The following is a 111,465-nucleotide window of genomic DNA, read 5'->3' as shown; positions in this document are numbered from 1 at the left end:
TGTAGGTGCCTTTGGCGCCCGACGGCTTGGCCTTGGCAACAGCCGAGACGAATGCACGGACGTTTTCGGCCAGCTTGGCTTCGTCGAACGACGCTTTGCCAACACCGGCATGCACAACACCGCCTTTTTCCGCCTTGAACTGAACTTCACCCCCCTTGGCTGCTTCCACGGCCGCTTTCACGTCCATGGTCACGGTGCCAACCTTGGGGTTCGGCATCAGGTTGCGGGGGCCCAGAACCTTACCCAGACGGCCAACGATTGGCATCATGTCCGGGGTGGCAATGCAGCGATCGAAATCGATGGTGCCGCCCTGAATGGTTTCCATCAGGTCTTCTGCGCCAACGATGTCCGCGCCTGCTTCTTTCGCCTCATCCGCCTTGGGGCCACGAGCGAACACAGCAACACGCATGTCTTTGCCGGTGCCGTTCGGCAGGCCGACAACGCCGCGCACCATCTGGTCTGCGTGACGGGTGTCAACGCCCAGGTTCATCGCGATTTCGATGGTCTCGTCGAATTTCGAGGTTGCGTTGGCTTTGACCAGGGCAACAGCTTCGTCCACCGACAGGTTTTCCTTGCCAGCGACAGCTTCGCGCGCAGCGCGGGTACGTTTACCGAGTTTTGCCATCTTACTTCACCTCGATGCCCATGGAGCGGGCCGAGCCCAGGATGATCTGCATTGCGCCTTCGACGTCGTTGGCGTTCAGATCTTTCATTTTGGCTTCGGCGATTTCGCGAACCTGCTTCGAGGTCACGGTGGCCACGGTCTCACGACCAGGGTTTTCCGCGCCGCGGGGGCGGTTACGCTTGCCAACCGGCTTCAGACCAGCCGCTTTTTTCAGGTAATAAGACGCGGGCGGCGTCTTGATGTCCATGGTGAAGGACTTGTCCTGATAATAGGTGATCACGGTCGGGCACGGCGCGCCGGGCTCCATGTCTGCGGTCTTGGCGTTGAACGCCTTGCAGAATTCCATGATATTGATGCCGCGCTGACCCAGCGCCGGACCAACTGGCGGCGACGGGTTCGCCTGACCTGCAGGAACCTGCAGCTTCATTGTACCAGCAAGCTTCTTGGCCATTTGGTTTTCCTTTCAACTTAGGTGAAACGCGTTCCACCCAGATTATGTTGCGTGGTCCGGTCCGGGATCGCGATCCCGGCAACCTCCCACGAGAGAATCTCGCCCGAAGACGATAGAGGCGGCGTTTATAGGGGAATGAGGGGGTTGGCAAGGGGCTGGCCCGACCCGGAGACGCGCATTCGAATCGTGCCCCGTTGAGTTTTGCCAAACTCGATGAGAGCCCAAAGCTGCGGGCCATGAAACAGACGCCCTGAACACCCCGGCAAGATCCTAAAATATCTGGATAAACCGGCGAGATGAGCGGGCTCCGGCCTTTGAGCCACATTCGCACGCGTGTCTGTGCTATAGTCCATTAAAACAGGTATTTGTAGTGGAGGTTAATTATGTTCATTCGATTGGTAGTAACGCTCGCTATCGCACTCTCTTTCACAACGTCCTCTCCTCAGAGCGCTCGCGCGGACGCGGGAGAAATCCTGGGCGGTGCCGTCGTTGGCGGGGTTATCGGCTACGCAATTGGCCGGGATCAGGAGAGAAAAAAACAGGCCCAGACAACAACGAGATCCACCCAAACCTACCGGTCGGGCATCCCATCGACCACCCAAGGGGCGCAGACCCAGACGGCGCTCAACTACTTTGGATATAATGCCGGTCGTGTCGATGGTCAGGTGGGCCGTGGCACCCGCTCGGCGATCGAGCGGTATCAGGTGTCTATGGGCTATCCGGTAAACGGATATGATTTCCAACCCTATCAGCGCGATTTCCTGATGCAGGCCTATTACTGGGCCACCAGCGGAGGTCAGGCTTCGACGCAACTGGCGGGGCAACCGCTGTTGATGGAGTATCGCCGGCAGATACAAACGGGATCAACGCTGGCTGTGGCACCGCAAGCGACTGCACCGGCCCCGGCGACCATACCCGTTGTGACTCAGCCGCAACCTGAGGCCGCCCCTGCACCCGAGCCAGCTGAAACCGCTTCCAGTAGTTTGCCCAGCCTGTTTTCTGGCGGCACCGGTGGGCCATCGCTGGCCAATCGCTGCAGCGGGGTGATGCTGCAGACATCAACCAATGGGGGCTATACGACCCTGTCCAACATGTCCGACCCGGATTTTGCACTCAGCGAACAGTTCTGTCTTGCGCGCAGCTATGCGATGGCGCGCGGAGAAGACCTGATGCAGGATATTCAGGGGCTGACGCCGGATCAGGTCAGCGCACAATGCGATTCGTATGGCGAGATGCTGGCACCGCAAGTCGACGCCCTGTCGATCACTTCAAAAACAGAGGCTGAATCTCAGGTCCGCAAACTGGCGCTGGAGTCCGGGCTGAGCCCTGCAGATCTGGCGGCGACGAGCAAGGTCTGCCTGTCCATGGGCTACCGTCAGGACAACATGGACACCGCAGTAGGTTCAGCGCTGATGCTGGTCGCGATGGGCGAACCCGCCTATGGAGAGCTGATCGGTCATCACCTGCGCGAAGGCTTCGGCGTGCAGAAACGCCGTGACCTTGCAACGCAGTGGTACGATGCGAGCCTTTCGGCATTGGATGCCGGATCGCCTGCCGTCTTCCTGCCGTCCCAGTCGGATCGCCCGCAACTGTTGCGCGCGGCCATGGTTCAAGCGCAATAGGGCGACGCGCCAAGCTGTATTGACCCCGGAAAGGTCGATTTAGAACGCCGCGGTGCGTGTTGCATCGCGGCGTTGTGTTTTTCGCGATGAACCGGACTATAATCTGCGCCAGACTTGCAGCCCCGCTCTGGTGCAGCCACAGCTTCAACCGACCCGACAATGTATCGCGAATGTGCTATGCAATCACCGGAACCGAACCAGGAACAGGACAAGATCGACGCTCTGATCGAGTGGATGGTTGATGGCGCCCGCCCGGCAGCAAATGCGGTCGATATCATCGAAGGTATATGTACGCGCCTGCTGGATGCCGGTGTCGCCATCGACCGGTTCGGTTTGTTCATCTGGACGTTGCACCCCAATCTGACAGGACGGCGTTTCCTGTGGAAAGCAGGCGCAGGCGTCGACAGGGTCGACGCGCCGTCACAACTGTTTTCCGAGGCGATCTATACCGAAAATCCGCTTCCGCACGTGATCGAGCGTCAGCAAACCATCCGCCGCCATCTGGAACACCCCAACTGCCCCGAGGATTACATCATCGTAGGCGAATTGCGCGAACAGGGGTTCACCGACTATCTGGCGCAACCGCTGATCTATATCAACGGCGATACCCATGTCTGCACCTGGTCAAGCGCCGCGCCCGGCGGGTTTTCAAAGCGGGATCTGGCGATTCTGAACCGGGTTCGCGGCCCGCTCGCACGCCTGACCGAGGCGTATATGCTGCGGCTCGACGCGACCTATCTGCTGTCGACCTATGTCGGCCATAACAGTGGCGCGCATATTCTGGAGGGAAAGGTGCATCGCGGCGATGGCAGCAAAATCGAAGCGGTCATCCTGTTTGCGGACCTCAAGGGATTTACCCGCCTTTCAAATTCAGTATCCGGTGATGCGTTGGTCCGGCTGCTGAATGACAGTTTTGATTGCCTTGTCCCTTCGGTCATGGATCACGGCGGAGAGATTCTGAAATTCATGGGCGACGGCTTTTTTGCGATCTTCCCAACCAGCGCGGATCTTCCGCCCAACGTACAGATCGAAGCCGCCATCGCAGCGGTGCGCGAAGGCCTGAAATCGCTGAGCACAGCCGACTTCTCCCACAAACTGGGCGTGCGCACTGCAATTCATCATGGTCGCTTCCACTATGGCAATATCGGAGGCGGGGATCGGCTGGATTTCACCGCCATCGGCCCGGATGTCAATCTGACGGCAAGACTGGTATCTGCGGCCACGGACCTGGAATGTGACCACGTCCTGTCCGAAACCGCTGCAGCGTTTCTGCCGGAACTCTGCGAACCGGTCGGAACCGTGTCACTCAAGGGGTTCGGCGAAGATCAGACCGTTTGGCAGTTGAGCACGCCCCAAACGTAAAAAAGGGTGCCCGTAAGGCACCCCATCCGATGGTTCTAAAGGAACCGATCAGCTTTGCTTGGTCACCTGCGTGAAGTCCAGTTCGACCGGGGTTTCGCGACCGAAGATCGAGACCGAAACCTTCAGCTTCTGGTTCTCGTCGTCCACGCCTTCGACCATGCCGTCGAAATCCTCGAACGGGCCGTCGTTGACCTTGACCTTTTCGCCGATCTCGAAGCTGATCATCAGCTTCGGCGCTTCTTCACCTTCCTGAACGCGGTTGAGGATCTGGTTCACCTCGGCGTCGCGCATCGGCATCGGGCGGCCCTGCGGTCCCAGAAAGCCGGTGACCCGGTTGATCGAGTTGATCAGGTGATAGCCCTGATCCGACATTTCCATATGCACCAGAACGTAACCGGGCATAAAGCGGCGCTCGGTTGTGACCTTCTTGCCCCGGCGCACTTCGATCACCTCTTCGGTGGGCACCAAAACCTCGTCGATATCGTCCTCAAGGCCCTGTTCAGCCACCGACGTGCGGATCTGCTCTGCGATCTTCTTTTCGAAATTCGAAAGAACGCTGACCGAGTACCACCGTTTCGCCATGAACCTGTCGTCCTTGTTTGCCTTTGGGGCGGCTGAGCATGCGCCCCGCGTTGAAATTCAATTGCGTCACCCGGAATAAAAAGCGGCGCGCAGCCCGATTCGCCGCACGCCCATTCCGAATAGTCATGTCACCTACTCTGACATCGCAAGCTGTGCAAGGGGGCAGTGGCGTTTCCGCCTGCCCAACCGGCTTAGCCGAAGGCGCCCAGGATCAGTTGCAAGCCGCCGCGAATGCCCAGATCGACCAGGGCAAAGAATACAGCCGTCAGCGCCGCCATGATGAACACCATGACCGTGGTCAGCAGAACTTCGCGCCGGGTGGGCCAGACGACCTTTGCGACTTCGGCACGGACCTGCTGAATGAACTGGATCGGGTTTGTGGTGGCCATGAGGCGTATCTCTCTGCTAGCGGATGGGCCGGACATAACCGGGCATTGCGGCAATTTCAAGGGCGGTCAGGGCTTGGGCTTGTCGTCCCATTCGTCGCTCAGGATGCGGCGCGAGTCGCCCTCGGGGTCGTCATACTGGTTGGACCGGACCGTATAAATAAACGCCACCAGTCCGACGCCGCCCAAAAGCAGTGAAATCGGAATGAGATAGGCCAGAACTTCCATCGTGTTACCTCAGCCGCAATGCGTTCAGGGACACGGTGATCGACGAGGTCGACATCGCCAGCGCCGCGATCAGGGGTGTCGCGAGGCCCACAACGGCCAGCGGAACGGCGATCACGTTGTAAACGGTGGCGATGCGGAAGTTCTCGCGAATCCTTTTGGTCGCCTTGATGGCCGTATCGCAGGCATCCGAGATTGGTGACAGGTCATTGCCCAGCAGCACGATATCCGACGCCACCCGCGCTGCATCCAGCGCCGAAGCCGGAGAGATCGAAACATGCGCTGCCGCCAGAGCTGCCGTATCGTTCAACCCGTCGCCGACCATCAGAACACGGTGACCCTGATCGCTCAACGCTTGCACCTTGGCGGCTTTGTCCTCGGGCAGGGCTTGCGCGATCCAGCTTTCGATGCCCAGTTTGCCTGCCAGCGCCTCAACAGCACCCTCGGTATCGCCCGAGATCAGAAGGACCTCTTTGCCGGACTTGCGGAAGGCGGCAACAGCCTCGGCCGCACCTGCGCGCAAGCTGTCTGTGAAAGTAAAGCGCAAGGGCTGGTGCGATCCGATGGCCAGCCAAGCCGAGGTCTGCGCCCCATCCTCGCCACCGATCCAGGCGGCGCGGCCCAACCGGACGCGTTGATCGCGGTAAAGGCCCTCGGTGCCATAGCCCGGCACTTCGACCACATCGCGCAGGGTGGCGGGCTTGATGCCAGCTTCGCGCGCTGCTTTGGCAAGGGCGAGTGACAAGGGATGCGACGACGCCTCGGCCAGCGCCAGAGCCACTTCCAGATCGGCGCGGGAATGGTCGCCCAGATTGGTCAACTCAGGCGTGCCCGAGGTCAGCGTGCCGGTTTTGTCAAACACAACCGTATCGACCTCTGCCAGACGCTCCAACGCTGTGGCGTGTTTGATCAGCATACCGCTGCGGAACAGCCTCCCCGAGGCCGCCGTGGTCACAGCCGGAACCGCCAGACCCAGCGCACAGGGGCAGGTGATGATCAGAACCGCCGCCGCGATGTTCAGCGCCGTGCGGACATCGCCGGAATAGATATACCAGCCCAGAAAGCTGAGCGCCGACAGGATGTGCACCCCCGGCGCGTACAATTTCGCCGCCTTGTCGGCCAGCGATGTGTATCGCGACCGGCCCGACTCAGCGATAGCCACCAGATCGGTCATGCGGTGCAACGAGGTATCCTCTCCCACCGCCGTCGCGCGGATGGTCAGAGGCCCGGTCAGATTGACCTCACCAGCGCTGACGACCATCCCCTCCTGTGCGAATACAGGCAGTGTCTCGCCTGTCAGCAGGGACCGGTCGAGTTCGGATTGGCCCGAAACGATCTCTCCGTCCACGGGCATCCGGCCACCGGGGCGGACTAGGATCAGGTCGCCGACATTCAGCGCCGAAACCGCGATCTCCTCCTCAACACCATCGACCAGACGGGTGGCGCGGGGCACCTCAAGCGCGGTCAGTTCCTCAGCGGCGGATCGGGCAACGGCACGGGTGCGGTAGTCCAGATACCGCCCGGCCAGCAAAAAGAACGTCAGCGTCAGCGCAGCGTCGAAATAGGCGTGCTTGCCGCTGAGCGCGGTTTCCCAAAGTGATGTGACCAGCGCCAGCAAGATGGCCAGCACGATCGGCACATCCATGTTCAGGCGACGCACGCGCAGGGCGCTCCAGGCGTTGGCAAAGAAAGGCTGGGCCGAAAAGGCAATTGCGGGCAGCGCAATCGCCGCCGAAATCCAGTGGAACATGTCACGCGTCGCGTCCGTCGCCCCGGACCAGACCGAGACAGACAACAGCATCACGTTCATCGAGGCAAACCCGGCCACAGCCAGCCGCATCAGCAGGTCCCGCCCGGCCTTGTCCGATTGCGTGGCCGACAAGGCACCGGGGTCAAGCTCATGCGCCTCATAGCCCGCACGTTCCAGCACCGGGATCAGATCGGCGGCACGAATGCCCGGATCGGCTTTGATCATCGCGCGTTTGAGGGTCAGATTGACCCGCGCGTCTTCGACGCCGGGATGGGCGTTCAGTTCCCGCTCGACCGTGGCGATACAGGCCGAGCAGTGGATCCCCGGCAGCGACAGCGCAATCTGCGCGTCTTTGGGTGCCGCGCGCGCAGGCTCGGCCGGGGTTGCGAGGCATCCCGGGCAGGCCGCCGTGCCGGTGGGGGCGTGCACGGTCACCGGGTCACCCTTTCACATACAGCGGCACGCGCTGCGCAAACTCGGCCCCGTCCTTGGCCTTGGCGACCAGCCGGATGTTCCAGTTCCCCTTGCCCAAGGCCGCAGGGGCCGCATAGGCCAGACCATCAAAGGTGAAATCCGGCGAGAAATCGTCTTTCACATGGGTCGCGCGGCCAACCACCGCCTGCAATTCGGCTACTTCAACGGGTGCGCCGGTCGGATCGATAATACGCAGCACCAGCAGACCGCCGGTCACCTCGGCCTTGATCTCCCATCCCAGCGCCTGTTGCTCTTGCAGGCGTTCATTGAACTCCTGACTGGCGACGTAAGAGTTCTTGACCTCAAGCCCCGGGAAAGTTTTCACCGCACTATAGGCCAATATCAGATTCACCGTGATGATCACGCCAAAGGCTGCGACGAACACCGCCAATGCGTGTTTGCCGGTGAATTTTCGCTCTGCCATGCTCAGTTTCCTCGTCCGTTGAACGTGGTGTCTTTATACGCCCGCTCGCCGCTTTCAAGGTCTTCCACCCAGATGCGGACCGATGTGCTGTTCATAGCGGCCGGGCCGGTGTCCTTCGCAGCCGTGATGTAGACCCGCGTCAATTGTGCCGTATCCGCAGCGACATTGACAGTATCACCTTCAATGCCCTCAATTTCGATCTGCAACGACGGATCACCTGCCAGCGTCAATATAAAGGGCCGCTCTTCACCGTGCTTGTTGCGCAGGCGCACGTCATAGGTGTTGCGGATCGTGCCATCCGAAAGGGTGACAAAAGTCGGGTTCCGCACCGGCGCGACCGTCAGGTCGATATCCGAGCGGATGAACAAAGCGAACAGCAGTGCAAACCCGACCAGAGACCACAGCGCCGTATAAAGGATCGTGCGCGGTCGCAAGATGTGCTTCCAGACGTTTTTGGGCGGTTTTCCTGAACGTTCATTCGCCTCATCACTCAGCGCCATATAATCGATCAGGCCGCGCGGTTTGCCGATCTTGGCCATCATGTCGTCACAGGCGTCGATACACAGCGCACAGGTGATGCACTCCAGCTGCTGCCCATCGCGGATGTCGATGCCGACCGGGCAGACATTCACGCAGGCCATACAGTCGATGCAGTCGCCCAGCTCGGAATCCGCAGTTCGTTTCCCTTTGCCGCGAGGCTCACCCCGCCATTCGCGGTAGCCGACGACCAGAGTATCCTCGTCCATCATCGCTGCCTGAATACGGGGCCACGGGCAGGCGTAGATACAGATCTGTTCGCGGGCAAAGCCGCCGAAGAAAAAGGTGGTGGCGGTGAGAATCAGCATGGTGGTGTAGGCCACCGGATGCGCATTGCCGGTCACCAGATCGCGGGCCAGTGTCGGCGCATCGGCGAAATAGAACACCCAGGCCCCGCCGGTGGCGAGGCCGATCAGAAACCAGACCACCCATTTGGTCAGCCGCAGGCGCGCCTTGCGGAAATCCAGCTTTTTCTGCCGGTGCAGGCGCAGACGGGCGTTGCGATCCCCCTCGATCCAGCGTTCGACCAGAATGTAAAGATCGGTCCACACGGTCTGCGGGCAGGCATAGCCGCACCAGACCCGGCCCAGCGCCGAGGTGAACAGGAACAGCCCCAGCCCGGCCATGATCAACAATCCGGCGACGAAATAGAACTCGTGCGGCCAGATTTCGATCCAGAAGAAATAGAACCGCCGGTTGGCCAGATCCAGCAGCACCGCCTGATCCGGAAGGCTTGGCCCACGATCCCATCTGATCCACGGCGTGACATAGTAGATGCCCAGCGTCACCGCCATGATGATCCACTTCAGATTGCGGAACGGGCCGGACACCCTTCTCGGGAAAATCGGCTCTCTGGCGGCATAGAGACTGGGGGTGGGGTTGGAATCGCTCACAGGCTGGCTCCGCAACTGGCTTTTCTGAGTATGCCTTGTTCCAGAACACGGTGCGAGAGACTTTGACATGGGTCAAAACGCGCATCGTACAGACATCTTTTCTCGTTCTTGTTACCGCGCGCTGCGCGCTTCGCGTTTCAGCCAGTTGATGAATGTCTTCACGGATGGCCTAAGTGCTGATTTTTGTGTCACAATATGATATCCACGCGTATCAGGTTCGGCGAAAAGCTCGACGATGCGGCCCGCTGCGATATCGGCTTCGACGAATTGTCGCACGGTGACCGTGACCCCCTGCCCCGACCTCAGGCCATCCAGCAGAAGATTGCCCGGCAGCTGCGTGCGCCCCGCGCCGCGTTCGGGTCCGACACCGCGCTCGGTCAGCCATTTCGTCGCCTCAGTAGTGCCGATTTCCTCGAGCCAGGGTAACTGCGCAAGCTCTTGCGGGGACCAGTCTACTTTGCCCCCCAAGAGCGTGGGCGAGGCTACAATGACCATCGGTGTCTGCAACAACATCTGGCAATCTACCCCCGGCCAGCCACCGGCGCCATATCGGATGGCCACATCCACCCCGCCCGGGCGCAGGTCGACCACCTCGAAGGTCGGGTCCAGGATCAGGTTGACCTCGGGGTGCGCGGCACGAAAGCCCGGCAGGCGCGGCATCAGCCAGGACGCGGCAAAGGATGAGGTCAGCGAGACATGAACCGGGCGGTCTTGCCCCGAGCGGGCCAGATCACCCACCGCCGCCGCGATCGCGCCAAAGCCCAGATGCAGGGCACGGGCCAGGTGCTCTCCGTCACCGGTCAGGGTCAACGCCTTGCCCGAACGGTCCAGCAGCGCAACGCCCAAGTGCTTTTCCAGCGCGCGCAATTGCTGACTGATGGCGGCGTGGCTGACATTGAGCGCGGCACCGGCATCAACAACATTTCGCTTCTCGGCAAAGGCAGCAAAGGCTCTGAGCGCGGCCAGCGGCGGTAGGTTGAGCCAATCCATATGTAATTCCAACTTACATAATGAAACGGTTATTGAGTCGCATTTTGCGCCTCAAAGGTCAATCTTTTTAACAGAAACATCCTCGCACAGGAGCAACACCATGCTGACCGTCTTTGCCCGATCGTTCATGACCGTGACGCGGATCAACGCACCACATATTCGCGACGCACCTAAACCGAACCGCCGCAAATCGCGCTGGTTGCCCGAACATCACTGGTGGAGAGAACATCCGCGCGCGGCAGATCTGGACGATCTTTGAACCATATGGTTCTGCCGGTTCTGGACCCCGGCAACGCCAAACTCTATTGTTTGGAAAGTCGGCACCGGCTGTTCTGGAAACGCGCGAACAGATGGAACAGCCGGTGCCTCAGCCTTCGGGCGGGTGACCGCCCGGAGGTGTTCTTTTAACCCTTACTGACCGCCACCCAATTGGTGGACATAGGCAGTTACAGCGCGGATCTGCGCATCGGTCAGGCGGTTTTCCCACGATGGCATCACGCCGAAGCGGCTGTTGGTGACCGTCTCGGTCAGGGCCTCTTCGCTGCCACCATAGAGCCAGATCGCGTCGGTCAGGTTCGGCGCACCCTGGAAGACATCGCCCGTGCCGTCTTCGCCGTGGCAAGCCGCACAATTGTCTTCGAAGACAACCTTGCCTGCCTGGGCCGCAGCATCATCGGTCTGGGCGTTGGTCAGGGACATGACATACTGCACCACCTGAGTGATCTCGTCATGTTCGAGGATTTCACCAAAGGCCGGCATCTCGGAATAGCGCGCATCGTCGCTTTCTTCGTTCCGGATGCCATAGGCGACGGTGGTCTCGATGTCCTCAAGCGATCCGCCCCACAGCCATGCGTCGTCCAGCAGGTTCGGGAAACCTGGTGCACCCTGCGCACCCGAGCCGTGGCACTGTGCGCACCAGGTCCGGAATACGGCACCGCCTGCGTTCACGGCGTATTGCTGCAGCTCTGCATCGGCCGAGATCTCTTCCAGCGGGGTTTCGACCAGCTTGGCATTCCACGGTGCGTTTGCTTCTTCGAACGCAACCATATCCTGTTGCACCAGCTCGCGTGAGGACCAGCCCAGCACACCGGCGGTTGCCGATTGAACCAGAGGCCACGCGGGATACATGACCGTGTAGATCACACCCCAAAGGATGGTGGCATAGAAAGTCCACAGCCACCAGCGCGGCATCGGGTTGTCAAACTCTTCGATACCGTCCCAGCTGTGACCCGTTGTATTCGGATCACCCGGCTGTTTTTCAGGTGTCTTGCTCATGGCCGCGCCTCCTTGGATGTGGCGGGTTTGTCTTCATGCCGGAACGGGATGTTGGCGGTGTCCTTGTATTCCTTGCTGGCACCGGGGCGGAATACCCAGATCACGATGCCCAGGAAGAAGGCGAACAACAGAAGCAACATCCAGCTGTCCGCAAACTGTCTGAGGATTGTGTACTCTTCCATCACACTCTCCTTAGCGGCTTGCATCAGGCGTGAAGGTCGAGAAATCGACCAAAGTGCCCAGCATTTGCAGATAAGCGACCAGCGCGTCCATCTCGGTCAGGTCAGACTGACCATCGAAGTTCCGCACATTGACCTTGTCGCCATAGCGTTCCAGCAGCCCGTCATAGTCGCTGTCGGGGTCGGCCTGAGCACGGAAATCCGCCACTGCGTTTTCCAGCATCTCCTCGGTGTAAGGCGTGCCGACCAGCGCGTTTGCCGCCATGATGTCACCGATATACTTACCGTCCAGTTTGGTGTCTTCGAGGAAGCCGTATTTCGGCATCACCGATTCAGGCACCACCGATTGCGGATCGCGCATGTGGTCCACATGCCACTGGTCCGAATATCGGCCACCGACACGGGCCAGATCAGGCCCGGTGCGCTTGGACCCCCACTGGAACGGATGGTCATACATCGATTCAGCCGCCAGCGAATAGTGGCCGTAGCGTTCGACCTCGTCCCGCATCGGGCGGATCATCTGGCTGTGGCAGACATAGCAGCCTTCACGCAGATAAACCTCGCGCCCCGCCAGTTCGAGAGGGGTGTAGGGCCGCATGCCCTCCACCTTCTCGATGGTGTTCTCAAGATAGAACAGGGGTGCGATCTGTACGATGCCGCCGATGGTCACGACCAGAAAGCTGAAGATCAGCAGGAGGGTCGCGTTGGTCTCGAGGATCTTGTGTTTGTCGAGAATTGCCATTGCTCCGGCCCTCCTTATTCAGCCGGGACCGCAACGGTCAGGCTGGCCTCTTTGGCCGGCGCTTTCCGCACAGTCATCCACAGGTTGTAGCACATGATCAGCGAGCCAGCGAGGAACATAACCCCACCCAGACCACGCACTACATACATCGGGAACTTGGCCGCCACGGTGTCGGCGAACGAGTTCACCAGGAAGCCGTTGGCATCCACTTCGCGCCACATCAGGCCTTCCATGATGCCGGTCACCCACATCGACGCGGCGTAAAGCACGATGCCGATGGTGGCGAGCCAGAAGTGCCAGCTGACCATCTGCAGCGAATACAGACGCTCGCGCTTCCACAGGACAGGCACAAGGAAGTACAGCGCACCAAAGGTGATCATGCCGTTCCAACCCAACGCGCCCGAGTGCACGTGACCAATGGTCCAGTCGGTGTAGTGGCTCAGTGAGTTCACCGCGCGGATCGACATCATCGGGCCTTCGAAGGTGGACATGCCGTAGAAGCCGACCGAGATCACCATCATCCGGATCACCGGGTCGGTGCGCAGCTTGTCCCACGCGCCCGACAGGGTCATCAGACCGTTGATCATACCGCCCCAGGACGGCATCCACAGGATCACCGAGAACACCATGCCCAGCGTCGAGGCCCAGTCAGGCAGCGCGGTATAGTGCAGGTGGTGCGGACCGGCCCAGATATACAGGAAGATCAGCGCCCAGAAGTGGATGATCGACAGCTTGTAGCTGAATACCGGACGCTCGGCCTGTTTCGGGATGAAGTAGTACATCATGCCCAGGAAGCCCGCGGTCAGGAAGAAGCCCACAGCGTTGTGGCCGTACCACCACTGGATCATGGCATCCTGAACACCTGACCAGACGATGACCGATTTCGAACCCCAGATGCTGACGGGCACGGTCATGTTGTTGACCAGGTGCAGCATGGCGACGGTGACGATGAAGGCCAGATAGAACCAGTTGGCCACGTAGATGTGGGGCTCTTTCCGTTTGATGATCGTGCCCAGATATACGGCCAGATAAGCCACCCAGACGACGGTCAGCCACAGGTCGACATACCATTCCGGCTCGGCATATTCCTTCGACTGGGTACCGCCCAGCAGATAGCCGGTGGCGGCCAGAACGATGAACAGCTGATAGCCCCAGAAAACGAACCACGCCAGATTGCCACCCCACAGGCGCGCGGCGCTGGTGCGTTGCACGACATAGAACGAGGTTGCGATCAGCGCGTTGCCGCCAAAGGCGAAGATCACCGCCGAAGTGTGCAGCGGCCGCAGGCGACCGAAGTTGGCATAGCCCTGCGCCCATTCGAAGTTCAGCCCCGGAAAGGCCAGCTGGAACGCAATAAAGGTCCCCGCCAAAAACCCGACCACACCCCAAAAGGCAGTTGCGATCACGCCATAGCGGATCACGTCATCCATGTATTCTGCTGAGCGATCTACAAGAATATCTGGCTCATCGGTGTTTCGAAGCGTCCAGATGAACAACCCGGCGGCGATAATCATCACCAGAATTGCGTGCACCTGATACGCCAAGTCCCGTGCATAATTGGACCCGATCGCGGCGAACACCACGACCAGCCCAAGCACGATCAGCTTGATGTAATTTGACATATTGCGTCCCTTTGCCATGCCTCGTGCGATTCTTTATGCCACACGAAACCCTTTTTGACTGCATGCTGTAATGCAGCGAGGGCGCTTATGACGCTTTGATCTGCATCAAGACAAGCCTGTGTTTAATGTGACAGGTTTTTTGTCAGGAAACCGACGGGCGCGCTGCACAAGGCCGCGCTGAAATCATGAGGGCGACATGGCATATAAATCCCTACTGACGGTCATGACCGAAACCAGGCTGTCTCAGTCAGCTCTGGCACAGATGGTGGCGCTGGCCGAGGTGCAGGACGCCCATGGCGAGGCCCTGTGCCTGGGCGTCGACCGCAGTCAGACTGGGTATTACTACGCCGGGGCCAATGCGTTGATTCTGCAGGAAACCCTGAGCCGCGCCAATGCCGAAGCCGAAGAGGTTCTGGCCTGCGCCGAGGATTACCTGGGCAAATCCGGCATCCGCTGGTCAGCCGAGAATGGAGTGGCCCAGATCGCCGATATCGGGCGCCACGTTGCGCGCCGGGCACGATTCTCGGATCTGGTTGTATTGCCCCGGCCCTATGGCAAGGACCGCGACGCCGAGGCCGAACCGATCGTCGAGGCCGCCATGTTCGAAGGCCACGCTCCGGTTCTTCTGGTGCCGGACAACGCCGAACCGGTCAGGCAACCCGGTACCGTCATGATCGGCTGGAACGAAAGCATCGAGGCGATGCGAGCGATCCGTTGTGCCATGCCCTTCCTCAAACAGGCGGAACTGGCGCGAATCGTGGTCATCGACCCGCCGCGTCACGGGCCCGACCGCTCTGATCCCGGCGGAATGCTGTCGCAGATGCTCGCACGGCACGGTGTGAAATGTGAGATTGACGTGCTGAGCAAAACCATGACCCGCGTCTCGGACATTCTGAACCGCCACGCGGCGGACACCGATGCGGACATGATCGTGATGGGCGCCTACGGCCATTCCCGGTTCCGCGAAGCCATTCTGGGCGGAGCCACGCGCAATATGCTCGAGCAGTCGGAGATTCCGGTGTTTCTGGCCCACTGAGACACATTGAGGTCTTAACAAAAGTCGCCCTGACGTGGGGCGACTTTTGATGTTCAGGCCTTTCGGACTAAGCCGATCAGAAACAGCAATATCACCGCGCCCACGGTGGCAAAGAAAATCGAAGAAAACAGGCCCCCGCCAACCCCAAAGCCCAGCGCGGGAAAGATCGTGCCCGCCAGGAATGCGCCGACGACTCCGACGACAATATTGCCGATCAGGCCGAAGCCGCGCCCTTCCATGATCTTGCCGGACAACCACCCGGCTATCGCACCGATGACCAACATCGCCAACACACTGCTGAATACCATGGCTTGCTCCTGATTTTGTGGGGGTCGCGCCGACAGGGTGCGGCGTCAGACCAGAAATCCACCATCCGTGTCGTCGCCGGCCTCTTCCATCAGGCGGCCCATATCCGGGATGGTGACGTGACGTTTGGCCTCCAGCTCGATCACCCGGTCCTTTTTCAGCGCCGACATCTGACGGCTTACCGTTTCCAGCGTCAGGCCCAAATAATCCGCCATCGCCTCACGCGTCAGCGGCAGGTCGAATACAATTTGTCCCGCCATGCCGGATTGGTGGATCGACGCATCCCGCCGGGCGATGATCGACAACAGGCTGGCGATCTTCTCGCGCGCGGTCTTGCGTCCGAGAACAAGCATCCATTCGCGCGCCGCGTCCAGCTCGTCCAGCGTCATCTCAAGCAATCGCTGCGCGATGTGCGGCGTGGTCGTCATCATCTCTTCGAACGGCTTCTTGCGGAAACAGCACATGACCAGATCGGTGGTCGCGACCACGTCGTAAGGTGCAGAATCACGGCCCGGACGGCCAACGAAATCGCTGGGCAGCAACAGGCCCACCATCTGCGTGCGGCCATCTTCCATCGTTTGCGTCAGCGAAGCGATCCCGGACACGACGGAGCCCACAAAATTCATCGGGTCGCCGGACCAGATGATATTTTGGCCAGCTTCAAAGCTGCGGTAATATTTAATGCTTTCAAGCTCTTCGAGCTCGTCTTTTTCGCAATGAGCACACACCGCCCGATGACGGATCGGGCAGTCCTGACAGTTCCCATGCTCAACAAAAGCTTTTACATTCATCCGCGCGCCCACTTGATCTCAGTCAAAGTATCGAAGCAATCCCTGTTATAGCTCTAGCGCCATGACAATCAAAGCTCAATTGGCGCGGCTTGGACTATTTGACGCGAAGGTACCGCGTTATACAAGCTATCCGACCGCCCCCCATTTCAACAATGATGTGGGCCCCGACCTGTACGCAGACTGGATCTCCGGCATCGCGCCCGGCAGCTCCATCTCTCTATATATCCACGTCCCGTTCTGCCGCAGGCTCTGCTGGTTCTGCGCCTGCCGCACGCAAGGCACCCAGACCGACAACCCGGTCATCGCCTATGTGGATGTGCTAAAGGCCGAGCTTGACCTGCTGGCCGCGCGCCTGCCTCAGGGTGTGACTCTGTCCCGCCTGCATTGGGGCGGTGGCACACCGACCCTGCTGAACCCCGATCTGATGCGCGATCTGGCGTCGCGAATCCTGGAAGTGGTTCCTTTGGGTCCGGACGCCGAGTTCTCGGTCGAAATCGACCCCAATGAGATCGACGAGGCGCGGCTGCACGCGCTGGCCGAATCCGGCATGAACCGTGCCTCGATCGGAGTGCAGGATTTCGATGACGAAATTCAGAAAACCATCGGGCGCATTCAGGGCTATGACGTCACCCGCAATGCGGTGGACATGATCCGCGCACGTGGCATCACCAGCCTGAACGCCGATATCCTTTATGGTCTGCCGCATCAGACCAAGGCGCGAATGACGGAAAGCGTGCAGAAGCTGCTGTCGCTGTCGCCAGACCGCGTAGCGCTTTATGGTTATGCGCATGTTCCGTGGATGGCCAAGCGGCAACAACTGATCCCATCGGACGCGCTGCCCACGCCGGAACAACGTCTGGAACTGTTCGAGACCGCCCGCCGCCTGTTCCTGTGGGACAAATACGCTGAGATCGGCATTGACCATTTCGCGACGCAGGATGATGGCCTGACAAAGGCGCTGAACGCCGGGCGGCTCAAGCGCAACTTCCAGGGCTATACCGACGATCAGGCGGATGTTCTGGTTGGCGTCGGGGCCAGTTCGATCTCGCGCTTCCCGCAAGGTTACGCCCAGAACGCCTCGGCCACGTCGGCCCATACCAAGGCCATCCGCAACGGACAGTTTTCGACGGCGCGCGGGCATCTGTTCAAGGGGCAGGACGTGCTGCGTTCACGCCTGATCGAAGCGCTGATGTGCGATTTCCAGATCGACACGGCGGAAATTCTGCGCGATCACGACATCTCGGCCCGCGAGTTGCAGCAGATGTACCAGTCGACCAACGCCGCGTTCGAAAATCTTCTGCAGATCACCGATAAAGGGCTGTTCATTCCCCCGGAAGCCCGCGCACTGACCCGCATGATTGCCCGGAACTTTGACGCCTATGACCTGAGCAAGGCAGGCCACAGCTCGGCGATTTGACGCTTTTGGGCCGGTCGGTCGCCTGACCGGTTCCTTTCGAACCTGCATGAGGGGCTTGACGCCCGCCTCTGGTTTTCTCCACACTTGAAGGGTGGAGAGCCGCATCTCTCCGCCGCCTGAGGCAGGCCGAGTACCAGACAGACCCGTACCGACGCATTCGCGTCGGACAGCCCTTTTCGTGCAGCCAAGTTGCAACTGAAAGAGGGACAGCACCCATGCGCGTTTTCACCGTCCTCGGCCCCAGCCAATCGGGCAAATCCACCTTGGTCGAAGCGATCAGCCGCCTCGACGGGCGGCCCACCACATTCGATATTGCCGGAACCGTGCATCTGCACGGTTTTTCTTACTTGGACGAGCCATGGTGTGCGGTGGACGTGGACGGCGGCGGCGATTCATTGGCCTATGTCGGCCCGGCCATGGCCATCTCGGACGCGGCCGTGGTCGTGGTACCGCCCGACCCGGACGCCGCCGTGCTATGCGCCCCGTATCTGAGGTTGGTTGAAGAGGCAGGCATTCCCTGTTTCCTGTTTATCAACCGCATAGACAGCCCCAATGGCCGCATCCGCGACATTGTTGCCGCGCTGCAGACCTATTGCACCCATCACATCGCCCTGCGTCAGGTGCCGATCCGCGACGGCGAAAGTATCATCGGTGCCGTCGATCTGATCTCGGAACGTGCCTGGAAGTATCAGGAAGGCCAGCCCTCAGCCCTGATCGAGTTGCCGCAATCGGTGGAAGACCGCGAACAGGAAGCGCGCACCGAACTGCTGGAGACCCTATCGGATTTCGACGATAACCTTCTGGAGCAACTGATCGAAGACAAACAGCCCCCCAGCGAAGAGGTCTATGAGCTGGCTGCGCAGGTCTTGCAGAACCACCAGTTGATCCCCGCCTGTCTGGGCGCGGCCAGCCATGGAAATGGTCTGACCCGGCTGATGAAAGCGCTGCGGCATGAGGCGCCGGAATTCAACATCGCGGCGGACCGGGATGAGGCCGAAGAAAACGCACGTGCCATCGCGGGCTTTGCCGATGTGAAAAAGCATATCGGCAAGATCACCGTGTTGCGCGGTCTGGGCGACGGGGTGAAAGCACACGAAGCTCTGGGCGGCGAAACCGTCGGGAACCTGACCACGCTGGACGCCAAGACCCAGATCGGTGCGCTCGAAGCCGGACAGATCGGTCTGGCCGTGAAATCCGACCATCTCAATCCCGGTTTCATCTATGACAGCGCGGCGGCAACGCCGCTGCCGGAATGGGCCTCTTCACATCCCGCCGCGCATCGACAGGTCGTCTCGCCTGCGCATGAGCGCGATGATGTGCGATTGTCAAACGCGCTGTCCCGTCTGGTCGAGATCGATCCCGGCCTGCATCTGGAACAGGACGAGTTGAGCGGTCATTCCATTCTGGGCTCGCAAGGTCCGCAGCATATGCGGCGCGTTAGCGCCAAGCTGGCCGAAGATTTCGGTATCGAGATCGAGGCCGAGGCCGCCGGAACCGCCTATCGCGAAACCATCCGCACCAAGGTCGATCATCGCCATCGCCACCGCAAGCAATCCGGCGGTGCGGGGCAGTTTGCCGATGTGGTGATATCCATCGCTCCGCTGCCGCGCGGCTCAGGCTTCCAGTTCGAAGAGGTGGTCAAAGGTGGTGCGGTGCCTCGCAACTATATCCCTTCGGTGGAACATGGCGCCAAGGACGCACTGGTCGAAGGGCCTGAAGGCTTCCCTGTCGTGGACGTCAAGGTGACCCTCAGCGATGGTAAACACCATAACGTCGACAGTTCCGATTATGCCTTCCGCACCGCCGGTAAGAACGCCGTGCGCGAGGCGCTGCCCGAGGCGAAACCGGTCGTCCTGCAACCGATCCTGAACGCCGAGATTCATCTGCCGTCAACCTTTGTCGGCGATCTGGTGCCGACGATCAGCTCGCTACAGGGTCAGGTGCTGGGTTTTGAGGGCAACCCCAACGCGTCGGGCTGGGAGATTTTCAACGCCCAACTTCCCGCGGTGGCTCAGGACGAACTGCACCGGACGCTCGCCAGCGCCACCCGCGGCACCGGTTGGGTCAAACTGCAATTCGACCATTATGAAGAACTGCGCGGCCCCGTTCCGAAGTCAGCCGACCGTGAGAAGGCCAACGCCTAAGCAAAATCGTGAATTGCAGAAGGAGTTTGGGAGGATCGAAGGCGCTAGCAGTGTCTTCGCCTCCATCTTTGCATATCTAAAGCTTTGTTTTGAGCCAATCCCAAAGGGGTTTCGCAAACAACACCAAAAAGATAGCGATACAGAGACCAACTTGAGCTTTTAAGGACACCCAGAATTCTTCGCTCATGAAGGCAATCATGCAAGAGACGCCAACGAAGAATGCCTTTCCCACATAGTCATTTCCTTGCTCTTTCACGCTACCCCGCCGCCGCAATCAGTTCACGGGTGTAATCGGTTTGGGCGTTCTCGAACAAGTCTTCGGCGGCACCCATTTCGACCACATCGCCGTTGCGCATGACAATCACGTTGTGGGACATCGCGCGCACGACCTTCAGGTCGTGGCTGATGAAAAGATAGGCCAACCCGTATTTCCGCTGCAGGTCGCGCAGCAGATCGACAATCTGCACCTGCACGGTCATGTCCAGCGCACTTGTCGGCTCGTCCAGAACCAGCAGCTTGGGCCGCAATACCATGGCGCGCGCGATGGCGATACGCTGGCGCTGACCACCCGAGAATTCGTGCGGGTAGCGATCCATCGCGGCGGGGTCCAATCCGACCTCGGTCATCACTTCGGCCACCAGTTCACGCGGGGCGCGGTGGGGGTCGATCTTATGGATCGCCAACCCCTCGGCGATGATCTGCATGCAGGTCATCCGCGGGCTGAGGCTGCCGAACGGGTCCTGAAACACGATCTGCATATCCTTGCGCAATCGGCGCAGTTCACGCGTTGACCAGCGACGCACATCCTGATCGCGGAAAGTGATCCCGCCTTCGGACGCGATCAGCCGCATGATGGCCAGCGCAAGCGTCGTCTTGCCCGAGCCGCTTTCACCAACAATCCCCAACGTTTCCCCGGCGCGGACGCTGAGCGTCGCGTCGTTGACTGCCTTCACATGGCCGACGGTCCGCTTCAGAAATCCGCGCTGGATCGGGAACCAGACCTTGAGGTGATCGGTGCGAGCCACCTCTTCGGCGTTCATCGCAACCGGATCAGGGTGGCCCGAGGGCTCTGCGGCCAGCAATTTTTGCGTATAGGGGTGCTGCGGATTGTCGAAAATCTCGGTGGTTACCCCGGTTTCGACAATTTCCCCGTCTTTCATCACACAGACCCGGTCGGCGATGCGGCGCACGATGCCAAGGTCATGGGTGATGAACAGCATCCCCATATTCTCGGATTTCTGCAGCTCGGCCAGCAGTTCCAGAATCTGCGCCTGAATGGTCACGTCCAGCGCCGTCGTAGGTTCGTCCGCGATCAGGATATCCGGCTTGTTGGCCAGTGCCATTGCGATCATCACACGTTGACGCTGCCCGCCCGACAGTTGGTGCGGATAGCTGTCCAGACGATCCTGCGGGTCGCGGATACCGACCTTGGTCAACAGCTCCACAATCCGGTCCCGCGCGTCGCTGCCCGACACCCCCTGATGCAACGCCAGCGATTCCGCCATCTGTTTCTGGATCGTGTGCAGCGGGTTGAGCGAAGTCATCGGCTCCTGAAAGATAAAGCTGATGTCGTTGCCACGCACATCCATCAGCCTGTCTTCGGACGCGCCGATCATCTCTTGCCCGTCATATGTGACCGAGCCCTCGACAATCGCGCTGTCCCCCAGCAGCGACACGGTGCTGAGCGCGGTGACGGATTTTCCTGACCCGGATTCACCCACCAGCGCCACCGTTTCTCCCCGATCAACGGTGAAGGAAACGCCTTTTACCGCCGCCGAAACCTGCCCATCCTGCCGGAACGAGACCTTGAGGTTGTTCACATCCAGCAGGCTCATGAGAAGGTCTTTCTAGGATCAAACGCATCGCGCACGCCTTCGAAGATGAAGACCAGAAGCGACAGCATGATGGCAAAGGTGAAGAAGGCGGTGAAGGCCAGCCACGGGGCCTGCAGATTCTGTTTCGCCTGCAGGGTCAGCTCGCCCAAAGATGGGGCCGACGAAGGTAGACCAAAGCCCAGAAAGTCCAGCGAAGCGAGACCGCCGATGGTGCCGGTGACGATGAAGGGCATGAAGGTCAGCGTGGCCACCATCGCGTTGGGCAGCATGTGGCGGAACATGATGGTCATGTTGCCCACGCCTAGCGCGCGGGCGGCGCGGACATATTCCAGATTGCGCGCCCGCAGGAATTCGGCGCGCACAACGCCCACCAACCCGGTCCAACTGAACAGGATCATCAGAATCACCAATAGCCAGAAACTTCGCCCGAGAATCGCAAACATGATGATGATGACGTATAGCGACGGCGTCGCCGACCATATCTCGATGATGCGCTGGAAGATCAGGTCCAGCCAGCCCCCGAAAAAGCCCTGAATGGCCCCGGCGAAAATCCCGATCAGACTGGCCACTCCGGTCACCAGCAAGGTGAACAGGATCGACAGGCGGAAGCCATAGATCACGCGGGCCAGTACATCGCGCTTGGTGTCATCCGTGCCCAGCAGGTTCTGGCCATTGGGCGGCAGCGGTGCCGCGCCCGGACGATCCACGCTGGTGTTGAAGGAATAGGGGATCAGGGGCCAGATGGCCCAGCCGCGTTCAAAGCCTTCGGCCTCGAATGTGCCGGCCCTGATCTCGTCAATTATCCCTTCAGGGTCGTCAAAACACTGTTCCAGACCCCCGCTGTCGATCAGGCACATAACCTCGGGGTCGCGATAGATCGCCTCGGTCTGGAAATCGCCGCCGAATTCGGTCTCGGCATAGAAGTTGAAGACCGGCGTGTAGAATTCGCCACGGTATTTCAGCAGGATCGGTTTGTCGTTGGCGATGAACTCGGCAAACAGCGACAGGCCAAACAGGATCGAGAAGATGATCAGCGACCAGAAGGCCCGCCCGTTGCGGCGGAAATTGCGCCAGCGGCGCTGGTTGAGGGGGGAAAGTGCCATCTACCCCTCCCGCTTTTCGAAATCGATGCGTGGGTCGACCAGCACATACATCAGGTCGCTGATGATGCCGACGACCAGCCCCATCAGACCAAAAATGAACAGCGTGCCGAAAATGACCGGATAGTCGCGCGCCACGGCGGCCTCGAACCCCAATCGGCCCAGGCCGTCCAGCGAGAAGATGGTTTCGATAATGATCGAGCCGCCAAAGAACACACCGATGAACACCGCCGGAAAGCCCGCGATCACGATCAGCATCGCGTTGCGGAAGACATGGCCATAGAGAACCTTGCCCTCGCTCAGGCCCTTGGCGCGGGCGGTCATGACGTATTGCTTTTTGATCTCATCCAGAAACGAGTTCTTGGTCAGCAGTGTCAATGTCGCAAAGGCCGAGATTGTCAGCGCGATGATCGGCAACGCTATATGCCAGAAATAATCGGTGATCTTGCCGAACAGGCTGAGGCTGTCCCAGTTATCCGAGGTCAGCCCGCGCAGCGGGAATATCTGCCAGTACGAGCCACCGGCGAACAGCACCAGCAGCAGAATGGCGAACAGAAAACCGGGGATGGCATAGGCCACGATGATGGTTCCGCTGGTCCATGTATCGAAGGTCGACCCGTCCCTGATCGCCTTGCGAATACCCAGCGGGATCGAGACCAGATAGGCGATCAGCGTCGACCACAAACCCAGCGAAATCGAAACCGGCATCTTTTCCACCACAAGATCGATCACGCTGATCGAGCGAAAATAGCTCTCGCCGAAATCCAGTGTCAGGTAATTGCCCATCATGCCGAGAAAGCGTTCGAGCGGCGGTTTGTCGAAGCCGAATTCCTTCTCAAGCTCGGCGATGAACTCGGGCGGCAGGCCTCGGGCACCGACATATTTGTCGTCAAAACCTCCGCCTGCAGGCTCGGCCCCTGCACCAGCATCGCCGCCACCGGCAAAGCCTGCAAAGACGTCGCCCTGACCTTCGATCTGCGCGATGATCTGCTCGATCGGCCCACCGGGCACGAACTGCACCAGCGTGAAATTGACGATCATGATGCCCAGCAGGGTCGGAATGACCAGCAACAGGCGTCTTAGAATATAGGCGCCCATGTTACCGCAGCGCGCCTTTCGCCTTCAGCGCCGCCTCTTTCTCGGGGTTGACCCACCACAGGTCGAGATGGCCCAAATTGAACGGAGGCAGATTTTCCGGGTATTCATACATGTCGTAGTAAGCTGTCCAATAATCCGCGACGTACCCATCAGGGATGATGAAGAACTCATAGCGCAGCACACGGTCCAGCGCCATAAGGGCCGCATCCTGTTCGGCCTGATTTGTGGTATCAAATGATGCCTCGATCACCGCATCTACCAGCGGGCTGGCAAGACCAGCCGGGTTGAACAGGCTGAACGCTGCCTCTTTCGAACCATACATCTGACTAAGCCCGCCACCCGTGGACAGGAAAGAACCGTAGCGGGTCGAATACACCATGTCGTAATCGCGCTCGCGCCGACGCAGGGTAAACTGAGATGGGTCCACCTTTTCCGCCGAGGCATCCACGCCGATGGATTGCAGGTTCTGCACAAAAGTCTCGATCATCGTTGCGGTCGATGTCGGAATGCTGGACGCATACGGGATGTTGACCTTGAGCGTCTGGCCTTCGGCGTTGCGGCGCAGATTGCCGTCACCCACGGGCCAGCCAGCCTCATCCAGCAGTTTCGAGGCTTTGCGCAGATTGCGGCGGTCATTCAGACGGGCCGGGTTGGATTCGTGAACCAGCAGAGCGGGTTCGGTCATGACCTCGGCGGGAACAACATCGCCCAGGGCTTCCAGAAACGCACGCTCCTGACCCTCTGGCGCTTCCTGAGCTTCAATATGCGTACCCTGCACAAATGAACTGCGCGGAGTGTTCAGACCAAACATCAGAGATTCATTGGCCCATTCGAAGTTGAACGCCAGCGCAATTGCCTTGCGCACATTCTTGTCGGCAAATTGCGGCTTACCCAGATTGAACACGAACCCCGACGGAGTCGGCGGGCTGCCATCCGCGATTTCATCCCGCACAACCGATCCTTCGCTCAACTTCGGGAAATCATAGCCCGAGGCCCAGAGCTTGGGGTCGTTTTCGATCCGCATGGTGTATTCGCCTGCCTTGAACCCTTCGAAGGCGGCGGTCTGGTCGGCGAAATACTCCACCCGGATGGTGTCATAGTTATTTCGACCTCGGTTGAAGGGCAGGTCCTTGCCCCAATAATCATCCCGCCGCTTGTAGACGATGCGGCGGTTGATATCGTAGCTGTCCAGCTTGTAGGGGCCGGACCCGACTGCAACCTCAAGCCGGGGTTCATCCAGACGGCGGCTTTCATCCGCCTCAAACCATGCCTTGGAAAACACCGTTGTCGACCCGACAGTCTCGATCAGGCCACGCCGCGTCACATCCGGGCTGAAGGTGAATTTGACGGTATGATCATCCAGCGCCTCGGCCCCGGTTACCATGCGACCGACCGCTTGCGCATAAGACGGAAGACCCTGTTCAATGAACAGCCGGTGACTGAACACAACATCCTCGGCGGTTACGGGCGTACCATCCCAGAATTTCGCCTCTGGGCGCATGTGAAAGATCACGTAATTGCGGCCCTCATCATATTCCATGCTTTCCGCCAGAACACCGTAATACTGGCCAACACTGTCTGCGGTCGACTCGATCAGCGAGTCATATTGCAGGGTGGTCAACGCCCCCGGCCGACCTTTTCGCGAGTATGGGTTCAGCGAATCGAACGTTCCCGACCCGGCCAACGACAACTCCCCGCCCTTTGGTGCATCGGGGTTCACATAGTTAAGATGCGGGTAATCGGCCGGATAATCCAGATTGCCGAAATAGGAATAGCCATGGCTGCGTGTGACGCCTTCTTCGGCGGCCAAAGCCGCATTGCCGCCAGATACCAGGATTGCCGCCGAAATCCCCAACGCCGCTGCCCAGGACTGAAACTCGGGCGGGCGCAATGCGGTCAGAAGGGATTTCATGGTGCTCTTCCTCTGGGTCATTTATCGTCTTCAATGTCGTGCAGGCCAGCTAATTGACCAATGCTTACTGTTGCAAGTTTAGAATGCGTGAACGCTTTGTGAAGTTCTTCTCAGACAAAAAATAAAGCCGCTGCACAGGGCAGCGGCTTTGAAACCTGCAATTCTGATCAGCCGATCAGTTGCCGATTGTCTGCAGATAGGCAATCACATCGGCACGGTCCTGCGGCTTTTTCAGGCCGGCAAAGCTCATCGAAGTGCCCGAGATATAGCTGCTGGGCTTGGTCAGGAAGGCATCCAGCGCTTCGGGCGTCCAGTTGCCGCCATGGGCCTGCATCGCGGGGGAATAGCCGGTGAAGCCGCTGGCCGAAGCCACAGGGCGGTCCACGATACCATAAAGATACGGACCAGTGCTGTTCGCGCCATCTTCCAGCTTGTGGCAAGCGGTGCACTTGCGGAACACTTTGGCGCCTTTTTCCGGATCGGCTGCGGCCAGCATATCTTCGAACACAACCTCTTCACCGTCAGCGCTTTCACCCGAGCTTTCGGTTTCGATAATATAGGAAGCCTCGGCAGAATGGCTGTCAGAGCTATAGAGGACATCCGCCCCCCATTTTGCCAGAAGAAGCACAAGAAAGGTGCCAAACAGGCCGGCTGCGGCCTTGGTAACTGTCATCGTGTCGAACATTTTGATCGCGAGTCCATTTCAGCTGTCTGCGGGGTGTCTAAGGCTTCCCCTGAGAAGAGGCAAGGTATAGACACCGCGACTAAACGCCCAATTCAAGAACTTGTTGCACGGAAACGACCAAATGACCAATCGTATTGCATTTCAGGGAGAACCCGGCGCCTACAGCCACGAAGCCTGCCGCAACGCGCGCCCGGATATGGACGCCCTGCCCTGCCGGACTTTCGAGGATGTGATCGAATCAGTGCGCTCGGGCGAGGCCGATCTGGCCATGCTGCCGGTTGAAAACACCACCTATGGCCGGGTTGCGGATATCCATCGTCTGCTGCCGCACAGCGGATTGCACATTATCGATGAGGCCTTTGTGCGGGTGCATATCAATCTGCTTGGGGTCCCGGGGGCAACGCTCGGCGACATCACCGAGGCGCATTCGCATCTGGTTCTGCTGCCCCAATGCGCCGGGTTTCTGAAACAACACAACATCCGGGGCCGCGTCAGCCCCGATAACGCCCGCGCCGCGCGCGAGGTGGCCGAGGCGGGCGAAATTCATTCGGCCGCGCTGGCCAGTGAACTGGCGGGCGAGATTTACGGGCTGAACGTTCTGGCCCGCCATATCGAAGATCACGGCGACAACACCACACGGTTTCTGGTGATGTCGCGCGAGACGGATATGTCGCGCCGGGGTGACCATGGCATGATCACCAGCTTCATGTTCCAGGTCCGCAACATTCCCGCCGCGCTCTACAAGGCGATGGGCGGATTTGCCACCAACGGCGTCAACATGACCAAGCTGGAAAGCTATATGGTCGACGGCTCGTTCACTGCAACGCAGTTCTATGCCGATATCGTCGGTCACCCCGACGACCGGAACGTACAGCTTGCGATGGACGAGTTGGAACATTTCACGACCAATGTCGAACTGCTGGGCGTTTATCCGGCAGCGCAACCACGCGGGTAAGGGCGCAGTCACCTATACCCCGTGCAGGTGTCGTTCTTCGATCTCTCGTGCGAAGTCGCTGAGGCGGGTCTGGAACTGGCGGCGGAAACGGGATTGGCCCAGTTTCAGCGACTGCAACAGCAATCGCGCAGGCAGCGTCTTTGCCTTGAGAGAGGTCTCGACGCTTAAACGGGTGCGGCGTTGGGACAGCGCCAGCAGTTCGATCACGGAGTCCCCGTTCATGCCCTTGCTGCTGGCCTGAAATCGCATCAGAGAAGATGCTTCGCATTCGGTCAATACCACCGATATCTGGCGCGGTTTGCCCCGAATCTTAAGCTCGGTCTCCCACGCTGTGCCCGCCTGCGGCGCCCCCGACCCGGATACGCGCCGCACCTCGACCCCGCGGCGCAGGGCCATGCGTTCGAAACGCTCGAAATCGGTGATCATGGCGAACACCATCTCGACGGGAACTTCGATATCTTCCTGCGCTGAAAACTGCATCTTGGTTCTTTTCTGCCGCGAGTCGCCGCCAGTGTCTCGTTAGTCCAGCGTATCCGCAAGCCAGTGTTGCAACAAAAAATGCGCAATCGCACCTTTGCGGGCCGGCAGCAACTTGGGGTGATCGCCCGCAAAGGCCTGCATCATCTCGCTCCGGCTGACCCAGATGGCATCTTCAATCTCAACCGGGTCGATCTGTATCTCGGACGACAGGGCCTTGCCCGCGCAGCCAAACATCAGCGAGGCCGGGAACGGCCAGGGCTGGCTGGCTAGATAACTGACTTCGCCCACGGGAACGCCTGCCTCTTCCATCACCTCGCGGCGCACCGCCGCCTCGAGCGTCTCGCCCGGTTCGACAAAACCGGCCAGCAACGAGTACATCCCCTCGGGCCAACCGGGTGAACGGCCCATCAGCACCGAGTTGCCATGGGTGATCAGCATGATCACCACCGGATCCGTACGCGGGAAATGCTGACCTCCGCACGTGGGGCAACTGCGCTGCCAACCGCCCTGAGAAATTTCACTGGCCGCGCCGCACCGGGCACAGAAGCGATGCGTTTCGTGCCAGCCGATCACCGCCTTGGCCGTTGCCGCAAGCTCGGCGTCGCGCGGGCTGAGCCGGGTCATGATCCGGCGCAGTTCGGCAAACACGTGGCCCTCGGGCAAGTCCGGGTGTTGTTGTTCGCTGCGGTCCACGAAGGCCCCGATATCAGACTGATCCAGACCTTCGGCTGCCCAGCCCGAAATATCCATGGCAAACAGCGGCGTGGCGTTGTCTGACAGACCCAGAAGGATCGGCTTTTCAATCACACCACCCGGGCCATTCTGCAAAATTCCATGATCCATCGCGATCAGCGCCAGTTTGTCCAGCGCTTCACCCTGCACCAGAATTTTACCGCGCCACAGCAACAGGCAACGCGCCCGTGGGTCGGCAAAGGCCTGCGCCAGCTTCTCGGGATCGCCCCGCAACAATCCCGCCCGGTCCATGCCCGAGCCGCCAAAAGTGACCTGTTCTGCGCGTTTCATGCCTGTTGTCCTCGCCTGCCGGGCCAAGGGCTGCCATTTCTGTGCCATGGGTGCAACGGATTTTGAGCAAACAAAATATTTTTGCCATGCCGCCGAAAGACCGCAGCAATGCCCCGGAATTTGCACTAAGTCCACCGCAAGGTGAAAAATCTGTTACGTTGACCGTCTGAAGTTGAAATTTTGAAACACGATAGTTTGGCGCGCCGGGCGTGGGTGCGCCCTTCCAAAGCAAAAGTCCGGATACTGGCGACATCCGACCTGCATATGCACTTGATGTCATTTGATTATTACGCCGACACCCCGGATGCCGACAGGGGCCTGACCCGGACCGCCAGCCTGATCCGTAGGGCCCGCGATCAGGCCCAGCGCGACAGTGCTTTGGTATTGCTGTTCGACAATGGTGATGCGCTGCAGGGTACGCCGTTTGGCGAATGGGCCGCAGAGGTCACCATGGATGCGCACCCGTTATCACAAGCGTTCAACGCTTTGGGCTATGATGCGGTCGGGTTGGGCAATCATGATTTCGGGTTCGGACTGGATCTGGTGAACCGGATCGCCGCACAAACCACCTGTCCCGTGGTGTGCAGCAACCTGCGTACAACGCAAGGGCCTCAGGGCTGGGTGCCTCATGCGACCCTGCAGCGGATGGTTTTGGCAAACGGGAAACAGGTTCCGATTCGCATCGGCATCCTATCGGTCTTGCCACCCCAGACGATGCAGTGGGAGGCACATATGTTGCAGGGCAAGGCAAAGGTCACCGACATTCTGACCGCGGCAGAGCAGACCGCGGCATTTCTTCGCCAACAGGGCTGCGACCTTGTCCTGGCGTTGGCGCATTCGGGGCTGGATCAGGCGGAGGCCGAAGCCGGGATGGAAAACGCGGTCATCCCGCTGGCCGCGCTGGATAATGTTGATGTGATTGTTGCTGGGCACACGCATCTGGTTCTGCCCGGCACGGCACATGAAGACATGCCTGATGTCGACCATGAACAAGGGCTGGTGCATGGCAAACCGGTGGTGATGCAGGGCTGGGGTGGCTCGCATCTGGGCGTGATCGATTTGACGCTGGAACAAGACGCCGGGCAGCGCTGGCGCGTCATCGACAGCCGGGCCAAGGCAACCCCGATCAAAACGGCGAACGGGCCTGTCACTGAAGACCCCAAGATCAAACAGCTGTTTGCCAAGGGTCATGAGGAAACGCGCAAACGAGTCTCTGCACCCGTGGGGTCAGTGCCCGTTACGCTGCACAGCTATTTTTCATTCTGTGCCCCCGATCGAGGACTGGCGTTGCTGGCGGCGGCTCAGGCCGCTGCGGTGCGATCCCACATTGCCGGTACCGAGTGGGAGGGGTTGACCATCCTCGCAGCCACGGCCCCCGCCAAATTCGGAGGCCGCGCCGGTCCTCGTTATTACACCCATGTTCCTGCGGGCGATGTTTCAATCCGCCACGTGGCCGATTTGCATGTCTTCCCCAATGAGTTGCGGGCAGTGCGGGTAACGGGCGCGCAGCTGCACGATTGGCTCGAGATGTCCGCTGGTGTGTTCAATCAGCTTTCACCCCATCGGCCTGCGCATCTGATCAACCCAAGGCGCGCAGGATTCAATTTCGACAGTCTGCATGGGGCGACCTATCAGATCGACCTGTCACAACCGGCCCGGTTCGATGCAGCCGGACGTCTGAAGGATTCAGCGCATTCGCGCATTCGATCCCTGAAGGTCAACGGACGGCTGGTGACGCCCGAGCAGGAATTTATCGTCGCGACCAACAATTACCGTGCCAATGGCGGGGGTCACTTCCCAATCGCCGCGCAGGTTTGCCCTATCGCTTTGCCCGCGCGGCTCATTCACCATGTGCTGCGCGATTATCTGGCGGGCAAACTGCCCCGGGACCCGCTGGAACAGGCTCCACGCGCGTTCTCTCTGACCCCGATGAACGGAGCGGAGGTCATTCTGACCACCGGCCCCGCCGCGCAAGCCTATCTGCATGAGCTGGCCGAATACGATCCGCAGGCTCTGCCCTTGGATTGCGATGGGTTTCTGCCCATTCAACTAACCCTCTGACGGGTTGCCAATATCATCCGACGCGCCTATATGAAGGGTCGAGAGGTTGGCGCGGGTGAGCGCCTCGCCAACCTGGTCAGGTCCGGAAGGAAGCAGCCACAACGAGTCCCGCTTGGGTCGATGTCCAGCCTCTCACTTGAACCAACCTATCAGCCGCAGGAGGGCTTTATGATTGTTGCAAAGACCCTTCGGGCAGCCCGGTTCTGATCCAGCGCGATTTTCTGACTGCCTGAACACATGACCAACGGATGCGCGATTGCCATCCGTCGGACACTCTGTTTCTGACCACAGGCAGACCAATGACTCTTTCCCTATCGGACTTTGGATGGTCCTCTCACTTTGCCGCACAACACGCGGCCGAACCCACATACACCCCGTTTCGCATCAGCGCCGTTCACCGCGACCGGCTGATCGGGCTTGGCCCGAAGGGCGAAATCCCGTTACACAGCCCCGACCACCCGACCGGCGATTATGCGGTCGGCGATTGGATTCTTGCGGACAGCGACAGTCGCGTGCGGCGCCTGCTGGACCGGCGCAGCCTGCTGCAACGCCGGGCGGCGGGCACCGGTGCCTCGGCACAACTGATCGCTGCGAATGTCGATGTGTTGTTCATCGTCAGTTCGTGCAATGCCGATTTCAGCCTGCCCCGGTTGGAACGCTATCTGGCATTGGCGCATCAGGCCAGATGCTATCCGGTGGTTGTCCTGACCAAGGCCGATACCTCTGACGCGCCAGAATCCTTTGTGCAACAAGCGCAGGCCATCGATCCGTTTCTGACGGTGCTGGCGATCAATGCGCTGGACCCAACGCAGATCGAACAGGTTCTTGCGTGGTGCCCAAAAGGGCAGACCGGCGCATTGGTCGGGTCGTCCGGTGTTGGCAAGACCACGCTGGCCAATGCCATGACCGGGCAGGATCAAGCCACGGCAGGCATTCGCGAGGATGATGCGCGGGGGCGTCACACCACGACGGCACGCGCCTTGCACCAGATGCGCAACGGTGGCTGGCGGATCGACACACCGGGCATGCGCGCTTTGCGTTTGCTGGATGCGCAGGACGGGGTGTATGAGGTTTTCTCGGACCTCATCGAGTTCAGCGCAAGCTGCCGGTTCTCGGACTGCCAGCACGACGCCGAACCCGGCTGCGCAGTTCAGGCCGCGATCCAGAGCGGTGCGCTTGATCCATCGCGGCTGGAACGATGGCGCAAGTTGCGACGCGAGGATCAGCGCAACTCGGAAACCATCGCCCAGTCCCGCGCGCGGGACAGAGCGTTCGGGAAAATGGTACGCGGCGTCATGCAGCAGAAAAAGTCCCGCAAGGGGCTGTGATACAACTGGTCCGGTCTGGTCAGTCGATCAGGCGGGGCCAGACAGCCGCGTTGCGTCGGGCAAAAGCACCGATATGCCCGACCATCGGCAACCCGAACTCCTGGGGCAACAACAGGTGACGACGGGCCTTCGGTCCATAGAGATCGGCAAGCCGCCATACGGCTTCGGGCGGCACCATCTGGTCATCCGCAAAGGCAAACAGATCGACGCGTCCGCCTGCAGTGGCCCAGCGCGCCTGTGGCAGCGTCTCTCCGATCTCAGGCAGATAGCTTTCGGGCGCGGTGCACCATTTGCGCCACTGCCAATAGACCGACGCGGGCAGGTCTTCGCCAAAACCGACCGCCTTGCCCGGCAGATATCCCAGCGCCCGGACCATCAATGGCGCATGGCCATACCAGAACAACGCCGCCAGCGCGCGATAGGGCCACGGATGATCCCCGAGCGTCACCAGGCCCGAACAGACACAGATCATCCGGTCGATCTGCTCGATATCCGATTGCACCGGCCCCAGCATAGATCCGAGCGAGTGGCCAATGCTCCACAGTTGAGCACCCGGAAAACGCCGCCGCATCTCGGCCCGCGCGGCGGGGATGTCGACCAGCGCCCAGTCCGCCATCGTCACTGTCGACGCCTTTTGCGCCCCGGTCAGTGAATGGCCGAAATCCCGGTAGTCATATGTCAGGCAGGCCATGCCGCGTTCCGCCACCAGCCAGCGCGCGAAATGCTGGTAATAATCGCGGGGCACGCCGGTGGCGCCGTTGATCACCACCACCGTTTCCGGCTGAGACGCGGGCAGGTACAGACGGGCGGACAGCATCGCGGGTCCGGCGGCAAACCGGAAATCCTCTGTCATGATGGTCTGTTGCGTGTCCAGCATGTGAACCTCTTGGCGTCGCGCATCACCTGAACTGATCAGTTCATTTGATCGATACCAAGTCAAGGTTGACGTGGCTGGACCAAAGGTCAGCCTGCGACTTTCAATCCGATTGACTCGGAATGCGGCGAACCGCTAGCGATGGCGTGATGGTTCTCGCGCCCTTATCCGGGGCCGGGATGAAAAGGGAACACGGTGCGGTTCTGCCCGGAAGCTGCCGGAACGAACCAAATCCGCGACTGCCCCCGCAACTGTAAGCGGTGAGCAATGCCGGAAGACCACTGGCCATATGGCTGGGAAGGTCGGCAAAGCGACGACCCGCAAGTCAGGAGACCTGCCATCGGAACCGAAACTGAATCTCGGGCGGGGTGTCCGGGCAGGTCCTGACGTCACAGCGCCGTCCTACCTGTTTCACGCCCTCGCCCTGCGCGCGGAGGGCGCATCTATGATCTGGAAGACCGACACACATGAATTCGCAGCGACCGTGTGCCAACGGACCAGCAAACCCTGCCCGGCTCTGGCGCGTATGGCGCGGGCGCTGACGCAGGCCGTCTCGACCGCGCGGCCAGTGACCACACCCGAGTTTCAGGTGGAAGGCAGCAGCGAACTGACCCATTGCGCGGAAGGCTGCACCGCCCGTTTTCGCGCCTGCCCTGATCAGGTGCGCGTGTTCTGCGGAACCGTTCCCGGGATCGAGACCGAGATGCTGGACGGTTATGCGGACATGATGTTCGGCACCTCATTCGCCACCCTACCCGCAGGGCTGCTGGCGAACCCGCCCTGCGCCATGCTTGAAGCGTCGGTGCTGGCCCCGCGCCCTCAGGTCGAGCCGCAGCATATGGCCTGCGCCTGATCTAACGTTGCAACGGGACCCGGGCCGGCGTAGCGGCCCAGGCCATCTGTCCGTCGGTTTCGACCGCGCAGGGGCGCAGCGCCCGCAGACGCTCCAGCGCTGTTTCGGGACGCTCGCCGCATTCGACCATCAGACGCAGCACAACCATACCCGAGCGGCCGCAACCGCCTCGGCAATGCACCAGAACCCGGCCTCCGCCGGACAGGGCCTGCCGGGCGGCCGCGCTGACCTGCGGCCAACGCTCCTCGACAGCTTCGGGCGGGGCGCCGAAATCCTCGATCGGAAGATGGACCCAGCGGCTCGCCCGGGCCTGTATGTCGGTCCCGAAATTGCGCGCGCCATCCTGCAGCATCTCAACTTCGGTGGTCATCGACAGGACCAGACCCGGCTTCCAGCCCGCGATCAGGTCCAGATCGCCGTCATAATCCCCTCCGCGCCCCGGCATCGACGTCAGGGCCAGCGTGCCCCCGCCAACCTGCAAGGCGTATATCACCAGTTGCGACATAAAACCCCCCATCAAACAAACCTATAAAAACTGGTCTTTGAAATCTGTCCGACCAGTGTAAGCCGCATCGGGTCGCTTTCCAAAATGAAAATCATCCGGGCGGGCGGTGGACGCGGGCAGCGGCGGCCTCTACGCTGCGGCAGAACTCGAATCCGCGAAAGCAGACATGACCGACACGCCCAGCCCCGCCTATCAGGTGCTTGCCCGCAAATACCGCCCGGAAACCTTTGCCGATCTGGTCGGTCAGGACGCCATGGTCCGCACGCTGAAAAATGCGTTCGAGGCGGACCGGATCGCGCAGGCCTTCATCATGACCGGCATCCGCGGCACCGGCAAAACCACCACCGCCCGGATCATCGCCAAGGGCATGAACTGCATCGGCCCCGATGGCGAAGGCAAACCCACCACGGAACCCTGCGGCCAGTGTGAACATTGCGTCGCCATCATGGAAGGCCGCCATGTCGATGTGATGGAGATGGACGCCGCCAGCCGCACCGGCGTCAATGACATCCGCGAGATCATCGACAGCGTTCGCTATCGCGCCGCCAGCGCGCGCTATAAGATCTACATCATCGACGAGGTCCACATGCTCTCGACCAGCGCTTTCAACGCGCTGCTCAAGACGCTTGAGGAACCGCCCGAGCACGTGAAGTTCATCTTTGCCACCACCGAGATCCGCAAGGTCCCGGTCACCGTCCTGTCCCGCTGTCAGCGCTTCGATCTACGCCGGATCGAGCCCGAAGTCATGATCGGCCTGCTGCGCAAGATTGCCGATGCCGAAAGCGCGCAGATCGCCGAGGACGCGTTGGCGCTGATCACCCGCGCCGCCGAGGGCTCGGCCCGTGATGCGACCTCGCTGCTAGATCAGGCAATCAGCCACGGGGCAGGCGAGACCAGCGCCGATCAGGTGCGCGCGATGCTGGGTCTGGCGGATCGCGGCAGGGTTCTCGACCTGATCGACATGATCCTGCGCGGCGATGCAGCCGGAGCACTGACAGAGCTGAGCGCCCAATATGCCGAAGGCGCCGACCCGCTGGCGGTGTTGCGCGATCTGGCCGAGATCACCCATTGGGTCTCGGTGGTCAAGATCACCCCGGATGCCGCCGAAGATCCGACGGTATCGCCCGACGAACGCGCCCGTGGCCAGCAAATGGCCGAGGCCTTGCCGATGCGTGTTCTGACCCGCATGTGGCAGATGCTGCTCAAGGCGCTGGAGGAGATTGCCGCCGCGCCCAACGCGATGATGGCGGCCGAAATGGCGGTGATCCGCCTGACCCATGTGGCCGATCTACCCAGCCCGGAAGAGTTGATCAAACGGCTGCAGGATGCGCCCGTCCCCCCGCCGACCAACGGACCGGGTGGCGGCCTGCCGATAGCCACGCAAGGCGGTGCATCCGCCCCTGTCGCCACGCAAACAACCTATGCCACCACCCGAGGCCCGACCGGGGCACCATCAGCGGCGCTGGCGCAGGATGTGGCGACCGCTCTGGCCCACTATCCCAGTTTCGATCACGTGGTCGAACTGATCCGCTCCAACCGCGACGTCAAGCTTCTGGTCGAAGTGGAAAATGGCGTGCGGCTGGCCTCGTACCAGCCGGGCCGGATCGAGTTCACTCCGACGGAACAGGCCCCGGCTGACCTTGCCGCCCGGCTCGGATCATCCCTGCAGCGCTGGACCGGAAACCGTTGGGCGGTGACAATCGTGTCCGAGGGGACAGCGCCAACAATCGGCGAGACCCGCGACGCCGCCGCCCTGGCGCTGAAGGCCGAGGCCGAGACCCATCCGCTGGTGCAGGCCGTTCTGGCCCAGTTTCCCAAGGCAAAAATCACCCGGATCGAAACCCCGGAAGAACGCGCCGCCAAGGTCGAAACTGAAGCCCTGCCAGAGGTCGAAGACGAATGGGACCCGTTTGAGGAAGACTGATACAGCCCAGCCCCGATAGCGCAAATCCTCCCGCGCCCGCCACGGCCATCGGCTGCGCCGATACGCCTGAGCGGCCTTGGGCCCGGCAGGAGCCGCCTCGCCCCTTGTGTCGCACCGATGGCCCCCGTATTTAGACATCAAACGTATTCACAGGAGAACTTCGATGCTCAAAGGACTAGGTGGGCTTGGCGGTCTGGGCGACATGGCCAAGATGATGAAATCCGCACAGGACCTGCAGACCAAGATGACCGAGATGCAGGAAGATCTGAACAACCTGATGGTTGTCGGCGAATCCGGCGCGGGTCTGGTCAAAGCCACCGCGACGGCCAAAGGTGAGCTCAAAGGTCTCGATATCGATCCCTCGATCTTCAACGGCGACGACAAGGAAGTTGTCGAAGATCTGATCCTGGCGGCGATCAAAGACGCGCAGACCAAGGCCACCGAACGGTCGCAGGCCGAAATGGCGAAACTGACCGAAAGCATGGGCCTGCCGGCAGATATCAAACTGCCGTTCTGATCTTCATCTTTTCAAAAATACTCCCGCCGGAGGCTCCCTCCGGTGCCAGACAGGACAGGCCGTGAGTTCCAACAGCGACATCGACAATCTGATCGATCTGATGGCCAAACTGCCCGGCCTCGGCCCCCGTTCAGCCCGCCGCGCGGTACTGCACCTGATCCGCAAACGCGCCCTGCTGCTGACGCCGCTTTCCGACGCCATGCAGCAGGTCGCCGCCACCGCCCGCGAATGCCTGAACTGCGGCAATGTGGGCACCACCGATATCTGCGACATCTGCGACAGCGAGGCCCGCGCGACGGGAGAGCTCTGTGTGGTCGAAGACGTGGCGGACCTCTGGGCGATGGAGCGCGCAGGCGTGTTCAAAGGCCGCTATCACGTGCTGGGCGGCACATTGTCTGCACTGGACGGAGTCGGCCCGGACGAGCTACGCATCCCCCGCCTCAAGGACCGGGTCATGGCCGAAGGGATTACCGAGATCATCCTTGCTCTGAACGCCACCGTCGACGGCCAGACAACCGCGCATTACATCGCCGATCAATTTGAGGATCAGGTGCGCCTGACCTCACTGGCGCAGGGCGTGCCGATTGGGGGTGAGCTGGATTATCTGGATGATGGGACGATTACGGCAGCGCTGCGGGCGCGGAAAGAGCTGTAGCTCTTTCACGCGCGGCCTAAGCAATTTGTACGATACGCGATTTTGCACAAAGGGGGTCTTCTTCGAGAAATTGGGCGACCGCCTTCTTCATCAATTCGAAGTCACCTCCGTAAAAATATAGAGCCGTTTCGCTGCTTCCTTCCCAGTAGCCCCGAAAATTGCCAAAACCCTCCAACAACTTCTCAAGATGTCCAATAGTTTCGTTTACGTCAGAATTTGCGTAAACGTCATCCGGCAATTCCGTTCCGTTAAGAAAAATGCCCATCCCCTCAGCCTGACCGAAAGGGACGTCAGCTCTGTCAGAGGAGAATTTCAAAACCGATCCCTTTGGGGCCCCCAATTCCTCGAGGGTGCTCGTGATCTTCAGAATGGTTGCATCGGTTTCATCATTTATTGCGATCTCAAGATCACAATACGCGATGCCGTCTGGATCTCCGGCTAACTGAGTACCGCCACCGGTAACCTCCCCCAGGCCTTCACTTTGAAGCACCTCGTCCAATGGGTCCTCAAAGTAATCCCCACGATCCATAGGCTGAACGCGTGCGTTCAACTGCGCAATGACAATCTGCTGATCGGCCGTTTCAGCCTTTGCGTCTGTATTTTTGCCGAAAAGTCCGAACTTAAACATTTTTTCAACCTCAGGAGTGCTTTTGATGAACATCACCTGCCAATTATGCAAAGGTACGACCGCTTGAAAACAATCGAAGTCTGTAGAAGCCGTTTCATATCGCTGCTGATGTAAATTCGGCAACAAAGCACTGACTTTGGTTTTCTAAAAGGCTAACAGTTTAGCAGGACTTAATGCCCATTGTGTTTGGAAACTGTCATGACCCGCCTCCTCGCCCTCACCCTCGCTGCCTTCACGGCCACCGCCACCTTCGCCCAAGAGCTCATCGACAAGGGCTTTGTCGAAGGCTGGAACATCATGATGGACCCCGCGCTCGGAAACGGATGCCTGATCCAGACGGTGTATCAGGACCTTTCGGTGGTGCGGCTGGGCTATGACGCGCTGGACAATCGCGGGTATTTCACCGTCTACAACAAGGCCTGGGGCGATATTGAGCCGGGGCAGAGCTATCCGATCCGGTTCGAGTTGGACGGCAAGAGCTTTGACGCAACTGCCATCGGGTTCAAACAGGATCGTGTGCCGGGGGCGACGGTGTTCTTCACCGACCGCAGCTTCGTCGCCGCGATTGCCCAGAACAAGACGATGACCGTCTACAACCCCGAAGGTCAGACCGTCATGGCGATTGACCTGAAAGGCACTGCCAAAGCGCTGGAATACGCGCGCGATTGTCAGAACAAAAAGCTCTAACGAATCGGATCGAACAGCGCGTCCTTCGCGGTGCAGTCGCGGATCACATCGCGGCCGCAGGGCACGGGGTCAAGATCGCGGGACAGGCACAGGCGGACCTCTTCTATATAGCCCTGCTTGCAGGTGATTGTGATCATATCAGGCTCAAGCGCGGGATTAGCCTTCAGGAACGCCTCTTCAATCACCGCGGCAGGCAATTTGATCGGGGCATCCAGTTTTCGGAAGACCTCGGGGCGGGTGACCGTCCCAAAAGCTTGCCGCGACAGGGCGAAATAGTCCGGCGCAGACAGGCCCGAGCATGTGCCATGCTTCTTCCATTGGTGCCAGGCCAGGCCGGATGAGCCCTGAATATCCTCCATTTCCCGGGTCATGCGGCGGGACGGCGGCGCCTCGGGCGTGCGGCAGAACGTCGGCCAGCCCTGATGGAATTGCGGCCAGAGACCGTGCAATATCCACCCGTGGTCATGGCGCGCATCGCATTGATCCGAGCCACGCGCATCCCCTTCGCGCGCGCACCAGTTGGGCGACCAGCTGAGCGACAAAACATAATAGTCGAACGCTCCGGCCTTCTCGCCCTCGGCCATCGCGGCCATCGCGCTGAACACCCACAAAATAACCCAGCGCATTCGCCTCTTCCCTTCTTGCCTTGCCGCGACTATATAGGCCGCAAGTTCCCCGACAACGGAAACCTGCCCCAAGACCTCGGGGCCGCCGAATTCCGGCGACGGGACAGATGTATTTATAGGAGACGGGCTGATGGCAAAACCGCTTATGGCCAAGGCAACAGCCGTATGGCTGGTGGACAACACCACGATCAGCTTCAAGCAGATCGCGGATTTCGTAGGCATGCACGAGCTGGAAGTGCAGGGCATCGCCGATGGCGATGTGGCCGCTGGCGTCAAAGGGTTCGACCCGATCGCCAACAACCAGCTGACTCAGGAAGAGATCGACACGGCGCAGAACAATCCGCTGCACAAGCTGAAGCTCAAGTTCAACCCGGCCGCGTCGGGCGAGGAAAAGCGCCGTGGCCCGCGCTATACGCCGCTGTCCAAGCGCCAGGACCGTCCGAACTCGATCCTGTGGCTGGTCAAGTTCCACCCCGAACTCAGCGACGGCCAGATCGCCAAGCTGGTGGGCACCACCAAGCCGACCATCCAGTCGATCCGCGAGCGCACCCACTGGAACATCGCCAACATGCAACCCATCGATCCGGTTGCGCTGGGTCTGTGCAAGCAGTCCGAACTGGATGCCATTGTGCAGAAGGCCGCTGCCAAGAAAGCCGCCGAAGGTGGTGTCATGAGCGATGATGAGCGTCGCAAGCTGGTGTCGACCGAACAATCGCTTGAAATGGATTCGGCTCCGAAAATCCCGACCGCGATTGAGGGTCTGGAGACCTTCTCGTTGTCGGATGATTCTGAAGAGAAGGAAGACGATGACGTTATCGTCGACGCCGACAGCTTCTTCAACCTGCCCAAAGGTGGCAGCGATGAAGATGAGGACGATCTGCGCCCCTGATGCGCATGCGGCCCCGACCGTTGACGGTCGGGGCCTGTTTCCTTGGGGAATGAAATGCTGAGCATTCTGTCCGCAATTTTCGGCCCGCACCGCGCTGTTTCGATCTATGCCTTCGTGAAAACCAAAGGCCTTGCCATCGCTGGCGGGATCGGTGTGGTCGCGATTGCCGCCGCGTTGCTTTTGCTGAACGACAGCGGCGAGCACGAGCACCACTCGTTCATCACTGTTCCGGTCCTGTCGGCGACTCCGATCAACGGCGATCTGAAGAACGGTGTGATCGCGTCGGTTCGGCTGCCCGATGGTTCCGCAACCTCAATCACCTCGACCGAGGCCCCGATCTCGCAAACCGTCGGTGCCAGCGCCTGTATCGAAAAGCGTGTTTATGTGGACAGCGGCGAGCCAAGATATCGGTTCAAACTGCCTCGCTATTGCGAGGCAAGCTAGTAAGCAAAACCGCCCGTTGGTTACACCGGGCGGTTTTTCCTTCAGATCATCTGAAACAGGACGCCAGCAACCACGGCTCCGCTGACCCCCAACACCAGATAGGCGGCAAAGACGCGCGGCTTGACCAGCGACCAAACTGCCGCCATCGCCGGGATCGAACTGACGGCCCCTGCAATCATGAACGCCATGGCAGCGCCTGCCGTCATCCCCTGCTCCATCAGCCCCGCCAGCAGCGGCGGTGCCACGTAGGAGTTCAGATAGGCGGGCATCCCGACCAGCGCAGCGGTGACGATGGGCAGCACGCCCTCACCCCCGACAACGCCTGCGATCAGGTCCGCCGGGACATAGCTGACCAGCAACGCTTCGAGCACATAGGCCAGCGCCAGCCATTTCAACAGGAACAGGCCGTTATGGACAAACTCGGACCGGAACCGCACGCGACGCTCGGGCTCCTGCCAGAATTTCCATACCGGTTTGTCGTCTTTCTTCGGCCCGCAACCGCAGCAGCCTGCGGGTTTGTATTCCCGCAAGGGTTGGGCGAAAGCGCCGCCACGTGTCAGCGCGCGGATGGCAAAGCCTCCGAACAGACCCAGAGCGACAGCCGCGACCGCCTTGCCAATGGCAAAGGGCCAGCCCAATGCACCCGCAGTGATCAACAGGGTTGGCGGGTCGATCAGCGGCGAGCTGAGCCAGAACGCCATGACCGCCGACAAAGGCGCGCCCAGCGCCAGAAGCCCGGCGATAAAGGGGATCACTTCGCAGGAACAGAAGGGCGCCAGCCCCCCGAACAGCGCGGCCAGAAAGATCATCCGCGTCTCGCGCCCCTCAAAGGCACGGGCCACCATCACCTCGGCCCCGGTTGCCTTGAGGTAGGACAGCAGCAACACCGCGAACAGGATGTATTGCCCGGTATGCGCCAACGCTTTGGCCGCGAAGGTCACAACCTCGGTCCAATTGCCCGGATCAAGCAGGGCGACAGCAATCAGAAGGGCGATGATCACGGCCCATGGCGTCTTGATCAGATCGATCACGTTGCGTGCCAGAGGTTTGGGATTTTGTGTCAACTCAGCCATCATTCGCGGCCTTTCCCACTTCGTCTGCGCAGCATTCGCTGAGAATGAACTGCGCAAGGTTTCTCAATTCATCGAAACACGCCCGGTTGATCGTGCTGCGTCCGATTTTTTCCTGCTCGACCACGCCACCGGCAGCCAGAAAGCGCAGGTGATGGGCCAGGGTCGAAGGCGCAATGCCAGTACGGTTCTGGATCTCACCGACCGTCAATCCGGTCTGCCCGGCCCGCACCAGCGTCTTCAGGACCTTCAATCGGGCTTCGGACCCCATGGCCGAAAACCCGGCAGCGGCTGATTCCCACATTTTCGATCTCCATTAAACTAGATTTCTGGTTATTTAGTTCTTTCGACGCACAGTGTCAATCACCTTCAAGCGATAAGTCCAGATTGCTCTTGCCGTAAGTCCAACCTATAACCACCCTATGAGCATCTCGGTCGATACCTTCTTTCTGGAACGCAACGCACAGGGCACCCTGCAGGCGCAGATCCAACAGATGATTGCCGAAGGCATCCTGTCGGGCCGCTTTCATGTGGGTGAGAAATTGCCCTCTTCCCGTAAACTGGCCGCACATCTGGGAGTCAGCCGGATTACCGTCACCCTGGCCTATACGGAATTGCTGGCCAGTGATTATCTCAGTGCCAAAGGGCGCTCGGGCTACTATGTATCCGACAATGCGCCGGTGCCACCGACCTACACGCCGCTGCGCCGCGAGACCGAGACCGTGGACTGGAACCGCACCTTTGCACGCAGGTTCTCGGGCGGAGACATTCTGCAGAAACCCAGCAACTGGCGCGAGTACCGCTATCCTTTCATCTATGGTCAGGTCGACCGGAAGCTGTTCGATCATGCGAACTGGCGTCTTTGCGCCGTACGGGCCCTGGGGCACAAGGATTTCGACACGCTGACCGGCGACTATGTGGATCGCGACGATCCGCTGTTGATCGAATTCATCGCCCGCCACACCCTACCCCGGCGCGGGATCGCAGCGCGCCCCGAAGAGATACTCATAACGCTGGGGGCCCAGAACGCGCTGTGGCTGGCCTCACGCGTGCTGCTCAACCGAGATCGCAAAGCGGCCATTGAGGACCCGTGCTATTATGCGCTGCGCGATTTGCTGATCCACTCCGAATGCAAACTGGCCCCTTTGCGCGTTGACCGGGATGGCCTGCCGCCCGAGGCGATCCCCGATGACACCGATGTCATTTTCACCACCCCCAGCCACCAATGCCCCACCACCGCCACGATGCCCATCGCACGCCGCCACGCTTTGCTGCAGCGCGCCCGGGAACTGGACGCGATGATCGTCGAAGATGATTACGAGTTCGAGATGTCCTTTCTGGGCGCACCCTCGCCCGCTTTGCGGTCGCTGGATACGGATGGGCGGGTGATCTATGTCGGCAGCTTTTCCAAGTCACTGTTTCCGGGTCTGCGGCTGGGTTACATGGTGGGTTCCGAAAATTTCATCCGCGAAGCGCGTGCATTGCGGTCGCTGGTCCTGCGGCATCCGCCGGGTCATGTACAACGCACGGCTGCCTATTTCCTGTCTCTTGGGCACTATGATGCGCAGATTCGGCGGATGTCCAAAGCGCTGCAGATTCGGCGCGAAATCATCGACGATGCAATCCGGCATTCTGGCCTGACGGTCGCGGGTCGCGGGATGCTGGGCGGGTCATCGATCTGGATGCAGGCCACCGAGGATGTGGATACGACCCGGCTTGCGAGGCAGCTGCAGGACAAAGGCGTGCATATCGAACCCGGCGAGACCTTCTTTTCCGGCCTGGACCGGCCAAAGAACTACTACAGGCTCGGGTATTCCTCGATCACATCCGACCGGATCGGACCGGGAATCGCACAAATCGCCGAAGCCATCAGACAGGCCTGATCGGCGACACTGGACCTAATCCGACGTCTATTCTGGCCCTAACGCCGCAGACACCCTTGGGTCAAAACCGAATAGAAATCCGGGGCGACAGACCCCGTCACAGCCATTCACGATCGGAGAGTACGCAGATGAAAATGACCACCGAAGAGGCCTTTGTTAAGGTTCTGCAAATGCACGGTATCGAGCATGCGTTCGGTATTATCGGATCGGCCATGATGCCGATCTCTGACATCTTTGGGAAAGCCGGCATCACTTTCTGGGACTGCGCGCATGAAGGCTCCGGCGGCATGATGGCCGACGGCTACACCCGCGCCACCGGCAAGATGTCGATGATGATCGCCCAGAACGGCCCCGGCATCACCAATTTTGTGACCGCCGTCAAAACCGCCTACTGGAACCACACGCCGCTGCTGCTGGTCACCCCGCAGGCCGCCAACAAGACCATGGGTCAGGGCGGTTTCCAGGAGATGGAGCAGATGCGCATGTTCGCCGACTGCGTCTGCTATCAGGAAGAAGTACGTGACCCCAGCCGCATGGCCGAGGTTCTGAGCCGCGTGATCATGAAAGCCAAGCATGCATCCGCACCAGCGCAGATCAACGTGCCACGCGACTTCTTCACTCAGGTCGTCGACATCGAACTGCCTGCCGTTGTTGAATTCGAACTGCCTCAGGGTGGTGCTGCAGCTGTAACCGAAGCTGCTGCGCTGCTGTCGAGCGCCAAAAACCCCGTTATCCTGAACGGGGCCGGTACGGTTCTGTCCAAAGGCGGCATCGAAGCCTCGAAAGCCCTGGCCGAGCGTCTGGACGCGCCCGTCTGCGTTGGCTACCAGCACAACGACGCCTTCCCCGGCTCGCACCCGCTGTTTGCTGGCCCGCTGGGCTATAACGGCTCGAAAGCCGGTATGGAGCTGATCAAGGAAGCTGACGTGGTTCTGTGCCTCGGCACCCGCCTGAACCCGTTCTCGACCCTGCCGGGCTACGGTCTGGAATACTGGCCCGCAAATGCGAAGATCATTCAGGTCGACATCAACCCGGATCGCATCGGCCTGACCAAGAAGGTCTCGGTCGGCATAGTTGGCGACGCGGCCACCGTTGCGACCAACATCCTGGCGCAGCTGTCGGACACCGCAGGTGACGAAGGCCGCGACGAGCGCAAGGCGAAAATCGCCGAAACCAAATCCCGTTGGGCACAGGAACTGACCTCGATGGATCACGAGCAGGACGATCCGGGCACCACCTGGAACGAACGCGCCCGCGCCGCCAAGCCGGACTGGCTGAGCCCCCGGAAAGCATGGCGTGCCATCCAGAAGGCCCTGCCGAAAGAGGCAATCATCTCGTCCGACATCGGCAACAACTGCGCCATCGGCAACGCCTATCCTTCGTTCGAGGAAGGCCGCAAGTATCTGGCCCCCGGCCTGTTCGGCCCCTGTGGCTACGGCCTGCCGTCGGTGATCGGCGCCAAGATCGGCTGCCCGGACGTTCCGGTTGTTGGTTTCTCGGGTGACGGTGCCTTCGGCATCGCCGTGACCGAACTGACCGCCATTGGTCGCGAAGAATGGCCCGCTGTCACTCAGGTTGTCTTCCGCAACTACCAGTGGGGCGCGGAAAAGCGTAACTCGACCCTGTGGTTCGACGACAACTTCGTCGGCACCGAGCTGGACACGCAGGTGTCTTACGCCGGTATCGCCAACGCCTGTGGTCTAAAAGGCGTTGTCGCCCGCACTCAGGACGAGCTTACCGCGGCCCTGGATCAGGCGATCAAAGATCAGAAGAACGGTATCACCACCCTGATCGAAGCGATGATCAACCAGGAACTGGGTGAGCCATTCCGCCGTGACGCGATGAAGAAGCCGGTCGAAGTAGCTGGCATCGACATCAACGACATGCGTCCGCAATAAGCCAAACATGTGGCCGGACCACCAAGGTCCGGCCACAGTCCGGGGCATCTTTCCCACGTCACTGGGAAAAACGTCCGCAAATGCTTGAGCCCGGCAGCAAAATTCTCAGAATGGCCAGCACGTTCAGGTACCAAGGCAACCGGCCATAGGGAGAGAATTGACGTGACGCAACAGCCCAGGATCGACCTGTCGCCCAAAGTCTCGGACGAGGTCCGGCGCACCACCTGTTACATGTGCGCCTGCCGCTGCGGCATCAACGTCCACATGAAAGACGGCAAGGTCGCCTATATCGAGGGCAACCGGGATCATCCGGTCAACAAGGGCGTGCTCTGCGCCAAGGGTTCCGCCGGGATCATGCAGGTCAACGCCCCCTCGCGCCTGCGCAAACCGCTGCGCCGTGTCGGCCCGCGCGGATCGGGCGAATTTCGCGAGATCGAGTGGGACGAAGCGATCAGCACCGCCGTTGGCTGGCTGAACGAACTGCACGAAACCGCACCGCAAAAACTGGCCTTCTTCACCGGCCGTGACCAAAGCCAGAGCTTCACCTCCTTCTGGGCACAGAATTTCGGCACTCCGAACTATGCGGCCCATGGCGGCTTCTGCTCGGTCAACATGGCTGCGGGCGGCATCTACACGATGGGTGGCGCGTTCTGGGAATTCGGCCAGCCCGACTGGGACCACACCAAATTGTTCATGTTGTTCGGTGTGGCCGAGGATCATGACAGCAATCCGATCAAGATGGGCATCGGCAAGATCAAGGCGCGTGGCGCGCGGGTGATCGGGGTGAACCCGATCCGCTCGGGCTATAACGCTGTGGCAGACGACTGGGTCGGGATCACGCCGGGCACCGATGGGTTGTTCATCCTGTCGCTGATCCATGTGCTGATGAAAGCGGGCAAGATCGATCTGGACTATCTCAGCCGCTATACCAACGCGCCGGTTCTGGTGAATGCCGCGGAAGGCCCGGAAAAAGGCCTGTTCCTGCGCGATGAAGACGGCAAACCGCTGGTAATCGACCGGGTGACCGGCGAACTGACCGCCTTTGACAAACCCGGCGTACGCCCGGACCTGTCGGCGACCTATGAACAGGACGGCGTCACCCACCGCCCGGTCTTCCACCTGATGGCCGAGAAATACCTCAGCGACGAACACGCCCCCGAGGCCGTCGCCGAGCGCTGCGGCATCCCCGCCAAACGCATTCGTGCCATTGCTGCCGAAATCGCTCGCGTGGCCTTTGACGAAGCGATCGAGCTGGATCACGAATGGACCGACTTCCGCGGCGAAACACATTCGAAAATGACAGGCCGCCCGGTCAGCTTCCACTCGATGCGCGGCATCTCGGCCCATGCCAACGGGTTCCAGACCTGCCGCGCCCTGCACGTGCTGCAGATCCTGCTGGGCACGGTCGAGGTCCCCGGCGGCTTCCGTTTCAAACCGCCCTATCCCAAACCGGTCGAGGCGCACCCGACCCCGCATGGCGACCGCCGTCCGGGCCGCCCGCTGAACGGGCCGCATCTGGGCTTTCCGCGCGGTCCCGACGATCTGTTGCTGGACGATGACGGCAGCCCCATTCGCATCGACAAGGCATTCACATGGGAAAACCCGATGTCGGCCCACGGGCTGATGCATATGGTGATCTCGAACGCTGCTGCAGGCGATCCCTACAAGATCGACACGCTGTTCATGTACATGGCGAACATGTCGTGGAACTCGTCCATGAACACCAAGGGCGTGATGGAGATGTTGACGGCCAAGGATGACGACGGCAACTACGTCATCCCGAACATCATCTATTCTGACGCCTATTCCTCGGAAATGGTGGCCTATGCCGACCTGATTCTGCCCGACACCACCTATCTGGAGCGGCACGACTGTATCTCTCTGCTCGACCGCCCGATCTGCGAGGCTGATGCCGCCGCCGACGCCATCCGCTGGCCGGTGGTCGAGCCCGACCGCGATGTGCGCGGTTTCCAGTCGGTGCTGATCGAACTGGCCAACCGCATGAGCCTGCCGGGCTTCACCAACGAAGACGGCAGCGCCAAGTGGAAAGACTATGCCGATTATATCGTCAACCACGAACGCCGACCGGGTATTGGCCCGTTGGCCGGTTTCCGGGGCGAAGACGGCGACAAGGAAGGGCGCGGAGAGGTCAACCCCGAGCAGTTGAACCGCTATATCGACAACGGCGGCTTCTATGTCGCACATATCCCCGAAGGCGCGGATTACTACAAACCGTGGAACGCAGCCTATCAGGACTGGGCCGTGGGCATGGGCCTTTATGACAGCCCGCAACCCTATCTGTTCCAGCTCTATTCCGAGCCGATGCGCAAGTTCCAGCTGGCCGCCGAAGGCTTTGGCGACCGCCAGCCGCCGGAACATCTGCGCCAGCGCATCAAAGACAAGATGGACCCGCTGCCGATCTGGTACGAAACCGATCAGCAGGGCAACGAGGGCTTCACCGTCAACGCTCTGACCCAGCGCCCGATGGCGATGTATCACAGCTGGGGCACGCAAAACGCCTGGCTGCGCCAGTTGCACGGGCGCAACCCGCTTTACGTGCCCACAAAGCTGATGCGGGAACATGGGTTGCAGGATGGCGATTGGGCCAAGGTCAGCTCTCCGCACGGAGAAATCACCGTGCCCGTGATGGAAATGGCGGCGCTGAACGACAATACCGTCTGGACCTGGAACGCCATCGGCAAACGCAAAGGCGCCTGGGCCCTGCAAGAGGACGCGCCCGAAGCCACCAAGGGCTTCCTGCTCAACCACCTGATCCACGAATTGCTGCCCGCCAAAGGGGATGGCATGCGATGGGCCAATTCCGACCCGGTGACAGGCCAGGCCGCCTGGTTCGACCTCAAGGTCAAGATCAAAAAGGCCGACGCCCCCGCCGACGTCCAGAGCCAGCCGGAATTCGATCCGATCAAATCCCCCGTCGGCACCGGTCCCAAAGATCTGGCATGGAAGGTGGGCAAATGACGCGTATCCGCCCTTCATCTGGCCAAAAATATCCCGGGGAGCGCGAGGGGCTGGCCCCTCGCCCCTGCCCTCACCACACACGCGGAGGCATGCTGCAATGACCCAGCTACCCACGTCCACCGAGCGCAAAATGGGTCTGGTCATCGACCTGGACACCTGCGTTGGCTGCCATGCCTGCGTGATCTCCTGCAAAGGTTGGAACACCGAAAACTACGGCGCGCCACTATCCGATCAGGATGCCTATGGCGGCAATCCGTCGGGCACCTTCCTGAACCGTGTGCATTCTTACGAGGTGCAGCCTGCTGACGGTCACGCCCAGCTGATTCACTTCCCCAAATCCTGCCTGCATTGCGAAGATGCGCCCTGCGTCACCGTCTGCCCGACCGGTGCCAGCTACAAGCGTGTCGAAGACGGCATCGTGCTGGTCAATGAAAGTGACTGCATCGGTTGCGGCCTGTGCGCGTGGTCCTGCCCTTATGGCGCGCGCGAGCTGGACATGGCCGAGAGTGTGATGAAGAAATGCACGCTCTGCGTTGATCGTATCTATAACGAGAACCTGCCTGAGGTGGATCGCATCCCCTCTTGCGTGCGCACCTGCCCCGCAGGCGCGCGGCATTTTGGCGATCTGGGTGATCCCGACAGCGATGTCAACAAACTGGTTGCCGAACGCGAGGGCATGGATCTGATGCCTGAGATGGGCACCAAACCGGTCAACAAATACCTGCCTCCGCGCCCCAAGGACACGGTCGAGGACCAGATCGACATTCTGGCCCCGCTTCTGGCCCCTGTGGCCGAAGAGCCCAAGGGCTTCCTTGGTTGGCTCGACAAGACGTTGGAGAAGCTCTGATGCATCCCGCACCTTCCGTCATCCTCTTCACCACCCTGTCCGGTCTGGGTTTTGGCCTGCTGTTTTTTCTCGGACTCGGTCAGCCTGCCGTGACCGGCTTTGTGGCATTCGTTTTCTACGCCATCGCCTACGCGCTTGCGGTGGGTGGCCTGTTGGCCTCGACCTTCCATTTGGGTCATCCCGAGCGCGCCTGGAAAGCCTTCAGCCAATGGAAATCCAGCTGGCTCAGCCGTGAAGGGGTCTGCGCCGTCGCCGCCCTTGTCGTCATGGGGCTTTACGCCTTTGGCGCAGTCTTCCTGCAAAGCCACTGGACCTTGTTAGGCTGGATCGGCGCGATCCTCAGCCTTGCCACCGTGTTCACCACTTCGATGATCTACACCCAGCTCAAGACCATCCCGCGCTGGAACATGGAGCTGACACCGGCCATGTTCCTGTCCTTCAGCCTGGCCGGAGGTGCCCTGCTGTCCGGAGCCGAAGCGCTGGCCCCCTGGCTGCTTGCCATCGCCGGTGCGGTGCAGCTTGCCTATTGGGCCAAAGGTGACGGCGCGTTCGCGCGATCCGGCACCACGTTGGGCACCGCCACCGGACTGGGTGTCCGCGGTGGCGTGCGCGCCTTCGAGCCGCCGCACACAGGAACCAACTATCTGCTGCGCGAATTCGTCCACGTGGTCGGGCGCAAGCACGCACAGAAGCTGCGGGCAATTTCCTTTGGTCTGGCGTTTGTACTGCCTTTGCTGCTGATCCTGATCCCGGTCTCGGGCGTCGTGATCAAGCATCTCTTTGCCCTGCTGGCAGTGCTGTCTCATCTGGCGGGGGTCGTAGTGTCCCGCTGGCTGTTCTTCGCGCAGGCCGAACATGTCGTCGGGTTGTATTACGGGAAACGGTAGAGGGGGCTCTGCCCCCGCCGCGGCAAGCCGCGACTCCCCTGGGATATTTTTGGGCCAGATGAAGTCTGGATCCGTCAGAATGAAAAGGGCGGCGCTCGGGGTTCGAGGCCGCCCTTTTTTGTATCGAACGTAAGCTAGATCAGGCCAGCATGCGCCATCGCCGCTTCGATGGCGGATTTGGTGCTGTCATCCAGCTCGGTCAGGGGTGAGCGGACCTCGGTGCTGCACAGCCCCAGCTTGCTGAGCGCGTATTTGGCGCCGACAAGGCCGGGCTCGATGAAGATCGCTTCGTGCAGGGGCATCAGGCGGTCCTGATACTCCAGAGCTTTTGCATAATCGCCCGACAGAGTGGCCTGTTGGAATTCGGTGCAGAGTTTCGGCGCAACGTTTGCCGTGACCGAGATGCATCCGACGCCGCCATGGGCGTTAAAGCCCAGCGCCGTGGCGTCCTCACCCGAAAGCTGGCAGAAATCGGGTCCGCAGCTCGCGCGTTGCTGGCTGACGCGGGCCAGATCGCCGGTTGCGTCCTTGACGCCTACGATTCGCGGCAGTTTGGCCAGTTCTCCCATCGTCTCGGGAGTCATGTCGATGACAGAACGGCCCGGGATATTGTAGATGATGATCGGAATATCGGCGCAGTCGTGCAGCGCGCGGAAATGCGCGAGCAGGCCTTTTTGCGTCGGCTTGTTGTAATAGGGCGTCACAACCAGCGCAGCATCGGCACCGGCGTTCTTGGCGAACTGGACGAAACGAATGGCCTCGACCGTGTTGTTCGAACCGGCACCTGCAATAACAGGAACGCGGCCTGCTGCGGCTTTGACAACCTCTGCCACAACCGTTTCATGCTCTTCATGGCTGAGCGTCGGGCTTTCGCCGGTCGTGCCCACCGGAACCAGCCCGGTCGAACCTTCCTTTATCTGCCACTCCACCAAGCGTTTGAGCGTATCCAGGTCCAACGCGCCGTTTGAAAACGGGGTGACGAGGGCTGGCATCGAGCCTTTGAACATGACACGCTCCTTAAGGTGCAGTTAGCAATTTTTGCGCCTGACGCGGTCACAATCATCACGATGTGAGTTGATCCCGGCGGCGCAAGGTTTATCCTGAATGGCTCTATCCTTGGTTGGTTGGGAAATGCAAGGCATGACACGCGTTCTGGCGCTTTTGGTGGCGGTGATTCTGGGATCTTTGGGGCAGGCGCGGGCCGAGGCCGTGGGCGACCTGCGCGCGGGCCTTTACGAGATGCGTAAGGGAGACTGGAACGCGGCGTTGCGTGTGTCCGGCCAGCGGGGATCAGTGTCACGGGACATCATCGTCTGGCATTGGCTGCGCGAAGGATTCGGCAGCTCGGGCGATGTGCTGGTGTTTCTTGAGCGGCGCCCCGATTGGCCGGGACTGGCCTGGCTGCGGCGCAAGAGCGAACCGTCGTTCACCAATACAGACGCGGATCGGGTGCTGAAATTCTATGACGGAATGCCGCCGCAAACTGCCGAAGGGGCGCTGAACTATGCTGTCGCCCTGATGAGCAAGGGGCGTCATGGCGAGGCCGAAGCTGATGTCGTGACCGCATGGCGGACGATGCCGATGGGGGCCGGTCTGCAGAAGACCTATCTGGAGAATTTCAGCGCGTTGCTGAAACCCCATCACGGCGCGCGTCTGGATCGAATGCTGTGGGACGGGCAACTGGTTAGCGCCGGGCAAATGTTGCCTTTGGTCAGTGCGGATCAGCGCAAGCTGGCTGAGGCGCGGATTGCCTTGCAGAAACGCCAGAATGGTGTGGATGGCAAGGTTGCTGCGGTCCCGAGTTCCTTGGCCGATGCGCCGGGCCTGGCCTTTGACCGTTTCGTCTGGCGCGACCGGAAGGAATTGGATGACAGCGCCATCGATCTGATGCTGGCACGTTCGACCGGACCGGACGCACTGGGTGAACCCGACAAATGGGCCGAAGGACGGCGCAGGCTGGCGCGGCTTGAAATGCGTACGGGCAGCGCCGAGCGTGCCTATGCCATTGCCGCCAATCACCACATGACACCGGATATGGGCTATGCCTATGCCGATCTTGAGTGGCTGGCCGGGTTCCTTGCCCTGCGCAAGCTGAACGATCCGGCCACGGCCGTGCGCCATTTCCAGAACTTTTCGGGGGCGGTGCGATCGCCGATTTCGAAAGGGCGCGGCGGCTACTGGCTGGGCCGTGCCTACGCTGCATTGGGCGATGCCGACAAAGCGTATGAGGCTTATTCGGCGGGGGCGGACTATCAGACCTCGTTCTACGGATTGTTGGCAGCCGAGCGGATCGGTCGCCCGTTCGACAGCGAGCTGGCCAATCCGCGCCGCGCGCCGCATTGGAAACAGTCCGCGTTTGCCGATTCAAGCGTGCTTGAAGCCGGGCTGCTGCTGTTGCGCGCAGGGGAAGGCAATCTGTCCGAACGTTTCCTGACCCATCTGGTGGAAAGTCTTGATCAGACGCAGGCCGCTCAGCTGGGTGATCTGGCAATCGAACTGAACGAGCCGCATCTGGCCGTCATGATAGCAAAACGCGCAGCGACCACAGGCACCGTCCTGCCCGCTGCCTATTATCCCGTGCATCCAGTGGCCGATATGGGCCTGCCGATGGCGAAAGAGATGACGCTGGCCATTGCCCGCCGCGAAAGCGAGTTCGATCCGGTGGTGATCAGCGGCGCAGGCGCGCGCGGCCTGATGCAGGTGATGCCCGCAACGGCAAAGCTGGTTGCACAGGATCTGGGCATTCTCAGCGGGCACCAGACCGGACGGCTGACCTCGGATTGGCAGTACAATGCCAAGCTGGGCGCCAACTATCTGTCCAGCCTCGCTGAGGATTTCAACGGAAATGTGGTGATGATGGCCGCTGGATATAACGCCGGACCGCGCAGACCGGATTCGTGGATGGAACGTTATGGCGACCCGCGCCGGGGTGAGGTAGACGTGATCGACTGGATCGAGACCATCCCGTTCAAGGAAACCCGAAACTACGTCATGCGGGTGGCTGAAAGCCTGCCAGTCTATCGCGCGCGTCTGGGCCAGCCACCACTGCCGGTGCCATTCTCGCAAGAACTGGCCGGGTCAACCCTTGCGTCGTTCGCGCCATAGGGTGAACAGACCTGCCGCAATGACCAGACCGACACCCAGAACCAGCGCGGGGCGCAGCGCCTCATTGAAGATGGTGATGCCCAGAATGGCGCTCCACATCAGGTGGAAATAGGCAAAAGGCTGCACGGCGCTGGCTTCGGCCATTTCATAGCATTTGATCAGCAGCCAGTGCCCCAGCACGCCGGTGATGCACAGCAACCCCATCCACAGCCAGTCGCTGCTGGCCATGGGTTCCCAGAACCATATTCCGACGCTGGTCATTGCGACCGCACCGGCCACGCCGGTCCAGAAAAAGCTGGTTGCGGTGCTGTCGCGCCGCGCGGCGTATCGGGTCAGAAGCCCGTAGACCGCGAACATCAGCGCCGAAATCAGCGGGATCACGGCCCAGGGGTTGAACACGCCCGCGCCGGGCTGAAGGATGATCAGCACGCCGATGCAACCAACCCCGATGGCGGCCCAGCGACGCCAGCCAACCTTCTCGCCCAGAACCGGCCCGCTGAGTGCGGCGATCAGCAGCGGATAGCAGATGAACACCGCCTGACTTTCGATCAACCCGAGGATGGTAAAGCTGAAAACGGCCACGCAAACCTCGCCGGCCAGCAACAGGCCCCGAAAGATCTGCAAGCCAAGCTGACTGGTTTGTGCCGCTGCCCGCAGACCTCCGGGCGATCTTGCGGCCACCGCGATCACAAAGGAGGCAAAGAACCAATATCGGATCATCACCACCATGTAGGTGTTGTAGGTGCCTGCCAGATGGCGCGAGATGCCGTCCTGCAACGCGAACACAATCGTTGCACCGATCATCAGCGCAATGCCCGCATTGACGTTGTTCTTCTGGCTCATGACTTCGCCGCCCGGGTCATATGTCGCTTGCGTCCAAAGCCGGGGGTCCGTGTCACGTCGAACCCCGCATCGGACAACCCCCGGCGCACGAAACCGGCGGCTGTATAGGTCGCCGCAGTGCCGCCATGGGCCGTGTGATCCGCCACCTGCTGCATCAGGTCCGCGCCCCACAGCTCGGGGTTCTTCGCGGGCGAGAACCCGTCCAGAAACCATGCATCCGCAACGCCGTTCCACTGCGGCACAGTCTGGCGAGCATCGCCGTGGATGACCTCAAGATGCAACGTATCCAGCCTGCAGGTCCGACCCGTCCAGACACCCAGAAATCGCTCGACTCGGGGCGAAAGTTCGGGAAACGCGGCCAGCGCCCGCGCCATTTCGTCGGGAGACATCGGAAACGCCTCGAAGCTGGTGAAACGCAGCGGAGTCGTCTGGCCCGCGTCTTCCCACGCAGACCAGACCGTCAACATGTTCAGGCCGGTGCCGAACCCCAGTTCGGCAATGTGAAACCCGGGTGCAAACCGCGCGGGCAGATCATTGCCTGCCAGGAACACGTGGCGCGTCTCTTCCAGCCCATTTTGCAACGAGTAATAGGGATCGTCGAAACGGTCCGAAACCGGGATCTGATCCTCGGTCCATGTCAATTCGGCACGCTGGTCTGCCATCGGGTTATCCTGTAGCTAGGCTGCGCGACACTGAACAAGGAAAAGGGGATTGGCAATGGTCGATGTGACGGTGCGCGGCGCAGGGATATTCGGCCTGTCCATCGCCTGGGCCTGCGCCCGGCGCGGCGCCAGAGTGCAGGTGGTTGATCCTTTCGGCCCCGGTGCGGGATCAAGCGGTGGTCTGGTCGGCGCGCTTGCCCCGCATGTGCCCGAAAACTGGAACGCCAAAAAGGCTTTTCAATTCGACAGCCTGATCATGGCCGAACCCTTCTGGCAGCAGGTTGAGGCAACGGGGGGCGTCTCCTCCGGGTATGGACGCCTTGGCCGGTTGCAGCCCATCGCGGACCAGCGCAGTCTGGATCTTGCCCATGCGCGGGCAACAACGGCTCAGACGCTCTGGCAAGGGCGCGCCTGTTGGACAGTGCTGCCGGTCGCAGAGGTCGGTGCCTGGTGCCCGCCCAGCCCCACCGGTTTTGTCATCCGTGACACGCTCAGCGCCCGCATGCATCCCAGACGCGCCTGCGCCGCGCTGGTTGCCGCCTTGGGTGTAATGGGGGTCGAGGTGGTGGCAGAGGCGCCCGACAAGGGTCAGGTCGTCCACGCCACGGGCCTGGCCGGTTTGGAAGAGCTCAGCCGCGCCTTTGGCAAGACGGTTGGCAACGGCGTCAAAGGACAGGCCGCTTTGCTGCGCTTTGACGCGGGATCGGTGCCGCAGCTGTTTGCGGATGCCATCCATATCGTGCCGCACGCGGATGGCACACTGGCCATCGGCTCGACGTCAGAGCGGGAGTACGATGACCCCAACAGCACCGATGCGGCGCTGGACGACGTTCTGGACCGCGCCTCGCGCGCCCTGCCCTTGCTGCACGGCGCCGAGGTGATCGAGCGTTGGGCCGGTGTGCGCCCGCGCAGCAAAAGCCGCGCCCCGATGCTGGGCGCGCATCCATTGCACCACGAACAGTTCATCGCGAACGGAGGCTTCAAAATCGGTTTCGGCATGGCTCCGAAAGTGGCCGAGGTCATGACTGACCTGATGTTGGACGGGAAAGACCAAATCCCCGAAGATTTCCGGCCCGAGGCTTCCTTATGAGCGACCTTGGCGACACACCTGAGCGCCTGACCCAAGCCGATCCAAGACTGCCCGCTATTCTGACCCTTATCCGCGAAAGCTTTGCCTATATGGAGGGGCGCATCGATCCACCCTCATCAATGCATCGCCTGTCGCTGGACGCGCTGCGGGATCAGATGCGAGACGGTGAGATCTGGATCATCGGCGATCGTCCGGATGCGGTGATTTTTCTGACGCCAAAGCCGGGGCGATTGTATCTGAGCAAGCTTGCCGTCGCCCAGGATCAACGCGGGCGCGGCCTTGCGCGCCGGTTGATGGTGCTGGCCGAGATACGCGCAAAAGCGCTGGGGCTGCCGGTGCTGGAACTTCGCACACGAATCGAGCTTGCCGAGAACCACGCCGCCTTTGCCCGCATGGGTCTTGAGAAAACCGCAGAGGTGGCCCATCCGGGCTATGACCGCACCACCTCGATCATCATGCAAAAGAACCTAGGCTGAGGCCTCAGCCCGCATGCATTCCCGCCCGTCGGGGCCACGCACCCAGAGCGCCTGATCATTCCGGCACAAACTCGCAGTCTCAAAGTGCATCAGCGGGGCCGTGGCGCGAAACGAAAACCGGGCCAGCGGACCGATCAATTCGGTCGCATACAGCATCAGAAGCTGTGCCAGCAAAGGCCCATGCACGACCAGCCCGCCATAGCCTTCGACGTCGCGTGCATAATCCAGATCATAGTGGATACGGTGCCCGTTGAAGGTCAGCGCCGAATAGCGAAACAGCAGAGTTGTATCGAACCGGACCTCGCGCAGGTCGGTCTCATCCCTTCGGGCCTCGGGGCGCCGAGGAGCCGCTGCGTCAGGCGATGGGTCCTCGCGATAGACAAGATCCTGCCACTCGGTCAGACAATGCGTGTCCTGCTGCCAGACCTCATGGCGTAGGGTGACAAACGCCAGCGGACCGCTGCGCCCGGTCTTCTGCACCGCACTCTCCCGAACAGTCCTGCGTTCGGCCCGAGTGCCTGCGATCAAGGGCGTATTAAACTCCAACCGACCACCGGCCCACATCCGCCGGGGAAACCCCATATCCGGGATCAGGCCAAGGCCCACTTTCGGGTGCCCATCCTGCCCCAGATCAGCGGGCGGCAACGGCGACCAGAAATAGAGCTGGTGGAAAAACGGCGGCAGGGGCGATCCGGCGTCGATCGGCGGCTGCTGTCCCAGCGCCACCTGCAACGCGTTGGCCCGCGCCGGGTCGATCAGGTCTGCGACGATCTCTGCGTCCATCACACCCTCGCGGATCAGAGCCCGGCCTCGGCCCGCAGCTTGTTCATCAGCGTCTGAAGTGAGTGCTCATATCGGTCACTGATCAAACGCCCTTCGGTGTCGAATTCGTTGGAGCTGTCAGCCAGATGAATTTCGGGACCCTGAAGAATCCGAGGCTGAAACGGCACCATGAAGGACCGCAGGATCATCTGCGCGCGCTCGCCTCCGGCGCGACCTGCTGCGGCGGACATCACGGCCACGGGCTTGTCCATCCATGGCTTGCCGCTGGTCCGACTGACCCAATCCAGCGCATTCTTCAACACGCCCGACGGCCCTTTGTTGTATTCCGGGGTCGAGATGATCACCGCATGCGCCTGCGCAATCTGATCCGCCAAGACCTGCACCGCTTCGGGAATACCCTGTTGGGTCTCTGCATCCCCATCATAAAGAGGCAGGCTCAGGTCCGCCTCGATAAACGTTCCGGGCTCGAACAGGCGCGCTGCCTCACGCAGCAGCTTGCGATTGGTCGCGCCCCGCCGCAGTGAACCAGACAGGCCAAGAAGGATCGGATCGGACATTGGGAACCTCCGTTAAGGTGTGTCCCCAATTGTTAGCCCGAGATCGCACCGGACCAAAGCCCCGGTGACGCGCAGTCACTGTGCGGGAAATGGGGCACCCGCAGGTGCCCCTGAATGTCAGGCGTTTCCACTGGGGATGATCTCGATATCCACCCTGCGGTTCCGGGCCTTGCCTTCCGGCGTCAGGTTCGAGGCGGCGGGCCGGCTTTCGCCCAGACCAATCGTTGTGATGCGTGCGCCGTTTACGCCATTGGCCTGCAGGATATCCGCAACCGAACGGGCACGCCGTTCGGACAGGCCCTGATTATATGATGCCTCGCCATCGCTGTCGGTATGGCCGATAACCTGTACGCTCGAGTTGGGATAGCGCACGAGGTTCTGCCCCACACGAACCAGATCGGCCCGCAGCGCGGGGTTCACAGTCGAACTGTCGGTGGCAAAGGTGATGTCATTGGGCACGGTAACGATTAGACGATCCCCGGCATTGGTGATGGTGATGCCATCATTGGCCAGTTGCTGGCGCAGTTCTGCCGCCTGCCGGTCCAGTTGATTGCCGATCACTCCGCCCCCGGCAGCCCCGATGGCACCCCCGGCCAGCGCCCCCAGCAACGGGTCGGAATCATTTGCTATCGCGCCAACACCGGCCCCGATCAGCCCGCCGATAAGCGCGCCTTGCTTGGCGTTCTGGTTGGGATCAGAGGGCAGGTTCAGCGTGCCCGGATCCGTACAGGCCCCCAAAACCAAAACCGAGCTGAGCCCGGCTGCAACAAAAAACTTGGAAATCGTCATGGATTCAACCTTCTGCTCTGGCACCCGTTTTGGCCGGACACCGTTCTTTGGCCCATTATATTGCGCCGTATGCAGCCCGGCTCAAGCAACAATCGGGTGAATTGGCAGTAACGTGCCGTTCAATGCGTCGGCGCGGGTCCGTCCCAGCGGTTTTGTTCCTGCCATATCGCGCGCAGGGGCTCGCCCTGGCCACAGAAATGTTCTTCGGTCAGCTCACAAGCCCAGATGCGATCGGTGCGAAAATGGCGGAAACCATTGCGCAATTCGCACCATGCGGCCAGCATAGTGCATTCGATGTGGTAGATCAGCGCGACGGGCCGCACCGTACGCTCGGTCTTTTCACCGTCAGAATCCTCATAAGTGATGCGAATCTTGCGCTCTGCCCGGATCGCCTCGCGGTAATTCACGACCGGAACGCAGCCTTTTTCAGGATCATCCGCAGGCGCGCCCCAAGGCGCGACCTGCAACCAGTCGGCAGGCGCGCGCAGGGCTTCGATCTTGCGACAAACCCGGTCGGCGGCCTGTTGCAGCGTGCTGTCACCGGTGCGCGCCAGCATCGAGAGACCGACCCACAGCGCCTCAACCTCTTCTGCGTCAAAGTTCAGCGGCGGCAGGTCATATCCCCGCCGCATCAGATATCCGACACCCGCCTCCCCTTCAATCGGCGTGCGCTGCGCCTGCAAGGCGGCGATATCGCGATAGACCGTGCGTACTGACACTTCGAGCTTTTCTGCCAGCGCATCCGCCGTCACCGGCGCCTGGGCCGCGCGCAATATCTGGATGATTTCGAACAAACGGGTCGAACGGCGCATCTGAGTCTCCTTGCACTCTGCTGACACCCTAGCACACCTCCCTGACAAGGTGGTGTCAGGAGAGCTGCGCCAGTTTGGGTCAAACAGGAATAAGGAGACCCATCATGCCAAGCCGAGACAACCACGTCCTGATGACCCTGAAATTGGACCGCTGGGCGCAAGACCACACCCTGCGCGCCTTCGAGATCGAGCGCGAGATCATGGCCGCCCGCCAGCCCTGCGCCCCTGCGCGGCGTGCACGGCGGTTTTCCCTGGGCAATCTGAAGGTGTTCTGGACCCGTACCGCCTAGAAATCCGCCTTGGCGCGGAATTTCATCGAGACGCCGCCTTCGGGGTTCTTCAATCGCAATTCCTCGGAATGCAGCATCAGACGGGGGAAGTCCCGCGCCGCGCCTTCAGCATAGAACGGGTCACCCAGAATCGGGTGGCCCAGCGCCAGCATGTGCACACGCAACTGGTGCGACCGGCCCGTCTTTGGGAAAAGGCGCAACCGTGATGTTTCGCCCTCATGTTTGACCACGCGCCAGTCGGTGACCGCGGGTTTTCCAGTCTCGTGACACACCATCTGACGCGGGCGATTGGGCCAGTCGACGATCAGTGGCAGGTCTACAGTCCCCGCCTTTGGCTCAACCCGTCCCCAGACCCGCGCGACATAGGTCTTGCGGGTCTGGCGGTTCTCGAACTGCAATCCCAGATGCCGCTGCGCGTGCGGCGTCTGGGCAAAGACCATCACGCCCGATGTATCCCGGTCCAACCGATGGACCAGCAAGGCCTGCGGAAACGCCGCCTGCACGCGCGACAGAAGACAATCGGCCAGATGCTCACCACGGCCCGGCACCGACAACAGGCCCGAGGGCTTGTTCACCACGATCAGCTGCGCATCTTCATGCAGCACGTCCAAAGGTGTCTGCGGGGGATCATAGGTCTCGCTCATGCGCGCCTGCCTATCCCAGCCCGCGACCTCCCGCAACGTCGTCCTTGCGTGGGGCAGTCCGGTTCAGCCACTCTGACAGCAACCGGAAGGAGACTCCATGCACCCCACAATCGAACGCATGCAAGAGGTTGTCGCCAAAGGCGATGAAAGCCTGATCCACGACTTGCTGGCCGAGGACGTGCGGTTTTCACCGCCGACCTATTACAGCACCTGGACAGGGCGCGCACCGGTTGCGGCGGTGTTGGGACATGTGGGGCAGGTATTTTCGGATTTTCGGTATCGCCGGATCATGGGGGCGGGCCATGACTGGGCGCTTGAATTCCAGTGCAAGGTCGGTGAGCTGGACGCTGTTGGGGTCGATCTGATCACTCTGAACGATGATGGCCAAATTCAGGAATTCGAGGTCGTCATGCGTCCCTACAAAACCATCGGCGCCCTGCGTGAGGCGATGATGGCACGCGTCATGCAGGACGCCCGGTTTCTGGAATTCAAAACTGCGCTGAGCTGATCATGCCGCTGGCCGCAGATCAGATCGCGCGCGTGCCCCTGTTGCCGATTCTGGCATTGCAGGGCCTTTCGGTTCGGCGCAATGCACAAATGCTGCCCGAACCCACCGGCCCCCGCGAAGGGCGCGAAGGGCGCGGCCCCCGCCTGCGTCTTCTCATTGCCGGAGACAGCTCGGCCGCTGGCGTGGGCGCAGGTACGCAGCAGCAGGCGCTTGCGGGTCAGTTGGTCCGCCGATTGGGCAAGCAGAACGCCGTCGAATGGCGGCTGGAGGCCACCACCGGCCACACCACTCAAGACACCATCAATCGGCTCGGAAAACTTGGCCAGCAATTTGATGTGGTCATCACAGCCCTTGGCGTGAACGATGTCACCCGGGCAGTCACCCGCCGTCAATTCGAGACACATCAGACCGAGCTGTTGACCCTTGTCACGAAAAAGCTGGGCGCGCGCAAAGTGATCCTGACTGCAGTGCCCCAAATGCACCGTTTCCCCGCCCTGCCCCAGCCTCTGGCCTGGGTTTTGGGGCAACAGGCCAAACGTCTGGACCATGGATTACAGAAGGTTGCATCCTGTTTTCCGCAGGCCCGGCATCTGACGCTGAACCTGCCGGACGACCCTGCACTGGCGGCCTCTGACGGGTACCACCCCAGCCCCAGGGCCTATTCCATTTGGGCCGAAGAGGCCGCGCGGCTGATCACTCAGGCCTGAGATCTGATCTGCCGGATCATCGGTATCGAATACACAACCAACCCAGCCCAGATCAGGGGAAAGGCAATCATGCGGCCGCTGTCGATCTGCTCACCAAACAGAGTGATGGCGGTGATGAAGATCATCGTGGGCGCGATGTATTGCAGGATGCCCATGGTTGACAGGCGTACCAGCTTCGCCCCGTTGGCATAAACCAGCAATGGCACAGCGGTCACGATACCCGCACCCGCGAGCATCAGCGTGTCAGATACTGTCGCACCGAAATACCCTTCGCCCGTTGCCCCCAGCCATGTCACATAGGCCAGAGCCGGGATAAGCAGGATCAGAACCTCAAGCAAAAATCCCTGATTGGGCCCGATTGGAAGCGAGCGCTTGAAAAAGGCATAAAACCCCCAGGTCACCATAAGTCCAAGGGCCGCCCAAGGCAGGCTCCCGGCCTGCACCACCAGCACAAGCACACCCAACGCCGCCAAACCAACGGCCAGCATCTGCATCCGGCTCAACGGCTCGCGCAACAGCACCGCACCCAAAGCGATACTGAACAGCGGATTGATGTAATATCCCAAAGCGGCATCCAACGCATGGCCGCTGGCAATCGCCCAGACATATATCGCCCAGTTCACCGAGATCAGCGCCGCCGTCAGCGCCGCCATCCCCAGCATCCTCGGATTGCGCAGCGCGGATTTCAAATCAGCCGTGCGCCCCAAAGCAATCAGCAACAACCCTGCAACGGGCACCGACCAGATGACCCGATGCGCCACGATTTCCACCGGCCCGACATGCGCCATGGCCTTCATGTACAGCGGAAGGAACCCCCACAAAACATACGCCGTCACCGCAAGGACCAGGCCCTTGGATGTGTCCGTATTTTGGTCAGTCGTGTCGCGGGCAGTCATTCTGATCTCCGAAAGCCAACGCCTTTGTCTAGGGCAAGGCGGTGCCTCAGAAAACCACCAATTCTGTTGGATCAGCCATCACGATTGCTGATGAATCGGCGAATTCTCCGGCGCCCATGGGGCCGATATGTTGGTTGCGAGGCTCTGCCTCGCGCTCCGGGATATTTTTAGCCAGATGAAGCAGGGGATCCTAACTCCATCTGGCCCCAAATATTCCGGGGGAGTCGCGGCTCGCCGCGGCGGGGGCAGCGCCCCTTGCCCGGTCTCAGACTTTCACACGCTCGGATTTGGGGTCGTACATCGGCTTCAGCGAAACTTCGGCTTTGACCTTCACGCCGCAGACATCGATTTCATATGACGATGCCAGCACATCCGAAGCGCTTTCGCCTTCGCAGGGGACGTAACCCATTCCAATCGCGCCGCCGAGGGTATGGCCGTAATTACCCGAACTCAGATAGCCCACATATTCACCGTCTCTAACGATGGGTTCATTGTGGAACAACAGCGGTTCGGGATCGGTCAGGCGGAATTGTACCAACCGGTTCTTCGGCCCGCTTTCCTTGCGTTCGATGACCGCTTCGCGTCCGATGAAATCGCACCCTTTGTCCACTTTGACCGCAAAGCCCAACCCGGCATCGACGACGTGATCCTCGCAAGTGATGTCGTGACCGAAATGGCGGAAGCCTTTCTCGATCCGGCAGCTATCCATCATATGCATACCGCAAAGTTTCAGCCCCATGTCCTGCCCTGCCTCGTGCAGCGTTTCGAACACATGGCCCGCCATGTCGGAGGACACATAGATCTCCCAGCCAAGCTCGCCCACATAGGTCACCCGGTGGGCGCGGGCGAGACCCATGCCGATCTCGATCTCTTGGGCCGTTCCGAACGGGTTCGTCGCATTCGAGAAGTCGTTCGGCGACACTTTCTGAAGCAGGGCACGCGCATTCGGGCCCATGACGGCCAGAACGCCTTCGCCTGTGGTCACGTCCGTTATCACCACATTGAAACCACCAGCGTGGCGCTGCATCCAGGTCTGGTCGGCCAGCCGCGTGGCGGCGGGGGTGACAACCAGATAAGCGGTTTCGGTCAGGCGGGTGACGGTCACGTCAGCCTCGATCCCACCGATGCGGTTCAGGAACTGAGTATAGACGATCTTGCCAGTTGGAACCGAGTAGTCACCGCCGCCGATATAGTTCATGAACCTTTCAGCGTCCGGGCCTTCGACGCGGATTTTGCCGAAGGAAGACATATCGTACATGCCCACATTCTCGCGCACGGCCTTGTGTTCGGCAGCCGAGTTTTCGAACCAGTTCTGGCGTTTCCAGCTGTACTGGTATTCACGCTCCTGCCCTGCATTGGCGAACCAGTTTGCGCGCTCCCATCCAGCCAGTTCGCCAAAAACGGCACCCTGTTCCTTGAGGTGGTGATGGAACGGGGTGCGCCGTACACCGCGGGCGGTGGCCTTCTGGCGATAGGGATAATGGTCGGCATAAAGCAGACCCAACGTTTCTTTCGAGCGTTCAAACAGGTAATGTTTGTTGCCCTGAAACGGCTGCATGCGGCTGATATCCACATCACCCAGATCGAACGGTTTCTCGCCCGTATCCATCCACTCGGCCAGCGCCATGCCCGCGCCTCCGGCAGATTGGATACCGATCGAGTTGAACCCGGCGGCCACCCAGTAATTGTCCATCTCGGGCGCAAGCCCCAGATGATAGGCGTCGTCGGGCGTAAAGGATTCCGGCCCGTTGAAGAAAGTGTGAATCCCCGCCTCGGCCAGCATCGGCATCCGGTTGACCGCAGCCTCGAGGATCGGTTCGAAATGGTCGAAATCCTCGGGCAGCTGGTCAAATTCAAAGCTGTCGGGGATGCCGTTCATCGCCCAGGGTTTGGCGTTGGGTTCAAACGCGCCCAACAGGATTTTGCCCGCATCTTCCTTGTAATAGGCGCATTCGTCCGGAACGCGCAGAACCGGCAATTGGGTCAGCCCGTCAATGCCCTCGGTGACGATGTAGAAATGTTCGCAGGCATGCAGCGGGACGTTCACGCCTGCCATGCGACCAACCTCGTGGCCCCACATGCCCGCACAGTTCACCACCATGTCGCATTCGATGTGCCCCGATGCGCTGCCGTCATCGGCGACCCAGTCCACACCCGTGACCGAGCGGCCCCGCTTGACGATATCAGTAACTTTCACGCGTTCCTTGACGATGCCGCCGCGCTGGCGCGCGCCCTTCGCCAAAGCCAGCGCGATGTTGGCCGGGTCACCCTGCCCGTCCAGCGGCAGGTAGACGGCGCCTTTGACATCCTCGACATTAAGATGCGGATACATCTCTTTGACGCGCTCGTTCGAAATCTCCTCGACCTCGACCCCGAAAGCGCGGGCCATGGCGGCCTGGCGATAGATTTCTTCCTTGCGCTCTTCGGTCAGGGCGACAGTGATCGAGCCGCAGCGCTTGAACCCGGTGGCGACGCCGGTTTCTTCTTCCAGCGATCCATAGAGTTCCTGGCTGTACTTGGCCAATTTGGTCATGTTCGCTGTCGCGCGCAGCTGCGCGATCAGGCCAGCCGCGTGCCAGGTGGTGCCGCTGGTCAGCTGTTTGCGTTCGAGCAAAACAACATCTTTCCAACCTTTCTTGGTCAGGTGATACGCGACCGAGCATCCAATGACGCCGCCGCCGATAATGACCACACGGGCCTTGTTGGGAAGATCAACCATTTGGGTGCCTTTTCCTGTCTTTCGAAGTTACGTGTCAGACGATCCGGTGACCGGCTTCGTCAAGCTGTTGCGCGAGGGCGGCGATGTGATCGGGGCCAACTTCGCAGCAGCCGCCTATGATCGTGGCGCCTTGGCCGACCCAGCCCATTGCGTGTTTTGCATAGGCCACGGGCCCCAGATCAGTGCGCTGTTTCAGTGCGTCGACGGTCGGCGCCTCTTTCAGAAAACCCTCGGTGATGCCTGTAAATCCGTTTGCATAAGCGCCAAACGGCAAGTCCATAGGGGCGAGTATGTCCAGCGCGGCCGGGATCACCTCGGGGCGCGAGCAGTTGATCAGAACAGCCTCGGGGCGGAACCGGGTGAGCAGCGGCGCTATTTCCCCAAGCGGTTCGCCCGAACGCAAGCGCGTGCCGTCTTCATCCTTGACCGAAAAAGCAATCCAGACCGGTTTTCCGCGCCCTTCGGTGCCTCTCAAGGCACCCTCGGCCTCCTGAACCGATGATACGGTCTCGATCAGAAACAGATCGACGCGGTTCAACATCAACGCAGCCAGTTCCCCGAACTTCTCGGCAGCCTCATCCGGGTCCGGGTTCAGATCGGGACGGTATGAGGCGAAAAGCGGACCCAGAGATCCTGCAATCCGTCCACCGTTTTTCACCCGCGCCTGTTCGGCTTCAGAAAGGGCCGCGTCGATCAGGGCCGGCAGCTGATCCTCGATCCCTTCGCGCACAAGGCGCGAACGGTGGATGGCATAAGTGTTTGTGGTCGCAACCGTGGCCCCGGCACGAAAATAGGCGTCATGAACCTCGGTCAGGATCTGGGGCTTGTCGATCATCACCCGCGTCGACCAGAGCGGTGTTGGCCTGTCGCCACTGCGCTTGACCAGTTCCTGCCCGATTGAGCCATCCAGCAATGTGATGTCAGCCATATTCGTCTTCCTTACGGGATAAGCACCAGTTTTCCGGGCAGCGTTTTCGACTGAAAATCCTCTTGCGCGCGGGCGATGTCTTTCAACGCATAGGTCTTCGAGATCACGGGCCTGATCCTGCCGGCGTTCATCAAGCCAACCAAGCGGCCAAAAACCTCGAACGCCTGATGGGTGCAGCCGTGGATGGTGATGTCGCGCAGGTAGATGTCGCGCAGATCGGCCTCGACCATGGGTCCGGCGATAGCACCCGAGACCGCATAATGACCACCGGGTTTCAGCGCCAGAATCAGGCCAGGCCAGGCCGGGCCGCCCACGACGTCGATCACCACGTCGAACATGTCCTTGGGCAAGGGCGCATCCCGGTCATACGTGCCGATGGCCCCTTGATTTTTGACCACATCCGCTTTGGCGGGGCTGGTTACGCCATAAACACCTGCACCCCGGATCGCGGCCAGTTGCACAGCGGCAAGGCCGACGCCGCCCGAGGCACCGGTGATCAGAACCTTGTGGCCTGCCGTCACTCCGGCGCGGGTCAGCAGGTTTTCCGCCGTGCCAAAGGCGCAGGGGATGGCGGAGATTTCGACATCCGACAGCGGCGAGGCTGAGACGTCGTACAGATCGGCTGCCTCGACCACACAATACTGCGCAAAAGCGCCATCAATCTCAGAGCCAAGCGCAATGAACCCGGTCGGGTTGCCCGGGCTGGGGCGCGGCAGGTTTATGGGGCAGGTCACGCGTTGACCGGGTTGAAACCCGGTCTCAGCGCCCGCCAGCTCGACGATGCCGCACAGATCACCACCCTGAATGCGCGGGAAGTGCAGCGCGCCGCCCCAGCCCCCTGCATCCACGTCCTGATCGACTGCATCTGTAGCGCCGGTCACCTCGGAAGAATACCATCCGACCCGCGTGTTGATATCGGTGTTGTTCACCCCAGCCGCCGCAACCCGGACCAGCACCTGTCCGGGTCCGGGCGTTGGCACGGGAATATCCTCGCGCCACTCCAGCGCTTCCGGCCCGCCGTGGCGGGTCAGATAGACACCTTGCATGACGCTGGGGACGCCCACTGATCAGGCCCGCAGCCGTTCGTTGGCAGGATCCCAGAGGGGTTGGTCCTCTTGCACCACCGCTGCGCATTTCTGGCCATAGATTTCGACCTCTAAGGCGGTGCCCGGGTTCGCCAGCTCGGGCTTGATCATGCCCAGCGCGATGGATTTGCCCACGCGATAGCCCCACGCGCCCGAAGTGGTCTCGCCCACGATCTCGCCATTGTGCCAGATGCAGGACATGTAAGGCGCATCGCAATCACCAGCATCCACAGTCAGGGTCACGAAGGACTTCTTCACGCCCTGCTGTTTCTCGCTCAGGATTGCGGCCTTGCCGGGGAAGTCCTGCGGTTTATCCAGCTTGACGAAGCGCCCCAGCCCGCCTTCCAGCAACGAATAGTCGGTCGACAGATCGCCCTTCCACGCGCGATACCCCTTTTCGATGCGCAGCGAGTTCAGTGCATACATGCCGAACGGCTTGGCACCGGCAGCAATGATCGCGTCATAGATCGCGGGCATATGTTCGTTCAGGGCATGAACCTCCCAACCCAGCTCTCCAGCGAAGGAGACGCGGATCAGATGGGCAGGCTGCCCGGCCACGGTTGCCGATTGATGCGTCAGCCAGCCTTGCGAGAGGTCGGCATCCGTCAGCCCGGACAGGATTTCGCGCGACATTGGCCCGGTCACGATCAGTGTGTCGCGGGTTGTGGTGACGTCTGCAACGCTGACACCGGCGGGCATTGCGGCCGTCAGGATATCGCGGTCGTGCCACTGCGCGGCGGCGGCTGTGATCATCACGAACTCATCCTCGCCCAGACGCAGGCAGGACATCTCGGTCAGGATACGGCCCCGGTCATCCGAGATATACACCAGATTCATGCGCCCGACCTTGGGCAACGCGCCAGCGACCAGGCCACGCAACGCTTCGGCCGCGCCTTCGCCCTTGACCATGAAACGCGAGAAACCCGGCAGGTCCAGCACCCCGCATTGGTCACGCACGGCCTCGCATTCTTCCTTGATCCGCTGCTCCCACGGGCCCGAGCGGCCCCATGTGTGCGTCGCCTCAAGCGAGGTATCGTCACCCGGCTGCGCGAACCAGTTGGCACGCTCCCAACCGCCGTAAACACCCATCACACCGCCCAGCGATTTGATTTTGTCATGCACCGGCGAAACCTTCTTATCGCGTGCGGCGGGCCACTCGTGGTGGGGGAAATGCATGGCGTATTCGTTGCCATAGACCTCCATGCCCTTTTGGTTGCAATAATCCTGATCGGTGTAGTCGGTGTAACGGCGCGGGTCGACGGCCCACATATCCCATTCGGTTGCACCATCGACGATCCATTCGGCCAGCACCTTGCCGGCGCCGCCGCCCTGCGCGATGCCGAAGGTGAAGGTATGCGCCTCGAACGCGTTCCGCACGCCGGGCATCGGACCGATCAGAGGCAACCCGTCCGGCGCATAGGGGATCGGCCCGTTGATCACTCGACCGACGCCCGAACTTGCCATCAGCGGCACCCGCTCCATCGCATCGGTGACGATATCCTCGATCCGGTCCAGATCGTCGTTCCAGAGCTGGAAGCTGAAATCCTCGGGCATCGGGTCATCTTCGGTCATCCAGTGGCCCTTGCAGTTGGGCTCGTACGGGCCGAGGTTGAAGCCGTTCTTTTCCTGCCGCAGATAATAGGACACGTCCACATCGCGCAGCAGCGGAAGCTTGCCGCCGTTTTCCTTGGACCAGGCTTCGATCTCGGGGATTTCGTCGGTCAGCAGGTACTGGTGGCTCATCACCATCGCGGGCACGGTACGGCCGCCAAAGGGCTTGAACCATTCCCCGACGCGCTGCGCGTAATAACCGGCGGCGTTGACCACATAATCACAGGCGATATTGCCTTTATCAGTATGCACTGTCCATGTGCCATCGTCATGCTGCGTCACACCGGTCGCCGGGCAGAACCGGATGATCTTCTGACCCAGATCGCGCGCGCCCTTGGCCAGCGCCTGCGTCAACTGCGCCGGGTCGATGTCACCATCGGTCGGGTCATAGAGGACACCTTCCAGATCGTGGGTCTCAAGGAAAGGATAGCGCTCTTTCGCCTCTTCCGGCGTCCACATCTCCATCGCGATGCCCTGATAGCGGCCCATCGCGCAGGCGCGCTCGAACTCCTGCATCCGTTCCTTGCTGTGCGCCAGACGGATCGAGCCTGAAACGTGATAGTTCATCGGATAATCGACCTCATCCGCCAGCCGCGCATACAGCTCGGTCGAATAGCGCTGCATGTTCATGATCGCCCATGAGGTCGAAAATGTCGGCACATTGCCCGCAGCGTGCCATGTGGACCCGGCAGTCAGCTCGTTCTTTTCCAGCAGAACGCAATCGGTCCAGCCTTTCTTGGCCAGATGGTACAGCGAGGATGCCCCCACCACACCGCCACCGATGATAACCACGCGGGCTTTTTTCGGAAAATCGCTCATGTGTCTTGATCCCTGTTAATGTGCCCGTTGGGGCAGATCGTCCGTGATGTCATAGTAGTCGCCCTTGTCCGCCACAAAGATGTGCTGGGCGAGATCCAACCCGGTCGGCTCGTCCAACGAACCGACGGAAACCGCTATCGAGTCTTCGTCATTGTGCTGCCAGAACAGAAACGAGCCGCAGGCGCTGCAAAAGCCGCGCCGGGCGATGTCCGAGGCGCGATACCAGCTTAGCGTCTCGCTGTTGATAAAGCTGAGATTGTCCTGATGCGTCGCGCTGGAGGCCCAAAGATGCCCCGACTGCTTGCGGCATTGTCCGCAGTGGCAGGCGCTGGGAGGATCGAGGTCCCCGTCAATGGTGAAGGCGACCTTGCCGCAGAGGCAGGAACCGGTGTGCATGTCGTTACCCCCTTGCTGTGGGCGTCGTGCTGGTGCCCAGCAACACGCCATAGATGATGAAACAGGCCGCCATCACGCGGCGCACCCAAGTATTGAACACAGCCCCCAAGGCCGCCTTGCCCATCACCGCGCCCAGCAGGGTGAACCCGGTATAGCTGAGCGTGGTCAGGATCACCGCAGTGGGCATGATCACCCCCATCTGCTGCCAGATCGGCACATCGGGTTGCACGAACTGCGAAAACGCGGCGAGGTATCCGGCGACGCTTTTGGGATTAATGGTGGCGATGGCCAACGCGTGCAGATAGACGTGCCGTGCGGGGCGTTCCGAGGTTGGCGCGGGTTTGGTCGCGTTCATCCAGCCGCGAATGCCCAGCCAGATCAGGAACCCAGCCCCCACCAGCTTGGCGATGAAGAACCCGGTTGGTGAGGCAGCTATCAGGGCGGTGATGCCCAGTGCCGACAGGACAAGAAACGCGCTTGCCTGTGTCAGGATCGCCAGAACGCCCAGCATGGCCTTGGGAAACGGCAGGCTCATCCCGTTCGAGATACAGCTCACCGCATTCGGCCCGGGAGTGGTGACGAACACCGCCCAGAACAGCGCAAATATGGTCCAGGCCTCGAAGCTCATCAATACACCGGCGGGGCGATGACCCAGATGGCCACGGCAGGCTCATCATAGGGATTGGCCCATTGATAGGGTTCATGCTTGATGCGAAAGCTGTCTCCGGGTCCGACAGTGAAGGCATGGCCGCCGATGCTCAGATCCAACCGGCCCGAGACGATATAGCCCACCTCCTGCGTCGGACGCATGGCCGGGGTCTGCATGCTGGAATGGGGTCGGAAGGTGGAATGCACCATTTCGAAATCATCGGTCAGATCGGGTGAGAGCAGTTCCTCGATCAACCCTTCTTCGCCCGACCCCATTGACCGGCGTGAGCCGGCGCGCACCACATAGCCTTGTTCGTCCACCGGCGCGGTGGATTGACCGAACAACATCGACATGGGCACGCCCAGACATTCCGCAATCAGACGCAGGTCCGAAATCGATGGTTCGGACATGTCCCGTTCAACCTGACTGAGCCATCCGACCGAGCGATCCAGCCGCGATGCAATCTCGGTCAGTGTCAAACCCCGCGCCTTGCGCAGGGCGCGCAGGTCCGCTCCGAGTGAGGCGCTTTGCGGGGCCTGGCTGTTCAAGATGCACTCCGTCATGCGTGAAAAAATGGTCCTGAATTTCACGATGCCTCGAGTCGGTGAAATTTCCAAGCGTTTTTTCACTTGGGTGTTCAGATAGGCTTGGGTATGCAGACGGGATGTGGATTGCAGTGCTTTACCTGTGGGCGATCAACACCCTGACTTTACTGGCCTTTGGCTGGGACAAGCTGCGCGCGCGCCGCAGAAAACGGCGCATCCCCGAGCACCGCCTGTTATGGCTGGCAGCCATCGGAGGCAGCCCCTGCGCGATCCTGGGGCGCTGGATCTTCGGGCACAAAACCCGCAAGCGCCGATTCAGCGCGTGGCTGTTTGCAATTCTGTTGGCGCAGGCAGCGCTATGCTACTGGGCCTTATCCCGGAACCTTGGCGTGGGTCTTTGGTAACGCCCTTGTCTAGCGCGCGAACACTTCCGTCAGGATCGCCTCAAGCGCGACGGCATCGTCTTCACGAAACGCATCCGGCTGATCGCTGTCGATATCGAACACCGCGATTACCTCGCCTGCCGCGTTGCGGACCGGCAAAACCAGTTCGGACCGGGTGGACGAGGCACAGGCGATGTGACCCGGAAAAGCGTCGACATCCGGGACCAGTTGCGTTTCACCCGTGCGTGCAGCTGCACCACAGACGCCCCGGCTGAACGGGATCACGAGGCAGCCGTGACCCCCCTGATAGGGGCCGATTTTCAGCAGTTCAGGCTCGGTGACGCGATAGAAACCGGTCCAGTCGAAGCGCTCATCGGAATGATGCACCTCGCAGGCGACCGTAGCCATCAGGGCGATCTGGTCGGTTTCACCTTCGGTCAGGGCAGAGATGGTTTTGGCGAGGCTTGCGTAATCGACAGTCATGGTTGCACTTTTTGATATCTCAGGGATGGGGGCGCTGTCCCCGCTTGAGCCGATGGCTCAATTCACCCCCGGAGTATTTGCAAAAAGATGAAGCGTCAAACGCGTTCTATGGCGATGGCTGTGCCTTCTCCACCGCCGATGCAGATCGCCGCGATACCGCGTTTGAGGTTCCGCTTTTCAAGAGCGTTCAGAAGGGTGACCATGATACGGGCACCAGAGGCGCCGATCGGGTGACCCAGCGCACAAGCGCCGCCGTTGACGTTGACCTTGTCGCGCGGCAGGCCCATTTCATGCATGAAGGCCATCGGCACAACGGCGAAGGCTTCGTTCACCTCCCACAGATCGACATCGTCTTTGCTCCAGCCCAGACGGTCGAGCAGCTTTTGCGCCGCCGGAACCGGAGCAGTGGTGAACAGACCCGGCGCCTGAGCGTGGCTGGCATGGCCGAGGATACGTGCGCGGACGGTCAGGCCCTGCGCCTCTGCCGCATCGGCCGAGGCCAGGACCAGCGCAGCCGCACCGTCCGAGATCGAGGAAGAATTGGCCGCCGTCACCGTCCCATCCTTGCGGAAGGCTGGTTTCAGGGTCGGGATTTTCTCGGGCCGCGCGGATTTCGGCTGCTCATCGGCCTCAAGGACAACGGCGCCCTTGCGGGTCTGGATGGTGACCGGGGTGATCTCTTGGTCAAACGCATCACTGTCCTGTGCGGCCAGTGCGTTCGACAGTGATTGCAGCGCATATTCATCTTGTGCTTCGCGGGTGAATTGAAAGGATTCGGCGCAATCTTCGGCGAATGTACCCATCAGACGGCCCTTGTCATAGGCGTCTTCAAGCCCGTCCAGAAACATGTGATCCACCACCTGACCATGGCCGATCCGCGCGCCGCCCCGCATATTTGGCAGCAGGTAGGGGGCGTTCGTCATGCTCTCCATCCCGCCTGCGACCATGGTATCAGCGTGGCCCAGCGCGATCTGGTCAAAGGCCATCATTGCGGCCTTCATCCCCGAACCGCACATCTTGTTGAGCGTCGTGGCTGGCACCTCTTCGCTCAGCCCCCCCGCAAATCCGGCCTGACGCGCCGGGGCCTGACCCTGACCTGCGGGCAGAACGCAGCCCATCAGAACCTCATCCACGGTTGCAGCACCCGCGCCCTGCAAAGCTGCCTTGATCGCAGCGCCGCCCAGATCAGCGGCGGAGACGCCATCGAACATGCCCTGAAACCCGCCCATCGGCGTACGCGCGGCCCCTGCGATCACAACTTCTTTCATCTGACGCTTCTCCTTGTGCTTTCCCGCCCATGGATACCGAATGGTAAGAATTCCCGTCTAGCGTATTTCTACGATCTTATTGCAATGCAAAGGGCGGTTGATCATGGGGCTCAGCAGCAGCACGACCGGCAACACACAGGTGATTTCAGTTCATTGCGACCGCATAGACGCGGCAATGGCGATTCAATTCAAGGAAGACATGCGTGCCCTGACCCAAACGGATACTGTCCGGGTCGTGATGGACCTGTCGTCGGTTGAATTCATCGATTCCAGTGGTCTGGGCGCAATCGTCGCCTCGATGAAGCAACTTGGACCGGGGCGGCGGCTGGATCTTGCGGGGCTGCAACCGATTGTCGAGAAAGTCTTTCGCCTGACCCGCATGGACACCGTCTTTCGCCTGTTTACATCGCTGGAAAACGCGATGACTGCTGGCAACAGCTGACGGCAGGAGGGGAGGGCGTGACCTCTGATCGTGAACAGGATTGTCTGGAGCTGAGCTTCCCGGCGACCGAAGTGCAGGCGAGCACGGGAATCGCGGCGCTTTGTACCCGGCTGACAGCGCATGGGCTTCCCGGAGGGAAGGCCAATGACGTCAAAATCGCGCTGGCTGAGGCGATCAACAATGTTGTCGAGCACGCGTATGCAGGGATCGCCCCCGCCGATATCCGGATCGATTGCAGCTTGTGCCGGAACCGGCTGGTGATTCAGATTGCAGATTCGGGCAAACCCATGCCCAATTTGCGCCTGCCCGAGGGCATTCCGGCCTCGGTCGAGACATCGCTTCAGGACTTGCCCGAAGGCGGGTTCGGCTGGTTCCTGATCCACCAGTTAGCCAGCGACATTCGCTATGAGCGTAAGGGAGGACGCAACCTGCTGCTTTTGCAGTTTGATTTCGTCGACACACCATAATGGATTGCAAATAGCCACAATAACGCCCCAATCGAACCATTGTCGCGCCGCAAACAAGGGGCATACAGTCAGTGTAGCTCAGATAGCTTCCCTCGGCGCCTTGTGTCACAGCCCCCACCCAGTGAACGGCGCCGAGGACCTCCTTCCCTGATAGCATTGGACAATTATTGGCTACGGCCTAGTGTCTGCGTGTTTGCAGAAGGATTGAACCATGCGCGATTTTCACAAGGCGGGCCGCTCGGAAGTCTTGGCGACAGAAGGGATGTGCGCAACATCCCATCCATTGGCCGCCAAAGTGGCGCTGGATATTCTCCAGCGCGGTGGCAATGCCATGGACGCCGCGATTGCCGGTGCGGTGCTTTTGGGGATTTGCGAACCCCAGATGACCGGTTTGGGCGGCGATTGCTTTGTCTTATACAACCGAGCCGGAGAGAATTCTGTTCGCGCGCTGAACGGTTCCGGCCGCGCGCCGGCGGGTGCTGATGCGCAAGTTCTGCGAGACCGGGGATTGGACACCGTGCCGCTGGACAGTCCGGATGCGGTGACACTGCCCTGTGCAGTCGATGCCTTCTGTCATTTGGCAGAAACCGAAGGGCGGCTTGGTCTGGATTCAATCCTTCAGCCCGCAATTCATTATGCCGAAGCGGGTGTGCCGGTGGCAGCCCGGGTGGCGTTCGACTGGAAGACCGCCGCTGCAACGCTGCAAGGCGCGGCACGTCAACACTATTTGATCGATGGCAATCCTTTGAAAACGGGGCAGATCTTTCGATCACCCAGTCAGGCCGAAGTGTTACGACGGATCGCCAAAAACGGTCGCGACGCATTTTATTCGGGTGAGATTGCCGAGGATATGCTGGCCGCGCTCACCAACCGCGGCGGTACCCACACTATCGCGGATTTCGAAACGGCGCGCAGTGAGCAGACCGAGCCCGTCAGCGGCATCTATGGTGACCTCGAACTGTTCGAGCATCCACCAAACGGTCAGGGGGCCACGGCCATTTTGCTGCTGAATATCCTGAAGCATTTCGAGCTGTCGGCGCTGAACCCCAACAGCGCCGCGCGTGTGCATATCGAGGCCGAAGCAAGCAAACTGGCCTATGACGCGCGCAACCGGTTCATTGCCGATCCTGATCACGCGAACCGGATGGATCACTTTCTGGCCCCCGAAACCGCCGCCAAACTGGCAGCACTGATCAAGCTGGACAGCGCCATGCCCGCCGCCGCGCCCCTGACCGAAAACGTGCATAAGGACACAGTCTATATCACGGTTGTCGACCGCGATCGCATGGCGGTTTCGCTGATCTATTCGATCTATCATGGGTTCGGCTCGGGCATTGCGTCAGAGAAATTTGGCATTTTACTGCAAAATCGCGGCGCTGGTTTCACGCTTGAACCAGGACATCCGAATGAGCTGGGCAGCGGTAAACGCCCGATGCACACGATCATCCCCGGCATGTTGCGGCAAAACGGTCAGGTCCTCATGCCTTTTGGCGTGATGGGCGGAGCCTATCAGCCAACCGGCCACACGCGCCTGATTTCGAACATGCTAGACTATGAAATGGGGCTTCAAACCGCCATAGACACGCCGCGCGCTTTCGCTGACGGTGGCGTGCTGAAACTGGAACGCGGCTATTCAGACGAGGTTCGGCAACAATTGACTGACCTTGGCCACATTGTCGAAACCCCGGAAACTCCACTGGGCGGAGCGCAAGCCATTCGAATCTTAGAATCCGGTGTTTTGGAGGGCGGCAGCGATCCCAGAAAAGACGGATGTGCGCTTGGCTACTGAGCCGGAAAACCTTGTGGCTAAATCAGTTCAACTGGAAATGCAGCGGATAGGATCCGTCCTGAAACGGTCCGAACATATTTGGGATATCGGGATGATCCACGGGCTCTCCCGACTGGTCCTCAACCAGATTTTGTTCTGAAACATAAGCGACATAGAAGGATTGGTCGTTCTCTGCCAGCAGGTGATAAAACGGCTGATCCTTCAGCGGACGACTGTCTTCCGGAATGGCCTGATACCATTCTTCCGAGTTTGAAAATTCCGGATCGACATCAAAAATCACCCCTCGAAAAGGGTGTCTACGGTGTCGAACCACCTGTCCCAGGCGGTACTTGGCTTGTGTCTTTAACATTGTTTCGGCCCCCAATGAGTTTAGTACATCTTTTCGGGCGGAAATGCCAATCATTGAACTGAAATTCGGGGAAACAGTCTGTGAACCTTCTACTGACAGTGTTCGAAATCGTGGCCCCCGTGTTCCTGCTATCAGGCATTGGATTCACCTGGGTAAAGCTGGGGTTTGAGTATCGGCTGCAGTTCGTCACACGCCTTGCGGTGACGCTGGCGGTGCCCAGCCTGATCTTTGTGGCCCTGATGCAAACCGACATCCCGGGCGGAGAATTAACCCTTTTCACACTGGCCGCGATTGCCTCGCATGTTGCATTGGCAGTGGTGTTCTGGGTCTTTGTTCGCATCACCGGACTGGAACAGCGCACCTATCTGGCCCCGCTTATCTTTGGCAATACCGGCAATCTGGGCCTGCCCCTGTGCATCTTTGCCTTCGGCCAGGCCGGGCTGGGCTATGCAGTGATTTTTCTGGCCGTGACAGCCCTGTTTTCCTTCACATACGGCATCTATCTGGTCGCCGGGCGCGGTGCATTTGGCAAGGTCCTGCGCGAACCGATGGTCTGGGCCACGCTGCTGGGCGCCCTGTTCCTGTGGCGCGGCTGGGAAACACCGCTGTTTCTGACCAATACGCTGGATCTGCTGGGCCAGATGGCGGTGCCGATGATGCTGATCACGGTTGGCGTGGCCATCGCGCGTCTGACCACACAGAAGCTGCAACAGGCAATCTGGCTGTCGCTGCTGAAACTGGCCGTCTGTTTCGGGCTGGGCTGGGGTATCGCCGTCGGGTTTGATCTGGAGCCCGTCGCCTTCGGGGTGCTGGTCTTGCAGATGTGCACCCCTGTCGCCGTCACCTCATACCTGCTGGCGGAACGCTTCGAGGCGGATTCCGACGCCGTTGCAGGCATGGTCATGGTCTCGACCGTGTTGTCCGTCGCGGCACTGCCTCTAATTCTTGCTATTATTCTGTAACGATTGTGATTTCCTAAAAGCACAATCTGCGCTAGAATATAGAAAAAAGGCACGAGGCACATGAGCAGAATTCTTTTCGTACTCTTCGGGGTGCTTCTATTGGCATCCTGTGGCGGTGGCTCAAAGCAACCGCCCAGCAGATTGAATGACGCGTGCAGCATTGCGCGCGAGAAACCCGACTATATCAAAGCTTTCAAGAGCACCGAGCGTAAATGGGGCGTCCCCGTGCACGTTCAGATGGCCACGATCTATCAGGAAAGCAGATACCGTGCTGATGCACGCACGCCGCACAAATATGTGCTGGGCGTGATTCCCATGGGGCGCCAAAGCAGCGCCTACGGCTATGGTCAGGCGCTGGATGGCACGTGGGAGCAGTACCAGCGAGAAACCGGCAAACGCCGTGCCAAGCGGGATCGTATCCGCGATGCCTCTGATTTCATCGGCTGGTACATGAACAAAAGCTACGAACGCAACGGCATCCATCCCAGCGACACGCGCAACCAGTATCTGGCCTACCACGAAGGCCATGCCGGATTTGCGCGCGGCAGCCACAATAGAAAATCATGGCTGCTGAATGTGGCAAATGATGTGGACGCCCGCGCGCAGCGGTATCAGGCCCAATTGGCAAACTGCCGTTACTGAAAGTGTCGGGTCAGCGATCGCCTGACCCGATCCGGGTTTTCTTGGAAAACACACTCTGATCGAGGTTTCCACCTTCGGTCAGAGGCCCCAGCAGGACAGTTGTCTGACTGCCTGCATTGTCGTGGATCACCCATTTGCGCAGCTCGACGGGATCTGATGTAAACATCAGCTCGATCCGTCCGCTTTCGGGATTCTTCGGGTCCTGAGCTGTCACCACCGTCGCGGTGCCGTCAAAATCATGCCCCACAACCATATTGGCTTGCGACAGATTCACGTTGCGCGCCAGTACCAGCGACAGCGGCGTGCGTTTCAGGGGATACTGCTCGGGCGGTTGGTTCGATTTCGGGTCGAATATCTGCACCGTCCCTGCCCGCGCCAGAACCACCGCGCTGTTGGGCGGGTCATATTCGAACCGCATCTTGCCGGGGCGCTGCAACCACAGCTTCCCGGTGCTCAGCGAGCCGTCGTCATTCACTTGCGTGAACGTGGTCTGAACCGTTTTCATCTGGTTCAGATAGTTGGAGATCTGTGACAGCGGCAGCTTTTCAGCTGCCCAGGCCGCAGGCGCGGCCAATGTCAAAGCAAGGGCAAAAGCAATCTGTTTCATGAGACCCAGATAAGCGTTCTGCCCTTGTTATTAAATATCCTACTGCTCGGGGACGAGGATTTCGCGTTTCCCAACATGATTTGCCCCGGAAACAACGCCTTCCTCTTCCATTTGCTCAACAAGCCGCGCGGCCTTGTTGTAGCCAATGGCGAGTTTCCGCTGAATATATGAGGTCGAGCATTTGCGATCCTTGATCACGATCGCCACTGCCTGATCGTACAGAGCATCCTCGCCATTAGTGTTGCCACCCGTGTTCAGGCCCAGAACGGCGTCGATATTGTCGGCCTTTTCCTCGGCCGGGCCATCGACGACGCCGCTCATGTAATCCGGCGGGCCGAACTGTTTCAGGTGGTTAACGATTTCCTCGACCTCTTCGTCCGAGACAAACGGGCCGTGGCAGCGGGTGATCTTGGCACCGCCCGCCATATACAGCATGTCGCCCTGCCCCAGCAGTTGTTCGGCTCCCATTTCGCCCAAGATGGTGCGGCTGTCGACTTTGGACGTCACCTGGAACGAGATCCGGGTGGGGAAGTTCGCCTTGATCGTCCCGGTGATCACATCGACCGAGGGGCGCTGCGTCGCCATGATCAGGTGAATGCCCGAAGCCCGCGCCATCTGCGCGAGTCGCTGGATGCAGGCTTCGATCTCTTTGCCCGCGACCATCATCAGATCAGCCATCTCGTCAACGATGACGACAATATAGGGCATCGCTTCGGGCGCGAATTCCTCGGTCTCGAACATCGGCTCGCCGGTTTCATCGTCAAAGCCGGTTTGGACCGTGCGGCTGAACATCTCGCCCTTGGCCAGCGCGTCCTTCACGCGGCCATTGTAGCCTGCGATATTACGCACGCCCATTTTGGACATCTTGCGATAGCGGTCTTCCATCTCGCCCACGACCCATTTCAGGGCCACGACGGCCTTTTTCGGATCGGTCACAACGGGCGACAGCAGATGCGGGATGCCATCATAGACCGACAGTTCCAGCATCTTCGGGTCGATCATGATCAGGCGGCATTCGTCCGGCGACAGCTTGTACAGCAGTGACAGGATCATCGTGTTGATCGCAACCGACTTACCGGAACCGGTGGTCCCCGCGATCAGCAGGTGAGGCATCTTGGCCAGGTTGGCCACGACGGATTCACCGCCGATATCCTTACCCAAGGCCAGCGGCAGCGCGTGGTTGCCATCGCCGAAATCGCGGCTGGCGAGGATTTCGCGCAGAACCACCATCTCGCGGTTTTCGTTGGGCAGTTCGATACCAATGACCGAACGGCCCGGCAGGGTCGAAACCCGTGCTGACAGGGCCGACATCGACCGCGCGATATCATCGGCCAGACCAATAACGCGGCTGGCTTTCAGACCGGGCGCAGGTTCGAGTTCGTACATGGTGACCACCGGGCCGGGGCGGACGCTGACAATCTCACCCTTGACGCCGTAATCATCCAGCACGTTTTCCAGCATCCGCGCGTTTTCCTCCAGCGCCTCATCGCTCAGGTGATGGCGCTGAATGCTGGCTGGGTTGGACAGTAAGCCCAGTGGGGGCAGCTCGAAATCGCTGTGCTTCTCCTCAAAGGACAGGGTTGGCTGCGCCTCGGCCTGTGCCCGACGCGACGGCGGGGGTGCGCGGCGCACAGGCTGTGCGACAACCGGTTTGCGCGGTTCGGCGACCGGGATTTTGACAGCCTGACGCGGTTGCGGCGCAGGCTCTTCAAACACCGCCTCGTCATCATCATAATCCGGCTCGGCCACATAATCCTGTTGCGCTTGCCATTCGGGTTCAGCGGTCGCGGTCAGCGGCGGTTCGGACGGCAGCGTGGCAGTGGTCACGGGCGGTTCCGGCGGCAGTTCATCTACCGGCCCTGCATTCAGGATCAGCGGATCAGGCCCGCGACCGCGTCCCTTGGTCAGCGGCAGGTTCGGATCAGGCTCGGGCGCCATCTGTCCTGCGGCCACTTTGCGGTTACGCACAGCGGCAGAGATTTTTGACCGGATGCGGTCTTCTTTGGGCATGTCATAGTAACCCTCGACCGCGACGGGATCGATCAACTCCGGATCGGGCATCGGATCGGGCCGACGGATCAGCGATGGCATCCGCGCCAAAAGGCCCGGTTTTGGCTCAGGCTCGGGGGCTTCCAGCTCGGGCTCTTCAAAAATCGGGTCAGCATAGGCCAGATCATCGTCAAAACGAGCCTGCACCGGCACGGCGCGTTCGGCCCGGCGTTCGACCCATTGCGTCCGACGATCCCGCGCCGCCTGCGCCGTAGCCGAGGCACCGCGGCCCAGAGCGTTCATCAGCAAGTCATAGGCCATGACAAGACCCAGCAGGAAGGCACGGAACCCTTTGCGCACATCCGCTTTGGTAAAGCCCAGCACGAACACACCCAGCGCCAGCATCCCGACCGCCATGGCCAGCGACATCAGCTTGACCAGAAAATGAGAAGAGATCGGCAGCAGCGTCAGCAGCGCCCCCATCACCGTGTCGCCAAACAGACCGCCCAGCCCATAGCTGTGCGTCGCGCGCCATTCGGCACCCGGCACCAGGGTGGCGGCATAGACCGCCAGAACGGCAATCCAGATCGGAGCGAATATTAAACGGGCAATGGCGCGTTCTTCGCCAAAATGACCGGCAAAACGCAGGCCCCATGTGATCAGAACCAGCGCCACGCCGAAGCTGCCCCAGCCCACAATCATGAACAAGGGCGCTGCGATCGAGGCCCCCACACGCCCCATCCAGTTCTGCACCGGCGCGTCGGTCGACACCATCCAGTTCGGATCGTCCGGATTATAGGACCAGACCATCGCAGCAGCGGCGAGCCCGAGCAGGATCAAAGCGATCCCGATCAGTTCCTTACTGCGCCGCTCGATGGCGGCCTGGGTGGTGCTGTCCAGCAGCGGGTCACGGTTGCGCGCGTTCAATGATGCCATTTTGCCCTCGTACCTCACGAATAGATGCAGTCGCGGAGCGTGATCAGCCCGCGCTTCATCTCTGTTTTTGGGGCCACCATGGCGACCCGGATAAATTGCTCGCCCGGGTTTTGCCCCGGATCACCTTGAGAAAGATATGCCCCCGGCAGAACCCGAACGCCGGTTTCCTGCCAAAGCTTCAATGCAGTTTCTTCGCCATTCTCGACCGGCAGCCACAGGAAGAACCCTGCCTCGGGCGGCATGTACCCCTGCACGCCCGCAAACACCTCATCCGCGATGGCGTATTTTTCCTGATACAGCGCGCGGTTTTCCTGAACATGCGCCTCATCGGCCCAGACCTTGGCGGCGGCGGCTTGCAACGGCGCAGGCAGCGGCGCGCCCGCATAGCTGCGCAGCAGTTTGACCCGTTTGATCGTCTCAGGCCCACCTGCGATCAGACCTGACCGCAACCCGGCCAGATTTGAGCGTTTGGACAGAGAGTTGAACAGCGTGACCCGCTCAGGATCAGCGCCCAGTTCCTGCGCAACGGTAAGCGCGCCAACCGGCGCTGTGTCTCGGTAGATTTCGGAATAGCATTCATCGGCAAAGATGCGGAAATCGTATTTCTCGGCCAATTGGATCAGTTCCGCCCAGTAATCGCGCGACGCAACCGCCCCCTGAGGGTTCGCGGGCGAGCAGATATAGGCCACGGCGGTGCGGTTCAGCACCTCTTCGGGCAGGCTTGCATAATCCGGCAGATGGCCGGTCGTTGCGGTTGCGGGCACAAAATACGGCTCTGCCCCGACCGAGATCGAGGCGACCATGTAGACCTGATAAAATGGGTTCGGGCACAGGATGATCGGCTGCTGCCCGTTCTTCTGCTCCGGGCACAGCGCCATTGCAGCATTATACAGGCCTTCACGTGTGCCGTTCAGCGCCATCACATTGGCATCTGCATCCATCGACACGCCATAGCGGCGATTCACCCAATCCGTGATCGCCGCACGCAAAGCAGGCGAGCCTTCGTTCGGAGGATAGCCCTGAAACCCGGCGGCGTTTTCCATGATCACATCGGTCACCCAGGACGGGAAATCGTGCTTGGGCTCGCCAATCGTCATATGAACAACATCGCCGCCCGGCTGATGATGATCCAACAGGGCGCGCAGACGCGGGAATGCATATTCCGGTAGGTTCGAAAACCGCTCGGGGAAATTCATGATACTGCCTCAATTTCGGGGTCATTTTGCGCCCCGTTTTCTGACAGATTACAGATCGACCCGGGCTTCGTCCAGACAAAGAGGTGCCGAATCAGGGGATTGTGGCATTCAGGTCAAAGCGGTTTCGGCTGCAGATCCCAGCCTCAGCAGCGCCTCTTCCGACCCCGGATACCCCAGCATCATCAGCCCGCAACCGGGCGTTCCCGTGGGTAGTGTCAGCGCCGCCAGTCCCATCAAATTCCCGATCCGCGTGTTGCGCAAGGCAAGAAGATTCTCGGTGACATAGTAGTCATGATCGCTCAGCAACCGGTCCAGATTGGGCGGCAGAATCGGGGCCGTCGGCGCAAACACGGCATCAAACCCGGCGGTCGCCGCGTCCCAGGCTTGTCGGCACGCGACAAGTTTCGACCATGCGGCCACGTAATCAGGGCCGGAATACGCCTTACCCATGCGGAACCGTTCCAGGATTTCGGGATACATCGCCTCGGGGTTCGCTTCGATCACATCGCGCCACAGGCCATAGGCCTCTGTTGTATAGAGCACGCCGGACAGGCTCATCGCGTCGCTCAGCTCGGGCACCTCAAGCGGTACGATCTCGGCCCCCGCCTCCTTTAAGCGTAGCAGGGCGTCGTCATAGGCCTTGGCTGGCGCATCGCGCAGATCGTCTTTGGCCACGTTCTGCAAATCCGCAAAGCGGCGGCCTTTCAGAGTAACTCCGCGCAAGTCAGCAGGGGATGTGCCCTCAAGCGCCGCCAGCAAATGGGCGGCATCCTCAACCGATCGTGCCAGCGGCCCTACTGTATCGAATTTCAGGCACAGCGGCACGACGCCCTCAAGGCTAAGACGCCCCGCCGTTGTTTTCAGCCCGACCAGATCGTTCCAGGCCGCGGGGATACGCACTGACCCGCCCGTATCCGAGCCGATACCACCCGCCGCCAGCCCCCACGCCACCGACGCCCCCGCCCCCGAGGACGACCCGCCCGGCACAGCGTCTTCGTCATTCACACAAGGCGGTGTGGCCGTCACCGGATTGAGGCCTAGGCCTGAGAAGGCGAGCTCGCTCATATGCGTTTTGCCCAGACAGACCGTGCCCATCGCGGTTGCATTGCGCAGCACCTGCGCGTCGGCCTCGGGCACGCGGCCTTTCAACAAGGCCGAGCCGGACTCGGTTCCAATGCCGGCCGTGTCAAACAGGTCTTTCCAGCTGATCGGAACGCCATCCAGCAATGATCGGCGCAGGCCGAGTCGGGACCGTTCTTGCGCCGCAAGGGCCTCGGCGCGGGCGCGATCATGGGTGACGCGGGCATAGATCCGATCCCGATGCGGGTGGGCGTCGATCGCAGTCAGATAGGTTTCGGCCAGCTCAACCGGATCGATCTGTCCCATTCCGATGCCACGGCCTAAATCACATGCCGTCATGGTCAGCCAGTCTTGCATCCCGCCCCTCCCGAAAATGTCCGTGATCGGACGGTAGCGACAGGACCGCACATGGACAATCCCGAAAGGGCGCGCATATTGCAGCACATGGAACACAGATCCGACATCCTGATCGTTGGCGGCGGCCTAAACGGCCCCGCCCTTGCGCTGGCGCTGGCCCAGACCGGGCATTCCGTCACGGTTGTTGACGCTCTGGCCGAGAAGGTGCGCAAAAACGCCGCTTTTGACGGGCGTGCCTATGCGCTGGCGCTGGCCTCGCAACGCCTGCTGGATGCGATCGGCGTGTGGGAACGGGTGGAAGAGCACGCTCAGCCGATGCTGGAAATCAAGGTAACGGATGGTCATGCCGGTGCCGGACCTTCCCCGTGCTTCATGCATTTCGACCATGCCGAGATCGAAGAAGGCCCGATGGGCTATATGGTCGAAGATCGCCACCTGCGGCGAGCGTTTCTGGAGGCGATGGCCGATCAGGACGAGATCACTCAGGTTAGCGGCAAGACGGTTGTGTCACAGCATATCTCGGCAAATGAGGCGGTGCTGACGCTGGATGACGGAGCCACCCTGTCCGGTAGTCTTTTGGTCGGCTGCGATGGTCGCCGCAGCGGCACCGCAATGCGTGCTGGGATCAAGCGCACCGGTTGGGATTATGGCCAGACCGCGTTGGTCTGTGCCATCGAACATGAGCTGCCCCATCACGGTATCGCCCATCAGTTCTTCATGCCCCCCGGCCCGCTGGCGATTCTGCCGCTGACCGGCAACCGCAGCTCCATCGTGTGGAGCGAACGCACCGAGACGGCCAAACAGATCAACGCCCTGCCCGAGGTCGACTACCTGCAGGTTCTGCGTCCGCGCTTTGGCGATTTCCTCGGCGATATCCGCCTGCAAGGTGACCGGTTTACCTATCCGCTGAACCTGACCATCGCCAATTCCTTTATCGCTGACCGGCTTGCGCTGGTCGGAGACGCCGCCCACGGCATGCACCCCATCGCCGGGCAAGGTCTGAATGCCGGTCTGCGGGATGTGGGGGCTTTGGCCGAGGTTCTGACCCTTGCCGGTCGACGCGGCGAAGATATCGGCTCAACACTGGTGCTGGAGCGCTATCAGGAATGGCGTCGCTTCGACACGGCATCGCTTGCGATGGCGACGGATGTATTCAACAAGCTGTTTTCGAACGACAATCCCCTGCTGCGGATCGGCCGCGATATCGGCATGGGCATCGTCGGATCGCTGCCCGGACTGCGCCGGGGCTTTGTGCGCGAGGCTGCTGGCCTGACCGGCGATCTGCCCAAATTGCTGCAGGGGCGTGCGATCTAGTCCAGCGCGCGCGCCTCGTCCACCAACATCACCGGGATGCCGTTTCGAATGGGGAAGGCCAGACCAGCGGCTTTGGATACCAGCTCCTGCCGCACGGCGTCATAATGCAGGGTTGTGTGCGTCTGCGGACAGATCAGCGCCTCAAGCATGTGACGGTCAAAGGCGTGTTCAGGCGTGCTCATTGCAGTTTTTCCTCATTCGATCCGCCGCGCATGGCGAATTCTATCAATGTCACCAGGGTTTCGCGCCTTGTGCGCAGGCAGGGAGCCTCCAGCAGGGCCTGTTTGTCTTCGGGGTCGAATTCCAGCATCATCGACAGAGAGTTGACCAAAAGCTCATCATCGGCGTCCTTCATCGTGTCCCAGTCCGTCGACAACTGACGGGACGAGAAGAACCGCTCCAGCAGCCTCAGGAATCTGTTTCGATCAAAGCCATTGTCCTCTTCGGCTTTGCCGAGGTCACGGTCGAATCCGTCCCAGGACACCGACGCGCGCCGATAGGGGGTAAAACTGTCCAGCTCAGTCCGGACCCGAAACCGGGATATCCCGGTCAGCGTGATCAGATAGCGCCCGTCTTCTGTCTCGGAAAACTGCGTAATACGACCGGCGCAGCCGATCTGATGCAGCTTGGTCTCATCCCCCTGACAGGTGTTGGGCTGCACCATCCCGATCAGCCGCTCAGAGGTTTTCAACGCGTCATCCAGCATCTGCAGATAGCGCGGCTCGAATATATGCAGTGGCAGACGGGACCGGGGCAGCAAAAGCGCTCCGGGCAGTGGAAACACGGATACCGTCTCCGGCAGATCAGCGGGATGCATCATACAGTCGAGTGTAGCCCTGATCGGGATTTAGGCAAATATCATCGAGCTGAGCTTGCGTCGACCGTTCAGCACGATCGGATCATTGGGCTTGAGCGCATCAAAAATCGTGAATAACTGCGCCTTGGCCGCGCCCTCATTCCACTCGCGATCCCGGCGGAACAGTTCCAGCAATTGAGCGACCGCTTCTTCGACATCGCCATTAGCATGCAGGGCCTGCGCCAGATCGAAACGGGCCTGATGGTTGTCAGGCTCGGCCTCGACCGTTGCAGTCAGTTCACCCACCGGCCCCGCATCGGCGGCCTGTTTCGCCAGTTCCAACTGCGCATGGGCCGCCTCAACCTCGGGCGCGGACGAAATCTCGACCGGGGCACCGTTGAGGATCGCCTCGGCCTGATCCAGATCGCCCAGCGCAATATGCGCGCGCACCAGCCCGCCATAAGCGGCAGCATGGTTTGGGTCTTCACCCAGAATAGCGGCAAAGGTTTGTGCTGCGTCCACTGCAGCCCCTTCGGTCAGCATTTCTTCGGCGGCCTGAACCGCGTCTTCCAACTGACCACCGGGGCTTTCGCCACCTGCGGCTTCGATCACGCGGTCGATGAAGGCCTTGATCTCGGATCCGGGCAGCGCGCCCTGAAACCCGTCGACCGGCTGGCCCTTGTAGAACGCATAGACAGTCGGGATCGATTGGATACGCAGTTGGCCGGCGATCATCTGCGCCTCATCCACGTTGATCTTGAGCATCTTGACCGCGCCTTTGGCAGCAGTCACAGCCTCCTCCAGCGCGGGACCCAGCGTTTTGCAGGGGCCGCACCAGGGGGCCCAGAAATCAACGATGATCGGCATCTCTTGCGAGGCTTCGACCACATCGGCCATGAAGGTGGCCTCGGTCCCGTCCTTGATCAGATCGGTGGCATCAGAGCTGGCTGCGCCGTTCAGAAGGTCCATGGCAATTACTCTCTGGTTCGTATTTGCGCCCTATATGCAGCCGCGCGGGTCAGAAACCAAGGGCTGAGTCGGGCGTTTTTGCATCAATCAGACGTCGAATGTCGCAAAAACCGGCGCGTGGTCGCTGGGTTTTTCCCATCCGCGCGCATCGCGCAGCACCCGGCTGGAATGGCCCGCGTTCGAGATATCGGGTGTGGCCCAGACATGATCCAGCCGCCGCCCCTTGTCCGCCGCATCCCAATCGCGCGCGCGGTAGGACCACCAACTGTATAGCTGGCCTTCGGGGATATCCTGCCGGGTGATATCGACCCAACCGCCCGCATCCTGTGTTTCGGCCAATGCCTCAACCTCAATCGGTGTATGTGACACCACCTTGAGCAGTTGCTTGTGCGACCAGACATCATCTTCGCGCGGGGCAATGTTCAGATCACCGACCAAAATGGATTTCTGCGGCGTCTCGGCATGGAACCAGTCGCGCATATCGGTGAGGTAATCCAGTTTCTGGCCGAATTTCTCATTCACCTCACGGTCGGGAACATCCCCACCCGCAGGGACATAGAAATTGTGGATGGTCACGCCATTCTCCAACCGCCCCGCGATATGGCGCGCATGGCCTAGACCGGCAAAATCCTTGTCACCCACTTCCTCTATGGGCAGTCGAGACAGAATGGCCACACCGTTATAGCCCTTCTGCCCCCGCGCAATCATGTGGGTATATCCCAGCTCTGCGAACCCTTCGGTCGGAATCTTCTCGACCGGCGATTTGCATTCCTGCAAACACAGCACATCCGGAGCCTCTTCCTGCAGCAATTTCAGCACGATAGGCTCACGCAGGCGGACCGAGTTGATGTTCCATGTGGCAAGAGTGAAGGGCATGAGGCGCGTTTCCTTTGTCGGGGTTGGCGCACCCTAGCGCGGGTATGCCCACAGTACCACGACAAAAAAAGGCCGGGCCATCAGGCCCGGCAGTCCAACAGGGAGGTACATGTCATAACCCGGACATGCACGGGATAGGAGTAATCTAAATATGTCTCAAGAGTATCACTTTGATCCAAGTCAATCCAGCAAGATCAAGCGACAAGACGATATCCGCCCGATTCTGTGACCAAAAGGCGCGCATTCGACGGATCGGGCTCGATCTTCTGACGCAGGCGATAGATGTGGGTTTCCAGCGTGTGAGTGGTCACACCGGCGTTATAGCCCCAGACCTCGTGCAGCAGCACATCGCGCGCCACCACGCCATCGGTCGAGCGATAGAGGAACTTGAGAATGTTCGTCTCTTTCTCGGTCAGGCGGATCTTGCGGTCATCCTCGGTCATCAGCATCTTCATGGCCGGTTTGAACGTGTAGGGGCCAAGAACAAAGACCGCGTCTTCGGATTGCTCGTGCTGACGCAGCTGGGCACGGATGCGTGCCAGAAGTACCGGGAATTTGAATGGCTTAGGGACATAGTCATTCGCACCGGCATCCAGACCCAGGATGGTGTCGGCATCGCTGTCATGGCCGGTCAGCATCAGGATCGGGCTTTTGACGCCCTGTTTGCGCATCAGGCGGCACAGCTCGCGCCCATCGGTATCCGGCAGGCCGACATCCAGAATGACCAGATCGTAAATCGCTTCGCGCGCGCGTTCCATCGCAGATGCACCATCTGACGCTTCGAACACGTCAAAGTCTTCGGTCATCACGAGCTGCTCACTCAAAGCTTCGCGCAGGTCTTCATCGTCATCCACCAGCAGGATTTTTTTAAGCTGTGCCATCTGCGGTCCTCCTAAGCCTTTTCCACCACTTGCGCATCAAAGATGCAATCAGCAAGATTTGCTGCAATCGCTTCACGCCCTCGTGTCTGAGGCGGAGGAAATGTTTCACATTCTCGGTTGATCAGGGTAGGACAAGAGCCTGATCGTTATAGGGTAACATGCATGAGTCTCTTTCCTGGCATCACTGAACTGCTGGCACGGGCACGGGCCGATCTGCGCATGGGCGTTCCCGTAGTCCTGACCGACGACGGCGGTTACAGTGTTCTGGCGCTGGCCACGGAAACGCTCAGCCCGCAACGGCTGGCGGATCTGCGAGGTTTAGGCGGCGAACCGGTCGTGGCGATAACTGTCAGGCGGGCCGAGACGTTGAAGGCCCGCGCCTATGACGGTGATCTGGCGCGGGTTCTGATTCCGGCGGATGTCGATCTGGGCTGGGTGCAGGCGGTGGCCGATCCCTCGGACGATCTGAACGCGCCCATGAAGGGCCCGCTGATGACCGAAAGACATGGCAATGCCAATCTGCACCGCATCGCGATTTCGCTGACGAAATCGGCCCATTTGTTGCCCGCCGCCGTTGTTGTGCCCGTCGAGGACGGTCGTGCATTTGCGGTGACCCACGGTCTGACCTGCATTGACCATACGAACGCGGCGCCTCATCTGGCCGATCGCAGTGCCCTGCATGCGGTTGTGGCGGCGCGCCTGCCGATGGAAGTCTCTGAGGCCGGTCGCCTGCACGTCTTCCGCCCCGAGGATGGCGGTGAAGAGCACTATGCTATCGAGATCGGCCGCCCCGACCGCGACAAGCCTGTTCTGGCCCGGCTGCATTCGGCCTGTTTCACCGGCGATCTGATGGGCAGTCTGAAATGCGATTGCGGCCCGCAATTGCGCGGTGCTCTGGCCCAGATGGGGGCTGAGGGCTCTGGCGTTCTGCTCTATCTCAATCAAGAGGGGCGCGGGATCGGGCTGGCCAACAAGATGCGCGCCTATTTCCTGCAGGATCAGGGTTTTGACACGGTTGAAGCCAACCACCGGCTGGGGTTCGAAGATGACGAGCGGGATTTCCGGTTGGGTTCGGACATCCTGAAATCGCTTGGCTTCAATTCTGTGCGTCTGCTGACCAACAACCCCGCCAAGATCGCAATGATGGAGCGGACGGGGATTGCAGTCACCGAACGCGTTCCGCTGAAGGTTGGTGAAACGGATCACAATCGCGGATATCTGGCCACCAAAGCGGCCAAGTCAGGCCACCTGTTGTGACACCCGATGATCTGGTCCTGACACCACGCGGCATCCGGTATGCGGGGCGTGTCTTTCCCTGCGCCATTGGCAAGGGCGGGCTACGCGCCGCCAAGCGCGAAGGCGATGGCGCGACACCTGTGGGCACTCACCATATTGTCGGCATGCTCTATCGCGCCGACCGTATCGCCCGCCCCGCCCCCTGGGCGCGGCCCATCGGGCCTGGTGATCTGTGGTCGGATGACGGGCGGGATGGATCGTATAACCACCTCGTCCGGGTGCCTTACGCCTTCAGTCATGAAAAGCTGCGCCGTGCCGATCCGCTGTATGATCTGGTCCTGATCACGGACTGGAACTGGCCCAATGCAATTCCCGGGCGCGGCTCTGCCATTTTCCTGCATCAATGGCGTCGCCCGCGCTATCCGACCGAAGGCTGCATCGCCTTTCGCCGCGATCACCTGAGATGGATTGCCCGCCGGATCACTCCCGGTACGCGCTTAATCATTCCTGAGGTTTGACCCGTTCGCCAAAGATGGCCGAGCCGACACGCACATGTGTCGCGCCCAAAGCGATGGCAGATTCGAAATCGCCGCTCATCCCCATGGACAACCCCTCCAGACCATTACGTTCCGCGATCTTCGCAAGCAGGGCAAAATGCAGCGCCGGTTCTTCTTCGACCGGCGGCAGGCACATCAAACCGCGTACCGGCAGGTCCAAGGCCCTGCACTCGGTCACAAACGCATCGGCATCGGCAGGCAGGATACCGGCCTTCTGCTCTTCTTCACCAGTATTGACCTGAATAAACAGATCCGGACAGGCGCCAATCTCTTGCGCAAGCCGGGCCAGCGTTTTTGCCAGTTTCGGGCGATCGACCGAGTGGATGACATCGCAAAGCTCCATCGCCTGCCGCGCCTTGTTGGTCTGCAACGGGCCGATCAAGTGGAGTTGAATATCCGAGAACCGTTCCCGAAACGCGGGCCACTTACCAGCCGCTTCCTGCACCCGATTCTCGCCAAAACAGCGGTGGCCCTGATTTAGAACCGCCTCGACTCGCTCGTCCGGCTGAACCTTGGAAACGGCGATCAGTTGAACCGATCCATTGGCACGCCCGGCGGCTGCTTCCGCTTTGGCAATTCGGTCGGAGATTTCTTGCAGCGACATGGGGCCTCTCACTTTCATGCTTGTCGCAGAAAAACACCATGTGGGAGCAAAAGAAAAGGGCAGGTCCGAAGACCTGCCCTTAAACCTTGCGGTTCAGATCAACTTAGAAGTTGAACTGTGCACCGAAGTCAGCAACGATGGTGTCGCTTGCGCAAACGTCGCAGTCGTTGCGGCCAATACCACCGCGCAGCGATGCACCGCCACCCAGGTCATAGATCGCACCGATTGCAACCTGCTGAAGGTCAGCATCCGCAGAACCGTCACCGTAGGCGAAGACCAGAGTGGTCGCGGCACCCAGGTTGTAGGCAACCGACAGACCGTATGCAGTGCCGTCAGTAGCGTCTACTTCGGTGTTGTCGTCAGCAACAAACAGAGTACCCGAGAAGTCACCCCATTCGCCACCCAGGGTCAGAACGGTCAGGCTTGGGTCGTCGCCGTCGCCGCCGTCAGTCTGACCATAGGCCAGCGCGGCAGTGATGTTGCCGAAGGAGTAGGTCGCGCTGATATCCCAACGGTCTGCATCGTCGATGGAAAGCTCGCCAAGAGTTTCGCCAGCGGCGGTGGTCACAGCAACGTCAAATGCGTCGCGCTGGTCGTAAGACGCGCCAAACGAGAAATCGCCAACTGCGTACTGGAAGAACACAGCGTTCGAGCCTGAACCGGTCGACGAGTAACCCAGGAAGTCATAGTCGACGCCCGAGTACTGACCAGCAAACAGTTCCAGACCAACTTCGTTACCGTAGTAGTTGGCCAGGTTGTCGAAGGCGCCTGCTACGTTGCCCGCGTCAACACGCAGACCACCGTAGATGACCGAGAAGCGTGCGCCGTTCAGGCCAGCCGAGTTGGCTTCGCCGGTTGCCGAATTTTCATCAGCTTGCAGACGAACACGGCCCGAGAACTCAACACCACCATCGGTTTCAACATTGGCGTCAATGTTCAGACGGAAGCGCGATACCAGGATGGTGTCCGAACCTTCTGCGGTAGCGGTGACGGTTGTCAGCGCGGTGCCGTCTTCGTTGATGACTTGAACGCTTGTCGAGAAGCTACGATCTTCAACGTAGCCAATACCAAAGCGGCCGTAACCGCTGAACTTAACTTCGGCCGCGGCAACCGATGCGGTTGCGATCAGAGCGGTCGATGCGAAGAGAACTTTTTTCATCTTGTTTCCCTCGGTTTCAAAGATTTTTCTACTCGACACATGCAAAGCACGCGTCTCAGCACGGACACCGTTTCGCTTTTTTTGCCCCCATTGCGCAAGCTTGGCATAAGCGCCCCACCGTCATTCGGACCAAATTGGTGCAAGGATGTCACAGTCGCAATTCCGCCTGATCGCACCCTCCGCTCACGCCCATATGTAAAGAATAGGCTTGTTGCTTCACGGGACCTTCTCTAGGAGTATCACCCGACAGTGCAATTTAGTGGTACGGGGTCTATTAACGATGCGCCTGCTGACGATTCTGGGGATGATCATAGTGACGGCCGCCGTGTCGGCCTGCGGAGGGCCGCCTCCTGGCGATGCATCCGGCTTGTCCGTCGATGGCGGCTCATCCGGAGAACGTGAACTGAATGACCCGAATCGCTCGACGATCTGGGATGTGTTCGGCCCCGACAACTCGGAACAGGTCACAAATGTGAACCGCTATCTCTGGTCTGCGTCTCTGGATGTTCTGAATTTCCTGCCGATCCAGGAGGTTGACCCGTTTACCGGTGTGATCGTGACCGGCTATGGCACACCGCCGGGCGGAGGGCGTCAGTATCGCGCCACAGTCCATATCAGCGATCCCGCACTTGCTGCGCGTTCGTTATCGGTCTCTCTGCAATCCAGCGGCGGCTCTCCGGTCAGCGCCGCGACCAGCCGTGCGGTGGAGGATGCGATCCTGTCCCGGGCGCGCCAGCTGCGCATTGCAGACAACAAGTTCTAGAATCCCGCTGAAAATCACTCTATGACCACGCCGGGTTCCTACCCGGCGTTTTCATTCATGAAGGACCGCACAATGTCGCGCTACTCGGCCACCGAAATCGAAGCAAAATGGCAAGAGGCCTGGGACAAGGCCGGTATCTTCACCGCCGACCACAAGGCGGACAAGCCGAAATACTATGTGCTCGAGATGTTCCCCTACCCGTCGGGCCGAATCCATATGGGGCATGTGCGCAATTACACGATGGGCGACGTGATCGCGCGGCACAAGCTGGCCACCGGGCACAACGTGCTGCACCCGATGGGCTGGGATGCCTTCGGTATGCCTGCGGAAAACGCCGCGATGGCCATCGGCGGCCATCCCAAAGACTGGACCTATGGCAACATCGCCGACATGCGCGGGCAGATGAAACCGCTGGGCCTGTCCATCGACTGGTCGCGCGAATTCGCCACCTGTGACCCGGAATATTACGGCCAGCAGCAGGCGCTGTTTCTGGATATGCTTGAGGCAGGGCTGGTTTACCGCAAGAACGCCGTGGTGAACTGGGATCCAGTCGACATGACCGTTCTGGCCAATGAACAGGTGGAAAACGGGCGTGGCTGGCGCTCGGGCGCTTTGGTCGAACGTCGCGAGCTGACCCAATGGTTCTTCAAAATCTCGGATTATTCCGAGGAACTGCTCGACGCGCTGGACACGCTGGAGAACTGGCCCGCCAAGGTGCGCCTGATGCAGGAGAACTGGATCGGCAAGTCACGCGGCCTGCAATTCGGATTCGAACGCACCGATGGTGGTGAGCCGATCACCGTCTATACAACCCGCCCCGACACGCTGCTGGGCGCGTCCTTCGTCGGCATCTCGCCGGACCATCCGATTGCCAAGCAGCTTGAGGCCGAAAGCCCGGAAGTGGCTGAATTCGTTGCGGAATGCCGCAAGGGCGGCACCACCGAAGAGGCCATCGAGACCGCCGAAAAGCTGGGCTATGACACCGGCATCCGCGTGCGTCACCCGCTGGACCCGAATTGGGAACTGCCGGTCTGGATCGCCAATTTTATTCTGATGGATTACGGCACCGGTGCGATCTTTGCCTGCCCGGCGCATGACCAGCGTGACCTGGATTTCTGCCGCAAATACGGCCTGCCGGTGGTCGATACATTCTTTGCGCTGGATGATGACTCGCCGGTCGACAAGATCGCCTTCGTGCCGCCGAAGACCGAGAAGGTCCGCTGGGTGAACCATTTCGCGGGCCTGACCGAGGCCACCGGCGACGAAGCCATCAACGCCACCGTTGACTTTGCCGAGAAGGCCGGTTGGGGCGAAGGCGTCACCAAATACCGCCTGCGGGACTGGGGCCTGAGCCGTCAGCGCTATTGGGGTTGCCCGATTCCTGTCGTCCATTGCGATAGCTGCGGCGTGGTGCCCGAGAAGAAAGAAAACCTCCCGGTCCGCCTGCCCGATGACGTGACCTTCGACAAACCGGGCAACCCGCTGGACCGTCACTCGACCTGGCGCGATTGCGAATGCGCGTCCTGCGGAGCACCTGCCAAACGGGAAACCGACACGATGGACACGTTCGTCGATTCGTCGTGGTATTTCGCCCGTTTCACCGCCCCGCGCGCGGAAACGCCCACCGATCTGGCCGAGGCCGAATACTGGATGAATGTCGACCAGTATATCGGCGGCATCGAACACGCGATTCTGCACCTGCTGTATTCGCGCTTCTTCGCGCGGGCGATGCAGATCACCGGGCACCTGCCAAAAAAAGCCATCGAACCCTTCGATGCGCTGTTCACCCAAGGCATGGTGACGCATGAGATTTACCAGACCCGCGACGCCAATGGCCGTCCGGTCTATCACCTGCCCGAGGATGTGATCGACGGCAAACTGGCCGACGGTACCGAGGTCGAGATCATCCCCTCGGCCAAGATGTCGAAGTCCAAGAAAAACGTGGTCGATCCGGTCAGCATCATCTCGGCCTTCGGTGCAGACACCGCGCGCTGGTTCGTGCTGTCCGATTCGCCGCCCGAGCGCGACGTGGAATGGACCGCGTCGGGTGCCGAGGCCGCATTCAAACACCTCAGCCGTGTACACCGCATCGCATCCGAGATCGCAGACTCGGACGTTCCGGCCAATGCCGAGGATGAAACCCTGCTGCGCGAGATGCACAAGGCCATCCATGATGTGTCTGGCGGGGTCGAATCCTTCGGCTTCAACGCTTCGATCGCCAAGCTTTATGCCTTCACCAACACGCTGGCCAAATCCAAGGCGGGCACCGACGCAAAGCGTCAGGCCGCCAAGACACTGGCGCAGCTGATGTCGCCGATGACCCCGCACCTGTCCGAAGAGTTGTGGCAGATGCTGGGCGGCGAAGGTCTGGTGGCCACCGCTGCATGGCCGGTCGCGGATGAGGCGATGCTGGTCGATGACACCGTCACCCTGCCGATCCAGATCAACGGCAAGCGGCGCGCGGAAATCAGCGTTCCCAAGGATATGGCCAAGGACGAGGTTGAAAAAATCGCGCTCAGCACCGAAGCTGTGCAAAAGGCGCTGGATGGCAATGCGCCGAAGAAAGTGATCGTAGTTCCCGGACGGATTGTGAATGTCGTCGTTTGACCGCAGAACCCTGCTTTTTATGCCGCTGGCGCTGGCCGCCTGCGGCTTTGAACCGGTCTATGCGCCGGGCGGCGCAGGCACCGCGCTGGACGGAAAAGTGGCTGTTTCGGCCCCCAACACGGTCGACAGCTTCCTGTTGGTACAGAGCCTTGAACGCAAACTGGGGCGCAGCGCCGCGTCAAGCAAGGATTTTGCACTGAATGTTGAGGTCTCGACCATCACCCGCCGCGCGGCGATCACCACATCCAACGAAACCGACCGTTATACGATTGATGGACGCGCGACCTACGCGTTGAAGTCCAACAGCTCCGGAAAAATTCTGGCCTCTGGTACAGTTGTGGATTTCGTCGGATATTCTGCTGCCGGATCGACCGTATCGACACTTGCGGATGAACGCGACGCGAAAGAACGGCTGATGGTAATTCTGTCGGACCAGATCGTTACACGCCTTTATGCCACGCGTGGCCTGACCACATGAAGCTGAGCCCGCGCGAGGCAGAGGGCTATTTCGCCAAGCCGGACGCGGACAAGGCCGGACTTTTGATCTACGGGGCCGACGCGATGCGCGTTGCGCTGAAACGGCAGCAGGTCCTTGCGGCCCTCTTGGGCCACGGCGCGGAAGAAGAAATGCGCCTGACCCGCATTCCCGGAACCGACCTGCGCGGCGATCCGGCCTTGTTACTCGATGCGGTCAAAGTTGTCGGCTTTTTCCCCGGCCCCCGCGCAGTATTCGTCGAGGAAGCCACCGAGACAGCCGCCCCCGCTATTCTCGCCGCGCTCGAGGACTGGGCCGCAGGGGATGCCCAGATCATCGTCACGGCGGGCCAGCTCAAGCCCAGCTCGAAAATTCGCAAGGCGTTCGAAGCGCACCCGGCCACCTACGCGGTGGGAATCTACGACGATCCGCCGTCCCGGGCCGAGGTTGAACGCATCCTCTCGCAAGCCGGGCTGAAAAACATTCCGCGCGATTCGATGTCGGCGCTGAGCGAGCTGGCATTGGCACTCAGCCCCGGTGATTTCACGCAAACCGTTGAGAAACTGTCGCTTTACAAGCGGGGCGATGCGTCAGAGCTGAGCATCGAGGATATCGAGGCCTGCGCCCCACGCTCGACCGAAGCAGCGCTGGACGATGTGCTGAACGTGGTCGCCGAAGGCCGCACCGGCGAGATCGGGCCGCTGATCCGGCGGCTGCAGGCGCAGGGCACCAACGGGGTGACATTGTGTATCGGAGCAACCCGGCATTTCCGGACCCTCTACGCCTGCGCGGCGGACCCGGGCGGTGCGGCACAAGGCATCGGCAAGCTGCGTCCACCGGTCTATGGCAAACGGCGTGATCGCATTCTGCGACAGGCGCAAGGCTGGGGAGCCGCCAAGCTGCAGACGGCGTTGACGGTGCTGACGGATACCGATCTGTCCCTGCGCTCGGCCGGACAGACTGCACCCGCGATGGCGCTGGTGGAACGTGCGATGATCCGCCTGGCAATGCTGGCACGGTCACGTTGATCAAGGGTTTTGCTTGACCCCTGTCCGGCTGCTGGCCCACTTTCGGCGTATCTAAACCAACAGGATATGAGCATGTACAAGCTTTACGGCCCCGTCATGACCCGCACATCACGGGTGATCTGGATGTTGGAAGAAATGGGCGAGGCCTATGAGCTTGAGCCGGTCGCCCCACGCTCGCCAGCGATTTGGGAGCTGAACCCCTCCGGCAAGGTTCCGGTGCTGGTCGATGGGGACCGCGCCATCAACGACAGCTCGGCCATCATGACCTATCTGGCGGACAAGCATGCGGTTCTGACCTATCCTGCCGGCACCATCGAGCGGGCTGAGCAGGACGCGCTGTTCTACACAATTCTGGACGAGATTGATGCGGTTCTGTGGGTTGCGGCACGGCACACATTCATCCTGCCCGAGGAGAAACGGGTTCCGGCAATTCGTGAGTCGCTCAAGTGGGAATTCGACCGTAACTTTCAGCGGCTTGAAAAGCGCTTCAAAGGGCCGTTCCTGATGGGGGACAAGATGACCATCGCCGATATTTTGCTGATTCATTGCATGAGCTGGGCAAAAAACGCCAGTTTCCCGCTGAACTCCGCAGTTCTGAGCGCCTATGGCAAGGAGATGCGCCAACGTCCCGCCTATCTGAAAATGGCCGGGATGGCGGTGAAATCTTAACTTTTCGGGTGCGCCTTGAGGTATTCTGCGGCAGCGCGGCCTGCCCAACGACCTGTGGCCAGACAGGCTGTCAGCAGATAACCCCCGGTTGGCGCTTCCCAGTCCAGCATTTCCCCGGCGCAGAACACTCCGGGTAAGGCTTTCAGCATCAAGCCGTCATCCAGGGCATTGCGTGCCACGCCTCCGGCGGTTGAAATTGCCTCATCCATCGGTCTCAGACCGGAATGCCGGACAGGCAAGTGTTTCAACGTTGCAATCCAGTCCGGCTGCGTCAACGCATGGTCCTTGGCCATCTCATGAAACAGCGCGATCTTTTGTGGCGGCAAGCGTAAGCTGTTTCGAAGCCAGTGCGACAAGGTCGCCTTGGGTTTCTTGGCTGCCAGCCGCGATCGCAATGCTTCGACAGTAACGTCGGGCACCAGATCGACGAACAGCGGTGCGCCTTCACGCAGCGCGGGCGTCAGGGAATAAAGCCCGCCACCTTCAAGCCCCCTGGCCGAAATGGTAGCCTCGCCCCGGCTTGTCAGGTCACCGGCCAGCCAACGCACCGATTTCAAAGCAGCCCCGAAATGCGGCTGCATATAAGGGCTCCACTTTACCGACAGCGCCGAATTCGACGGGGCGAAGGGTGTCAGTTCAACACCCTTATCCGATACGACCGAAGCCCATTCTCCGTCAGAGCCCAGCCGCGCCCAGCTGGCCCCGCCCAGCGCCAATATCGTCACATCGGGGGTCAGGCATTGGGTCCCTTCCGGTGTATCGAATTCCAGTGCCCCCTCGTGCCAGCCGAGCCAGCGCCAGCGGGTCCGCACCTGTACACCGGCCTCATCCAACCGCGCCAACCAGGCGCGCAGCAATGGCGAAGCTTTCATCACCTTCGGAAACACGCGCCCGGTCGAGCCTGTAAACATCTCTTGCGCCAGATCCTGCGCCCAGCGGGATACGGCCTGCGCGTCAAAGGCGCGGATCATCGGCCGTAACCACGCCTCAGCTTCGCCATAGGCTTCGATCAAGGTATCGAACGGCTCATCCTTGGTCAGGTTCAGACCCGACTTCCCCGCCATCAGGAACTTGCGCGCAACCGACGGCTTTGCCTCGGCGACCAGCACCTGATGCCCGGCGCTCGCCAATTGCTCAGCCGCCATCAGCCCAGCAGGGCCTGCACCGATCACAACTGCTTGCGCCATCGCGCCCCTCTTGCCCTGCCCGCGCATCGGCGCGAGATTACCGTCATGGCGAACACCGATCCGATCTGCCCGCTCTGCGACCGCCCGATCCCCGACGGGGTTGGCAGCCTGCACCATCTGATCCCAAAACTCAAAGGAGGCAAGGGCGGGCCGACCGTTCTGCTGCATCAGATCTGCCATAAAGAGGTTCATGCGACCCTGACCGAGGCCGAACTGGCACGCAGTTTCAACTCGGTCGAGGCGCTGCGCACGCATCCGAGGCTTGAGAAGTTCCTGAACTGGGTCCGCAAACGCCCGCCCGGGTTTCGATCTAAGGTGCCGGGCAAGCGGCGGGGGCGCTGATCAGGCGGGCAGGATCGGATCGCCGAACGCGTCTTGCTGACGGGCCTCCAGCCCTTCGATTTCGAGCCCGCGATAGTCGGGCACCGGCGCGAATTGCGCCCCTGCAATATGCTGAAATTCCAACGTCGTATAAGGGCGTTTCCAAAGCCACTCGCGATTTTCTACGGCCCAGATATCTGGATTGGGCGGGGTCTCATCAGTGAACGCATAGAAATGCAGATCAAACCCGTAAGGTGCCACATCCTGCATCGACAGCAGGCGCATCCCCAACTTGCGACAAACGACATCTTCGGCAGCGATATCGCCCGTCCGCAGGGTGATCTGGCCGATGCAGGCGTTGTCAAAGGGGGCGTCCGCCTCTGCGGCGCCATCGGGCCGGTTGCCCTCGAAGTCATGCTGCAGAAGTTCAATCCCGAACCCTTCGGGATCGCTCAGGTGGCACATATAGCCGATATCAATGAACTGACGCGCCGCGCTGACGGGAATGCCCTTCTGGCGCAGGAAATCGGCGGCCAGATCGACATCGGGCAACGTGATGCCAATCTTCCAGTATCGCTGCCCCTGATCATGGGCGTAGCCGCCCCCGCCCGGCATCAACAGCAGATCGGCCCCCGGCCCCCGATAGCTGAGACGACGGTTCGGCCCCTCGATCTGAACACTCATGCCAAGTGCATCGCTGTAAAACGAGGCGAGGCGGTCCGGGTCGGCAACCCGCAGGCGCAGGGCGGCAATCCTCATGGACACAACCCGGCAATCCCGGCGGCAATCGCGGGATCGGCGGCCAGAGAGTCGGCAACAAGTTCACGCGCCGTTGGCATCAACAAATCCGGCTCGACCACACGGTCGACCAGCCCGAACGCATAGGCCTCATCCGCCGTGATCTTCTGTCCCGACATCAGGATCAACTTGGTGCGCGCCGGGCCAATCAGCGCGGCCATGCGTTTCGGATCGGAAGGTTGCGGCAGAAAGCCCAGCTTCATCACCGGATAGAAAAACTTGGCCGACGGCACCGCGATGCGCAGATCACAGGCCAGCACCATCCCGTTGGCCCCACCGGCCAGCGTACCATTCAGCGCGGCCACGGTCAGACAGGGCAGTGCGGCGATGGCCCCCGACAGCTTCTCCCACAGATCAGAGGTGGCAAGCCCGGCACGGGCCTCCTCCAGATCGGCCCCGGCGCTGAACACACGCCCCGCGCCGGTCAGGATCAGGGCGCGCGCTTCGGTGGCGGCCTCGGCGATCCGAACCAGTTCGGTCAGCATCGCTGCTGTCAGGGCGTTGGCCTTGGATGGGTTGTTCAGCGTGACGGTCCACAGACCATCTTCTTTCGTCAGATCAATCACGTAAGTCCGATCCTTTTGCGGATATCTTCATTGCGCAGGGAAATCTCGGCGCCCAGATAGTCATCTGCGTCCGCCGAACACATCCACAGCAGCGCCCGCGCAGGCCAGTCGGCCGGGATATGATCGTCCCAATCCAATTGGCTGACCGGATTGATGCCGCTGGCCTTGATCAACCGCTGCATGTCGGTGGCCACGGTGCCCGGCGACAGGCCCATGGCGCGAATGCCATGATGGGCCTCTTCCAGATGCAGACATTCGGTCAGCATTTTCGCACCCGCCTTCGACGCACAGTAATGGCTCCACGCCTCAACCGGGTTCGAGGCGGCACCGGATGACACCGTTAGCACCGTGCCCCCACCCGCGGCGCGCATGATCGGCAGAGCCGCCCGCATGCCGTAGAACACGCCCTTGAGGTTGATATCAATCGCCGCGCTCCAGGCCGAAACATCAGCGTTGGACATGTGAAAGATCGGATCAATCACTCCGGCATTTCCCACCAGAACATCCAGCGAGCCGAACCGGTCGACGCAATCGGCCACCACCTGTTCAAACTGTGCAAAGTCGCTGACGTCGCAGGCCAGCGCGATCACATTTTCGCCAAGAGCTGCGGCCAGTGCCTCGATCTGATCGCGGCTGCGCGCAACCAGCACGACATTGGCCCCGGCTGCGGCAAAAACGCGCCCGGCCTCGGCACCGATGCCCCGGCTTGCCCCCGTTATCAGTACGGTTTTCCCTTGCATTTGCATCGTTTAAATCCCTGCTTTTGAAATTGAGTAAAGTCGTACAGTGGAAATGGGGAATTGGTCCACCCCTTGCCCCTTGACGCTGACCGCGACAGGCACGACGATGCGCGCAAAATTGATAAAGAAGGGTTCTCTTATGACTGTTTTCCTTCGCCAGTGCTGCGGCGCGGCGCTGGCTTATGCCGTTGCAACTCAGGGCGCGTTTGCAGAAGTGACCGCCGATGATGTCTGGGCCGATTGGCAGGCCTATCTGGGCGGCATGGGCTATGAGGTGACAGGCGACCAGAGCACATCTGGCAACGTCACCACCATCGCAAACATGACCATGGCCGTCGTGCTGCCAGACACCGAAGACCAGTTCAACGTTGTCATCCCGGAAATGACCCTGACCGAAAACGGCGACGGCACAGTCAATATCGGGTTCCCCGACAGCTTCCCGGTATCGATCTCAGGCGAATCCGAGGGCGAGGCGTTTTCGGCCGACCTGCTGTACACTCAGGACGCCCTGAACATGGTGGTCTCGGGCACGCCCGAAGAAATGACCTATGACTATTCAGCAAACAGCCTGGCGCTGGCGCTGGATTCGATGAAGTTCGGCGACGAAACCGTCTCCAAGGATGTGCTGGACCTGAATATCGCAATGAATCGGATCGCAGGTTCGTCATTGATGAAAATCGGCGAACTGCGCGACATAGCCCAGAATTTCACCGCAAGCAGCCTGTCCTATGACGTGGCCTTTGACGAACCTGACAGTGACGACACCGGCCGGATCAGCGGCAAGCTGGACGATCTGGCGTTCGAGGGCGATACCACCATCCCTACGGAATTTGATGCGTCCAATGTGCAGGATTTTTATGGTGCCGGGTTTGCGGCCTCGGGCACGTTCACCTATGGCTCGGGCAGCACCGAGATGGCAGGAACCGCCGAGGGTGAGGCATTCTCGCTGAGCAGTAGTTCCGAAGGCGGTCAGTTCGCCGGCAGCATCGATGCGCAGCGCCTTGTGTATGATCTTGCGCAAAACAGCACCAAACTGGCGGTCACAACGGCTGATCTGCCCTTCCCCATCGAGATTGCGATGGCCAATGCCGGGCTGAAATTTGAACTGCCGATCGAAGCCTCGGAAGAGATCAAACCCTTCGGATTTGGACTGAATCTGACGGATTTCACCATGTCCGACGTGTTGTGGGGCCTGTTTGATCCGGCAGGCGCACTGCCCCGCGACCCGGCGACGATTGCGCTGGATGCGACCGGAACCGCCAAAGTGCTTGTCGATTTCTTGGACCCAGAGGCGGTAGAAGCGCTCGAAACCTCGGACGCAGCACCGGGTGAGCTGCACTCGTTGAAGATCAACCAATTGCTGGTTTCTCTGGTCGGTGCGGAACTGACCGGTGACGGCGATTTCGCGTTCGACAACTCCAACACAGAGGCGTTTGACGGCATGCCTGCACCATCGGGTGTGGCCAATCTGAAACTCGTAGGTGCCAATGCCTTGCTGGATACGCTGATCAACATGGGTTTTGTGTCCGAAAACGACGCGCTGGGCGCTCGGATGATGATGGGCCTGATGGCGGTTCCGGGCGAAGAGCCCGATACGCTGAATTCGACCATCGAGTTCACCGAAGAGGGCCAGATTCTGGCCAATGGTCAACGGATCAAGTAATCCCGATTCCGGGTCAGGCCGCCTGTGCGGCCTTTCCCGTCTCAGGCAGTCCCCACAATTGGGCCGCAGCCCTTGCGGGACGTACGCTCCGAGGCTAGGTCCAAGACATCAAGACCCCGGAGGCCTCATGAACAGAACACCTCAAGACATCAGCCAGGACTTGCTGGATGCGGCGCGCAAGGCGGGGGCCGAGGCAGCGGATGCGATTGTTATCGATGGCTCTTCCGTATCGGTCGAGGTGCGCGGCGGCGCGTTGGAACATGCGGAACGGTCCGAGGCCACCGATCTGGGTCTGCGTGTCTTTCTGGGGAAACGGCAGGCCATCGTCTCAAGCTCGGACAGCCGCCCCGAAACACTGACTGCGATGGCGGAGCGCGCCGTTGCCATGGCCCGCGAAGCGCCCGAGGACCCGTTTACCGGCCTTGCCGACCCCGATCAACTGATAGGCGATTGGGATGTGGACGCGCTGGAATTGTTCGACCCGACGCCGGAGCCCGGTGCCGATGCCTTGATGCAGGATGCGCTGACCGCCGAGGCCACAGCGCTTGAGGTTGACGGGGTTACGCAGGTCTCGGATGCGGCGGCAGCCTATGACACCTATCGCGTTCACCTTGCTGCAACCAACGGGTTTTCCGGTGGCTATGCGCGCAGCAGCCGGTCCACATCCTGCGTCGCGATCTCGGGCGAAGGCACCGGGATGGAGCGCGACTATGACGGCGACAGCCGAAGCTTTCAGGCCGACCTGCGCAGCCCGTCCGAAATCGGCCGCTCGGCCGGTGAACGGGCGGTTGCGCTGGTGGGCGCGCGCAAGCCGCAAACCGGCAACTTTCCGGTTGTGTTTGACGAACGCATCTCATCCTCGCTGATCGGGCATCTGCTGGCCGCCAGCAATGGTGCCGCAATTGCACGCGGGGCTTCATGGCTGAAAGAATGCCTCGGGCAGCAGGTGCTGCCCGCGCATCTGTCATTGATCGAAGACCCCCACCGCCCGCGCATCTCAGGCTCGCGCCCGTTTGATGCCGAAGGTCTGGCAACAAAACGCCGGGCCATCGTCAAGGATGGCGTACTGAGCGGCTGGACGCTGGACCTGTCCAGCGCGCGCAAGCTGGGGATGCAGTCGACCGGGAACGCCGCGCGTGGCGTGTCAGGTCCTCCGTCGCCCAGCAACTGGAACCTCAGCCTGACGCAGGGCGAGAGCAGCCGGGCCGATCTGCTGCGCGATATGGGAACGGGTTTGCTGGTGACCTCGATGATCGGGTCGACCATCAACCCCAATACCGGTGACTATTCACGCGGGGCTTCGGGGTTCTGGGTGGAAAACGGTGAAATCACGCATCCGGTCAATGAATGCACCATCGCGGGCAACCTGCGGGACATGCTGATGCGGATCGTCCCGGCCAATGATGCGCGGCCATACCTGTCGCGTGTGGTGCCGTCATTGCTGATCGAAGGAATGACACTTGCCGGCAACTGACCTGTCACTTCTGATCGATGCCGCGCTTGAGGCCGGAAAGATCGCCACCCGCTATACCGGGCCGCAGGCGCAGCGCTGGGACAAGCCCAATGGCGCGGGGCCGGTGACCGAGGCCGATCTGGCCGTCAACGCCATGCTGGAGCGCGACCTGCAAGCCGCCCGCCCGGGCTATGGCTGGCTGAGCGAAGAAACCGAAGACTCGGCGGACCGCCTGACTTGCGAGCGCACGTTCATCATCGACCCGATCGACGGCACCCGCAGCTTTGCCGAAGGCTCGCGCACCTGGGCGCATTCGCTGGCCGTGGCCGAACGAGGAGAGGTTATGGCAGCGGTGATCTATCTGCCGATGCGCGATCTGCTTTATGCGGCGGCGCGCGGGCAAGGGGCGACATTGAATGGCGCCCCGATCCGGGTTTCGGGGCAGATACACTTGACCGAAGCCGAGATTCTGGCGGCCAAACCCAATCTTGATGCTCGGCACTGGCTGTCGGGTACGGCCCCCGCGTTCCAGCGCGTCTATCGCCCCTCACTGGCATACCGGATGGCGCTGGTCGCGCAGGGGCGGTTCGACGGGATGCTGACTTTGCGCCCGAGTTGGGAATGGGATATCGCCGCCGGGGACCTGATCCTGCGCGAAGCGGGGGGGCTGTGTTCGGACCGCATGGCCCAGCCTCTGCGCTTTAACAATGCCCATCCGCGCCTCAATGGCGTTGTTGCTGCTGGAACCGCCTTGCATTCCGAACTTCATGCCAGGCTTGACCCGAACGGCACCGGAATTTCCGCATGAGCAAATCGGGATCACTGAGCCTTGCGGCTTATCGGGTGCTGTCCTGGGGTGTTCCTCATAGCGGGGATTTCAACGACACCCCGCGCCCCGAAGGTGAGTTGCTGTGGGTCCATGTCAGCACACCCGACCGGTTGCAGGCCATTGACGATCTGTGCCGCCGCCTGCTGCCTGCACGGCCCGGCTTGTCCATTCTGATGACCGCGCCGCCCGATGCCGAACTGTCCGAATGGGGCAAATGCAGCTTTCCGATTGTCTCTCTGCCTGCAGAACAGACCGGTGCGGCGCGTGCCTTTCTGGATTATTGGCAACCGGACATGGCTCTGTGGTTCGGCGGGGGGCTGATGCCCAACTTCATCACCCGCGCGCAGGAGCGGTCCACGCCACTGGTCCTTATCGAAGCAACCGTGGACGTGAAAGCCGCGCGTGGTGGACGCTGGCTGCCGGATATCACCCGTTACACCTTTGATTGTTTCACCTCGATCATCACACCGACGGAGGAAACGGCCCGCCAAATCCGGCGTCTTGGCATAAACTCGTCCAAGATTTCCGTCGCGCCGCCGCTGCATATCAGCCCGAATCCCCATCCATGGCCCGAGGATGAGCTGATCAAAACCAATCACGCGCTGGCTGGGCGCCCCGTCTGGCTGGCCGCTTGGGTGCAGGACAAAGAGTTCATCTCGGTCCTCAGCGCCCACCGTCAGGCGTTGCGGATGTTGCCACGTCTGGCACTGGTGCTGCATGTGGCCGATATGTCCGAGGCCGCACCCCTGTACAAACGGCTGGAGGCGATGGATCTGCGCTGCGCCAACTGGGATGAAGGCCACCCGATCGAAGATACCACTCAGGTCATCCTTTCTTCTGACGCCGAGGATCTGGGCCTGTGGCATCGCGTCTCTTCGGTCACGTTCATGGGCAGTTCGCTGGAACGCGGTACCGGTGGATACGATCCGCTGATCGCAGTTGCCCTGGGGTCGGCGGTGGTCCACGGACCTCATGTCGGCAAGTACCGGAATATCTATGACCAACTGGGACAGGTACGGGCCGCGATGAGCGTCAAATCTGCGACCGAGCTGGGGGATGGTGTTGTGGAATTGCTGGCACCGGACCGTACCGCTGACATGGCGTTGGCGGGATGGAAAATGGTGACCGAAGGTGCACCGCAGGCCGATCATCTGATCGATCTGGTTCAGGACACACTGGATCGTCGGAGGGCTGAAGATGCGCGCGCCTGAGTTCTGGAACACCGCCCCCGACCAGCTTGCTCTGTGCGCCCGATTGCTGGCTCCGCTTGGTCGCCTTTATGCGGCGGCTACCGCGCGCCGTGTGGCGGAAGGGCCCGGGTTTAAACCTGGCGTACCAGTCATCTGCGTCGGCAATCTGAACGCTGGCGGCACTGGCAAGACGCCAACGGTGATCTGGATGCTGGAACGCCTGCGCGACAAATGGCACCAGCCGCATGTGGTCACGCGCGGCCACGGCGGATCACTGGAGGGACCGGTCAAGGTTGAACCGCGCAAACATACAGCCGCGCAGGTCGGGGATGAACCCCTGCTGCTGGCAGCCTTCGCCGATGTCTGGGTCGCCAAGGATCGCGCTGCCGGAGCGCAGGCCGCCGCAGAAGACGGCGCGACGGCCATCGTGCTGGATGACGGGTTTCAGAACCCCGCAGTCGCCAAGGATTTCTCGGTCATCGTTGTTGACGCCGAGCGGGGCTTTGGCAACGGGCTGTGTCTGCCCGCTGGCCCTCTACGAGAGCCCGTCGCCACCGGCCTGAAACGCGCCGATCTGGTGTTGTCGCTGGGCGCCGACGATGCGCAAGCCTCGTTCGCCAAGCGCTGGGGTCCGGCGCTGACCGTTCCCCATGCGAAAGGCGAAGTGCGCCCGTTGCAGACCGGAATGGACTGGGCAGAAACCCCGGTACTGGCCTTCGCGGGCATCGGCCATCCCGAAAAGTTCTTTACCACCTTACGCCAGCAGGGCGCCCGTCTGCTGCGATCCGAGGCGCTGGATGACCACCAGCCGCTGACCTCGGCCCTGATGGCACGGCTTGAGAGTGAATCCCGAGCGCTGGGTGCCCAATTGGTCACCACCGAAAAAGACGCCGTGCGTCTTCCTGCCTCGTTCCGGAACAAGGTGCTGACGCTGCCGGTTCGTTTGCAAATCGATCAGGATGACAAGATCAAAGAGACGCTGGCGCAGGTCGCCCCATCCCCCTGAAACGCAGGCCAGCCCGTGGTGGGCTGGCCTGTTGAGAATTAGCTGCCGAGTTCGTCTTCGATCAGCTTTTTGAAGTCTTCGTAGGACTGGTTGTCGACCTTCTTGCCATTCACCACGAATGACGGCGTTGCCTGAATACCGTCCCGCTCGGCGTTTTCCTGATACCAGGCGACCAGCGTCTGGGCACGAGCGCCATCCTGCAGGCAGGCCTCAAGCTGATCATTGTCGATACCGGCCAGGCGACCGATCTTGCGCAGCTCGTCCACGATCTCGGCCGGGCCGCCGGCGCTGGTCCATTCCGATTGAGTCTCATAGATCAGGTCGGTGATGCCAAAGAACTTCTCGGGACCCGCGCAGCGCGCCACCATCGAAGCCCACAGACCATAACGGTCAAAGTAGACCTCGCGATAAGTGAACTTCACCTTGCCGGTATCGATGAAATCCTTCTTCAGTTGCTTATAGGCACCCTGATGGAAATTCGCACAATGCGGGCAGGTGTACGAGGCATATTCGATGATCTCGACCGGCGCGTCCTCAGCCCCTTGCACCATCTCGACAATGGTCGAGGTGTCCAGATCGGCCTCTTGCGCCTCTGCTGCGCTGACCAGCGGATAGGCGGGGGTCGAAGAATTTGACAGCGACAGCCAGTAGCCGCCTGCGGCCACGGCGACGGCCGCACAGATTACGGTTGCGATACGGCTCATGCTCAGCCCTTTCTTAGTGTTTCTGTCTGGATAAAACGTTGCGTGCGAGACGTTCAAGGGCCGCACGCAAATCTTCATCATTTACATCACGTGACACTTTGTCCGCCTCAGCGACAATCTCAGGTGAAATCGCGGGTTTGGCTGCTTTCGGCTTGTGGTCGAAGCTGGCCTGCCCCTCGGCAAATCCGGTCGGAGCGGTCTGGGTGATGCGCACACGGCTGATCGCGTTGAATCCGTAAACCGCGTTCACCTTGTCGCGCAGTTGCTCGCGCTGCATGTCCAGCATCGCGGCCTGAGGTCCGGTGGTCAGAACCGTCAACGTGGCCCCGAACCCACCTTTGGCGTAGCCCACCTTCACCGGCTGGGCGATCGCGGCAATGTCCTGTCCGACGATCTCGGCCCAATGGGTCAACAGACGCGACACGGCGAAACCCCGGCTTTCCCCGGCGCGCCTGATCTGATCGTTCAGCAAAGTCGCGGTGCGTTTGAATCCGCGGGTCGTGGACCGTTTGCGCTGCATCTGGTTTCCAACTCCTGTGCCGCTATTGTAATGGGCAGGAAACCGGGTACCAGCAAAACCCGACAGGGAGATGAATAAAACTTGCGCGATTCCGCTGAATTTACCGTGAGCGCTGCGTTGTTGGACTGGTATGACCGCCACGCCCGCGAAATGCCATGGCGCGTTGGCCCTGCGCAGCGCGCGGACGGTGTGCAGCCCGACCCCTATCGCATCTGGCTGTCCGAGGTGATGCTGCAGCAAACCACCGTCGCGGCCGTGCGCGATTATTTCACACGTTTCACCGCACGCTGGCCAAACGTACAGGCGCTGGCCGCCGCGCCAGATGATCAGGTGATGGCGGAATGGGCCGGGCTGGGCTACTACGCCCGCGCCCGCAACCTGCTGAAATGCGCCCGTGTAGTGACGCAGGATTTCGGGGGAGATTTCCCCGACAGCCATGACGCCCTGCTGAAACTGCCGGGCATCGGTCCTTATACCGCCGCCGCAATCTCGGCCATCGCCTTCGACCGGCCGGAAACGGTGCTGGATGGCAATGTCGAACGGGTGATGGCGCGGCTTTTCGACATTCACGATCCGCTGCCGGGGTCCAAACCTTTGCTGAAGGACAAGGCGACTGCACTGACCCCTGCGTTCCGGCCCGGCGATTACGCGCAGGCGGTGATGGACCTTGGGGCCACCATCTGCACGCCCAAATCGCCTGCCTGCGGTATCTGCCCGCTGCGCGAGCCGTGCCGGGCCCGGATCGCCGGAACGCAGGCCGAACTTCCCCGCAAAACGCCGAAACAGCCCAAACCCACGCGTCACGGCCACATCTACATTGCCCAAGACGCTGATGGAGCGCTGCTGCTGGAACGCCGCCCCGACAAAGGCCTGCTGGGCGGCATGCTCGGCTGGCCCGGCTCGGACTGGTCGGACACCCCGCCCGAGGCCCCTCCGTTCCCCGCCAATTGGCAACTTCTGCCGGGCGAGGTGCGCCATACCTTCACACATTTTCACCTGATCGTGCGCGTCTGGACCGCTGATCTGCCCCACGGAACGCCAACCGGCGATCTGATCCTGATCGGCAAGCACGCTTTCCGCCCCAGCGACCTGCCAACGGTGATGCGCAAGGCCCATGCACTGTGGCGCGGCCAATAGCGCGTTGTGAATCATGCGCGAACATGGCTAGGTGACGACAACAAACCCGAGCACCGATATGATCGAACAAGACACCCTGTCCCGCTGGCAATCCGCCCTGCCTTTCTGGATATCGATCCTGTTGATCCCGCTAATCTGGGCCGCAACGCTGGCGGGTGGCTGGTGGTTCCTACTGGTCCCCCTGTCGACCTGGTGGGCCTTCGCCGTGTTGGACCGGCTGACCGGACTTAACCTTGAAAATGCCGACCCAGACACACCCGATACAGGTTTGCGCTGGTACATTCTGCTGACCAGAATTTGGGCTCCGATACAATTCCTGACACTGTTTGGCCTGGTCTGGTATGTCACCCGCTCGGACCTGTCGACGCTGGAAAAGATCGGCATTTTCTTCGGTATGGGAGTGATTTCGGGCACGATCGGGATCAACTACAGCCACGAGCTGATGCACCAGACAGGCCGCCTTGAACGTTGGCTGGGCGATATCCTTCTGGCCATGGTGCTCTATTCCCATTTCCGGTCCGAGCATCTTCTGGTGCATCACCGTTTTGTCGGCACCCCGCGCGACCCGGTAACCGCGCGCTACAATGAAGGGTTCCACCGATTCTACCCCCGCGTGCTGCGCCAAAGCCTGATCTCGGCCTTCCGGGCCGAACGCGAAAAACTCGCCCGCAAGGGCCGCCGGTGGAATGATTCCGCCAACCCCTTCTGGCGCTACTGGGCACTTCAGGGCGCAATGCTGTTGCTGGCTTTCCTGATTGGCGGTTGGTCCGGCTTGGCCCTCTTCCTGCTACAGGCGGGAACAGCGATCTGGCAGCTCGAACTGGCCAACTATGTCGAGCACTACGGTCTGACGCGCAAATATCTGGGCGACGGAAAATACGAGCATGTCCGGCCCCGCCATTCCTGGAATGCCTCGCAGATGGCGTCGAACTGGTTGCTGATCAACCTGCAACGGCACTCGGATCACCACTACAAACCAAACCGCCGGTTTCCACTGCTGCAGCACCATTCGCAGGACGCGGCACCGCAATTGCCCTACGGCTATCCCGTGATGACCGTTGCCGCGATGGTACCGCC

Annotated in this window: 113 protein-coding genes, 1 other RNA gene and 1 riboswitch (2 of these 115 running past the window's edge); of the genes, 50 read left to right on the top strand and 64 right to left on the bottom strand. The window is 60.7% G+C overall.

Annotated elements, in window-relative coordinates; all coding sequences use genetic code 11:
• Both rplA and rplK read right to left on the bottom strand, forming a co-directional pair.
• Positions 1–625, bottom strand: the 5' portion of a protein-coding gene (gene rplA / locus ACR0K9_RS16485) for a 50S ribosomal protein L1 (RefSeq protein WP_480534169.1). The gene continues 74 nt to the left of window position 1, outside the view; only the first 625 of its 699 coding nucleotides appear in the window; its start codon is at positions 623–625; its stop codon lies beyond the left edge, outside the window.
• Between the two features lies 1 nt (position 626).
• Positions 627–1,076, bottom strand: coding sequence for a 50S ribosomal protein L11 (gene rplK, locus ACR0K9_RS16480; protein ID WP_010440985.1), 450 nt, complete (start codon positions 1,074–1,076; stop codon positions 627–629).
• Positions 1,077–1,459: 383 nt separating this feature from the next.
• Here rplK and ACR0K9_RS16475 point away from each other — a divergent pair, with 383 nt between their 5' ends.
• Both ACR0K9_RS16475 and ACR0K9_RS16470 read left to right on the top strand, forming a co-directional pair.
• A complete protein-coding gene (locus tag ACR0K9_RS16475; RefSeq protein WP_480824796.1) occupies positions 1,460–2,698 on the top strand; it encodes a peptidoglycan-binding domain-containing protein in 1,239 nt (412 codons plus the stop codon).
• A gap of 177 nt (positions 2,699–2,875) precedes the next feature.
• Positions 2,876–4,060, top strand: a complete 1,185-nt coding sequence (locus ACR0K9_RS16470) for an adenylate/guanylate cyclase domain-containing protein (protein WP_480824794.1) — start codon at positions 2,876–2,878, stop codon at positions 4,058–4,060.
• A gap of 48 nt (positions 4,061–4,108) precedes the next feature.
• On the opposite strand, the gene nusG is transcribed toward ACR0K9_RS16470, so the two are convergent.
• The 7 genes from nusG to ACR0K9_RS16435 all read right to left on the bottom strand — a co-directional run bounded on the left by nusG (position 4,109) and on the right by ACR0K9_RS16435 (position 10,321).
• A complete protein-coding gene (gene nusG / locus ACR0K9_RS16465; RefSeq protein WP_480534174.1) occupies positions 4,109–4,642 on the bottom strand; it encodes a transcription termination/antitermination protein NusG in 534 nt (177 codons plus the stop codon).
• Positions 4,643–4,833: 191 nt separating this feature from the next.
• Positions 4,834–5,031, bottom strand: coding sequence for a preprotein translocase subunit SecE (secE, locus tag ACR0K9_RS16460; protein ID WP_171124314.1), 198 nt, complete (start codon positions 5,029–5,031; stop codon positions 4,834–4,836).
• A gap of 66 nt (positions 5,032–5,097) precedes the next feature.
• The gene (gene ccoS, locus ACR0K9_RS16455) at positions 5,098–5,256 is read right to left on the bottom strand and encodes a cbb3-type cytochrome oxidase assembly protein CcoS (protein WP_424831576.1); all 159 of its coding nucleotides are present in this window, start codon (positions 5,254–5,256) and stop codon (positions 5,098–5,100) included.
• A gap of 4 nt (positions 5,257–5,260) precedes the next feature.
• Positions 5,261–7,438 carry a heavy metal translocating P-type ATPase gene (locus tag ACR0K9_RS16450; RefSeq protein ID WP_480824792.1) on the bottom strand — a complete coding sequence of 726 codons (2,178 nt, stop codon included), beginning with the start codon at positions 7,436–7,438 and terminating at the stop codon, positions 5,261–5,263.
• Between the two features lie 4 nt (positions 7,439–7,442).
• A complete protein-coding gene (locus ACR0K9_RS16445) occupies positions 7,443–7,901 on the bottom strand; it encodes a FixH family protein (protein WP_480824790.1) in 459 nt (152 codons plus the stop codon).
• A gap of 2 nt (positions 7,902–7,903) precedes the next feature.
• A complete protein-coding gene (ccoG, locus tag ACR0K9_RS16440) occupies positions 7,904–9,331 on the bottom strand; it encodes a cytochrome c oxidase accessory protein CcoG (RefSeq protein ID WP_480824788.1) in 1,428 nt (475 codons plus the stop codon).
• A 111-nt stretch (positions 9,332–9,442) separates the two neighbouring features.
• Entirely contained in the window at positions 9,443–10,321 is an 879-nt protein-coding gene (locus ACR0K9_RS16435) for a LysR family transcriptional regulator (RefSeq protein ID WP_480534182.1), read from the bottom strand.
• A gap of 100 nt (positions 10,322–10,421) precedes the next feature.
• Here ACR0K9_RS16435 and ACR0K9_RS16430 point away from each other — a divergent pair, with 100 nt between their 5' ends.
• Entirely contained in the window at positions 10,422–10,580 is a 159-nt protein-coding gene (locus ACR0K9_RS16430) for a hypothetical protein (protein ID WP_480534184.1), read from the top strand.
• 152 nt (positions 10,581–10,732) lie between these two features.
• Here ACR0K9_RS16430 and ccoP read toward each other — a convergent pair whose 3' ends face one another.
• The 4 genes from ccoP to ccoN are packed head-to-tail and all read right to left on the bottom strand — an operon-like array spanning position 10,733 to position 14,139.
• The gene (gene ccoP, locus ACR0K9_RS16425; RefSeq protein ID WP_480534186.1) at positions 10,733–11,596 is read right to left on the bottom strand and encodes a cytochrome-c oxidase, cbb3-type subunit III; all 864 of its coding nucleotides are present in this window, start codon (positions 11,594–11,596) and stop codon (positions 10,733–10,735) included.
• Entirely contained in the window at positions 11,593–11,778 is a 186-nt protein-coding gene (locus ACR0K9_RS16420) for a cbb3-type cytochrome c oxidase subunit 3 (RefSeq protein WP_480534188.1), read from the bottom strand. Before ACR0K9_RS16420 ends, ccoP begins: the two co-directional genes overlap by 4 nt.
• Positions 11,779–11,788: 10 nt before the next feature.
• Positions 11,789–12,517, bottom strand: a complete 729-nt coding sequence (gene ccoO / locus ACR0K9_RS16415) for a cytochrome-c oxidase, cbb3-type subunit II (protein ID WP_480824786.1) — start codon at positions 12,515–12,517, stop codon at positions 11,789–11,791.
• A 14-nt stretch (positions 12,518–12,531) separates the two neighbouring features.
• Positions 12,532–14,139 (bottom strand): cytochrome-c oxidase, cbb3-type subunit I, encoded by a 1,608-nt coding sequence (ccoN, locus tag ACR0K9_RS16410; protein ID WP_480824784.1) that lies wholly within the window; start codon positions 14,137–14,139, stop codon positions 12,532–12,534.
• Between the two features lie 196 nt (positions 14,140–14,335).
• Here ccoN and ACR0K9_RS16405 point away from each other — a divergent pair, with 196 nt between their 5' ends.
• Entirely contained in the window at positions 14,336–15,175 is an 840-nt protein-coding gene (locus tag ACR0K9_RS16405) for a universal stress protein (protein WP_480824782.1), read from the top strand.
• A 53-nt stretch (positions 15,176–15,228) separates the two neighbouring features.
• Here ACR0K9_RS16405 and ACR0K9_RS16400 read toward each other — a convergent pair whose 3' ends face one another.
• Together ACR0K9_RS16400 and fnrL are read right to left on the bottom strand one after the other, a co-directional pair.
• Positions 15,229–15,483, bottom strand: coding sequence for a GlsB/YeaQ/YmgE family stress response membrane protein (locus tag ACR0K9_RS16400; protein ID WP_480534196.1), 255 nt, complete (start codon positions 15,481–15,483; stop codon positions 15,229–15,231).
• Between the two features lie 45 nt (positions 15,484–15,528).
• A complete protein-coding gene (gene fnrL / locus ACR0K9_RS16395; RefSeq protein ID WP_480534198.1) occupies positions 15,529–16,272 on the bottom strand; it encodes a transcriptional regulator FnrL in 744 nt (247 codons plus the stop codon).
• A 61-nt stretch (positions 16,273–16,333) separates the two neighbouring features.
• On the opposite strand from fnrL, the gene hemN reads away from it, so the two are divergent.
• Positions 16,334–17,689: an oxygen-independent coproporphyrinogen III oxidase gene (hemN, locus tag ACR0K9_RS16390; protein ID WP_480824780.1), complete on the top strand. Its 1,356-nt coding sequence runs from the start codon at positions 16,334–16,336 to the stop codon at positions 17,687–17,689.
• A gap of 215 nt (positions 17,690–17,904) precedes the next feature.
• Positions 17,905–19,833 carry an elongation factor G gene (locus tag ACR0K9_RS16385; RefSeq protein WP_480824778.1) on the top strand — a complete coding sequence of 643 codons (1,929 nt, stop codon included), beginning with the start codon at positions 17,905–17,907 and terminating at the stop codon, positions 19,831–19,833.
• 257 nt (positions 19,834–20,090) lie between these two features.
• Here ACR0K9_RS16385 and ACR0K9_RS16380 read toward each other — a convergent pair whose 3' ends face one another.
• The 5 genes from ACR0K9_RS16380 to ACR0K9_RS16360 form a co-directional block, all read right to left on the bottom strand.
• Positions 20,091–21,668, bottom strand: a complete 1,578-nt coding sequence (locus ACR0K9_RS16380) for an ABC transporter ATP-binding protein (protein WP_480824776.1) — start codon at positions 21,666–21,668, stop codon at positions 20,091–20,093.
• Entirely contained in the window at positions 21,665–22,771 is a 1,107-nt protein-coding gene (locus tag ACR0K9_RS16375) for an ABC transporter permease (RefSeq protein ID WP_480824775.1), read from the bottom strand. Before ACR0K9_RS16375 ends, ACR0K9_RS16380 begins: the two co-directional genes overlap by 4 nt.
• Entirely contained in the window at positions 22,772–23,866 is a 1,095-nt protein-coding gene (locus tag ACR0K9_RS16370) for a microcin C ABC transporter permease YejB (protein WP_480824773.1), read from the bottom strand. It lies immediately after the preceding gene.
• 1 nt (position 23,867) lies between these two features.
• Complete coding sequence (locus tag ACR0K9_RS16365; RefSeq protein ID WP_480824771.1) at positions 23,868–25,778, bottom strand: extracellular solute-binding protein; 1,911 nt, start codon at positions 25,776–25,778, stop codon at positions 23,868–23,870.
• A 175-nt stretch (positions 25,779–25,953) separates the two neighbouring features.
• Complete coding sequence (locus ACR0K9_RS16360) at positions 25,954–26,463, bottom strand: c-type cytochrome (RefSeq protein WP_480824769.1); 510 nt, start codon at positions 26,461–26,463, stop codon at positions 25,954–25,956.
• Positions 26,464–26,584: 121 nt separating this feature from the next.
• On the opposite strand from ACR0K9_RS16360, the gene ACR0K9_RS16355 reads away from it, so the two are divergent.
• On the top strand, positions 26,585–27,418 hold the full coding sequence (locus tag ACR0K9_RS16355; protein WP_480534216.1) for a prephenate dehydratase: 834 nt from the start codon (positions 26,585–26,587) through the stop codon (positions 27,416–27,418).
• Positions 27,419–27,430: 12 nt separating this feature from the next.
• Here the strand turns inward: ACR0K9_RS16355 and ACR0K9_RS16350 are convergent, their stop codons facing one another.
• Both ACR0K9_RS16350 and nudC read right to left on the bottom strand, forming a co-directional pair.
• Positions 27,431–27,898 carry an SRPBCC family protein gene (locus tag ACR0K9_RS16350; protein ID WP_480824767.1) on the bottom strand — a complete coding sequence of 156 codons (468 nt, stop codon included), beginning with the start codon at positions 27,896–27,898 and terminating at the stop codon, positions 27,431–27,433.
• A gap of 39 nt (positions 27,899–27,937) precedes the next feature.
• The gene (nudC, locus tag ACR0K9_RS16345; RefSeq protein WP_480824765.1) at positions 27,938–28,921 is read right to left on the bottom strand and encodes an NAD(+) diphosphatase; all 984 of its coding nucleotides are present in this window, start codon (positions 28,919–28,921) and stop codon (positions 27,938–27,940) included.
• A 213-nt stretch (positions 28,922–29,134) separates the two neighbouring features.
• Between nudC and ACR0K9_RS16340 the strand changes: the two genes are divergently transcribed.
• From ACR0K9_RS16340 to rsgA, 3 genes are all read left to right on the top strand, one after another.
• Positions 29,135–30,982, top strand: a complete 1,848-nt coding sequence (locus ACR0K9_RS16340; protein ID WP_480824814.1) for a bifunctional 2',3'-cyclic-nucleotide 2'-phosphodiesterase/3'-nucleotidase — start codon at positions 29,135–29,137, stop codon at positions 30,980–30,982.
• A 39-nt stretch (positions 30,983–31,021) separates the two neighbouring features.
• Positions 31,022–31,120, top strand: an RNA gene (ffs, locus tag ACR0K9_RS16335) — signal recognition particle sRNA small type.
• A 161-nt stretch (positions 31,121–31,281) separates the two neighbouring features.
• Positions 31,282–32,310: a ribosome small subunit-dependent GTPase A gene (rsgA, locus tag ACR0K9_RS16330; RefSeq protein ID WP_480824763.1), complete on the top strand. Its 1,029-nt coding sequence runs from the start codon at positions 31,282–31,284 to the stop codon at positions 32,308–32,310.
• Between the two features lie 19 nt (positions 32,311–32,329).
• Here the strand turns inward: rsgA and ACR0K9_RS16325 are convergent, their stop codons facing one another.
• A complete protein-coding gene (locus ACR0K9_RS16325) occupies positions 32,330–33,187 on the bottom strand; it encodes an alpha/beta hydrolase family protein (protein ID WP_480824761.1) in 858 nt (285 codons plus the stop codon).
• Between the two features lie 130 nt (positions 33,188–33,317).
• A riboswitch (cobalamin riboswitch) is annotated at positions 33,318–33,540 on the top strand.
• An 89-nt stretch (positions 33,541–33,629) separates the two neighbouring features.
• Here ACR0K9_RS16325 and ACR0K9_RS16320 point away from each other — a divergent pair.
• Entirely contained in the window at positions 33,630–34,037 is a 408-nt protein-coding gene (locus tag ACR0K9_RS16320) for a hypothetical protein (protein ID WP_480824759.1), read from the top strand.
• A gap of 1 nt (position 34,038) precedes the next feature.
• Here the strand turns inward: ACR0K9_RS16320 and ACR0K9_RS16315 are convergent, their stop codons facing one another.
• The gene (locus ACR0K9_RS16315) at positions 34,039–34,542 is read right to left on the bottom strand and encodes a protein-tyrosine phosphatase family protein (protein ID WP_480534230.1); all 504 of its coding nucleotides are present in this window, start codon (positions 34,540–34,542) and stop codon (positions 34,039–34,041) included.
• A 166-nt stretch (positions 34,543–34,708) separates the two neighbouring features.
• Here ACR0K9_RS16315 and ACR0K9_RS16310 point away from each other — a divergent pair, with 166 nt between their 5' ends.
• From ACR0K9_RS16310 to recR, 3 genes are all read left to right on the top strand, one after another.
• The gene (locus tag ACR0K9_RS16310) at positions 34,709–36,466 is read left to right on the top strand and encodes a DNA polymerase III subunit gamma/tau (protein ID WP_480824757.1); all 1,758 of its coding nucleotides are present in this window, start codon (positions 34,709–34,711) and stop codon (positions 36,464–36,466) included.
• A 163-nt stretch (positions 36,467–36,629) separates the two neighbouring features.
• Positions 36,630–36,983 carry a YbaB/EbfC family nucleoid-associated protein gene (locus ACR0K9_RS16305; protein WP_480534234.1) on the top strand — a complete coding sequence of 118 codons (354 nt, stop codon included), beginning with the start codon at positions 36,630–36,632 and terminating at the stop codon, positions 36,981–36,983.
• Between the two features lie 61 nt (positions 36,984–37,044).
• The gene (gene recR / locus ACR0K9_RS16300) at positions 37,045–37,638 is read left to right on the top strand and encodes a recombination mediator RecR (protein ID WP_480824755.1); all 594 of its coding nucleotides are present in this window, start codon (positions 37,045–37,047) and stop codon (positions 37,636–37,638) included.
• 16 nt (positions 37,639–37,654) lie between these two features.
• On the opposite strand, the gene ACR0K9_RS16295 is transcribed toward recR, so the two are convergent.
• Entirely contained in the window at positions 37,655–38,392 is a 738-nt protein-coding gene (locus tag ACR0K9_RS16295) for a hypothetical protein (RefSeq protein ID WP_480824754.1), read from the bottom strand.
• A 72-nt stretch (positions 38,393–38,464) separates the two neighbouring features.
• Between ACR0K9_RS16295 and ACR0K9_RS16290 the strand changes: the two genes are divergently transcribed.
• Entirely contained in the window at positions 38,465–38,953 is a 489-nt protein-coding gene (locus ACR0K9_RS16290; RefSeq protein ID WP_480824752.1) for a hypothetical protein, read from the top strand.
• Here ACR0K9_RS16290 and ACR0K9_RS16285 read toward each other — a convergent pair.
• Complete coding sequence (locus ACR0K9_RS16285; protein ID WP_480824750.1) at positions 38,950–39,579, bottom strand: ribonuclease T2 family protein; 630 nt, start codon at positions 39,577–39,579, stop codon at positions 38,950–38,952. The two genes, ACR0K9_RS16290 and ACR0K9_RS16285, sit on opposite strands and share 4 nt — an antisense overlap.
• 130 nt (positions 39,580–39,709) lie before the next feature.
• On the opposite strand from ACR0K9_RS16285, the gene ACR0K9_RS16280 reads away from it, so the two are divergent.
• The gene (locus ACR0K9_RS16280) at positions 39,710–40,468 is read left to right on the top strand and encodes a DUF1013 domain-containing protein (protein WP_480534244.1); all 759 of its coding nucleotides are present in this window, start codon (positions 39,710–39,712) and stop codon (positions 40,466–40,468) included.
• A 54-nt stretch (positions 40,469–40,522) separates the two neighbouring features.
• Positions 40,523–40,912, top strand: a complete 390-nt coding sequence (locus ACR0K9_RS16275) for a hypothetical protein (protein WP_480824748.1) — start codon at positions 40,523–40,525, stop codon at positions 40,910–40,912.
• Between the two features lie 41 nt (positions 40,913–40,953).
• Here the strand turns inward: ACR0K9_RS16275 and ACR0K9_RS16270 are convergent, their stop codons facing one another.
• Both ACR0K9_RS16270 and ACR0K9_RS16265 read right to left on the bottom strand, forming a co-directional pair.
• A complete protein-coding gene (locus ACR0K9_RS16270; protein WP_480824746.1) occupies positions 40,954–41,985 on the bottom strand; it encodes a permease in 1,032 nt (343 codons plus the stop codon).
• Positions 41,978–42,286: an ArsR/SmtB family transcription factor gene (locus ACR0K9_RS16265; RefSeq protein ID WP_480471948.1), complete on the bottom strand. Its 309-nt coding sequence runs from the start codon at positions 42,284–42,286 to the stop codon at positions 41,978–41,980. Before ACR0K9_RS16265 ends, ACR0K9_RS16270 begins: the two co-directional genes overlap by 8 nt.
• A 118-nt stretch (positions 42,287–42,404) precedes the next feature.
• Here ACR0K9_RS16265 and pdxR point away from each other — a divergent pair, with 118 nt between their 5' ends.
• From pdxR to ACR0K9_RS16240, 5 genes are all read left to right on the top strand, one after another.
• Positions 42,405–43,865 (top strand): MocR-like pyridoxine biosynthesis transcription factor PdxR, encoded by a 1,461-nt coding sequence (gene pdxR, locus ACR0K9_RS16260; RefSeq protein ID WP_480824744.1) that lies wholly within the window; start codon positions 42,405–42,407, stop codon positions 43,863–43,865.
• Between the two features lie 128 nt (positions 43,866–43,993).
• Positions 43,994–45,763: a sulfoacetaldehyde acetyltransferase gene (gene xsc, locus ACR0K9_RS16255; RefSeq protein WP_480534252.1), complete on the top strand. Its 1,770-nt coding sequence runs from the start codon at positions 43,994–43,996 to the stop codon at positions 45,761–45,763.
• Between the two features lie 162 nt (positions 45,764–45,925).
• On the top strand, positions 45,926–48,742 hold the full coding sequence (locus tag ACR0K9_RS16250; RefSeq protein WP_480824742.1) for a molybdopterin oxidoreductase family protein: 2,817 nt from the start codon (positions 45,926–45,928) through the stop codon (positions 48,740–48,742).
• A 97-nt stretch (positions 48,743–48,839) separates the two neighbouring features.
• Positions 48,840–49,589 carry a 4Fe-4S dicluster domain-containing protein gene (locus tag ACR0K9_RS16245; protein WP_480824740.1) on the top strand — a complete coding sequence of 250 codons (750 nt, stop codon included), beginning with the start codon at positions 48,840–48,842 and terminating at the stop codon, positions 49,587–49,589.
• Entirely contained in the window at positions 49,589–50,476 is an 888-nt protein-coding gene (locus ACR0K9_RS16240) for a dimethyl sulfoxide reductase anchor subunit family protein (RefSeq protein ID WP_480824738.1), read from the top strand. The genes ACR0K9_RS16245 and ACR0K9_RS16240 overlap by 1 nt, the downstream gene beginning before the upstream one ends.
• Before the next feature lie 134 nt (positions 50,477–50,610).
• Here ACR0K9_RS16240 and dapA read toward each other — a convergent pair whose 3' ends face one another.
• Positions 50,611–51,483, bottom strand: a complete 873-nt coding sequence (dapA, locus tag ACR0K9_RS16235) for a 4-hydroxy-tetrahydrodipicolinate synthase (protein WP_480824736.1) — start codon at positions 51,481–51,483, stop codon at positions 50,611–50,613.
• Positions 51,484–51,616: 133 nt separating this feature from the next.
• Here dapA and ACR0K9_RS16230 point away from each other — a divergent pair, with 133 nt between their 5' ends.
• The gene (locus ACR0K9_RS16230) at positions 51,617–53,581 is read left to right on the top strand and encodes a lytic transglycosylase domain-containing protein (protein WP_480824734.1); all 1,965 of its coding nucleotides are present in this window, start codon (positions 51,617–51,619) and stop codon (positions 53,579–53,581) included.
• Here the strand turns inward: ACR0K9_RS16230 and ACR0K9_RS16225 are convergent.
• Together ACR0K9_RS16225 and mnmC2 are read right to left on the bottom strand one after the other, a co-directional pair.
• On the bottom strand, positions 53,555–54,424 hold the full coding sequence (locus tag ACR0K9_RS16225; protein WP_480824732.1) for a DMT family transporter: 870 nt from the start codon (positions 54,422–54,424) through the stop codon (positions 53,555–53,557). The genes ACR0K9_RS16230 and ACR0K9_RS16225 overlap by 27 nt on opposite strands.
• A complete protein-coding gene (mnmC2, locus tag ACR0K9_RS16220) occupies positions 54,421–55,086 on the bottom strand; it encodes a tRNA (5-methylaminomethyl-2-thiouridine)(34)-methyltransferase MnmC2 (protein WP_480534266.1) in 666 nt (221 codons plus the stop codon). The genes ACR0K9_RS16225 and mnmC2 overlap by 4 nt, the downstream gene beginning before the upstream one ends.
• A gap of 55 nt (positions 55,087–55,141) precedes the next feature.
• Here mnmC2 and ACR0K9_RS16215 point away from each other — a divergent pair, with 55 nt between their 5' ends.
• On the top strand, positions 55,142–56,176 hold the full coding sequence (locus ACR0K9_RS16215) for an NAD(P)/FAD-dependent oxidoreductase (protein WP_480824730.1): 1,035 nt from the start codon (positions 55,142–55,144) through the stop codon (positions 56,174–56,176).
• Positions 56,173–56,652 (top strand): GNAT family N-acetyltransferase, encoded by a 480-nt coding sequence (locus ACR0K9_RS16210; RefSeq protein ID WP_480824728.1) that lies wholly within the window; start codon positions 56,173–56,175, stop codon positions 56,650–56,652. Before ACR0K9_RS16215 ends, ACR0K9_RS16210 begins: the two co-directional genes overlap by 4 nt.
• On the opposite strand, the gene ACR0K9_RS16205 is transcribed toward ACR0K9_RS16210, so the two are convergent.
• The 4 genes from ACR0K9_RS16205 to ACR0K9_RS16190 all read right to left on the bottom strand — a co-directional run bounded on the left by ACR0K9_RS16205 (position 56,644) and on the right by ACR0K9_RS16190 (position 59,593).
• Positions 56,644–57,435 (bottom strand): HTD2 family dehydratase, encoded by a 792-nt coding sequence (locus ACR0K9_RS16205; protein WP_480824726.1) that lies wholly within the window; start codon positions 57,433–57,435, stop codon positions 56,644–56,646. The genes ACR0K9_RS16210 and ACR0K9_RS16205 overlap by 9 nt on opposite strands.
• Positions 57,436–57,449: 14 nt before the next feature.
• A complete protein-coding gene (locus tag ACR0K9_RS16200) occupies positions 57,450–57,992 on the bottom strand; it encodes an NADPH-dependent FMN reductase (RefSeq protein ID WP_480824724.1) in 543 nt (180 codons plus the stop codon).
• Between the two features lie 117 nt (positions 57,993–58,109).
• Positions 58,110–58,781, bottom strand: a complete 672-nt coding sequence (locus ACR0K9_RS16195; protein WP_480824722.1) for a YiaD family glycine zipper/OmpA-like lipoprotein — start codon at positions 58,779–58,781, stop codon at positions 58,110–58,112.
• Positions 58,782–58,900: 119 nt separating this feature from the next.
• A complete protein-coding gene (locus ACR0K9_RS16190) occupies positions 58,901–59,593 on the bottom strand; it encodes a helix-turn-helix transcriptional regulator (protein WP_480824720.1) in 693 nt (230 codons plus the stop codon).
• Positions 59,594–59,697: 104 nt separating this feature from the next.
• Here ACR0K9_RS16190 and ACR0K9_RS16185 point away from each other — a divergent pair, with 104 nt between their 5' ends.
• Entirely contained in the window at positions 59,698–59,883 is a 186-nt protein-coding gene (locus ACR0K9_RS16185) for a hypothetical protein (protein WP_480824718.1), read from the top strand.
• Here the strand turns inward: ACR0K9_RS16185 and ACR0K9_RS16180 are convergent.
• A complete protein-coding gene (locus ACR0K9_RS16180; protein WP_480824716.1) occupies positions 59,880–60,527 on the bottom strand; it encodes an RluA family pseudouridine synthase in 648 nt (215 codons plus the stop codon). The genes ACR0K9_RS16185 and ACR0K9_RS16180 overlap by 4 nt on opposite strands.
• Before the next feature lie 97 nt (positions 60,528–60,624).
• Here ACR0K9_RS16180 and ACR0K9_RS16175 point away from each other — a divergent pair, with 97 nt between their 5' ends.
• Positions 60,625–61,035, top strand: a complete 411-nt coding sequence (locus ACR0K9_RS16175; RefSeq protein ID WP_480824714.1) for a nuclear transport factor 2 family protein — start codon at positions 60,625–60,627, stop codon at positions 61,033–61,035.
• 2 nt (positions 61,036–61,037) lie between these two features.
• Positions 61,038–61,742, top strand: a complete 705-nt coding sequence (locus ACR0K9_RS16170) for an SGNH/GDSL hydrolase family protein (RefSeq protein ID WP_480824712.1) — start codon at positions 61,038–61,040, stop codon at positions 61,740–61,742.
• Here the strand turns inward: ACR0K9_RS16170 and rarD are convergent.
• From rarD to ACR0K9_RS16130, 8 genes are all read right to left on the bottom strand, one after another.
• Entirely contained in the window at positions 61,733–62,638 is a 906-nt protein-coding gene (gene rarD / locus ACR0K9_RS16165) for an EamA family transporter RarD (protein ID WP_480824710.1), read from the bottom strand. The genes ACR0K9_RS16170 and rarD overlap by 10 nt on opposite strands.
• Positions 62,639–62,903: 265 nt before the next feature.
• Positions 62,904–65,357, bottom strand: a complete 2,454-nt coding sequence (locus tag ACR0K9_RS16160; protein ID WP_480824708.1) for a GcvT family protein — start codon at positions 65,355–65,357, stop codon at positions 62,904–62,906.
• Between the two features lie 34 nt (positions 65,358–65,391).
• Positions 65,392–66,285 carry a homocysteine S-methyltransferase family protein gene (locus ACR0K9_RS16155; RefSeq protein WP_480824706.1) on the bottom strand — a complete coding sequence of 298 codons (894 nt, stop codon included), beginning with the start codon at positions 66,283–66,285 and terminating at the stop codon, positions 65,392–65,394.
• 11 nt (positions 66,286–66,296) lie between these two features.
• A complete protein-coding gene (locus tag ACR0K9_RS16150; RefSeq protein WP_480824812.1) occupies positions 66,297–67,331 on the bottom strand; it encodes an alcohol dehydrogenase family protein in 1,035 nt (344 codons plus the stop codon).
• Between the two features lie 21 nt (positions 67,332–67,352).
• On the bottom strand, positions 67,353–69,800 hold the full coding sequence (locus tag ACR0K9_RS16145) for a GcvT family protein (protein ID WP_480824704.1): 2,448 nt from the start codon (positions 69,798–69,800) through the stop codon (positions 67,353–67,355).
• A 15-nt stretch (positions 69,801–69,815) separates the two neighbouring features.
• Positions 69,816–70,196 carry a GFA family protein gene (locus ACR0K9_RS16140; protein WP_480824702.1) on the bottom strand — a complete coding sequence of 127 codons (381 nt, stop codon included), beginning with the start codon at positions 70,194–70,196 and terminating at the stop codon, positions 69,816–69,818.
• 4 nt (positions 70,197–70,200) lie between these two features.
• Positions 70,201–70,824, bottom strand: a complete 624-nt coding sequence (locus ACR0K9_RS16135) for a LysE family translocator (protein WP_480824700.1) — start codon at positions 70,822–70,824, stop codon at positions 70,201–70,203.
• Positions 70,824–71,393, bottom strand: a complete 570-nt coding sequence (locus ACR0K9_RS16130) for a helix-turn-helix domain-containing protein (RefSeq protein WP_480534304.1) — start codon at positions 71,391–71,393, stop codon at positions 70,824–70,826. The genes ACR0K9_RS16135 and ACR0K9_RS16130 overlap by 1 nt, the downstream gene beginning before the upstream one ends.
• 116 nt (positions 71,394–71,509) lie before the next feature.
• Between ACR0K9_RS16130 and ACR0K9_RS16125 the strand changes: the two genes are divergently transcribed.
• A complete protein-coding gene (locus tag ACR0K9_RS16125; RefSeq protein ID WP_480824698.1) occupies positions 71,510–71,794 on the top strand; it encodes a DUF1294 domain-containing protein in 285 nt (94 codons plus the stop codon).
• 9 nt (positions 71,795–71,803) lie between these two features.
• On the opposite strand, the gene ACR0K9_RS16120 is transcribed toward ACR0K9_RS16125, so the two are convergent.
• Positions 71,804–72,256: a GAF domain-containing protein gene (locus ACR0K9_RS16120; RefSeq protein WP_480824696.1), complete on the bottom strand. Its 453-nt coding sequence runs from the start codon at positions 72,254–72,256 to the stop codon at positions 71,804–71,806.
• 95 nt (positions 72,257–72,351) lie between these two features.
• A complete protein-coding gene (locus ACR0K9_RS16115) occupies positions 72,352–73,524 on the bottom strand; it encodes a thiolase family protein (RefSeq protein WP_480824694.1) in 1,173 nt (390 codons plus the stop codon).
• 103 nt (positions 73,525–73,627) lie between these two features.
• On the opposite strand from ACR0K9_RS16115, the gene ACR0K9_RS16110 reads away from it, so the two are divergent.
• From ACR0K9_RS16110 to ggt, 3 genes are all read left to right on the top strand, one after another.
• Positions 73,628–73,966, top strand: coding sequence for an STAS domain-containing protein (locus tag ACR0K9_RS16110; protein WP_480824692.1), 339 nt, complete (start codon positions 73,628–73,630; stop codon positions 73,964–73,966).
• Between the two features lie 17 nt (positions 73,967–73,983).
• Positions 73,984–74,433: an ATP-binding protein gene (locus ACR0K9_RS16105; protein WP_480534314.1), complete on the top strand. Its 450-nt coding sequence runs from the start codon at positions 73,984–73,986 to the stop codon at positions 74,431–74,433.
• A 211-nt stretch (positions 74,434–74,644) separates the two neighbouring features.
• The gene (gene ggt / locus ACR0K9_RS16100; protein ID WP_480824690.1) at positions 74,645–76,222 is read left to right on the top strand and encodes a gamma-glutamyltransferase; all 1,578 of its coding nucleotides are present in this window, start codon (positions 74,645–74,647) and stop codon (positions 76,220–76,222) included.
• Between the two features lie 22 nt (positions 76,223–76,244).
• On the opposite strand, the gene hspQ is transcribed toward ggt, so the two are convergent.
• On the bottom strand, positions 76,245–76,571 hold the full coding sequence (gene hspQ / locus ACR0K9_RS16095; RefSeq protein WP_170398818.1) for a heat shock protein HspQ: 327 nt from the start codon (positions 76,569–76,571) through the stop codon (positions 76,245–76,247).
• Between the two features lie 80 nt (positions 76,572–76,651).
• Between hspQ and ACR0K9_RS16090 the strand changes: the two genes are divergently transcribed.
• Together ACR0K9_RS16090 and ACR0K9_RS16085 are read left to right on the top strand one after the other, a co-directional pair.
• Positions 76,652–77,533: an AEC family transporter gene (locus tag ACR0K9_RS16090; RefSeq protein ID WP_480824688.1), complete on the top strand. Its 882-nt coding sequence runs from the start codon at positions 76,652–76,654 to the stop codon at positions 77,531–77,533.
• Positions 77,534–77,593: 60 nt separating this feature from the next.
• Positions 77,594–78,175: a transglycosylase SLT domain-containing protein gene (locus tag ACR0K9_RS16085; RefSeq protein ID WP_480534320.1), complete on the top strand. Its 582-nt coding sequence runs from the start codon at positions 77,594–77,596 to the stop codon at positions 78,173–78,175.
• Positions 78,176–78,185: 10 nt separating this feature from the next.
• On the opposite strand, the gene ACR0K9_RS16080 is transcribed toward ACR0K9_RS16085, so the two are convergent.
• The 4 genes from ACR0K9_RS16080 to ACR0K9_RS16065 all read right to left on the bottom strand — a co-directional run bounded on the left by ACR0K9_RS16080 (position 78,186) and on the right by ACR0K9_RS16065 (position 84,340).
• Positions 78,186–78,782: a LolA family protein gene (locus tag ACR0K9_RS16080; RefSeq protein ID WP_480534322.1), complete on the bottom strand. Its 597-nt coding sequence runs from the start codon at positions 78,780–78,782 to the stop codon at positions 78,186–78,188.
• 39 nt (positions 78,783–78,821) lie between these two features.
• Positions 78,822–81,707: a DNA translocase FtsK gene (locus ACR0K9_RS16075; protein WP_480824686.1), complete on the bottom strand. Its 2,886-nt coding sequence runs from the start codon at positions 81,705–81,707 to the stop codon at positions 78,822–78,824.
• Between the two features lie 14 nt (positions 81,708–81,721).
• Positions 81,722–82,903, bottom strand: a complete 1,182-nt coding sequence (locus ACR0K9_RS16070; RefSeq protein ID WP_480824684.1) for an aminotransferase class I/II-fold pyridoxal phosphate-dependent enzyme — start codon at positions 82,901–82,903, stop codon at positions 81,722–81,724.
• A gap of 108 nt (positions 82,904–83,011) precedes the next feature.
• Entirely contained in the window at positions 83,012–84,340 is a 1,329-nt protein-coding gene (locus tag ACR0K9_RS16065) for an amidase (protein WP_480824682.1), read from the bottom strand.
• A 51-nt stretch (positions 84,341–84,391) separates the two neighbouring features.
• Here ACR0K9_RS16065 and ACR0K9_RS16060 point away from each other — a divergent pair, with 51 nt between their 5' ends.
• Positions 84,392–85,654 carry an FAD-dependent monooxygenase gene (locus ACR0K9_RS16060; protein ID WP_480824680.1) on the top strand — a complete coding sequence of 421 codons (1,263 nt, stop codon included), beginning with the start codon at positions 84,392–84,394 and terminating at the stop codon, positions 85,652–85,654.
• Here the strand turns inward: ACR0K9_RS16060 and ACR0K9_RS16055 are convergent.
• From ACR0K9_RS16055 to ACR0K9_RS16035, 5 genes are all read right to left on the bottom strand, one after another.
• The gene (locus tag ACR0K9_RS16055; RefSeq protein ID WP_480824678.1) at positions 85,651–85,836 is read right to left on the bottom strand and encodes a Trm112 family protein; all 186 of its coding nucleotides are present in this window, start codon (positions 85,834–85,836) and stop codon (positions 85,651–85,653) included. The genes ACR0K9_RS16060 and ACR0K9_RS16055 overlap by 4 nt on opposite strands.
• The gene (locus tag ACR0K9_RS16050; RefSeq protein WP_480534334.1) at positions 85,833–86,474 is read right to left on the bottom strand and encodes an LON peptidase substrate-binding domain-containing protein; all 642 of its coding nucleotides are present in this window, start codon (positions 86,472–86,474) and stop codon (positions 85,833–85,835) included. The genes ACR0K9_RS16055 and ACR0K9_RS16050 overlap by 4 nt, the downstream gene beginning before the upstream one ends.
• Before the next feature lie 27 nt (positions 86,475–86,501).
• Complete coding sequence (locus ACR0K9_RS16045; RefSeq protein WP_480824676.1) at positions 86,502–87,419, bottom strand: tetratricopeptide repeat protein; 918 nt, start codon at positions 87,417–87,419, stop codon at positions 86,502–86,504.
• Between the two features lie 87 nt (positions 87,420–87,506).
• Entirely contained in the window at positions 87,507–88,295 is a 789-nt protein-coding gene (locus ACR0K9_RS16040; protein ID WP_480824674.1) for an exodeoxyribonuclease III, read from the bottom strand.
• 194 nt (positions 88,296–88,489) lie between these two features.
• A complete protein-coding gene (locus ACR0K9_RS16035; RefSeq protein ID WP_480534341.1) occupies positions 88,490–89,176 on the bottom strand; it encodes a response regulator transcription factor in 687 nt (228 codons plus the stop codon).
• A 162-nt stretch (positions 89,177–89,338) separates the two neighbouring features.
• Here ACR0K9_RS16035 and ribA point away from each other — a divergent pair, with 162 nt between their 5' ends.
• Both ribA and ACR0K9_RS16025 read left to right on the top strand, forming a co-directional pair.
• On the top strand, positions 89,339–90,433 hold the full coding sequence (ribA, locus tag ACR0K9_RS16030) for a GTP cyclohydrolase II (RefSeq protein ID WP_480824672.1): 1,095 nt from the start codon (positions 89,339–89,341) through the stop codon (positions 90,431–90,433).
• Positions 90,430–90,930 (top strand): L,D-transpeptidase family protein, encoded by a 501-nt coding sequence (locus tag ACR0K9_RS16025; RefSeq protein WP_480824670.1) that lies wholly within the window; start codon positions 90,430–90,432, stop codon positions 90,928–90,930. Before ribA ends, ACR0K9_RS16025 begins: the two co-directional genes overlap by 4 nt.
• Here ACR0K9_RS16025 and ACR0K9_RS16020 read toward each other — a convergent pair.
• A complete protein-coding gene (locus ACR0K9_RS16020) occupies positions 90,914–91,573 on the bottom strand; it encodes a YggS family pyridoxal phosphate-dependent enzyme (RefSeq protein WP_480824668.1) in 660 nt (219 codons plus the stop codon). The two genes, ACR0K9_RS16025 and ACR0K9_RS16020, sit on opposite strands and share 17 nt — an antisense overlap.
• Before the next feature lie 103 nt (positions 91,574–91,676).
• Complete coding sequence (locus ACR0K9_RS16015) at positions 91,677–92,732, bottom strand: porin (protein ID WP_480824666.1); 1,056 nt, start codon at positions 92,730–92,732, stop codon at positions 91,677–91,679.
• 280 nt (positions 92,733–93,012) lie between these two features.
• Between ACR0K9_RS16015 and ACR0K9_RS16010 the strand changes: the two genes are divergently transcribed.
• The 5 genes from ACR0K9_RS16010 (at position 93,013) to ACR0K9_RS15990 (ending at position 98,274) form a co-directional block, all read left to right on the top strand.
• A complete protein-coding gene (locus tag ACR0K9_RS16010) occupies positions 93,013–93,495 on the top strand; it encodes a DUF3576 domain-containing protein (protein ID WP_480824664.1) in 483 nt (160 codons plus the stop codon).
• Positions 93,496–93,567: 72 nt separating this feature from the next.
• Positions 93,568–96,102 (top strand): leucine--tRNA ligase, encoded by a 2,535-nt coding sequence (gene leuS / locus ACR0K9_RS16005; protein WP_480824662.1) that lies wholly within the window; start codon positions 93,568–93,570, stop codon positions 96,100–96,102.
• Entirely contained in the window at positions 96,089–96,580 is a 492-nt protein-coding gene (lptE, locus tag ACR0K9_RS16000; protein ID WP_480824660.1) for an LPS assembly lipoprotein LptE, read from the top strand. Before leuS ends, lptE begins: the two co-directional genes overlap by 14 nt.
• Positions 96,577–97,605, top strand: coding sequence for a DNA polymerase III subunit delta (gene holA / locus ACR0K9_RS15995; protein ID WP_480824658.1), 1,029 nt, complete (start codon positions 96,577–96,579; stop codon positions 97,603–97,605). The genes lptE and holA overlap by 4 nt, the downstream gene beginning before the upstream one ends.
• Before the next feature lie 72 nt (positions 97,606–97,677).
• Positions 97,678–98,274, top strand: coding sequence for a glutathione S-transferase family protein (locus ACR0K9_RS15990; RefSeq protein ID WP_480824656.1), 597 nt, complete (start codon positions 97,678–97,680; stop codon positions 98,272–98,274).
• On the opposite strand, the gene ACR0K9_RS15985 is transcribed toward ACR0K9_RS15990, so the two are convergent.
• Positions 98,271–99,461 (bottom strand): TIGR03862 family flavoprotein, encoded by a 1,191-nt coding sequence (locus ACR0K9_RS15985; protein WP_480824654.1) that lies wholly within the window; start codon positions 99,459–99,461, stop codon positions 98,271–98,273. The two genes, ACR0K9_RS15990 and ACR0K9_RS15985, sit on opposite strands and share 4 nt — an antisense overlap.
• A gap of 45 nt (positions 99,462–99,506) precedes the next feature.
• Here ACR0K9_RS15985 and ACR0K9_RS15980 point away from each other — a divergent pair, with 45 nt between their 5' ends.
• The gene (locus ACR0K9_RS15980; RefSeq protein ID WP_480824652.1) at positions 99,507–99,803 is read left to right on the top strand and encodes an HNH endonuclease; all 297 of its coding nucleotides are present in this window, start codon (positions 99,507–99,509) and stop codon (positions 99,801–99,803) included.
• Here the strand turns inward: ACR0K9_RS15980 and ACR0K9_RS15975 are convergent, their stop codons facing one another.
• Genes ACR0K9_RS15975 through ACR0K9_RS15965 form a run of 3 tightly spaced genes read right to left on the bottom strand, consistent with a single transcriptional unit; the run spans position 99,804 to position 101,892 of the window.
• Positions 99,804–100,541, bottom strand: a complete 738-nt coding sequence (locus ACR0K9_RS15975; protein WP_480824650.1) for a VOC family protein — start codon at positions 100,539–100,541, stop codon at positions 99,804–99,806.
• Positions 100,538–101,146 (bottom strand): enoyl-CoA hydratase/isomerase family protein, encoded by a 609-nt coding sequence (locus ACR0K9_RS15970; protein ID WP_480824648.1) that lies wholly within the window; start codon positions 101,144–101,146, stop codon positions 100,538–100,540. Before ACR0K9_RS15970 ends, ACR0K9_RS15975 begins: the two co-directional genes overlap by 4 nt.
• A complete protein-coding gene (locus ACR0K9_RS15965; protein WP_480824646.1) occupies positions 101,143–101,892 on the bottom strand; it encodes an SDR family oxidoreductase in 750 nt (249 codons plus the stop codon). The genes ACR0K9_RS15970 and ACR0K9_RS15965 overlap by 4 nt, the downstream gene beginning before the upstream one ends.
• Before the next feature lie 133 nt (positions 101,893–102,025).
• Between ACR0K9_RS15965 and ACR0K9_RS15960 the strand changes: the two genes are divergently transcribed.
• From ACR0K9_RS15960 to lpxK, 5 genes are all read left to right on the top strand, one after another.
• Positions 102,026–103,549: a DUF2125 domain-containing protein gene (locus ACR0K9_RS15960; protein WP_480824644.1), complete on the top strand. Its 1,524-nt coding sequence runs from the start codon at positions 102,026–102,028 to the stop codon at positions 103,547–103,549.
• Positions 103,550–103,676: 127 nt separating this feature from the next.
• Positions 103,677–105,023, top strand: coding sequence for a TldD/PmbA family protein (locus ACR0K9_RS15955; protein ID WP_480824642.1), 1,347 nt, complete (start codon positions 103,677–103,679; stop codon positions 105,021–105,023).
• Positions 105,010–105,810 (top strand): inositol monophosphatase family protein, encoded by an 801-nt coding sequence (locus ACR0K9_RS15950; protein WP_480824640.1) that lies wholly within the window; start codon positions 105,010–105,012, stop codon positions 105,808–105,810. Before ACR0K9_RS15955 ends, ACR0K9_RS15950 begins: the two co-directional genes overlap by 14 nt.
• Positions 105,807–107,042 (top strand): 3-deoxy-D-manno-octulosonic acid transferase, encoded by a 1,236-nt coding sequence (locus tag ACR0K9_RS15945; RefSeq protein WP_480824638.1) that lies wholly within the window; start codon positions 105,807–105,809, stop codon positions 107,040–107,042. The genes ACR0K9_RS15950 and ACR0K9_RS15945 overlap by 4 nt, the downstream gene beginning before the upstream one ends.
• Entirely contained in the window at positions 107,029–108,027 is a 999-nt protein-coding gene (lpxK, locus tag ACR0K9_RS15940; RefSeq protein ID WP_480824636.1) for a tetraacyldisaccharide 4'-kinase, read from the top strand. Before ACR0K9_RS15945 ends, lpxK begins: the two co-directional genes overlap by 14 nt.
• 38 nt (positions 108,028–108,065) lie before the next feature.
• Here lpxK and ACR0K9_RS15935 read toward each other — a convergent pair whose 3' ends face one another.
• Together ACR0K9_RS15935 and ACR0K9_RS15930 are read right to left on the bottom strand one after the other, a co-directional pair.
• Positions 108,066–108,731: a DsbA family protein gene (locus ACR0K9_RS15935; RefSeq protein WP_480824634.1), complete on the bottom strand. Its 666-nt coding sequence runs from the start codon at positions 108,729–108,731 to the stop codon at positions 108,066–108,068.
• A 13-nt stretch (positions 108,732–108,744) separates the two neighbouring features.
• A complete protein-coding gene (locus ACR0K9_RS15930; RefSeq protein WP_480534380.1) occupies positions 108,745–109,251 on the bottom strand; it encodes a DUF721 domain-containing protein in 507 nt (168 codons plus the stop codon).
• A gap of 81 nt (positions 109,252–109,332) precedes the next feature.
• On the opposite strand from ACR0K9_RS15930, the gene mutY reads away from it, so the two are divergent.
• Together mutY and ACR0K9_RS15920 are read left to right on the top strand one after the other, a co-directional pair.
• Positions 109,333–110,388, top strand: a complete 1,056-nt coding sequence (mutY, locus tag ACR0K9_RS15925) for an A/G-specific adenine glycosylase (RefSeq protein WP_480824632.1) — start codon at positions 109,333–109,335, stop codon at positions 110,386–110,388.
• A gap of 58 nt (positions 110,389–110,446) precedes the next feature.
• On the top strand, positions 110,447–111,465 hold the 5' portion of the coding sequence (locus ACR0K9_RS15920) for an alkane 1-monooxygenase (RefSeq protein ID WP_480824630.1). It continues 115 nt past the right edge of the window; 1,019 of the gene's 1,134 nt are visible here — the first part of the coding sequence; it begins with the start codon at positions 110,447–110,449; its stop codon lies beyond the right edge, outside the window.

This window comes from Ruegeria sp. L12 (genome assembly GCF_056531745.1).
Note: the sequence above shows the minus strand (reverse complement) of the source record. Positions and strands in the feature narration are given on the sequence as shown.

Excerpts from the sequence above, each read along its gene's own strand:
- rplK (WP_010440985.1), bottom strand. The coding sequence starts at position 1,076 with ATGGCCAAGAAGCTTGCTGGTACAATGAAGCTGCAGGTTCCTGCAGGT.
- ACR0K9_RS16475 (WP_480824796.1), top strand. The coding sequence starts at position 1,460 with ATGTTCATTCGATTGGTAGTAACGCTCGCTATCGCACTCTCTTTCACA.
- ACR0K9_RS16470 (WP_480824794.1), top strand. The coding sequence starts at position 2,876 with ATGCAATCACCGGAACCGAACCAGGAACAGGACAAGATCGACGCTCTG.
- nusG (WP_480534174.1), bottom strand. The coding sequence starts at position 4,642 with ATGGCGAAACGGTGGTACTCGGTCAGCGTTCTTTCGAATTTCGAAAAG.
- secE (WP_171124314.1), bottom strand. The coding sequence starts at position 5,031 with ATGGCCACCACAAACCCGATCCAGTTCATTCAGCAGGTCCGTGCCGAA.
- ccoS (WP_424831576.1), bottom strand. The coding sequence starts at position 5,256 with ATGGAAGTTCTGGCCTATCTCATTCCGATTTCACTGCTTTTGGGCGGC.
- ACR0K9_RS16445 (WP_480824790.1), bottom strand. The coding sequence starts at position 7,901 with ATGGCAGAGCGAAAATTCACCGGCAAACACGCATTGGCGGTGTTCGTC.
- ACR0K9_RS16435 (WP_480534182.1), bottom strand. The coding sequence starts at position 10,321 with ATGGATTGGCTCAACCTACCGCCGCTGGCCGCGCTCAGAGCCTTTGCT.
- ACR0K9_RS16430 (WP_480534184.1), top strand. The coding sequence starts at position 10,422 with ATGCTGACCGTCTTTGCCCGATCGTTCATGACCGTGACGCGGATCAAC.
- ccoP (WP_480534186.1), bottom strand. The coding sequence starts at position 11,596 with ATGAGCAAGACACCTGAAAAACAGCCGGGTGATCCGAATACAACGGGT.
- ACR0K9_RS16420 (WP_480534188.1), bottom strand. The coding sequence starts at position 11,778 with ATGGAAGAGTACACAATCCTCAGACAGTTTGCGGACAGCTGGATGTTG.
- ccoO (WP_480824786.1), bottom strand. The coding sequence starts at position 12,517 with ATGGCAATTCTCGACAAACACAAGATCCTCGAGACCAACGCGACCCTC.
- ccoN (WP_480824784.1), bottom strand. The coding sequence starts at position 14,139 with ATGTCAAATTACATCAAGCTGATCGTGCTTGGGCTGGTCGTGGTGTTC.
- ACR0K9_RS16405 (WP_480824782.1), top strand. The coding sequence starts at position 14,336 with ATGGCATATAAATCCCTACTGACGGTCATGACCGAAACCAGGCTGTCT.
- ACR0K9_RS16400 (WP_480534196.1), bottom strand. The coding sequence starts at position 15,483 with ATGGTATTCAGCAGTGTGTTGGCGATGTTGGTCATCGGTGCGATAGCC.
- fnrL (WP_480534198.1), bottom strand. The coding sequence starts at position 16,272 with ATGAATGTAAAAGCTTTTGTTGAGCATGGGAACTGTCAGGACTGCCCG.
- hemN (WP_480824780.1), top strand. The coding sequence starts at position 16,334 with ATGACAATCAAAGCTCAATTGGCGCGGCTTGGACTATTTGACGCGAAG.
- ACR0K9_RS16385 (WP_480824778.1), top strand. The coding sequence starts at position 17,905 with ATGCGCGTTTTCACCGTCCTCGGCCCCAGCCAATCGGGCAAATCCACC.
- ACR0K9_RS16380 (WP_480824776.1), bottom strand. The coding sequence starts at position 21,668 with ATGAGCCTGCTGGATGTGAACAACCTCAAGGTCTCGTTCCGGCAGGAT.
- ACR0K9_RS16375 (WP_480824775.1), bottom strand. The coding sequence starts at position 22,771 with ATGGCACTTTCCCCCCTCAACCAGCGCCGCTGGCGCAATTTCCGCCGC.
- ACR0K9_RS16370 (WP_480824773.1), bottom strand. The coding sequence starts at position 23,866 with ATGGGCGCCTATATTCTAAGACGCCTGTTGCTGGTCATTCCGACCCTG.
- ACR0K9_RS16365 (WP_480824771.1), bottom strand. The coding sequence starts at position 25,778 with ATGAAATCCCTTCTGACCGCATTGCGCCCGCCCGAGTTTCAGTCCTGG.
- ACR0K9_RS16360 (WP_480824769.1), bottom strand. The coding sequence starts at position 26,463 with ATGTTCGACACGATGACAGTTACCAAGGCCGCAGCCGGCCTGTTTGGC.
- ACR0K9_RS16355 (WP_480534216.1), top strand. The coding sequence starts at position 26,585 with ATGACCAATCGTATTGCATTTCAGGGAGAACCCGGCGCCTACAGCCAC.
- ACR0K9_RS16350 (WP_480824767.1), bottom strand. The coding sequence starts at position 27,898 with ATGCAGTTTTCAGCGCAGGAAGATATCGAAGTTCCCGTCGAGATGGTG.
- nudC (WP_480824765.1), bottom strand. The coding sequence starts at position 28,921 with ATGAAACGCGCAGAACAGGTCACTTTTGGCGGCTCGGGCATGGACCGG.
- rsgA (WP_480824763.1), top strand. The coding sequence starts at position 31,282 with ATGACTCTTTCCCTATCGGACTTTGGATGGTCCTCTCACTTTGCCGCA.
- ACR0K9_RS16325 (WP_480824761.1), bottom strand. The coding sequence starts at position 33,187 with ATGCTGGACACGCAACAGACCATCATGACAGAGGATTTCCGGTTTGCC.
- ACR0K9_RS16320 (WP_480824759.1), top strand. The coding sequence starts at position 33,630 with ATGATCTGGAAGACCGACACACATGAATTCGCAGCGACCGTGTGCCAA.
- ACR0K9_RS16315 (WP_480534230.1), bottom strand. The coding sequence starts at position 34,542 with ATGTCGCAACTGGTGATATACGCCTTGCAGGTTGGCGGGGGCACGCTG.
- ACR0K9_RS16310 (WP_480824757.1), top strand. The coding sequence starts at position 34,709 with ATGACCGACACGCCCAGCCCCGCCTATCAGGTGCTTGCCCGCAAATAC.
- ACR0K9_RS16305 (WP_480534234.1), top strand. The coding sequence starts at position 36,630 with ATGCTCAAAGGACTAGGTGGGCTTGGCGGTCTGGGCGACATGGCCAAG.
- ACR0K9_RS16290 (WP_480824752.1), top strand. The coding sequence starts at position 38,465 with ATGACCCGCCTCCTCGCCCTCACCCTCGCTGCCTTCACGGCCACCGCC.
- ACR0K9_RS16285 (WP_480824750.1), bottom strand. The coding sequence starts at position 39,579 with ATGCGCTGGGTTATTTTGTGGGTGTTCAGCGCGATGGCCGCGATGGCC.
- ACR0K9_RS16280 (WP_480534244.1), top strand. The coding sequence starts at position 39,710 with ATGGCAAAACCGCTTATGGCCAAGGCAACAGCCGTATGGCTGGTGGAC.
- ACR0K9_RS16275 (WP_480824748.1), top strand. The coding sequence starts at position 40,523 with ATGCTGAGCATTCTGTCCGCAATTTTCGGCCCGCACCGCGCTGTTTCG.
- ACR0K9_RS16270 (WP_480824746.1), bottom strand. The coding sequence starts at position 41,985 with ATGGCTGAGTTGACACAAAATCCCAAACCTCTGGCACGCAACGTGATC.
- ACR0K9_RS16265 (WP_480471948.1), bottom strand. The coding sequence starts at position 42,286 with ATGTGGGAATCAGCCGCTGCCGGGTTTTCGGCCATGGGGTCCGAAGCC.
- pdxR (WP_480824744.1), top strand. The coding sequence starts at position 42,405 with ATGAGCATCTCGGTCGATACCTTCTTTCTGGAACGCAACGCACAGGGC.
- xsc (WP_480534252.1), top strand. The coding sequence starts at position 43,994 with ATGAAAATGACCACCGAAGAGGCCTTTGTTAAGGTTCTGCAAATGCAC.
- ACR0K9_RS16245 (WP_480824740.1), top strand. The coding sequence starts at position 48,840 with ATGACCCAGCTACCCACGTCCACCGAGCGCAAAATGGGTCTGGTCATC.
- ACR0K9_RS16240 (WP_480824738.1), top strand. The coding sequence starts at position 49,589 with ATGCATCCCGCACCTTCCGTCATCCTCTTCACCACCCTGTCCGGTCTG.
- dapA (WP_480824736.1), bottom strand. The coding sequence starts at position 51,483 with ATGTTCAAAGGCTCGATGCCAGCCCTCGTCACCCCGTTTTCAAACGGC.
- ACR0K9_RS16230 (WP_480824734.1), top strand. The coding sequence starts at position 51,617 with ATGACACGCGTTCTGGCGCTTTTGGTGGCGGTGATTCTGGGATCTTTG.
- ACR0K9_RS16225 (WP_480824732.1), bottom strand. The coding sequence starts at position 54,424 with ATGAGCCAGAAGAACAACGTCAATGCGGGCATTGCGCTGATGATCGGT.
- mnmC2 (WP_480534266.1), bottom strand. The coding sequence starts at position 55,086 with ATGGCAGACCAGCGTGCCGAATTGACATGGACCGAGGATCAGATCCCG.
- ACR0K9_RS16215 (WP_480824730.1), top strand. The coding sequence starts at position 55,142 with ATGGTCGATGTGACGGTGCGCGGCGCAGGGATATTCGGCCTGTCCATC.
- ACR0K9_RS16210 (WP_480824728.1), top strand. The coding sequence starts at position 56,173 with ATGAGCGACCTTGGCGACACACCTGAGCGCCTGACCCAAGCCGATCCA.
- ACR0K9_RS16205 (WP_480824726.1), bottom strand. The coding sequence starts at position 57,435 with ATGGACGCAGAGATCGTCGCAGACCTGATCGACCCGGCGCGGGCCAAC.
- ACR0K9_RS16200 (WP_480824724.1), bottom strand. The coding sequence starts at position 57,992 with ATGTCCGATCCGATCCTTCTTGGCCTGTCTGGTTCACTGCGGCGGGGC.
- ACR0K9_RS16195 (WP_480824722.1), bottom strand. The coding sequence starts at position 58,781 with ATGACGATTTCCAAGTTTTTTGTTGCAGCCGGGCTCAGCTCGGTTTTG.
- ACR0K9_RS16190 (WP_480824720.1), bottom strand. The coding sequence starts at position 59,593 with ATGCGCCGTTCGACCCGTTTGTTCGAAATCATCCAGATATTGCGCGCG.
- ACR0K9_RS16185 (WP_480824718.1), top strand. The coding sequence starts at position 59,698 with ATGCCAAGCCGAGACAACCACGTCCTGATGACCCTGAAATTGGACCGC.
- ACR0K9_RS16180 (WP_480824716.1), bottom strand. The coding sequence starts at position 60,527 with ATGAGCGAGACCTATGATCCCCCGCAGACACCTTTGGACGTGCTGCAT.
- ACR0K9_RS16175 (WP_480824714.1), top strand. The coding sequence starts at position 60,625 with ATGCACCCCACAATCGAACGCATGCAAGAGGTTGTCGCCAAAGGCGAT.
- ACR0K9_RS16170 (WP_480824712.1), top strand. The coding sequence starts at position 61,038 with ATGCCGCTGGCCGCAGATCAGATCGCGCGCGTGCCCCTGTTGCCGATT.
- rarD (WP_480824710.1), bottom strand. The coding sequence starts at position 62,638 with ATGACTGCCCGCGACACGACTGACCAAAATACGGACACATCCAAGGGC.
- ACR0K9_RS16160 (WP_480824708.1), bottom strand. The coding sequence starts at position 65,357 with ATGGTTGATCTTCCCAACAAGGCCCGTGTGGTCATTATCGGCGGCGGC.
- ACR0K9_RS16155 (WP_480824706.1), bottom strand. The coding sequence starts at position 66,285 with ATGGCTGACATCACATTGCTGGATGGCTCAATCGGGCAGGAACTGGTC.
- ACR0K9_RS16150 (WP_480824812.1), bottom strand. The coding sequence starts at position 67,331 with ATGCAAGGTGTCTATCTGACCCGCCACGGCGGGCCGGAAGCGCTGGAG.
- ACR0K9_RS16145 (WP_480824704.1), bottom strand. The coding sequence starts at position 69,800 with ATGAGCGATTTTCCGAAAAAAGCCCGCGTGGTTATCATCGGTGGCGGT.
- ACR0K9_RS16140 (WP_480824702.1), bottom strand. The coding sequence starts at position 70,196 with ATGCACACCGGTTCCTGCCTCTGCGGCAAGGTCGCCTTCACCATTGAC.
- ACR0K9_RS16135 (WP_480824700.1), bottom strand. The coding sequence starts at position 70,824 with ATGAGCTTCGAGGCCTGGACCATATTTGCGCTGTTCTGGGCGGTGTTC.
- ACR0K9_RS16125 (WP_480824698.1), top strand. The coding sequence starts at position 71,510 with ATGTGGATTGCAGTGCTTTACCTGTGGGCGATCAACACCCTGACTTTA.
- ACR0K9_RS16120 (WP_480824696.1), bottom strand. The coding sequence starts at position 72,256 with ATGACTGTCGATTACGCAAGCCTCGCCAAAACCATCTCTGCCCTGACC.
- ACR0K9_RS16115 (WP_480824694.1), bottom strand. The coding sequence starts at position 73,524 with ATGAAAGAAGTTGTGATCGCAGGGGCCGCGCGTACGCCGATGGGCGGG.
- ACR0K9_RS16110 (WP_480824692.1), top strand. The coding sequence starts at position 73,628 with ATGGGGCTCAGCAGCAGCACGACCGGCAACACACAGGTGATTTCAGTT.
- ggt (WP_480824690.1), top strand. The coding sequence starts at position 74,645 with ATGCGCGATTTTCACAAGGCGGGCCGCTCGGAAGTCTTGGCGACAGAA.
- hspQ (WP_170398818.1), bottom strand. The coding sequence starts at position 76,571 with ATGTTAAAGACACAAGCCAAGTACCGCCTGGGACAGGTGGTTCGACAC.
- ACR0K9_RS16085 (WP_480534320.1), top strand. The coding sequence starts at position 77,594 with ATGAGCAGAATTCTTTTCGTACTCTTCGGGGTGCTTCTATTGGCATCC.
- ACR0K9_RS16080 (WP_480534322.1), bottom strand. The coding sequence starts at position 78,782 with ATGAAACAGATTGCTTTTGCCCTTGCTTTGACATTGGCCGCGCCTGCG.
- ACR0K9_RS16075 (WP_480824686.1), bottom strand. The coding sequence starts at position 81,707 with ATGGCATCATTGAACGCGCGCAACCGTGACCCGCTGCTGGACAGCACC.
- ACR0K9_RS16070 (WP_480824684.1), bottom strand. The coding sequence starts at position 82,903 with ATGAATTTCCCCGAGCGGTTTTCGAACCTACCGGAATATGCATTCCCG.
- ACR0K9_RS16065 (WP_480824682.1), bottom strand. The coding sequence starts at position 84,340 with ATGCAAGACTGGCTGACCATGACGGCATGTGATTTAGGCCGTGGCATC.
- ACR0K9_RS16060 (WP_480824680.1), top strand. The coding sequence starts at position 84,392 with ATGGACAATCCCGAAAGGGCGCGCATATTGCAGCACATGGAACACAGA.
- ACR0K9_RS16055 (WP_480824678.1), bottom strand. The coding sequence starts at position 85,836 with ATGAGCACGCCTGAACACGCCTTTGACCGTCACATGCTTGAGGCGCTG.
- ACR0K9_RS16050 (WP_480534334.1), bottom strand. The coding sequence starts at position 86,474 with ATGATGCATCCCGCTGATCTGCCGGAGACGGTATCCGTGTTTCCACTG.
- ACR0K9_RS16045 (WP_480824676.1), bottom strand. The coding sequence starts at position 87,419 with ATGGACCTTCTGAACGGCGCAGCCAGCTCTGATGCCACCGATCTGATC.
- ACR0K9_RS16040 (WP_480824674.1), bottom strand. The coding sequence starts at position 88,295 with ATGCCCTTCACTCTTGCCACATGGAACATCAACTCGGTCCGCCTGCGT.
- ACR0K9_RS16035 (WP_480534341.1), bottom strand. The coding sequence starts at position 89,176 with ATGGCACAGCTTAAAAAAATCCTGCTGGTGGATGACGATGAAGACCTG.
- ribA (WP_480824672.1), top strand. The coding sequence starts at position 89,339 with ATGAGTCTCTTTCCTGGCATCACTGAACTGCTGGCACGGGCACGGGCC.
- ACR0K9_RS16020 (WP_480824668.1), bottom strand. The coding sequence starts at position 91,573 with ATGTCGCTGCAAGAAATCTCCGACCGAATTGCCAAAGCGGAAGCAGCC.
- ACR0K9_RS16015 (WP_480824666.1), bottom strand. The coding sequence starts at position 92,732 with ATGAAAAAAGTTCTCTTCGCATCGACCGCTCTGATCGCAACCGCATCG.
- ACR0K9_RS16010 (WP_480824664.1), top strand. The coding sequence starts at position 93,013 with ATGCGCCTGCTGACGATTCTGGGGATGATCATAGTGACGGCCGCCGTG.
- leuS (WP_480824662.1), top strand. The coding sequence starts at position 93,568 with ATGTCGCGCTACTCGGCCACCGAAATCGAAGCAAAATGGCAAGAGGCC.
- lptE (WP_480824660.1), top strand. The coding sequence starts at position 96,089 with ATGTCGTCGTTTGACCGCAGAACCCTGCTTTTTATGCCGCTGGCGCTG.
- holA (WP_480824658.1), top strand. The coding sequence starts at position 96,577 with ATGAAGCTGAGCCCGCGCGAGGCAGAGGGCTATTTCGCCAAGCCGGAC.
- ACR0K9_RS15990 (WP_480824656.1), top strand. The coding sequence starts at position 97,678 with ATGTACAAGCTTTACGGCCCCGTCATGACCCGCACATCACGGGTGATC.
- ACR0K9_RS15985 (WP_480824654.1), bottom strand. The coding sequence starts at position 99,461 with ATGGCGCAAGCAGTTGTGATCGGTGCAGGCCCTGCTGGGCTGATGGCG.
- ACR0K9_RS15980 (WP_480824652.1), top strand. The coding sequence starts at position 99,507 with ATGGCGAACACCGATCCGATCTGCCCGCTCTGCGACCGCCCGATCCCC.
- ACR0K9_RS15975 (WP_480824650.1), bottom strand. The coding sequence starts at position 100,541 with ATGAGGATTGCCGCCCTGCGCCTGCGGGTTGCCGACCCGGACCGCCTC.
- ACR0K9_RS15965 (WP_480824646.1), bottom strand. The coding sequence starts at position 101,892 with ATGCAAATGCAAGGGAAAACCGTACTGATAACGGGGGCAAGCCGGGGC.
- ACR0K9_RS15960 (WP_480824644.1), top strand. The coding sequence starts at position 102,026 with ATGACTGTTTTCCTTCGCCAGTGCTGCGGCGCGGCGCTGGCTTATGCC.
- ACR0K9_RS15955 (WP_480824642.1), top strand. The coding sequence starts at position 103,677 with ATGAACAGAACACCTCAAGACATCAGCCAGGACTTGCTGGATGCGGCG.
- ACR0K9_RS15945 (WP_480824638.1), top strand. The coding sequence starts at position 105,807 with ATGAGCAAATCGGGATCACTGAGCCTTGCGGCTTATCGGGTGCTGTCC.
- lpxK (WP_480824636.1), top strand. The coding sequence starts at position 107,029 with ATGCGCGCGCCTGAGTTCTGGAACACCGCCCCCGACCAGCTTGCTCTG.
- ACR0K9_RS15935 (WP_480824634.1), bottom strand. The coding sequence starts at position 108,731 with ATGAGCCGTATCGCAACCGTAATCTGTGCGGCCGTCGCCGTGGCCGCA.
- ACR0K9_RS15930 (WP_480534380.1), bottom strand. The coding sequence starts at position 109,251 with ATGCAGCGCAAACGGTCCACGACCCGCGGATTCAAACGCACCGCGACT.